Origin of the sequence: Leifsonia sp. 21MFCrub1.1, assembly GCF_900107895.1 — a bacterium.
Taxonomy (GTDB): domain Bacteria; phylum Actinomycetota; class Actinomycetes; order Actinomycetales; family Microbacteriaceae; genus Leifsonia; species Leifsonia soli.
In genome coordinates this window covers 2,375,278-2,486,321 of the sequence record NZ_LT629867.1, presented here as the reverse complement: position 1 = coordinate 2,486,321, position 111,044 = coordinate 2,375,278, and the positions used below count along the sequence as shown (strand labels likewise).

General features: G+C 70.9%; 113 protein-coding genes and 1 tRNA gene (2 of these 114 only partly in view). 66 read left to right on the top strand and 48 right to left on the bottom strand.

The annotated features are described in order from the left end of the window. A protein-coding gene (locus BLW09_RS11845; protein WP_089912796.1) for a DUF2252 domain-containing protein crosses the window boundary here: on the bottom strand, positions 1-1,188 show its 5' portion. Its footprint begins 207 nt before the window's first position; 1,188 of the gene's 1,395 nt are visible here — the first part of the coding sequence; the start codon lies at positions 1,186-1,188; its stop codon lies beyond the left edge, outside the window. A 100-nt stretch (positions 1,189-1,288) separates the two neighbouring features. Here BLW09_RS11845 and BLW09_RS11840 point away from each other — a divergent pair, with 100 nt between their 5' ends. Both BLW09_RS11840 and BLW09_RS11835 read left to right on the top strand, forming a co-directional pair. After that, on the top strand, positions 1,289-1,642 hold the full coding sequence (locus BLW09_RS11840; RefSeq protein ID WP_089912793.1) for a hypothetical protein: 354 nt from the start codon (positions 1,289-1,291) through the stop codon (positions 1,640-1,642). A 100-nt stretch (positions 1,643-1,742) separates the two neighbouring features. After that, complete coding sequence (locus tag BLW09_RS11835) at positions 1,743-2,831, top strand: ATP-binding protein (RefSeq protein WP_089912789.1); 1,089 nt, start codon at positions 1,743-1,745, stop codon at positions 2,829-2,831. A 21-nt stretch (positions 2,832-2,852) separates the two neighbouring features. On the opposite strand, the gene BLW09_RS11830 is transcribed toward BLW09_RS11835, so the two are convergent. The 6 genes from BLW09_RS11830 to BLW09_RS11805 all read right to left on the bottom strand — a co-directional run bounded on the left by BLW09_RS11830 (position 2,853) and on the right by BLW09_RS11805 (position 8,257). Further along, positions 2,853-4,109, bottom strand: coding sequence for an AI-2E family transporter (locus BLW09_RS11830; protein ID WP_089912787.1), 1,257 nt, complete (start codon positions 4,107-4,109; stop codon positions 2,853-2,855). Positions 4,110-4,264: 155 nt separating this feature from the next. Next, positions 4,265-4,750: an SHOCT domain-containing protein gene (locus BLW09_RS11825; protein WP_089912784.1), complete on the bottom strand. Its 486-nt coding sequence runs from the start codon at positions 4,748-4,750 to the stop codon at positions 4,265-4,267. A gap of 120 nt (positions 4,751-4,870) precedes the next feature. Continuing rightward, positions 4,871-5,743 (bottom strand): NAD(P)H-hydrate dehydratase, encoded by an 873-nt coding sequence (locus tag BLW09_RS11820; protein ID WP_089912781.1) that lies wholly within the window; start codon positions 5,741-5,743, stop codon positions 4,871-4,873. Further along, positions 5,736-6,443, bottom strand: coding sequence for a histidine phosphatase family protein (locus tag BLW09_RS11815; protein ID WP_089912778.1), 708 nt, complete (start codon positions 6,441-6,443; stop codon positions 5,736-5,738). Before BLW09_RS11815 ends, BLW09_RS11820 begins: the two co-directional genes overlap by 8 nt. Continuing rightward, a complete protein-coding gene (locus BLW09_RS11810; protein WP_089912776.1) occupies positions 6,440-7,390 on the bottom strand; it encodes a hypothetical protein in 951 nt (316 codons plus the stop codon). Before BLW09_RS11810 ends, BLW09_RS11815 begins: the two co-directional genes overlap by 4 nt. Before the next feature lie 9 nt (positions 7,391-7,399). Then, positions 7,400-8,257 (bottom strand): helix-turn-helix transcriptional regulator, encoded by an 858-nt coding sequence (locus BLW09_RS11805; RefSeq protein ID WP_089912773.1) that lies wholly within the window; start codon positions 8,255-8,257, stop codon positions 7,400-7,402. Positions 8,258-8,358: 101 nt separating this feature from the next. Here BLW09_RS11805 and BLW09_RS11800 point away from each other — a divergent pair, with 101 nt between their 5' ends. Next, the gene (locus BLW09_RS11800; protein WP_089912771.1) at positions 8,359-9,132 is read left to right on the top strand and encodes an SDR family oxidoreductase; all 774 of its coding nucleotides are present in this window, start codon (positions 8,359-8,361) and stop codon (positions 9,130-9,132) included. A 6-nt stretch (positions 9,133-9,138) separates the two neighbouring features. Here the strand turns inward: BLW09_RS11800 and BLW09_RS11795 are convergent, their stop codons facing one another. From BLW09_RS11795 to BLW09_RS11785, 3 genes are all read right to left on the bottom strand, one after another. Further along, positions 9,139-10,224 (bottom strand): DNA glycosylase AlkZ-like family protein, encoded by a 1,086-nt coding sequence (locus BLW09_RS11795; protein ID WP_089912769.1) that lies wholly within the window; start codon positions 10,222-10,224, stop codon positions 9,139-9,141. A gap of 4 nt (positions 10,225-10,228) precedes the next feature. Continuing rightward, positions 10,229-10,939 (bottom strand): alpha/beta fold hydrolase, encoded by a 711-nt coding sequence (locus BLW09_RS11790; protein WP_089912765.1) that lies wholly within the window; start codon positions 10,937-10,939, stop codon positions 10,229-10,231. 68 nt (positions 10,940-11,007) lie between these two features. Beyond that, the gene (locus BLW09_RS11785) at positions 11,008-11,472 is read right to left on the bottom strand and encodes a DUF2000 domain-containing protein (RefSeq protein ID WP_089912762.1); all 465 of its coding nucleotides are present in this window, start codon (positions 11,470-11,472) and stop codon (positions 11,008-11,010) included. A 103-nt stretch (positions 11,473-11,575) separates the two neighbouring features. Here BLW09_RS11785 and BLW09_RS11780 point away from each other — a divergent pair, with 103 nt between their 5' ends. The 3 genes from BLW09_RS11780 (at position 11,576) to BLW09_RS11770 (ending at position 15,563) form a co-directional block, all read left to right on the top strand. Next, positions 11,576-12,031: an Lrp/AsnC family transcriptional regulator gene (locus tag BLW09_RS11780; protein WP_089912759.1), complete on the top strand. Its 456-nt coding sequence runs from the start codon at positions 11,576-11,578 to the stop codon at positions 12,029-12,031. A gap of 57 nt (positions 12,032-12,088) precedes the next feature. Beyond that, positions 12,089-12,907 carry an aldo/keto reductase gene (locus BLW09_RS11775; protein ID WP_089912756.1) on the top strand — a complete coding sequence of 273 codons (819 nt, stop codon included), beginning with the start codon at positions 12,089-12,091 and terminating at the stop codon, positions 12,905-12,907. Between the two features lie 112 nt (positions 12,908-13,019). Continuing rightward, complete coding sequence (locus tag BLW09_RS11770) at positions 13,020-15,563, top strand: ATP-dependent Clp protease ATP-binding subunit (protein ID WP_089912753.1); 2,544 nt, start codon at positions 13,020-13,022, stop codon at positions 15,561-15,563. Between the two features lie 67 nt (positions 15,564-15,630). On the opposite strand, the gene BLW09_RS11765 is transcribed toward BLW09_RS11770, so the two are convergent. Next, on the bottom strand, positions 15,631-16,722 hold the full coding sequence (locus tag BLW09_RS11765) for a type I restriction endonuclease (RefSeq protein WP_089912750.1): 1,092 nt from the start codon (positions 16,720-16,722) through the stop codon (positions 15,631-15,633). A gap of 309 nt (positions 16,723-17,031) precedes the next feature. Between BLW09_RS11765 and BLW09_RS11760 the strand changes: the two genes are divergently transcribed. Further along, positions 17,032-19,509 (top strand): penicillin-binding protein, encoded by a 2,478-nt coding sequence (locus BLW09_RS11760; RefSeq protein ID WP_089912748.1) that lies wholly within the window; start codon positions 17,032-17,034, stop codon positions 19,507-19,509. Positions 19,510-19,531: 22 nt separating this feature from the next. On the opposite strand, the gene BLW09_RS11755 is transcribed toward BLW09_RS11760, so the two are convergent. The 4 genes from BLW09_RS11755 to BLW09_RS11740 all read right to left on the bottom strand — a co-directional run bounded on the left by BLW09_RS11755 (position 19,532) and on the right by BLW09_RS11740 (position 22,814). After that, positions 19,532-20,437 carry a 3-methyladenine DNA glycosylase gene (locus BLW09_RS11755; protein ID WP_089912745.1) on the bottom strand — a complete coding sequence of 302 codons (906 nt, stop codon included), beginning with the start codon at positions 20,435-20,437 and terminating at the stop codon, positions 19,532-19,534. Next, positions 20,434-21,042 carry a cyanamide hydratase gene (locus tag BLW09_RS11750; RefSeq protein WP_089912742.1) on the bottom strand — a complete coding sequence of 203 codons (609 nt, stop codon included), beginning with the start codon at positions 21,040-21,042 and terminating at the stop codon, positions 20,434-20,436. Before BLW09_RS11750 ends, BLW09_RS11755 begins: the two co-directional genes overlap by 4 nt. Before the next feature lie 345 nt (positions 21,043-21,387). After that, positions 21,388-22,419, bottom strand: coding sequence for a zinc-dependent alcohol dehydrogenase family protein (locus BLW09_RS11745; RefSeq protein WP_089912739.1), 1,032 nt, complete (start codon positions 22,417-22,419; stop codon positions 21,388-21,390). Beyond that, the gene (locus BLW09_RS11740) at positions 22,416-22,814 is read right to left on the bottom strand and encodes a (deoxy)nucleoside triphosphate pyrophosphohydrolase (RefSeq protein WP_231946816.1); all 399 of its coding nucleotides are present in this window, start codon (positions 22,812-22,814) and stop codon (positions 22,416-22,418) included. Before BLW09_RS11740 ends, BLW09_RS11745 begins: the two co-directional genes overlap by 4 nt. Positions 22,815-22,867: 53 nt before the next feature. Here BLW09_RS11740 and BLW09_RS11735 point away from each other — a divergent pair, with 53 nt between their 5' ends. Next, complete coding sequence (locus tag BLW09_RS11735; protein WP_089912735.1) at positions 22,868-23,560, top strand: DUF1345 domain-containing protein; 693 nt, start codon at positions 22,868-22,870, stop codon at positions 23,558-23,560. A 3-nt stretch (positions 23,561-23,563) separates the two neighbouring features. Here BLW09_RS11735 and BLW09_RS11730 read toward each other — a convergent pair whose 3' ends face one another. Then, positions 23,564-23,863: a DUF1905 domain-containing protein gene (locus BLW09_RS11730; RefSeq protein WP_089912732.1), complete on the bottom strand. Its 300-nt coding sequence runs from the start codon at positions 23,861-23,863 to the stop codon at positions 23,564-23,566. A gap of 65 nt (positions 23,864-23,928) precedes the next feature. Here BLW09_RS11730 and BLW09_RS11725 point away from each other — a divergent pair, with 65 nt between their 5' ends. After that, positions 23,929-24,315 carry a DUF7144 family membrane protein gene (locus BLW09_RS11725; RefSeq protein ID WP_089912729.1) on the top strand — a complete coding sequence of 129 codons (387 nt, stop codon included), beginning with the start codon at positions 23,929-23,931 and terminating at the stop codon, positions 24,313-24,315. Positions 24,316-24,380: 65 nt separating this feature from the next. Further along, complete coding sequence (locus BLW09_RS11720) at positions 24,381-25,007, top strand: hypothetical protein (protein WP_089912725.1); 627 nt, start codon at positions 24,381-24,383, stop codon at positions 25,005-25,007. Here the strand turns inward: BLW09_RS11720 and BLW09_RS11715 are convergent. The 3 genes from BLW09_RS11715 to BLW09_RS11705 form a co-directional block, all read right to left on the bottom strand. Next, positions 25,001-26,467 (bottom strand): lipase maturation factor family protein, encoded by a 1,467-nt coding sequence (locus tag BLW09_RS11715; protein WP_089912723.1) that lies wholly within the window; start codon positions 26,465-26,467, stop codon positions 25,001-25,003. The two genes, BLW09_RS11720 and BLW09_RS11715, sit on opposite strands and share 7 nt — an antisense overlap. A gap of 62 nt (positions 26,468-26,529) precedes the next feature. Next, positions 26,530-27,072: a cysteine hydrolase family protein gene (locus BLW09_RS11710; protein ID WP_089912720.1), complete on the bottom strand. Its 543-nt coding sequence runs from the start codon at positions 27,070-27,072 to the stop codon at positions 26,530-26,532. A 26-nt stretch (positions 27,073-27,098) separates the two neighbouring features. Next, on the bottom strand, positions 27,099-27,776 hold the full coding sequence (locus BLW09_RS11705) for an endonuclease/exonuclease/phosphatase family protein (protein ID WP_089912717.1): 678 nt from the start codon (positions 27,774-27,776) through the stop codon (positions 27,099-27,101). Between the two features lie 154 nt (positions 27,777-27,930). Between BLW09_RS11705 and ligD the strand changes: the two genes are divergently transcribed. Further along, positions 27,931-28,950 carry a non-homologous end-joining DNA ligase gene (gene ligD / locus BLW09_RS11700; protein ID WP_172824202.1) on the top strand — a complete coding sequence of 340 codons (1,020 nt, stop codon included), beginning with the start codon at positions 27,931-27,933 and terminating at the stop codon, positions 28,948-28,950. Between the two features lie 70 nt (positions 28,951-29,020). On the opposite strand, the gene BLW09_RS11695 is transcribed toward ligD, so the two are convergent. Then, a complete protein-coding gene (locus BLW09_RS11695; protein ID WP_089912710.1) occupies positions 29,021-30,085 on the bottom strand; it encodes an ATP-dependent DNA ligase in 1,065 nt (354 codons plus the stop codon). A gap of 119 nt (positions 30,086-30,204) precedes the next feature. Here BLW09_RS11695 and BLW09_RS11690 point away from each other — a divergent pair, with 119 nt between their 5' ends. Further along, positions 30,205-30,651 (top strand): SIP domain-containing protein, encoded by a 447-nt coding sequence (locus tag BLW09_RS11690; RefSeq protein ID WP_089912707.1) that lies wholly within the window; start codon positions 30,205-30,207, stop codon positions 30,649-30,651. A 72-nt stretch (positions 30,652-30,723) separates the two neighbouring features. On the opposite strand, the gene BLW09_RS11685 is transcribed toward BLW09_RS11690, so the two are convergent. The 7 genes from BLW09_RS11685 to BLW09_RS19275 form a co-directional block, all read right to left on the bottom strand. Then, positions 30,724-31,569: an SDR family NAD(P)-dependent oxidoreductase gene (locus BLW09_RS11685; protein WP_089912704.1), complete on the bottom strand. Its 846-nt coding sequence runs from the start codon at positions 31,567-31,569 to the stop codon at positions 30,724-30,726. Continuing rightward, entirely contained in the window at positions 31,566-31,946 is a 381-nt protein-coding gene (locus BLW09_RS11680) for a Fe-S oxidoreductase (protein WP_089912701.1), read from the bottom strand. Before BLW09_RS11680 ends, BLW09_RS11685 begins: the two co-directional genes overlap by 4 nt. Continuing rightward, positions 31,943-33,394, bottom strand: coding sequence for a dihydrolipoyl dehydrogenase family protein (locus tag BLW09_RS11675; protein ID WP_089912698.1), 1,452 nt, complete (start codon positions 33,392-33,394; stop codon positions 31,943-31,945). Before BLW09_RS11675 ends, BLW09_RS11680 begins: the two co-directional genes overlap by 4 nt. A gap of 107 nt (positions 33,395-33,501) precedes the next feature. Next, positions 33,502-34,287, bottom strand: coding sequence for a crotonase/enoyl-CoA hydratase family protein (locus BLW09_RS11670; RefSeq protein WP_089912697.1), 786 nt, complete (start codon positions 34,285-34,287; stop codon positions 33,502-33,504). Between the two features lie 10 nt (positions 34,288-34,297). Continuing rightward, positions 34,298-35,179: an arginase family protein gene (locus tag BLW09_RS11665; RefSeq protein WP_089912695.1), complete on the bottom strand. Its 882-nt coding sequence runs from the start codon at positions 35,177-35,179 to the stop codon at positions 34,298-34,300. Next, complete coding sequence (locus tag BLW09_RS11660) at positions 35,176-35,925, bottom strand: PspA/IM30 family protein (RefSeq protein ID WP_089912693.1); 750 nt, start codon at positions 35,923-35,925, stop codon at positions 35,176-35,178. Before BLW09_RS11660 ends, BLW09_RS11665 begins: the two co-directional genes overlap by 4 nt. A gap of 56 nt (positions 35,926-35,981) precedes the next feature. Then, a complete protein-coding gene (locus tag BLW09_RS19275; RefSeq protein WP_089912690.1) occupies positions 35,982-38,048 on the bottom strand; it encodes a TPM domain-containing protein in 2,067 nt (688 codons plus the stop codon). A gap of 146 nt (positions 38,049-38,194) precedes the next feature. On the opposite strand from BLW09_RS19275, the gene BLW09_RS11650 reads away from it, so the two are divergent. Then, positions 38,195-38,941 (top strand): gamma-glutamyl-gamma-aminobutyrate hydrolase family protein, encoded by a 747-nt coding sequence (locus tag BLW09_RS11650; protein WP_089912687.1) that lies wholly within the window; start codon positions 38,195-38,197, stop codon positions 38,939-38,941. A gap of 33 nt (positions 38,942-38,974) precedes the next feature. Here the strand turns inward: BLW09_RS11650 and BLW09_RS11645 are convergent, their stop codons facing one another. The 7 genes from BLW09_RS11645 to BLW09_RS11615 all read right to left on the bottom strand — a co-directional run bounded on the left by BLW09_RS11645 (position 38,975) and on the right by BLW09_RS11615 (position 46,420). Beyond that, positions 38,975-39,607 (bottom strand): protein-L-isoaspartate(D-aspartate) O-methyltransferase, encoded by a 633-nt coding sequence (locus BLW09_RS11645; protein WP_089912684.1) that lies wholly within the window; start codon positions 39,605-39,607, stop codon positions 38,975-38,977. A gap of 37 nt (positions 39,608-39,644) precedes the next feature. Then, positions 39,645-40,652, bottom strand: coding sequence for an N-acetylglucosamine kinase (locus tag BLW09_RS11640; RefSeq protein ID WP_089912681.1), 1,008 nt, complete (start codon positions 40,650-40,652; stop codon positions 39,645-39,647). Continuing rightward, positions 40,649-41,920 (bottom strand): 6-phospho-beta-glucosidase, encoded by a 1,272-nt coding sequence (locus BLW09_RS11635; protein WP_089912678.1) that lies wholly within the window; start codon positions 41,918-41,920, stop codon positions 40,649-40,651. Before BLW09_RS11635 ends, BLW09_RS11640 begins: the two co-directional genes overlap by 4 nt. Before the next feature lie 3 nt (positions 41,921-41,923). Beyond that, positions 41,924-42,835 (bottom strand): carbohydrate ABC transporter permease, encoded by a 912-nt coding sequence (locus BLW09_RS11630; protein ID WP_089912675.1) that lies wholly within the window; start codon positions 42,833-42,835, stop codon positions 41,924-41,926. Beyond that, positions 42,832-43,815: a carbohydrate ABC transporter permease gene (locus BLW09_RS11625; protein WP_089912672.1), complete on the bottom strand. Its 984-nt coding sequence runs from the start codon at positions 43,813-43,815 to the stop codon at positions 42,832-42,834. The genes BLW09_RS11630 and BLW09_RS11625 overlap by 4 nt, the downstream gene beginning before the upstream one ends. A 10-nt stretch (positions 43,816-43,825) precedes the next feature. Continuing rightward, positions 43,826-45,157 carry an extracellular solute-binding protein gene (locus tag BLW09_RS11620; protein ID WP_089912669.1) on the bottom strand — a complete coding sequence of 444 codons (1,332 nt, stop codon included), beginning with the start codon at positions 45,155-45,157 and terminating at the stop codon, positions 43,826-43,828. Between the two features lie 105 nt (positions 45,158-45,262). Beyond that, entirely contained in the window at positions 45,263-46,420 is a 1,158-nt protein-coding gene (locus BLW09_RS11615; RefSeq protein ID WP_089912666.1) for an ROK family transcriptional regulator, read from the bottom strand. Between the two features lie 169 nt (positions 46,421-46,589). On the opposite strand from BLW09_RS11615, the gene BLW09_RS11610 reads away from it, so the two are divergent. Further along, a complete protein-coding gene (locus BLW09_RS11610; RefSeq protein WP_089912664.1) occupies positions 46,590-47,147 on the top strand; it encodes a COG4315 family predicted lipoprotein in 558 nt (185 codons plus the stop codon). 18 nt (positions 47,148-47,165) lie between these two features. On the opposite strand, the gene BLW09_RS11605 is transcribed toward BLW09_RS11610, so the two are convergent. Further along, positions 47,166-48,161, bottom strand: coding sequence for an SDR family oxidoreductase (locus BLW09_RS11605; RefSeq protein ID WP_089912661.1), 996 nt, complete (start codon positions 48,159-48,161; stop codon positions 47,166-47,168). Between the two features lie 156 nt (positions 48,162-48,317). Between BLW09_RS11605 and BLW09_RS11600 the strand changes: the two genes are divergently transcribed. Beyond that, positions 48,318-49,553 carry a mechanosensitive ion channel family protein gene (locus BLW09_RS11600; protein ID WP_089912659.1) on the top strand — a complete coding sequence of 412 codons (1,236 nt, stop codon included), beginning with the start codon at positions 48,318-48,320 and terminating at the stop codon, positions 49,551-49,553. Continuing rightward, complete coding sequence (locus BLW09_RS11595) at positions 49,550-49,978, top strand: hypothetical protein (RefSeq protein ID WP_089912656.1); 429 nt, start codon at positions 49,550-49,552, stop codon at positions 49,976-49,978. Before BLW09_RS11600 ends, BLW09_RS11595 begins: the two co-directional genes overlap by 4 nt. Position 49,979: 1 nt before the next feature. Here the strand turns inward: BLW09_RS11595 and BLW09_RS11590 are convergent, their stop codons facing one another. Then, positions 49,980-50,705: an alpha/beta fold hydrolase gene (locus tag BLW09_RS11590; protein WP_089912653.1), complete on the bottom strand. Its 726-nt coding sequence runs from the start codon at positions 50,703-50,705 to the stop codon at positions 49,980-49,982. A 211-nt stretch (positions 50,706-50,916) separates the two neighbouring features. On the opposite strand from BLW09_RS11590, the gene msrB reads away from it, so the two are divergent. The 4 genes from msrB (at position 50,917) to BLW09_RS11570 (ending at position 53,621) form a co-directional block, all read left to right on the top strand. Next, entirely contained in the window at positions 50,917-51,363 is a 447-nt protein-coding gene (gene msrB, locus BLW09_RS11585; protein ID WP_089912651.1) for a peptide-methionine (R)-S-oxide reductase MsrB, read from the top strand. Positions 51,364-51,374: 11 nt separating this feature from the next. Further along, entirely contained in the window at positions 51,375-51,884 is a 510-nt protein-coding gene (gene msrA / locus BLW09_RS11580; RefSeq protein ID WP_089912648.1) for a peptide-methionine (S)-S-oxide reductase MsrA, read from the top strand. A gap of 67 nt (positions 51,885-51,951) precedes the next feature. Next, the gene (locus tag BLW09_RS11575) at positions 51,952-52,812 is read left to right on the top strand and encodes an ABC transporter ATP-binding protein (protein WP_089912645.1); all 861 of its coding nucleotides are present in this window, start codon (positions 51,952-51,954) and stop codon (positions 52,810-52,812) included. Continuing rightward, a complete protein-coding gene (locus BLW09_RS11570; RefSeq protein WP_089912642.1) occupies positions 52,809-53,621 on the top strand; it encodes an ABC transporter permease in 813 nt (270 codons plus the stop codon). Before BLW09_RS11575 ends, BLW09_RS11570 begins: the two co-directional genes overlap by 4 nt. Before the next feature lie 27 nt (positions 53,622-53,648). On the opposite strand, the gene rlmC is transcribed toward BLW09_RS11570, so the two are convergent. Continuing rightward, entirely contained in the window at positions 53,649-54,773 is a 1,125-nt protein-coding gene (gene rlmC, locus BLW09_RS11565) for a 23S rRNA (uracil(747)-C(5))-methyltransferase RlmC (protein WP_089912639.1), read from the bottom strand. Between the two features lie 135 nt (positions 54,774-54,908). On the opposite strand from rlmC, the gene BLW09_RS11560 reads away from it, so the two are divergent. From BLW09_RS11560 to BLW09_RS11545, 4 genes are read left to right on the top strand one after another with little or no spacing between them, the layout of a single operon-like run. Continuing rightward, positions 54,909-55,694 carry a DeoR/GlpR family DNA-binding transcription regulator gene (locus tag BLW09_RS11560; RefSeq protein WP_231946814.1) on the top strand — a complete coding sequence of 262 codons (786 nt, stop codon included), beginning with the start codon at positions 54,909-54,911 and terminating at the stop codon, positions 55,692-55,694. Further along, a complete protein-coding gene (locus BLW09_RS11555) occupies positions 55,691-56,641 on the top strand; it encodes a 1-phosphofructokinase family hexose kinase (protein ID WP_172824201.1) in 951 nt (316 codons plus the stop codon). The genes BLW09_RS11560 and BLW09_RS11555 overlap by 4 nt, the downstream gene beginning before the upstream one ends. Before the next feature lie 34 nt (positions 56,642-56,675). Next, on the top strand, positions 56,676-58,763 hold the full coding sequence (locus BLW09_RS11550; RefSeq protein ID WP_089912629.1) for a PTS fructose transporter subunit IIABC: 2,088 nt from the start codon (positions 56,676-56,678) through the stop codon (positions 58,761-58,763). Positions 58,764-58,821: 58 nt separating this feature from the next. After that, positions 58,822-59,091, top strand: a complete 270-nt coding sequence (locus BLW09_RS11545) for an HPr family phosphocarrier protein (protein ID WP_089912627.1) — start codon at positions 58,822-58,824, stop codon at positions 59,089-59,091. Between the two features lie 31 nt (positions 59,092-59,122). Here BLW09_RS11545 and BLW09_RS11540 read toward each other — a convergent pair. Together BLW09_RS11540 and BLW09_RS11535 are read right to left on the bottom strand one after the other, a co-directional pair. Next, positions 59,123-59,198 (bottom strand) — tRNA-Arg (locus BLW09_RS11540). A gap of 68 nt (positions 59,199-59,266) precedes the next feature. Then, the gene (locus tag BLW09_RS11535; protein WP_089912624.1) at positions 59,267-59,887 is read right to left on the bottom strand and encodes an iron ABC transporter ATP-binding protein; all 621 of its coding nucleotides are present in this window, start codon (positions 59,885-59,887) and stop codon (positions 59,267-59,269) included. A 139-nt stretch (positions 59,888-60,026) separates the two neighbouring features. Between BLW09_RS11535 and argS the strand changes: the two genes are divergently transcribed. The 8 genes from argS (at position 60,027) to prfA (ending at position 71,193) form a co-directional block, all read left to right on the top strand. Continuing rightward, positions 60,027-61,715, top strand: coding sequence for an arginine--tRNA ligase (gene argS / locus BLW09_RS11530; RefSeq protein WP_089912622.1), 1,689 nt, complete (start codon positions 60,027-60,029; stop codon positions 61,713-61,715). Positions 61,716-61,722: 7 nt separating this feature from the next. Continuing rightward, entirely contained in the window at positions 61,723-62,535 is an 813-nt protein-coding gene (locus BLW09_RS11525; protein ID WP_089912620.1) for an LmeA family phospholipid-binding protein, read from the top strand. A gap of 122 nt (positions 62,536-62,657) precedes the next feature. Further along, positions 62,658-64,115 carry a diaminopimelate decarboxylase gene (gene lysA / locus BLW09_RS11520; protein WP_089912617.1) on the top strand — a complete coding sequence of 486 codons (1,458 nt, stop codon included), beginning with the start codon at positions 62,658-62,660 and terminating at the stop codon, positions 64,113-64,115. Then, positions 64,112-65,482, top strand: coding sequence for a homoserine dehydrogenase (locus BLW09_RS11515; RefSeq protein WP_089912613.1), 1,371 nt, complete (start codon positions 64,112-64,114; stop codon positions 65,480-65,482). The genes lysA and BLW09_RS11515 overlap by 4 nt, the downstream gene beginning before the upstream one ends. Continuing rightward, entirely contained in the window at positions 65,482-66,606 is a 1,125-nt protein-coding gene (thrC, locus tag BLW09_RS11510; RefSeq protein WP_089912611.1) for a threonine synthase, read from the top strand. The genes BLW09_RS11515 and thrC overlap by 1 nt, the downstream gene beginning before the upstream one ends. Then, positions 66,603-67,571, top strand: coding sequence for a homoserine kinase (gene thrB, locus BLW09_RS11505; protein ID WP_089912609.1), 969 nt, complete (start codon positions 66,603-66,605; stop codon positions 67,569-67,571). The genes thrC and thrB overlap by 4 nt, the downstream gene beginning before the upstream one ends. Before the next feature lie 250 nt (positions 67,572-67,821). Next, positions 67,822-70,026, top strand: a complete 2,205-nt coding sequence (gene rho / locus BLW09_RS11500) for a transcription termination factor Rho (protein ID WP_089912606.1) — start codon at positions 67,822-67,824, stop codon at positions 70,024-70,026. Between the two features lie 90 nt (positions 70,027-70,116). After that, positions 70,117-71,193 (top strand): peptide chain release factor 1, encoded by a 1,077-nt coding sequence (prfA, locus tag BLW09_RS11495; RefSeq protein WP_089912604.1) that lies wholly within the window; start codon positions 70,117-70,119, stop codon positions 71,191-71,193. 102 nt (positions 71,194-71,295) lie between these two features. On the opposite strand, the gene prmC is transcribed toward prfA, so the two are convergent. After that, the gene (prmC, locus tag BLW09_RS11490; protein ID WP_089912602.1) at positions 71,296-72,192 is read right to left on the bottom strand and encodes a peptide chain release factor N(5)-glutamine methyltransferase; all 897 of its coding nucleotides are present in this window, start codon (positions 72,190-72,192) and stop codon (positions 71,296-71,298) included. A gap of 101 nt (positions 72,193-72,293) precedes the next feature. Between prmC and cysK the strand changes: the two genes are divergently transcribed. Then, entirely contained in the window at positions 72,294-73,232 is a 939-nt protein-coding gene (cysK, locus tag BLW09_RS11485) for a cysteine synthase A (protein ID WP_089912600.1), read from the top strand. 5 nt (positions 73,233-73,237) lie between these two features. Continuing rightward, a complete protein-coding gene (epsC, locus tag BLW09_RS11480) occupies positions 73,238-73,807 on the top strand; it encodes a serine O-acetyltransferase EpsC (protein ID WP_089912597.1) in 570 nt (189 codons plus the stop codon). 107 nt (positions 73,808-73,914) lie between these two features. Here the strand turns inward: epsC and BLW09_RS11475 are convergent, their stop codons facing one another. Next, on the bottom strand, positions 73,915-74,541 hold the full coding sequence (locus tag BLW09_RS11475; protein ID WP_089912595.1) for an HAD-IA family hydrolase: 627 nt from the start codon (positions 74,539-74,541) through the stop codon (positions 73,915-73,917). Between the two features lie 59 nt (positions 74,542-74,600). On the opposite strand from BLW09_RS11475, the gene BLW09_RS11470 reads away from it, so the two are divergent. The 13 genes from BLW09_RS11470 to BLW09_RS11410 all read left to right on the top strand — a co-directional run bounded on the left by BLW09_RS11470 (position 74,601) and on the right by BLW09_RS11410 (position 85,399). Then, positions 74,601-75,311: an L-threonylcarbamoyladenylate synthase gene (locus tag BLW09_RS11470; protein WP_089912592.1), complete on the top strand. Its 711-nt coding sequence runs from the start codon at positions 74,601-74,603 to the stop codon at positions 75,309-75,311. After that, entirely contained in the window at positions 75,308-76,549 is a 1,242-nt protein-coding gene (locus tag BLW09_RS11465; protein WP_089912589.1) for an MraY family glycosyltransferase, read from the top strand. The genes BLW09_RS11470 and BLW09_RS11465 overlap by 4 nt, the downstream gene beginning before the upstream one ends. Further along, positions 76,546-77,040, top strand: coding sequence for a hypothetical protein (locus BLW09_RS11460; RefSeq protein ID WP_089912586.1), 495 nt, complete (start codon positions 76,546-76,548; stop codon positions 77,038-77,040). The genes BLW09_RS11465 and BLW09_RS11460 overlap by 4 nt, the downstream gene beginning before the upstream one ends. Positions 77,041-77,216: 176 nt before the next feature. Continuing rightward, positions 77,217-78,014, top strand: coding sequence for a F0F1 ATP synthase subunit A (atpB, locus tag BLW09_RS11455; RefSeq protein ID WP_089912583.1), 798 nt, complete (start codon positions 77,217-77,219; stop codon positions 78,012-78,014). Positions 78,015-78,063: 49 nt separating this feature from the next. Next, positions 78,064-78,285 (top strand): ATP synthase F0 subunit C, encoded by a 222-nt coding sequence (gene atpE / locus BLW09_RS11450; RefSeq protein ID WP_018190348.1) that lies wholly within the window; start codon positions 78,064-78,066, stop codon positions 78,283-78,285. Between the two features lie 28 nt (positions 78,286-78,313). After that, a complete protein-coding gene (locus BLW09_RS11445; RefSeq protein ID WP_089912580.1) occupies positions 78,314-78,886 on the top strand; it encodes a F0F1 ATP synthase subunit B in 573 nt (190 codons plus the stop codon). Further along, on the top strand, positions 78,886-79,677 hold the full coding sequence (locus BLW09_RS11440) for a F0F1 ATP synthase subunit delta (RefSeq protein WP_089912577.1): 792 nt from the start codon (positions 78,886-78,888) through the stop codon (positions 79,675-79,677). The genes BLW09_RS11445 and BLW09_RS11440 overlap by 1 nt, the downstream gene beginning before the upstream one ends. Positions 79,678-79,699: 22 nt before the next feature. After that, on the top strand, positions 79,700-81,337 hold the full coding sequence (gene atpA / locus BLW09_RS11435; RefSeq protein ID WP_089912572.1) for a F0F1 ATP synthase subunit alpha: 1,638 nt from the start codon (positions 79,700-79,702) through the stop codon (positions 81,335-81,337). 37 nt (positions 81,338-81,374) lie between these two features. Beyond that, on the top strand, positions 81,375-82,274 hold the full coding sequence (locus tag BLW09_RS11430; protein ID WP_018190352.1) for a F0F1 ATP synthase subunit gamma: 900 nt from the start codon (positions 81,375-81,377) through the stop codon (positions 82,272-82,274). Between the two features lie 25 nt (positions 82,275-82,299). Then, on the top strand, positions 82,300-83,763 hold the full coding sequence (atpD, locus tag BLW09_RS11425; protein ID WP_089912569.1) for a F0F1 ATP synthase subunit beta: 1,464 nt from the start codon (positions 82,300-82,302) through the stop codon (positions 83,761-83,763). A 2-nt stretch (positions 83,764-83,765) separates the two neighbouring features. Beyond that, complete coding sequence (locus BLW09_RS11420; protein WP_018190354.1) at positions 83,766-84,026, top strand: F0F1 ATP synthase subunit epsilon; 261 nt, start codon at positions 83,766-83,768, stop codon at positions 84,024-84,026. 1 nt (position 84,027) lies between these two features. Next, positions 84,028-84,588, top strand: a complete 561-nt coding sequence (locus tag BLW09_RS11415; protein ID WP_089912567.1) for an AAA family ATPase — start codon at positions 84,028-84,030, stop codon at positions 84,586-84,588. A 1-nt stretch (position 84,589) separates the two neighbouring features. Then, complete coding sequence (locus BLW09_RS11410) at positions 84,590-85,399, top strand: YaaA family protein (RefSeq protein ID WP_089912565.1); 810 nt, start codon at positions 84,590-84,592, stop codon at positions 85,397-85,399. Positions 85,400-85,752: 353 nt separating this feature from the next. On the opposite strand, the gene BLW09_RS11405 is transcribed toward BLW09_RS11410, so the two are convergent. Further along, positions 85,753-86,358, bottom strand: coding sequence for a DNA-3-methyladenine glycosylase I (locus tag BLW09_RS11405; RefSeq protein WP_089912562.1), 606 nt, complete (start codon positions 86,356-86,358; stop codon positions 85,753-85,755). After that, positions 86,355-86,852: a methylated-DNA--[protein]-cysteine S-methyltransferase gene (locus tag BLW09_RS11400; protein ID WP_089912559.1), complete on the bottom strand. Its 498-nt coding sequence runs from the start codon at positions 86,850-86,852 to the stop codon at positions 86,355-86,357. The genes BLW09_RS11405 and BLW09_RS11400 overlap by 4 nt, the downstream gene beginning before the upstream one ends. A 133-nt stretch (positions 86,853-86,985) precedes the next feature. Here BLW09_RS11400 and BLW09_RS11395 point away from each other — a divergent pair, with 133 nt between their 5' ends. From BLW09_RS11395 to BLW09_RS11380, 4 genes are read left to right on the top strand one after another with little or no spacing between them, the layout of a single operon-like run. After that, entirely contained in the window at positions 86,986-87,957 is a 972-nt protein-coding gene (locus tag BLW09_RS11395; protein WP_089912556.1) for an aldo/keto reductase, read from the top strand. 55 nt (positions 87,958-88,012) lie between these two features. After that, entirely contained in the window at positions 88,013-88,645 is a 633-nt protein-coding gene (locus BLW09_RS11390; protein WP_231946795.1) for a TetR/AcrR family transcriptional regulator, read from the top strand. Then, the gene (locus BLW09_RS11385) at positions 88,636-90,369 is read left to right on the top strand and encodes an ABC transporter ATP-binding protein (RefSeq protein WP_089912553.1); all 1,734 of its coding nucleotides are present in this window, start codon (positions 88,636-88,638) and stop codon (positions 90,367-90,369) included. The genes BLW09_RS11390 and BLW09_RS11385 overlap by 10 nt, the downstream gene beginning before the upstream one ends. 11 nt (positions 90,370-90,380) lie before the next feature. After that, positions 90,381-92,354: an ABC transporter ATP-binding protein gene (locus tag BLW09_RS11380; RefSeq protein ID WP_089912550.1), complete on the top strand. Its 1,974-nt coding sequence runs from the start codon at positions 90,381-90,383 to the stop codon at positions 92,352-92,354. A gap of 19 nt (positions 92,355-92,373) precedes the next feature. Here BLW09_RS11380 and BLW09_RS11375 read toward each other — a convergent pair whose 3' ends face one another. Then, positions 92,374-93,165 (bottom strand): DUF1206 domain-containing protein, encoded by a 792-nt coding sequence (locus BLW09_RS11375; RefSeq protein ID WP_089912548.1) that lies wholly within the window; start codon positions 93,163-93,165, stop codon positions 92,374-92,376. A 108-nt stretch (positions 93,166-93,273) separates the two neighbouring features. Here BLW09_RS11375 and nusA point away from each other — a divergent pair, with 108 nt between their 5' ends. The 5 genes from nusA to BLW09_RS11350 all read left to right on the top strand — a co-directional run bounded on the left by nusA (position 93,274) and on the right by BLW09_RS11350 (position 98,436). Next, on the top strand, positions 93,274-94,281 hold the full coding sequence (gene nusA, locus BLW09_RS11370; protein ID WP_089912545.1) for a transcription termination factor NusA: 1,008 nt from the start codon (positions 93,274-93,276) through the stop codon (positions 94,279-94,281). A 30-nt stretch (positions 94,282-94,311) separates the two neighbouring features. After that, positions 94,312-94,638, top strand: coding sequence for a YlxR family protein (locus BLW09_RS11365; protein ID WP_331712800.1), 327 nt, complete (start codon positions 94,312-94,314; stop codon positions 94,636-94,638). Between the two features lie 103 nt (positions 94,639-94,741). Next, positions 94,742-97,507 (top strand): translation initiation factor IF-2, encoded by a 2,766-nt coding sequence (infB, locus tag BLW09_RS11360; protein WP_089912539.1) that lies wholly within the window; start codon positions 94,742-94,744, stop codon positions 97,505-97,507. Between the two features lie 57 nt (positions 97,508-97,564). Beyond that, positions 97,565-98,113 carry a 30S ribosome-binding factor RbfA gene (gene rbfA, locus BLW09_RS11355; protein ID WP_089912536.1) on the top strand — a complete coding sequence of 183 codons (549 nt, stop codon included), beginning with the start codon at positions 97,565-97,567 and terminating at the stop codon, positions 98,111-98,113. A gap of 32 nt (positions 98,114-98,145) precedes the next feature. Beyond that, positions 98,146-98,436, top strand: a complete 291-nt coding sequence (locus BLW09_RS11350) for a YciI family protein (protein ID WP_089912533.1) — start codon at positions 98,146-98,148, stop codon at positions 98,434-98,436. 37 nt (positions 98,437-98,473) lie between these two features. Here BLW09_RS11350 and BLW09_RS11345 read toward each other — a convergent pair whose 3' ends face one another. Further along, a complete protein-coding gene (locus tag BLW09_RS11345; protein WP_089912530.1) occupies positions 98,474-99,337 on the bottom strand; it encodes an A/G-specific adenine glycosylase in 864 nt (287 codons plus the stop codon). A gap of 39 nt (positions 99,338-99,376) precedes the next feature. Here BLW09_RS11345 and BLW09_RS11340 point away from each other — a divergent pair, with 39 nt between their 5' ends. Beyond that, complete coding sequence (locus BLW09_RS11340; protein WP_089912527.1) at positions 99,377-99,961, top strand: hypothetical protein; 585 nt, start codon at positions 99,377-99,379, stop codon at positions 99,959-99,961. 55 nt (positions 99,962-100,016) lie between these two features. Here the strand turns inward: BLW09_RS11340 and BLW09_RS11335 are convergent, their stop codons facing one another. After that, positions 100,017-101,021: a ketopantoate reductase family protein gene (locus tag BLW09_RS11335; RefSeq protein ID WP_089912524.1), complete on the bottom strand. Its 1,005-nt coding sequence runs from the start codon at positions 101,019-101,021 to the stop codon at positions 100,017-100,019. A gap of 103 nt (positions 101,022-101,124) precedes the next feature. After that, positions 101,125-102,612 (bottom strand): DHA2 family efflux MFS transporter permease subunit, encoded by a 1,488-nt coding sequence (locus BLW09_RS11330; RefSeq protein WP_089912521.1) that lies wholly within the window; start codon positions 102,610-102,612, stop codon positions 101,125-101,127. 91 nt (positions 102,613-102,703) lie between these two features. Here BLW09_RS11330 and BLW09_RS11325 point away from each other — a divergent pair, with 91 nt between their 5' ends. Genes BLW09_RS11325 through BLW09_RS11300 form a run of 6 tightly spaced genes read left to right on the top strand, consistent with a single transcriptional unit; the run spans position 102,704 to position 107,383 of the window. Then, positions 102,704-103,399: a TetR/AcrR family transcriptional regulator gene (locus BLW09_RS11325; protein WP_089912519.1), complete on the top strand. Its 696-nt coding sequence runs from the start codon at positions 102,704-102,706 to the stop codon at positions 103,397-103,399. Continuing rightward, complete coding sequence (truB, locus tag BLW09_RS11320) at positions 103,396-104,307, top strand: tRNA pseudouridine(55) synthase TruB (protein WP_089912516.1); 912 nt, start codon at positions 103,396-103,398, stop codon at positions 104,305-104,307. The genes BLW09_RS11325 and truB overlap by 4 nt, the downstream gene beginning before the upstream one ends. Beyond that, entirely contained in the window at positions 104,304-104,672 is a 369-nt protein-coding gene (locus BLW09_RS11315; RefSeq protein WP_089912513.1) for a hypothetical protein, read from the top strand. Before truB ends, BLW09_RS11315 begins: the two co-directional genes overlap by 4 nt. A gap of 31 nt (positions 104,673-104,703) precedes the next feature. Then, on the top strand, positions 104,704-105,204 hold the full coding sequence (locus tag BLW09_RS11310) for a hypothetical protein (RefSeq protein WP_089912511.1): 501 nt from the start codon (positions 104,704-104,706) through the stop codon (positions 105,202-105,204). Further along, positions 105,201-106,163 carry a bifunctional riboflavin kinase/FAD synthetase gene (locus BLW09_RS11305; RefSeq protein WP_089916826.1) on the top strand — a complete coding sequence of 321 codons (963 nt, stop codon included), beginning with the start codon at positions 105,201-105,203 and terminating at the stop codon, positions 106,161-106,163. Before BLW09_RS11310 ends, BLW09_RS11305 begins: the two co-directional genes overlap by 4 nt. Continuing rightward, a complete protein-coding gene (locus BLW09_RS11300; protein WP_089912508.1) occupies positions 106,163-107,383 on the top strand; it encodes an MFS transporter in 1,221 nt (406 codons plus the stop codon). Before BLW09_RS11305 ends, BLW09_RS11300 begins: the two co-directional genes overlap by 1 nt. An 88-nt stretch (positions 107,384-107,471) precedes the next feature. On the opposite strand, the gene BLW09_RS11295 is transcribed toward BLW09_RS11300, so the two are convergent. Continuing rightward, a complete protein-coding gene (locus tag BLW09_RS11295) occupies positions 107,472-108,446 on the bottom strand; it encodes an ROK family protein (protein ID WP_089912506.1) in 975 nt (324 codons plus the stop codon). Positions 108,447-108,537: 91 nt separating this feature from the next. Here BLW09_RS11295 and BLW09_RS11290 point away from each other — a divergent pair, with 91 nt between their 5' ends. The 3 genes in view from BLW09_RS11290 to BLW09_RS11280 are tightly spaced (at most 29 nt apart) and all read left to right on the top strand, a layout consistent with a single transcriptional unit that may run on beyond the window. Beyond that, on the top strand, positions 108,538-109,506 hold the full coding sequence (locus BLW09_RS11290) for a sugar-binding transcriptional regulator (RefSeq protein ID WP_089912503.1): 969 nt from the start codon (positions 108,538-108,540) through the stop codon (positions 109,504-109,506). 29 nt (positions 109,507-109,535) lie between these two features. Beyond that, positions 109,536-110,573: a deoxyribose-phosphate aldolase gene (gene deoC, locus BLW09_RS11285; RefSeq protein WP_089912500.1), complete on the top strand. Its 1,038-nt coding sequence runs from the start codon at positions 109,536-109,538 to the stop codon at positions 110,571-110,573. Between the two features lie 18 nt (positions 110,574-110,591). Continuing rightward, positions 110,592-111,044, top strand: partial view of an aldehyde dehydrogenase family protein gene (locus BLW09_RS11280; protein WP_089912497.1) — the 5' portion only. 1,053 nt of this gene lie beyond the right edge of the window; the window shows 453 of its 1,506 coding nt (coding positions 1-453); the start codon lies at positions 110,592-110,594; the stop codon falls past the right edge of the window.

Sequence of the window (111,044 nt, the reverse complement as noted above, 5' to 3'; positions counted from 1 at the left end):
GAACTGCGCGGCGTTCATCGAGGGGATGTCGAACGACGCGTTGCGGTTGCGGAACAGGCGCAGGTAGAAGGCGAATCCCTCCACCCGCAGGAACCCGAGGAACGGATCGGACACCGCCTGCAGGATGCGCTGGCAGGCGACGACGCGGTACCCCTGGTCGTCCGGAAGCAGCGAGAGGTCGAGGTAGCCGGGAAGCGGCGCCACCCCGCCGAAGCGCTCGACCACCGACGCGCGCGCCTCCTTCAGCTGCAGGATCACCGGCTCGCCGACCGGCCCGCGCAGCGCGATCACGAAGCAGCGCGTGCCGACGCTTCCCACGCCGACGACGCGGCGGGCCACGTCGTCGAGGCGCAGCTGCGAGGCGAGCAGCGCCGTGTTCGGCGGAAGGGTGCGGCGGTACCGGTCGTACGCGTCCTGCGCGAGCGCCTGGACCTCCGGCTCCGCGCGCCGCAGGATCGGGGGCCGCTCGATGAAGCGCAGCACACCGTTCTCATCGGCCTGGAGGGTGCGTCGAGCGGTATGCTCGGCGGTCCGCTTCTTCGACTCCTTGGTGACCTGGCGGATGAGCCGCTCCATGTCCGGGCTGAGCCGCCCGCGGGCGGAGGTGACGGCCATCGGCGTGAAGAACCGGGCGGTCAACGGCTCGGTGAGAGCCTCCTCCAACCAGCGCCGGTAGGCCTCACCCGCCGCCCACGTCGCCTCCCGCACGAACTCCGGCGACATCCCGAGCGCCCGCCCGGCGAGGACGACGCTGGTCAGCAGCCGCTTGACGTCCCACTCCCAGGGCCCGACGGTGGACTCGTCGAAGTCGTTGATGTCGAAGACCATCGCGTTCTCCGGCGAGCGGTACACGCCGAAGTTCGAGATGTGCGCGTCGCCGCAGACGACGACCTCGGCGCCCGTCGTCGGCGCCCCCGCCAGATCGGCGGCCTGGATCGCAGCCGTGCCCCGGTAGAAGGCGAAGGCGTCAGCGCTCATCCGCTCCACCCGCAGGTCGACGAGGTTCTGCAGCCGGTCGCGGTGCTGGGAGCGGAGGATGCCCATCGGATCGCGCCCGGGCGGCGGTGCGTACTCCGCGTGGGCGGAACGCGGCAGCGCGGCGCGGGCGGCCCGCCCGGCCGCGGCCAACTCCTCGGGGGCGAGCGGTGTCGCCGCGCGCTCACCCGCTTCTGCGACATCCAGGGTCATGCCGCACCTCCTTCGGGAGCGACGTGCCCGCCCTCGCCGTCGGCTCATCCGGCGAGCACGCGCTCATCATAGGTCGCGGTCTGCCGCTACGGTAAGCAGAATGCGGGAACAGATCGAGCAGGAGTGGATCGAGCACCGCCGGGAGGACGGCGAGCGCGTCGGCTGGCTGCGCCCGGACGGCGACGGCTTCGTCCCGATCGACCTCCTCGGCCGGGAGCTCGGCGGTCCGACCGACTGGCTCACCGGCGAGGAGATGCTGGAGGCGGCCGGGATCGGCTACCTCGCCGACCGCTACGAGCTGCGGCTGGACGACGGCCGCTGGATGCGCGTGCGCATCACCGAGGTCTCCACCGAGCGCATCGTGGTCAAGAAGGACGACTTCGGCGCCATCGACGCACCCCAGCTGATCTACACGCTGCCGTTCCCCCTGCCGGACGACCTGCGGCCCGCGTGAGCGCCGCCTGCCGGGTTCCGGTCTGTCCGCGACGGGGGTCCGCGCGCTAGCATCGGCGCCACGCGGACGGCACGCGACCGCAGAACGGGGGACGAGCCGGATGATCCCGCTCACCGTCGGCACCACGGTGGAGACACCGGAACGGCCGGCTGTCATCGACGGCTCGCGCTTCAACCGGCACACCTTCTGGTGCGGCCAGAGCGGCTCGGGCAAGACCTACGCCCTCGGCGTCGTGCTCGAGCAGCTCCTGCTGAACACCGAGCTGCCCGTCGCCATCCTCGACCCGAACGCCGACTTCGTGGAGCTCGCGCACACGAGCGCGGGAGCCGACGGTGCGGCGGCCGAACGGTGGGAGGCCTTCGACATCCGTGTGCTGCACTCCAGCACGGAGCGCGAGCCGCAGGTCCGCATCCGCTTCGTCGACCTCAGCGTGCCCGCGAAGGGCGCCGTCGGCCGGCTCGACCCGATCGTGGACGCGGAGGAGTTCAACGCGCTCCTGCACCTGGAGGCGCAGCCGGAGCACTTCGAGCGCGGGACCTTCCTCAACGCGCTGCTGGAGTCCGACGACCCCGCGCGGCGGCGGCTCGGCCTGCGCATCGACAACCTGCAGATCCTCGACTGGCCGCTGTGGGCGCTGGGCGGAGGATCCGCCGCGACGGTGGTCGACGAGCGCCCGCACGCCACCGTGCTCGATCTCGGCGGGTTCTCCCACCCCGGCGAGCCGCAGGCCGCGGCCCTCGGCATCCTCGAACAGCTCTGGGAGCGCCGGATGGAGCGGCGGCCGCTCCTCATCGTCATCGACGAGGCGCACAACTTCTGCCCGCCCGTCGCCCGCACCACGGTGGAGGCGCAGCTCACCGAGCAGCTCATCCAGATCGCCGCGGAGGGCCGCAAGTTCGGCCTCTGGCTGTTCCTGTCCACGCAGCGCCCGACCAAGATCCACCCGAACGTGCTCTCGCAGTGCGACAACCTCGGACTGATGCGGATGAACTCGCCGCGCGACCTCGCCGAGCTGGCCGAGGTCTTCGGGTTCGTCCCGCACCACCTGCTCGAGCAGTCGCCGACCTTCCGGAAGGGCGAGGCGCTGTTCGCCGGCGCGTTCACCGAGGAGCCGCAGCTCGTCCGCATCGGCCGGCGCCTGACGGCCGAGGGCGGGGGAGATCTGGCCGTCCAGAGCAGCAGCGCCTAGCTCGTCGAGAGGGCGACCTGCCTACTCCTGACCGGGCGTCTGCGGCTGCGCCTGCTGCTGCCGACGCTGCGTCTTGCGCTCGTCGGCCTGGGCCTTCATCAGCTCGCGGGTGTGCGCCAGGTCTCCGATGATCGGCCGCCACAACCGCGACCGGGGGTCGGAGTCCACAAGCACGGCCCGGACCAGGAGCGTCAGCGGGATCGCCAGGATCGCCCCGATCGGGCCGAGGACGACCGCCCAGAACAGCACGGAGAAGAACGTCAGGGTCTGGCTGAGCGCGACGGCGTTCCCCACCACCTTGGGCTGCACGACCGACTGGACGACCGCGTTGATCAGCCCGTACACCACGATGATCGCCACGACCGTGCCCCACCCGCCGGTCAGGAAGCCGAACACGAGCGGCGGCACGAGGGCGATGAAGTAGCCGACGTTCGGGATGAAGCTGCACAGGAACGACAGAATGGCCCACAGCAGCGCAGCGGGTACGCCGAGCAGCCACAGGGCGACGCCGTTGATCACGCCCTGTACGACGCCGAGCAGCGTGGTGACCACCATGTAGCGGCGCACCGAGTGCGCGAAGCCGCCGAACGCGTAGACCAGGTTCGGCCGCGTGGGCTGCAGCTGACGCAGCAGGGTCGGCGTGTACGCGGCATCCGCCGGCATGAGGATGAGCATCGTCAGCACGATCACGAGGAAGGCGATCAGCCCGAACGCATTGCCCAGGAGGCCGGAGAAGAACGACAGGAAGGTGCCGGGATCGAAGCCCGCCTTGATCTGCTGGACCTGCTGCGGCCCGACCCCGATGCTCTGCAGCCAGGTCGTGAACTGGGACCCGAGCTGCTGGAGCTGCGGTTTGTACTGGGGCAGCATCCCGATGAACTGCGCGGTTGCCACCCACAGCACCGCGATGAACCCGGCGAGGAGGGCGAACACGGTCAGGCCGACCGCACCCGTGGCGAGCCCCTGCGGGGTGCCATGGCGCTCCAGCCAGACCCGCACCGGCTGGGCGCAGATCGTCAGGACGAGTGCGAGCAGGGTCGGGGCGAGAATGCCGCCGATCGCGGCCATCCCGAACGAGATCACCACCCCGGCGGCCAGGCCGAGCAGGATGCGCACGCCGCGTCCGACACCCCCGGCCGCGCCGAGCTCGGTGTCCGGGTCGACCGGCTCCGCGGGTTCGACGGGATGCTTCCGGGTGCGCGAGAATGGCCAGCGGCGGCCGCTCCGCCGGCCGGGCTCGGGAGCGGATGCTGCCGCGCCGGGATCGCCCTGGGTCATGAGCCGCTCCCTTTCTGCGTCAAGGGCCGCGAAACGGCCCGTGTGTGCGCCGGCTCATCCCACGCGAGGGCGAGGCCGGACCGGGCGCGACGCGGCAGCCGCCTGGCGACTGCTGCGCCGCGTCCGTTCGTCACGACGAGCGCCCGACCGCGAGGTCAGACCGTTGGTGCTGCCGGCGGCGGCGTCGTCGGTGCGGCCGGGGCCGCCGGTGCTGCGGGCGCCGCGGTGGAGGCGGCGGTGCCGCCCGTCGTCCCGCGGCCGGCGAGTGCGTGCGCCTTGAGGTGTGCGAACTCGTCGGGAGTGATCGCGCCGCTGTCGAGCAGCGCTTTCGCTTTGGCGATCTCGTCGGCGGGGCTCGATCCGGCGACCTGCCGGATGTAGTCGTCCGTGGCCGACTGGTACTGCCGCGCCTCCTTCTGGCTGCGTTCCGCCATGCCGGGGCCGCGTGCGATGAGGTACACCAGCGCCGTCAGGAAGGGCACGAAGATCAGGAAGATGATCCACAGGGCCTTCCACCACCCGTTCAGCTTGTGATCACGGAACAGATCGCTGATGATCGCGAACAGCGCGAACAGATAGGCCACGAAGGCGAAGCTCCAGAAGAAGAGCCAGATGACGCTCCAGAAGTTGCTCCAGTCCATGTTCGGTTTCCCCTCTCCACTCCAGCTCGGCGAGCCTGGATGTGGGCTGAGAGTATCGCTGCGCACGTTCGCGCGGCTAGACATGTTCCGCACGAACACGCGGCGGATCGGCCTCCCGCGTCAGGAGAGGGCGTCGAGCTCCACGGTGAGGCGGTCGACGATCTCCGAGGCCAGGTAGCCGAGCCGGCCGATGCTCGCGGCCAGTGCGTCGCCCGAGACGGCGTGCAGATACGTGCCCCACACCGCCGCCTGCAGCGGGTCCGCGCCGCGAGCGGCGAGCCCGGTGATCGCGCCGGCCAGCGCATCCCCGCTGCCCGAGGTGCCGAGGCCGGGGTCCCCGTCGCCGACGGTCAGCAGCCGGCCGTCGGGTGAGGCGACCCGCCCGAAGCAGCTCACGGTCGCGCGGTAGCGGCGGGCGAGCTCGACGGTGTCGGCATCCAGGTCGTCGGCGTCCCGGCCGAGCAGCCGGGAGGCCTCCTCGGTGTTCGGCGTGAGGATGCGCGGCACGTCGCCCACCAGGCGCGGATGCCCGGCGAGGGCGCCGAGGGCGAACGCGTCCAGGACGAGCACGGTGTCGCGGCCGACCGCGCGGGCGACCCGGGGGATCATCCGGGCGGTCTCCGTCGCGTCGTCCAGGCCGGGCCCGAGGAGCACGGCATCGGCGGCGCCGAGGTCGCCGGCCGCCGCGCGGACGCCGGTGCCGCGCACACTCCCGGATGACGTCTCGGGGAGGGGCACGACCCCGCTCTCCGGCAGCGCGACGGCCATCGGTCCCGCGACGGACGCACCGACCGCGAGGGTGAGCCGGCCGGCGCCGACCCGCAGGGCCGCCCGCCCGGCGAGAAGCGCGGCACCGGGGGAGCGCAGGGCGCCCCCGACGACGACCACCTGGCCGCGGGACCGCTTCGACCCGGTCGGCTCGGGCAGCGGCCAGGCGCGCAGCAGCTCGGGGGTGACGCGCTCGGCCGCCGCGGCCGTCCTCCGCTCACGCATCGGTGCGCGCCTGGCCGGGATGCTGCGTGGCCGGGAGCCCGGCGACCGCGAGGTGGGCGTCGTCGGCGAAGGTGCGAAGCGTCCACTCGGAGCCGTCGCCGCTCAGCTCGGTGACCGACGCGTTCGCGACGGGATGCGTCAGCAGGTGCTCGGCGAGCTGCGCCTCGGTCAGGCGCAGCAGCACGGAGAGGAAGAGGCTGACGACGGCGTCATGGGCGAACACCACCACCGTGTCGGCGTCGGGCAGATCGCGCAGGAACGAGCGGATGCGCAGCGCCACATCCGTCCACGCCTCGCCTCCCGGCGGCCGGTAGTAGAACTTGCCCGCCCAGCGCCTCCGCTCCGCCTCCAGCGGCAGACGCCGCTCCACGCCGAGGGCGGTGAGGCGGTCGAGGATGCCGAGCTCGCGATCGCGCAGGCGCTCGTCGAGCCGGAGCGCCATCTCTTCGCCCAGGGCCAGGCGCGCCGTCTGGACGGCACGGCGGTAGGGCGAGCTGAACAGGACGGCGTCCGAGGGCAGGGCGTCGCGGAGCCGGGTGCCGAGCGCGGCGGCCTGCAGCTCGCCGAGGGGCGAGAGCGTGATGTCGGGGTCGCGCGCGTCGACGGCGATGACGTCGGCGCCCGCGGCCTCCGCTGCGGCCGCTGCGACGTTCGCCGTGCTCTCGCCGTGCCGGATCAGGAGCAGGGTGCGAGCGGTCATGCCCCGGACTGTACGCCCGCCCAGTCGAGCACGCGCAGGGCTCGCAGGGTGTTCCAGCGGCTGGGCTCTCCGATCTCTTCGAGCGGGAGGGCCGGGCGGCCCGGGAGCACCCGGTCGAGCGGCCAGCGGCCGTCCGGCGCCCGCCGGGAGAGCACCACCTCCACGGCCTCGGCGATGCGCTCCGCGACCCGGCCCTCGGCGCGGAGGCCGGAGGCGCGCAGGTGATCGAGGCCGCGCAGCACGTCGTAATGCCAGTAGTACGGGAAGGTGAATCGCAGCCACTGATCGTCGATCAGCTCGCCGGTCGACCGGCGGCGCATCATCCCGCGCACCAGCAGGTAGTCCTGTCCGCGCTTCAGGGGCTCGTCCAGGTCGGTGCGCCCGGTCGCGGCGCGATACGCCGCGAGACCCTCGATGACGCAGATCGTGCTGTGGAACGAGCCGGGTGCATCCGTGGTCTCGGCATAGCAGTTCCAGCCTCCGTCGGTCTGCTGGCCGTCGAGGAGCTTGCGGACGAGCACGTCGGCCGGCCGGTCGAGGGCTGCGGCGGCCGTGAGCACCCGGCCGTTGATGCACGGTTCGACCTCCCCGTCGAAGAACGGGCTGTCGCCCCACTCCTCGCCCCAGTCGACGTTGGCGGCGACGCGATCGATCGCCTCCCTGGTGCGCTCGCCCTGTGCGCCGAACAGCCCGAGCAGCAGCACGATGTCGTCCGTCGCGTCGCGATCCTCCGGCTTCCACACCGTGCCGCCCCAGGTCCCGCGGTCGTCCTGGCGGCTCAGCAGCTCGGCGCCCCAGCCCTCGCGTTCCACCCGGGAGCGCTCCTCGGCGACCTCGTCCGGCGGCGCGCCCAGCACATCCTGCATGGTCTGCCAGCGGATGGCCGGGTCGCCCTCCAGCAGCCAGCGGATGACGGCGTCGTCTCGGCTCCCTCGCCCTTCGCTCACGCGGCCAGGCTACTCCCGCGGTGTGGCGGCGGCGAACGACTGGGTGCCGAGCACGCCGAGGAGCGCCAGCTTCTCGGCGGCCTCCGTGCGCGGCGCGGCCGTCAGCACGAGCAGGCACTGCGACTGGTCCTCGGTGAACAGGGCCTGGCAGTCGAGCTCGATGGGACCCAGCTCCGGGTGGAGCAGGGTCTTGTGGTCCTCGAAGCGGCGGGCGACCTCGTGGCGCTCCCACAGCTCCGCGAACTCCGGGCTCTCCGCCAGCAGCGCACGCACCAGCTCACCGGCCCGGGAGCGCGGGCCGAGGGCGCCGTACGCATCCCGCAGGGAGGCGACCTGCGCTCGGCTCTGCCGGGCGCGGTCCTCGGGCGGATACTGCGTGCGGGCGTTCTCGGGATCGGTGAACCAGCGGTAGTACTCGCTGCGTGCGAGGCCGGTGTACCCGGAGCGGTCGCCGAGCAGCGCGACGGCCATGCGGTTCTGCACGAGCGTCTCGCCGAGATTCGAGAGGACCAGCGCCGGGGTGTCCTCCAGCCGGTCGAGCACGCGCTGCAGGGCGGGGGAGACGTGGCCGCCCCCGGAGAACCGGTCGGGGGTGTTGTGCCCGGCGACCCGGTACAGGTAGTCGCGCTCGTCGTCGGTGAGGCGCAGGGCCCTCGCGAGCGACGACAGCATCTGCTCGCTCGGCTGTGGTCCTCGTCGCTGCTCGAGGCGGGTGTAGTAGTCGGTGGACATGGCCGCGAGCAGCGCGACCTCCTCGCGCCGGAGCCCGGGAGCGCGACGGCGCAGTCCGTTCGGGAGTCCGACGTCCTCCGGGCGCAGCGTCTCGCGGTGGCGGCGCAGGAAGTCGGCGAGTGCGGCACGGTCCATCCCTCCATGATGGCGGTCGCGGCCGGCGCGAACCAGGGACGCCCGATCCCTGGATGACCGCTCCACTTCCTCGCCCTGTCCGGCCCCCGCACAGTGGAGCCATGAACATCACAGGGAACACCGTCTTCATCCCCGGCGCCACCAGCGGCATCGGGCTCGCCCTCGCCGTCGCCCTGCACGAGCGCGGCAATTCCGTCATCGTCGGAGGGCGGCGCACCGAGCTGCTCGAGCAGATCGCCGCCGAGCATCCGGGCATCGACACCGTACGGATCGACACGGCGGATGCCGAGAGCATCCGCGCCGCGGCCGCCGAGGTGCTGGCCGCCCACCCCGATCTCGACGTCCTCGTCGCCATGGCGGGCATCATGCGGGTCGAGGACTGGCACACGCCGGCCGGCTTCCTCGACTCGGCCGAGTCGATCGTGACCACCAACGTGCTCGGCCCGATCCGCCTGATCGCCGCGTTCGTCGAGCACCTGCAGACCCGTCCGGATGCGACGATCGTCACCGTGTCGTCGGGCCTGGCCTTCAGCCCGCTCAAGGCGACGCCCAGCTACAACGCGAGCAAGGCGGCCATCCACATGCTCAGCGAGAGCATCCGGCTGCAGCTGGCCGACACGACCGTGAAGATCGTGGAGCTGGAGCCGCCGGCTGTGCGCACCGGACTGCTGCCCGGGCAGGAGGAGAGCGAGTTCGCCATGCCGCTCGACGAGTTCGTCGCCGAGGTGATGACCCTCATCGAGACGCAGCCGGACGCGAAGGAGCTCCAGGTGGAGCGCGTCAAGTTCCTGCGCTACGGGGAGGCCCGCGGCGACTACGACCGGGTGGTCGAGGTGCTCAACGCCTCCGACCCGCACGGCAAGGACGCGGCCTGACCACGCTCACGAGCGGGCGACCGTCAGCCCCAGCCACGCGGCGAGTTCGTCGATCGCCGCGTCGACGGCGTCGCGTGTGCCCGGGCTGAACGGCTCGTCCTCGTGGACGGCGGCGACCCGCAGCACTCCGGCCTTCCTGTCGGCGGTGGCGTCGAGCTTCCCGACCAGGCGGTCCTCGTGCAGGATCGGCAGCGCGAAGTAGCCCCAGCGGCGCTTCGCCGCCGGCTTGTACATCTCCAGCAGGTACTCGAAGCCGAACAGCTCCTGCGACCTGACCCGGTCGTGGATGAGCCGATCGAACGGCGACAGCAGTGCCGTGCGGCCTGCGAACGGCCTGCCGACCGCGGCGGGGTCGACCCGCCACTCGCGGTCGCTGCCGTCGACCCGCACGGGGACGCCCGCCTCGCCGACGAGCTGCGGGCGCGCGATCCCGAGCGCCCGCAGCCGGCGCTCGTCCCGCAGGCGGGTGGCCTCCGGCTCGGGGACGACCTCGATGTCCGCCGGGTACACCCGCTCGGCGAGGTCCCAGGTGCGCTGGCGGCCGATCCGCCCGGCGACGGCGACCTCCCCGAGCCCCTGCAGCAGCTCGAGCATATGGGTGACGTTCTTCTCGTGCGTCCAGCCGCTCGACTGCCACGGCACCTCCGCCGTGTCCGGGATGTCCTTCGACAGCAGCGGCCCCGCCTCGCGCAGCCGATCCAGGACGTCGCGCCGGAACCTCGGATTCGCCGCAAGCCAGTCGCGCCATCCGCGGTGGATCGGACCCGCCGCCATCCGCGCCAGGTTCAGCCCGAGGTCGGCGACCGGGCGGACCATGGCGAACGGAGGCTGCACGGGGTCGTCCTGCGCCTTCAGCTCGTAGAGCGTCCTGTCGCGCTCGACCGCCTGCAGCAGCTGCTCCGGGTCGTACGACGCACCGAGGCGTGTGAACGCGATCAGATCGGCGCTCGGCGCGACGGCGGCGGTCGGGTCGAGCTGCAGGAACGTCAGGAGCTCGACGAGCGGCACGAGGCCGGCCGGCCGCTCGGCGTCGAGCCGCTGCGCGCGTACGGCGATGCGCCGCGCCTCGTCGCGATCCAGCACCTCCGCCATGGGCTCAGCGGTCGGCGAGCTCGGCGAGCAGGGCGCCGAGCTCGGACGGCCGGGTGAACATCGGCCAGTGGCCGGTCGGCAGCTCCACCACGTCCCACCGCTCCAGCCGCCCGACCTCCGCGACGGCCGGCTCGCCGCCGTCGAGCCACGACCGCAGGTCGGCCGGCGTGAACTCGCAGGCCACGATGGTCGCGGGCACGGCACGGCGGTGCGCGTCATCGGTCAGCTCGATCGGGCCGGCGACCACGTCGGCCGGCTCCGGCACCGCGATGCGGCGGAACTCGTCGCGCTGCTCGTCGGTGAGGTCGACGAGGTCGGCGTCCTCGAAGTCCTCCCAATCCGGAAGCTCGACCTGGCCGTCCGCCGCAGGCAGATCGGGTGCGACCGAGCCCCCGGGGCCGAGCGGCCAGGAGTCGACGTACACCGTCCGCGCGATGCGGTCGGGGCGAAGGCCGGTCGCCGCGTAGGCCAGAGGGCCGCCGCCGGAGTGCCCGACGAGCACCACATCCCGCTCGTCGCCGCCGGTCTCGTCGATCGCTCGGACGATCGCGTCCACGTGGTCGCGCACGCGGATGCGGCTGCGATCGGCGTCGCGCGACTCGAGGCCGGGCAGTGTCAGCGGGTGCGCCGTATGGCCCGCCTCCTCGATCGCGGGGATCACCTCCCGCCACGCGTCGGCGCCGAGCCAGAATCCGGGGACCAGAACCATCTGCATGGGGCGACGCTACCGCGGGGCGCCGACATCGGGCAGGGGCGTCCGTCGGGCAGGGGTGCCCGGCGGGCTCAAAGCAAGGCGAGCCTCCCGACGATCCGGTCGACGCGGTTCCGCGGTCCGACCACGCTCACCGCGTAATAGGGGAGCGCGTCGGATGCTGTTCCTGCGACCGCGTCGAGGTATTCGTCGTAGACCCGCGTCAGCTGCGCGGCGGCGGGCATGTCGGCCACGAACACGTCGTCCGCCGCGGCCGCCTTCGCGCGGATCGCCGTGAGCTGTTCTGCGCTCGCCCGGAGCACCGAGACCCCCGCCCAGGGGAGACCGGGATGCGCACGGCCGTCCGCATCCACCGCGTCCGGACCGAGCAGGCCGGTCACACCCGACGCCGTCGCCGCCGCTGTGCAGATCGCCGCGTTGGCCGCGATCCCCGCGGGGAGGGACTCGTCGACGACCACCACCCACTTCAGCCGCGCCGCACGCGTCGGCGCCGCTGTGTCCACGTCGTCGGGCAGGAAACCGATTAGATCCGCCACCTGTCTTCCTTTCATTCGGTTAGGTGCGCTCGAAGCTACAGAAACCGGGAGCTGCGCGCTGGAACTCCGAACGAAATTCGATGGCGACGCTATTCTGGGCGTCGTGGACGAACTTGATCGGGCGATCCTGCGGGAACTGCAGTCGGATGCGCGGAAGAGCAACCGCGATGTCGCCGCCGCCGTCGGCGTCTCGCCGAGCACAGCCCTGGAACGGACCAGGGCGCTTCGGCGCAGGGGCATCATCCGCGGGGCGCTGCTCGACGTCGACCTCGCCTCCATCGGCCGGCCGGTGCAGGCGCTCATCGCCGTGCGCATCCGGCCGCCGTCGCGGCCCGTCATCGAAGGCTTCCGCGACTGGGTCGCCTCACTGCCGGAGACGCTCGGCGTGTTCGTCACGAGCGGCAACGAGGACTTCATCGTGCACGTCGCCGTCCCCGACAACGACAGCCTGTACGCGTTCGTCATCGACCGCTTGACGCAGCGGCGCGAGATCGCCGACGTGCGCACCAGCGTCGTCTACGAGCACCTGCGCAACGGGAGCCCGGAGCCGGTGGACTGAGTCCGCCCGCGGGCTACCATGTGCGGCACCGCATCCTTTCCGAGAGGGGAACAGCCCATGCCCGCACTGACCGACACCTTCACCCTGTCGAACGGCGTCACCATCCCGAAGATCGGCTTCGGCACCTGGCAGATCCCCGACGGCTCCGAGACCTACGACTCCGTCCGCACCGCTCTCGACGCCGGGTACCGGCACATCGACACCGCGCGCGCCTACGGCAACGAGGCGAGCGTCGGCCGGGCGGTGCGCGACAGCGGCGTGCCGCGCGAGGAGATCTTCATCACGACCAAGTGCCCGGCGGAGGTGAAGGATGCGGAGGGCGCCCGGCACGCCTTCGACCGCTCCACCGCCCTGCTCGACCTCGGCGCGATCGACCTCTACCTCATCCACGCTCCGTGGCCGTGGAACGCGATCGGCAGCGACCACCGCGCTGGCAACATCGAGGTCTGGAAGGTCTTCGAGGAGCTCTACGAGCAGGGCCGCACCCGCGCGATCGGCGTCAGCAACTTCGAGGTCGCCGACCTCGAATCCCTGATCGACGCGACCGACGTCGTCCCGCACGCGAACCAGATCCGCTGGTTCGTCGGCAACACCCAGCCCGAGACCACCGCGTACAGCAAGGAGCACGACATCCTCGTCGAGGGCTACTCGCCGCTCGCGACCGGGCGACTGCTCGACAACGCCGACATCAAGGAGATCGCCGACACGTACGGAAAGTCGGTGGCGCAGGTGAGCATCCGCTACCTCCTGCAGAAGGACATCCTGCCGCTGCCGAAATCGACCACCCCCGAGCGCATCCGCGAGAACGCCGACGTCGACTTCGAGCTCTCGGCGGAGGACGTCGCCGCTCTCGACGCCCTCGACGCGGGTGAGTGACGGGTCGCGGCCGCATCCGGGCATGACGGAATTCGGGCTCACGGGAATACGGGTGTCCCTCCTGCGTTGGACTTGAGTGCACAAGGCTCAACTTTCAGAAACAGGAGAACACGTGCCTGAGAACTTCACTCCCGACGGTGACGGCGCCAACTCGTTCGACGAGTTCCTCGCCCGGTACCTCGCGGGTGAGCGTGCGCGTAACGCACGCTCCATCGACATCAGCCGCTTCCTCAGCCGGCGCACCCAGGAGATCCTGGCGGAGGCCGGACGGTTCGCGCTGCAGCACGGCCACAGCGAGCTCGACGCGCTGCACGTGCTGCGCGTGATGGCCGAGCAGGAGCCGGCCGCCGACGCCATGCGCCGCATCGGCGTCGACCCCTCCCGGGTGGCCGAGGCCGCCGAGTCGCGCCTGCCCGCCCCGGGCGACGTGATCGAGGCGGACGGCGCATCCATCACCGGGCCGCTTCAGCGCGCCCTCTTCCACGCGTACCAGGTGGCTCAGGCCTCCGGATCGACCTACATCGACCCCGAGCACGTGTTCTTCGCGCTCGTGATCGGGCGGGACGCCCCGGCCGGCCGTGTGCTGCAGGCCGCGGGTGTGACGCCGGAGGCGCTCACCGAGGCGATGCGCCAGAGCACCACCGTCGGCGCCGGTCAGCCCGGCGACCCCGATGCGCAGGGCGACTCGCAGACCCCGATGCTCGACCAGTTCGGCACCGACCTGACCGCGCTCGCGCGGGACGGCCGCCTGGACCCGGTGATCGGACGTCTGGACGAGATCGAGCAGACCGTCGAGATCCTCTCCCGCCGCACCAAGAACAACCCGGTGCTGGTCGGTGAGGCCGGCGTCGGCAAGACCGCGATCGTCGAGGGCCTGGCCCGCGCGATCGTCGCGGGCGACGTGCCCGAGCAGCTGCAGGACAAGAAGGTCGTCTCGCTCGACCTCGCCGGGATGGTCGCAGGAACCCGGTACCGCGGCGACTTCGAGGAGCGGCTCACCAAGCTCATGGACGAGATCAGCGACGGCAAGGACGAGCTGATCGTGTTCATCGACGAGCTGCACACCGTGGTCGGCGCCGGAGGGTCCGGCGAGTCCGGCGGGATGGACGCGGGCAACATCCTGAAGCCCCGTCTCGCCCGCGGCGACCTGCACCTGGTCGGCGCGACCACGCTCAAGGAGTACCGCCGCATCGAGAAGGACCCTGCGCTGGAGCGCCGCTTCCAGCCGGTGACCGTCGGCGAGCCGTCGGTGGAGGACGCCGTCCTCATCCTCGACGGGCTCCGCGGCGCGTACGAGGAGCACCACGGCGTGACCTACACGGCCGACGCGATCCGCGCCGCCGTCGAGCTCTCCGACCGGTACATCTCGGACCGCTTCCTCCCGGACAAGGCGATCGACCTGATCGACCAGGCCGGTGCGCGCCTGCGCCTGTCGCTGGGCAAGCGCGTCGACTCGTCCGCCCTGATGGAGCGCCTGGCCACGTTGGAGTCCGAGAAGAACTCCGCCGTCGCGGCCGAGCACTACGAGGAGGCCTCCCGCCTGCGCGACGAGATCGAGGCCGTGCAGCGTTCGCTGGACGAGCTCGGTTCCGCTCCGCGGGTGGACGCGGTCGTCGGCGAGCCCGAGATCGCGGCCATCGTGTCCCGGTCGACCGGCATCCCCGTCTCGCGCATCGGCGAGGCCGACCGTGAGCGCCTGGCGCGGCTCGAGTCCGAGCTGCACCACCGCGTGATCGGCCAGGACGACGCGGTCGTCGCGGTCGCGAAGGCCGTCCGCCGCAACCGCACCGGGCTCGGCGACGAGCGTCGCCCGGTCGGCAGCTTCCTCTTCCTCGGCCCGACCGGCGTGGGGAAGACCGAGCTGGCGAAGTCGCTCGCGTCGTCGCTGTTCGGCGACGAGAAGGCGATGCTGCGGTTCGACATGAGCGAGTTCGGCGAGCGTCACACCGTTGCCCGACTGGTCGGCGCCCCTCCCGGGTACGTCGGCTACGACGAGGCCGGTCAGCTGACCGAGCGCGTCCGGCGCAACCCGTACTCGGTCGTCCTGTTCGACGAGATCGAGAAGGCGCACCCCGACGTGTTCAACCTGCTGCTGCAGGTGCTCGACGACGGCCGCCTCACCGACGGCCAGGGCCGCACGGTCGACTTCCGCAACACGGTCGTCATCATGACCTCCAACCTGGGCTCGGAGTTCCTGGCGTCCAGGAGCGGCGCGCTCGGCTTCGTCCCGATGGGCTCGGACGGCTTCTCCTCGGAGAAGGACATCCGCGACCGGGTCATGGGCAAGCTGCGCGAGGCCATGCGCCCCGAGTTCCTGAACCGCATCGACGAGATCGTGCTGTTCCGGAAGCTGGACGCCGAGCAGCTGCGCGACATCGTCCGCCTGCTGCTCACCGCGACGGCCTCCCGGCTGTCCGCCCGCGACATCGCCTTCGAGGCGACGGATGCGGCGGTCGCCTGGATCGCGGACGCGGGCTACGAGCCGGAGTACGGCGCCCGTCCGCTCCGCCGGGTCATCCAGCGCGAGGTCGACGACCGCATCGCCGAGCTCATGGTGTCGGGCGAGCTGGAGGAGGGCGGCCGCGTGATCGTGGACGCCGAGGCCGGCGGCCTGCGGGTCGCCGCCGCTCCCGCGGCCTTCCCCGTGGCGGCGTAACCCGCCCCGTTTCATACAGAAGGCACCGACCCGCAGGGGTCGGTGCCTTCTGTATGCGGAGGGAGCCCTAGGCGTAGCGCCGAACCGCCGCCCGAATATCCTCGGCGAAGCCGTAGATCTCGTCCAGCGAGGCCAGCTCGTGACGGGTCTCGTTCTTGTCTTCGTCGAAGAGGCCGAGGTACTTCTTCGATTTCCCATTGAAATGAAGCCGTGCCAGCGGCTTCCGGTTGTTGTCGTCAAGGATGACCGCGAAGTACGACTTGGAATCCCGCTGCGCGACCCGCTGTGGCTTCACTTCGCTGCAGGCGATCGCCTTGATGATCTGATAGCCCTCGAGCTCTTCGAGCGTGGTCTCGATCTCGGTGTCGCGGTTCAGATCGTCCTCGGCGGCAGGCTGGCTGCTCACGGTCTCGCCGGGGGCGGGCTCGACCGAGGCGTAGCTCGCGCCTCCGAGCGCCGTCTTGAGCCGTTCGTTGGCTTGGTCGTTGAGGAACTGCTTTGTTGCCTTCGTGACCAAGGGCGTGAACTGATCGCGCACGCGCTGCGTGATGACGCCGTCATAGACCCGGCTGATGAAGAATCGGGTCCACTCGTCTTCCGGCTCCCGGAACTGCGTGGCAAGGACCCGCTTGATCTGACCGATGTACTTGAGTTCCCCCGCCGCGTTGATGACGGATTCCAGATCGAATGAGTCCTTCGTGAGCTTGCGAAGCTCGGCGATCAAGGTCTCGTCGATGTCCAGTAGATCGAGCACCAGGAAGGGCTTGTCGTCCATCCGGTTCGGAGCGTCGAGGTCTGTATAGAACTGATAGACCTGACCGTTCGTCAGCACCGCGACGCGGGCGTTGGTCACCGCGAAGTACCGGAAGAGTTGCGAAGCATTCTCGATCGTCAGAGCCTCCGTCGACTTCTTCGTCTCGATCAGCATCTGAACCTCGCCATCGCGAACGATGGCGTAGTCGATCTTCTCACCCTTCTTGATTCCGACGTCCGCAGTGAATTCCGGGACGACCTCGAGCGGGTCGAAGACGTCGTACCCCAGCACGTTCGAGATGAACGGCATGACAAAAGCGTTCTTCGTTGCTTCCTCGGTGTGAATGGCCTCCCGCTGGTTGGCGACCTTCTGCGCCATAGCGGCCAAGACTTCTGCAAACTCCATGTGGAACTCCCCGATTGAATCTCACAGAGACACTAGCGATGGTCGGCCCATGGGCGGACTTACGCGGCCCTATTGGCACCCCAACTGGGGGCGGCTCGCGCGCAGCATGCGGGATCCGTCCGATCAGGCTGGCGTCTGCCCTCGCCGTCATGAGATCGGGTTGACGTAACACGCCGTCCGTCTCGAACGCGCGACGGCGTGTTGCGTCAACTATGCGGGCGGACGGAGCGTTCGCATCCTGAACGTCTCCAAAGGCATGCACATGCAAACCCCTGGACTCGTCCAGGGTCGGCTGGTTTGTTGGAAGGCGTGCCCGCATCCGATCGACCCCGCAATCCCCGCCTGGCCGCCATCGACGAGCGGCTGGAGCCCGTCAAGCGCTTCGAGCTGAAGCCCGCCCGTACCCGCGGCGGGCTCGTCGCGCAGTTCCTCGGCCTCGCGCTGGTCGCCGCGGTGCTCAGCTCGCTCTTCCTGCTGCCCGGCTTCCTGGGAGTCGGCGTGACGGCGGCGGCCGGGGTCAGCGACTTCAACGCGCTGCCCGCGAACCTCCACATCCAGCAGTTCGCGCAGAACTCGACCGTCTACGCCAAGCAGGGCGGCCAGGATGTGCCCATCGCCACGTTCTACGCCCAGAACCGGCAGGACGTCACCTGGGACCAGATCGCGCAGACGGTGAAGGACGCGACCGTCTCCGCCGAGGACCCCCGCTTCTACACCGAGGGGGCCGTCGACATCTGGGGCACCCTCCGCGGCGCCGTCTCCACGGTCGCGGGAGGCGACGTGCAGGGCGGATCGTCGATCACGCAGCAGTACGTGAAGAACGTCGAAGTGGAGAAGTGCGAGGCGCTCACCAGCCAGAAGAAGGTGGAGGCGTGCTACGCGGACGCCGCGGGCGTGACCCTCCAGCGCAAGGTGCAGGAGATGCGCTACGCCGTCGAGGTGGAGAAGACCTACAGCAAGAAGGACATCCTCACCGGATACCTCAACGTCGTCGGCTTCGGAGGCCAGGTGTACGGGGTGCAGGCGGCCGCGCAGTACTACTTCAACACCACCGCGGCGAAGCTCGACCTCGCCCAGGCGGCCACCCTCGCGGCCATCCTGAACAACCCCGCGAACCTGCGCATCGACCAGCCGTCGAACGCGGACAACGGTGCCGCCAACGGCTACAAGCTCACCAAGGAGCGCCGCGACTACGTGCTCGACCGCATGTACGTCACGCACACCATCACGAAGCAGCAGCGCGACGCGGCGAAGGCGACCCCCATCCAGCCGACGATCACCCCGACGACGCAGGGATGCGCGGCGGCGCAGCAGTTCAACGCCGCGTTCTTCTGCGATTACGTCCGCGACGTGATCCTCAACGACCCGGCGTACGGCGCCACCGGGGACGACCGCTGGCAGACGCTCAACCGCGGCGGCCTGAAGATCTACACCACCCTCAACCTCGACCTGCAGCAGGTGGCGCAGGCCTCCCTCAACGCGTACATCCCCGCCTCCCGCCCCGGCATCGACCTGGGCGCCAGCAACGTGGCGCTGGAGCTGGGCACCGGGCGCATCGTGACCATGGTGCAGAACCGCACCTTCAACAACACGGACACCCCGATCGACGGGACGACCGCCGTCAACTACAACACCGACGAGGACTACGGCGGCTCGCAGGGATTCCAGACAGGCTCGACGTTCAAGGCGTTCGACCTGGCGGCGTGGCTGGAGGCGGGGCACGGGCTCTACGAGACGGTGAACGCCTCGCAGCACGTCTTCCCGACGTCCGACTTCACCAACACCTGCGCGAACATCGACGGTCCCGACTGGCCCGTCACGAACGACGAGGGCTCGGCGAGCCGGCTGTCCGTGATGGCCGCCACCGCCCAGTCGGTCAACACCGCCTTCGCCGAGATGGGCACCAAGGTCGACCTCTGCTCGATCGTGAACGCCGCGAAGGCGCTCGACGTGCATCCCGCCTCGAAGAGCAACGCCTGGGTGCAGACGCCGTCGCTGATCCTCGGGACGAACTACATCTCCCCGCTGACGATGGCGACCGCGTACGCGGGCATCGCCAACAATGGCACGGTGTGCACGCCGGTCGCGATCGACCGCGTCGTCAACGCCGACGGCACCGACCACAAGGTCAGCAAGACCACGTGCACGCAGGGGCTGAAGCCGGACATCGCCGCGGGTGTGACCTACGCCCTGCAGGGCGTCATCAAGGGCGGGGGAACCGCCGCGAGCGCCAACCCGTACGACGGCACCCCGATCATGGCGAAGACGGGAACCACCGACAACTCGCTGGAGAACTGGCTGATCACCTCCACCACCAAGGTCGCCACCGCCACCTGGGTCGGGAACGTGTCCGGCTCCACTCCGCTGCGATCGCTGTCCTTCAAGGGGGTCGGTGGCGGCAACGTGAAGTTCTCGATCGCCAAGCCGATCCTCAAGGCGGTGAACGCGCTGTACGGCGGAGACGCCTTCACAAAGCCGACGAGCGCGGTGCTCTACGGGCAGCAGATCACGATGCCGGATGTGACGGGCAAGGCGCCGGACGTCGCGCAGAAGCTGCTCGAGGGGCTCGGCCTCGACGTCGCCGTCGACCCGACACCCGTGGCCAGCGACCAGCCCGCGGGCACGATCGCGGCCAGCGACCCGACGGCGGGGACCGAGCTCGAGGACGGGGACACGGTGACGCTGACGGTGAGCAACGGGCAGGGGGGTCAGGCCACGGACAACCCGGCTCCCGGTGGCAGCAGCACACCGACTCCGACGCCGCCGGGCAAGAAGAAGGGCGGCTGACCCGCGCGCCCGCCCGGTTCGATCAGGCGGCCCCGACCGTGTCGCCCTGCCAGGCGGCGAGGATGAGCGCCCGCAGCGCGTTCGACCGCTCGGCGAAGGCGCGCTGGCGCCGGACATACTCGGCCTTGCCCTCCGGCGTCTCGATGGCGACGGGCTCGGCGCCCCAGGGGCGCATGTCGTAAGGCGAGGCCTGCATGTCGAGAAGCCGGATGTCGCGAGCCAGCTCGAAGGCGTCCAGCAGCAGCTCGCCGGGCACGAGCGGGCCGAGCTTCATCGCCCACTTGTAGACGTCCATGCCCGCGTGCAGGCATCCCGGCTGCTCCAGCTCGGGCTGCGTCTCGCGCGTCGGCGCGAAGCGGTTCAGCGGGACCGCCTCGGGGGTGAAGAAGCGGAACGCGTCGATGTGGGTGCACCGCAGTTCGTGCGACTCGACCACCGCATCCGTCGCCTCCCGGCCGAGCCGCAGCGGAACGGGATGCCGGTGCTCGTCCTGCCGGTAGACCATGGCCCACTCGTGCAGACCGAAGCAGCCGAACCGGCCGGGTCGCGCAGCGGTCGAGCGGAGGATGCGCTCCACCCCGCGCAAGAGCGGCGCCTTCTCCCGCTCCAGGGCGGCGCGGTCGACGATCAGCGATCCGGGCGTCGACCCTGCCGTGTACCAGCGCCAGGCGGAGCGCGCATCCTGGTCCGCCCCCTCCAGCTCGGCGCCCGGTCCGGGGTGCCAGCGCCGCAGCTGTGCGGGGGAGTAGGAGTAGTAGGTGAACAGGAAGTCCCAGACCGGGTGCTTCTCGCCGCGGGACGCCCGCTCACGGTGGGCGGCCGTCAGAGCGTCGGCCCGCTCGGCGTGCGCCCGCTCGCGCGAACGCCAGTCCGGCTCTGCCAGCCGGGTGGGCGGCAGCGTCGGGCGCTCGAGGGAGGTCAGGGTCACCCTTCGAGGATACGTTCCAGCGGGTTGTCGCGGAGCTTCCGCTGCACCCCGCCGTCGACGAGCCGGCGGGCCGACGTGTCCGGCTTCCGCTCGGCCTGGTCGGCGACGCACGAACCGAACTCGGCCGCCAGCTCCAGCCGCGGGAACGCTGTCACGACCTCGCGCAGGAACTCCGCGGGGAGCTCGCCGTCGCGCGCACCCGAGATGTCGAGCGCGGTCGCGATCTCGAGCAGGTGACCCTCGACATCCATCGCCGGGTCGACCTCCGGCCAGTTGTGCCGCACGATGACCTCGTGGGCGCGCACGCGTCGGTCGGCAGGCCAGCCCGCGCCCGCGGTGAGGGCGATGGCGACGTGACCGGCGGCATCCTCGTAGGCGAGGGTGTTGTTGTCGAACTCCGGAACGATGCCCAGGTCGTGGAGAATCGCCGACACATAGAGCAGCTCGTGGTCGGGGGTGAGGCCGCGCACCGTGGCGAACGCCTCGGCCCACAGCCACGACCGCTGCACGTGGTTCAGCAAGGACGGCGAGTGGTACGCGGTCGCGATCTCGAGGGCGGCACGGGAGGCGGCGGTGTCGGGGCGGGGGACGTCGGCGATGCGCATGTGCTCATCCTGCCGGATGCGGGCGAGGAGCGGGCCGGGCGTGCGGGGAACGCGGGGCCGGAGGTCGCCCGGGGCGGACGAGGAAACGGAGGCGATTCGGGAGGCGATGAGCCCGAGCGCCTCCGTTTCCCGTCGTATCCGCCCGGGGCGGGCCGGATCGCCTCCCTTTGCGCCCGGCCGCGACCTGCGAGGCGGCGCCCCGAGCGCCGCGACCGGTCGGTGAGAAACGGAGGACATCCTGCCGGACACGCCGAGTGGATGCGGGAAACGGAGGAGGGACCGGGCCGCAGGGCCGTCAGCACCTCTGTTTCGGTGGGGCGGGCGGGCGGCCGGCCGGCCGGCGCCTCAGCCCGCGGGGTGCAGCACCGCGATGCCGGTCGGCGGCGCGGTGTCCGCCGTCTCGAGCAGATGCGCGGCCTCGGCGAAGCCGACGGCCCCGCCGACCAGCTGCTGCGGGTTCAGCCGACCGGAGGCCACGAGGTCGAGCATCTCGGGGTAGGCGGCCGCGGCCATGCCGTGGCTGCCCAGGATCTCGAGCTCCCATCCGATGACGCGGTCCAGCGGCAGCTCGGGGACGGCGGTCGCGAGCAGCCCGACCTGCACGTGGCGACCGAGCCGGCGGAGCGACCGGACGGCCGTCGTCGCCGTGTCGGGCGAGCCGACGGCGTCGATCGTCGCGTCGGCGCCTCCGCCGGTCAGCTCCTGCACCCGGTCGGCCGTGTCCGGTGCGGCGACGACCGTGTGCTCCGCTCCGAGACGCGCGGCCAGCTCCAGCGCCGCGGGGGAGCGGTCGACGGCGACGACGCGCGCGCCGAGCGCGGAGGCGACCATCACGGCGCTCAGCCCGACGCCGCCGGCGCCGTACACGGCGAGCCAGTCGCCGGGCCGGATGCGCGCACGGGCCGTCACCGCCCGGTACGCCGTGGCGAACCGGCAGCCCAGGCTCGCGGCCGCATCGGCGGAGAGGCCGTCCGGCACCCGCACCAGGTTGGTGTCCGCCGCGCGGACGGCGACGAGCTCGGCGTGCGATCCCCAGTGCGTGAAGCCGGGCTGGGTCTGCTGCGGGCAGACCTGCGCCTGCCCGGCGCGGCACCACTCGCACGCGCCGCATCCGTTGACGAACGGCGCGGTGACGCGGTCGCCCGGCCGCCAGCGGGTGACGCCGGCGCCGACCGCCTCGACGACCCCGGCGAACTCGTGGCCGGGCACGTGCGGAAGGGCCACGGAGTCGTCGTGGCCCGCCCAGGCATGCCAGTCGCTGCGGCAGAGGCCGGACGCCTCGACCCGGATGACCGCGCCGCCGTCCGGGACGGCCGGGTCCGGAACCTCCGCGACCTCCACCGGTCCGCCGAAGCGCTCGTAGTACAGGGCTCTCACGTGTCCTCCCGGGTCAGTGCGGCGACGGCGGCGAGGTCGGCCTCCGCCCAGTCCAGCTCGTGGAGACGCCGGACCGGCATCCAGAGCAGCTCGTCGTGGTCGGTGCTCTCGACGGGTGCGTCGCCGTCGAGCCGGCAGTTGTAGCAGGCGAGGTCGATCGCCCGGCCGCCGTTTCTCTCGGTCACGGTGCGGTCGAGCAGCGCACCGACGTGGATGCGCACCCCGAGCTCCTCCGCGATCTCGCGGGCGAGCGCGGCTTCCGGGGACTCGCCGGCCTCGACCTTGCCGCCCGGGAACTCCCACCGGCCTGCGGCATCCCTCCCGGGAGCACGGCGGCAGGCAAGCACGCGGTCGCCGTCGCGGACGACGGCCGCGACGACGACGAGGGGCTGCACCACTCCATCCTGCCCTGCGCGGGGAGGGGGCAGGACACCGCTAGCATCCAGGTATGTCGCAGAGTGCGCCCGTGCGGCGGCCGACGGCCGTTCTCGGCCTGGCCGCGAGCCTCCTGGCCCAGCTGGCCATGATCGTCGTGGGCGTGTGGCTCTACGTCGATGAGGGTGACGATGGCACGACGCTCGGGCTCCTCGCCATCTGGTGCGGGATCGGCACTCTCTACCTGATCGTGGTTTTGATCGTGCTGGGTCGTGTCGCTCGCCGCCCGGCGCCTCCGGGCGGCCGGCTGTCCCGCTGGGAAACGGGACGCCTCGCCCGCATCGTGTCATGGTCGGCCACGGTGTTCTCGAGCCTGATCGGGCTGGCGGCCGCAATCCAGGTGCTCGGATTGCACAACGACCCCGAGGTCGGGACCGCTACCGACGTCGTCGGCGTGTGGTCGATGCTCCTCGCGTGGGGCTTCCTGCACTGGGGCTTCTCGCAGATCTACTACCAGCGCTACTTCGCCGCGGCCGAGCCGATGCTGCGCTTCCCGCATCCCGACGGTGCACCCGCGCCGGTTCCGCGGTTCGTCGACTTCGTGTACTTCGCCTTCACCATCGGAACGACGTTCGCGTCGTCGGACGTGGAGGTTCTCAGCACCCGCATGCGGTGGACCATCGTCTGGCACTCGGTGCTGAGCTACTTCTTCAACGGGCTGATCATCGTGCTCGCGCTGAACACGATCATGTCGGGCGCGCGGTAGCCGTCAGAGCAGGGTCTCGACGCCGATCCGCACCCGGTCACCGAGCTCGACGCCCTCCGCCCGGCGCACGGCGCCCTTGATCGGAACCACGTACGTGCCGTCCGCCTGCGGGAAGATCGACGTCGACCAGCGCGAGCCGCCCAGCGTCACCGACACCTTGACGGAGTCGAAACCGGCGGGTGGATGCGGCTGCAGCCGGATCTCCTCGGACACCTCCGGCGGCAGCTGCGCGAAGACCCACAGCTCCCGGCGGGAGGCCCAGCGGAACAGCTCCGCCTCGAACTCGTAGCGATAACCGGCCATATCCGCCAAGCTACCGGTGAAGCGCCCGGGCGAGAAGAGCGCCGCGGCGGAGCGGAGGAGTCGGCATGGCGGCACGTCCAGGATCGGTCACGTTCGTGGCCGTCCTCACCTACATCAACGGCATCCTGAACGTCGTCGGCGGCGTCATTCTGCTGATCGCGCGCGATCAGGTGGCCGCGCCGACGGGCGGCGGGGTCGCCGGCGTCACGACGGCGGCGATCGTCTCGATCCTGCTCGGCGTGATCGTCATCATCGTGGCGCGCGGTCTGCTCCGCGGAAGCTCCGGCGCGCGCGTGGTGGTCACGGTCGTCATGATCGTCGACATCCTCAACGGCGTCCTGCTGCTCTTCACCAACCAGGTGGCGAGCGGCGTTGTGCAGATCCTGTGGTCGCTGCTCATCGTGGTCCTGCTGTTCACGCGCCGGGCGAACGGGTTCTTCGCGGGCCGCTGAATCCCGGGGACCGATCGGCAAGAATGGGAGGACGGCGTCGTACGGCGCCGGATTCGAGGAGTCCCATGCGCTGGCCGAAGTGGTTCCGCAGGCGCGTCGAGAAGACGACGCGCACGCGTCCGTTCGACGAGCACGCCCTGCCCGAGCCGGTCGCGCCCACGCTCGAGCAGTCCGTCGAGGAGGGCATGCTGCTCGCGGAATACGCCACGCGCATGGCGGTCAAGAACCACATCGTCGTGGACACCATCCAGTACGGCACCGCGTACGACCCGGCGATGCACGCCATGGAGGCGGCGGCGATGCTGCGCGAGCTGGCCTCCGAGCAGGGCGTCGCGGCCGGGCGCATCGAGGAGGAGCTGGAGGCGGCCGAGAAGCTGAGCGGCGACGCCGAGCACCCCCACGACTACCGCCGGGTGGATGCGGACAACCTGCGGCTGCGGCGGGATGCGGCCATCCGGCTGGCGGCGGCGCTGCGGGCGAAGGCGGACTCGGAGGAGGAGCTGCTCGCCCTCGTCGAGCGCGGGCGTCAGGACGCCTGGGACGAGGTCGGCCGTGCCATCGAGGCGGGTCTCGACGCGTTCTCGGGGGCGGAGGCGCTGAAGGCGGACTACGAGCGGGAGAAGCCGGCCCGGCTGAAGCTGCTCATCTGGCGCGACCTCGCCCGCCTGGAGGAGGAGCGCACCGGCTACTGACCGCCGCGCAGGCTCACCGGCGGCACCAGATCGCCGACCTCCGACCGCACCCAGATGTCGCCCGTCCGCCGTTTCTCGGCGCGCGTGCTGAAGCGGTAGAGGAACATGCGGGCGCGGATGGCGCGCGGCGGCTCCCCGTCGAAAGGATCGCGCCGCAGCAGCTTCAGGGTCGGCTCGTCCGCCTCCAGCAGGCGCAGCAGGAGCACTTCGAACCAGGGTGAGTCGCGCGAGCCGAGCGCGAGGAACCACATCAGCCAGTCGAGCCGCAGGTGGTACGGCGCGAACTGCCTGGGCAGCCGGCGCACCTCGCCGGGTTTGCCCTTGAAGCTGTACTCGAGCCAGTGCGCGCCCGGGTCGGACGGGTCGTCCGCCGTCCCCTCCACGACCACCTCGTACCGTTCCTTCGTCACGCTCCCGAAGGCTCCGTACGCGTTCACCAGGTGCCAGCGGTTGAAGCTCGCGTTCATCAGCTGGCGGCGTGCGAACAGGTTCTTCAGCGGCGGCCAGCTGAGCACCACCAGGAAGACGGTCACCGCGACCGCGACGAGGGCGTACCAGAGCGGCACGTCGGAGGCGCCGATCCCGCCGACGTCCGCCCCGCCGAAGAGCCACGAGAACACCGGGTCGCTGATGCCGGCGAACGCCAGCACGATCGTGATCCAGTTCAGCCACGCGAAGTTGCCCGTCAGCACCAGCCACAGCTGCGTGAGGATCATCACGGCGGCCGCGACGCTCGCGACCGGTTGCGGGAAGAACAGGAACCACGGAACGACCAGCTGCGCGACATGGTTGCCGAGCACCTCCAGCCGATGGAACCACTTCGGCAGCAGGTGCACCGTGCGGCTGAGCGGATTCGGCATCGGCTGGGTCTCGTGATGGTAGAACAGCGCCGTGAGGTCGCGCCACGACCGGTCGCCGCGCATCTTGATCATCCCGGCGCCGAACTCCAGCCGGAACACCAGCCAGCGGACGAACAAGACGATGGTGATCGGGGGAGCGGTGTCCCACGCGCCCAGGAAAGTGACGACGAAACCGGCCTCGCAGAGCAGGCTCTCCCAGCCGAAACCGTAGAAGGTCTGCCCGACGTTCACGATCGAGAGGTACAGGAACCACACGATCAGGAACACCGGGACGAAGACGCACGTCGGGGTCAGCTGGAGCACCCCGGCGACGATGAGCGCGGAGAGCACCGCGCCCGTCCAGGCCACCGTGCGCAGCAGCCGGTCCGAGTAGCGCCGGCGGAAGAGCGTCGGCTGCTTCCTGGCGTAGGGATGCCGCAGGAAGCGCCGTACGGGCAGGAGCCCGTTGTCGCCGAGCAGCGCAGGGAACTGGTTCACCGCGGACACGAACGCGACCAGGTACAGCGCGGCCACACCGCGCTCGAGGATCTCACGCGCGATCGTGTAGTCGTCGCCGGCCAGCCAGGCGGTCAGCCACGCCGGGAATTCCACCGGCACCACCCCCGTCGTCGAACGCCATCACCGTACGCCGCCCGCGGCCGCGCGACGAGTCCCCGGTGACCTCAGAGCGGGACGGATGCGGACTCGGCGACGCCGAACAGCTGGCCCGGGTAGCGGAGCCCGTCGAAGTACCGGTTGGTGTGCGCGACGATCTGCTCGCCGGTGATCTCGACGCCGTCCCACTCGGTGTCCGTGGTCGTGTGGGCGTCGGAGACCAGCACGACGTCGTAGCCGCGCACGGCCGCGCTCTGCGCCGTCGTGCGCACGCAGTAGTCGCTCTGTGCGCCCGTGACGACCAGACGGCCGACGTCGAGGCGCTCCAGCACCTCGTCCAGGTCGGTGTCGGCGAAGGCGTCGCGGTAGTGCTTCAGGATGCGCGGCTCGCCCTCGGACGGAACGAGTCCGTCGGCCAGCTGCCACGGTTCGGAGCCCTCCTCCATCCCGTCCTCCTCGTGCTGCACCCAGACCACCGGCGTCCCTGCCGCGCGGGCGCGGTCGACGAGCTGCCGGACGCGCGCGAGAACACCGTCGGCGTCGAAGCACCCGGGCAGGACGCCCTTCTGGAGGTCGATGACGAGCAGGGCGGAGGGCACGGTGTCGGTCACGTCACCATCCTGCCAGCGCCAGCGCGTCAGGCCGCGAGCTCGGCGTCCAGCCGGATCGGCCGGTGGTCCGACGCCCCCGCGGGAAGCACATCCACCCGCTCGATCTCGAAGCCGGTCGACGTGACGAAGTCGAAGTAGCCGGAGAAGAACTTGTAGCGCAGATACGTCGGCTGCGTCGTGCGCTTGAGCGTGTACCCGGAGGTCGTGAGGTGCCGCTCCAGGCCGCGGATGAACCACGGATAGTTGAAGTCGCCGACCATCACCGCCGGGGTACCGGGGGCGAGGGAGCGCATCCCGTCATGGGCCGCGGCGATCTGCTTGCGCCGCAGCGAGTTCAGGGCGGTGAGCGGTGCGGCGTGGAACGACCCGACCAGGATCTCCTCGCCGTTGTCGCGGTCGCGCAGGTGCACGGCGAGCAGCCGCTCGTTCGCCGGAGCAAGCACCCGGTCGTGCAGCGACTTCTGCACGGCGAAGACCTGGCTGTGCAGGATCTCGTAGCGGTCGTCCCGCACGTAGATCGCGAGTCCGAGGCGGTTGGCCCTGGTCGTGTCGGCGAGCACCAGGTGGTGCAGGCGCTCGGGAAGGGCGTCGCTGTCGCATTCCTGCAGGCACAGGACGTCGACGTCGTACGCCTCTGCGATGCCCGTCAGCTCCCCGCTCGCGGCGTGCTTGCGGAGGTTGTAGCTCACGATCCTCAGGGTCATGCACCTCTTCTCGAAGGACCTCGATCGCGGGCGGCACGGATGCGCGCCCGCTCTGCCATTCTGGCCCACTTGTGAGACCGCTCAAGCGACGACGTGTGATCCCACAAGGAATTCACATCGCGGACACCGGCGGTTCGGGCGGTACGGTGGTCGCATGGCAGGCGGCGCTGTAGTCCTCACGGTCCCCGGTCCCGATGGCGACCGGGAGGTGCGGATCTCGAGCCCCGAGCGGGTGATCTTCCCCGAGGCCGGCATCACGAAGCTCGATCTGGCCACCTACCTCGTGGAGGTCGGGGAGGCGTTCGTGCGCGCCAACGGCGACCGCCCGGTGTCGCTGCAGCGCTTCCCGGACGGGATCGACGGCGAGCAGTTCTTCTCCAAGAACCCGCCGCGCGGTGTGCCGGACTACGTGCGCTCCGTCACCGTCACGTATCCGAGCGGACGCTCGCATCCCCAGCTCGTGATCGACGAGCCGGCGGCGGCCGTCTGGGCCGCGCAGATGAACACTGTGGTGTTCCACCCCTGGCCGTCGCGGGCGGAGGACTCCGACAACCCCGACCAGCTGCGCATCGACCTCGACCCGCAGCCGGGCACCGGGTTCGCCGACGCCGTCCCCGCCGCGATCGAGCTCAGGAACGTGCTCCGGGAGGCCGGGCTCACCGCGTTCATCAAGACCTCCGGCAACCGGGGGCTCCACGTCTTCGCGCCCATCGTCGCCGAGCGGGAGTTCCTCGACGTGCGGCACGCCGTGATCGCGGCGTCCCGCGAGCTCGAACGGCGGATGCCCGACCACGTCACGACGGCCTGGTGGAAGGAGGAGCGCGGGGAGCGGATCTTCGTCGACTTCAACCAGGCGAACCGCGACCGCACGATGGCGGGCGCGTACAGCCCGCGCGCGCTGCCGCACGCCTCCGTCTCCGCCCCGATCACCTGGGACGAACTGGAGCACGTCGACCCGCGCGACTTCACCGTGCTGACCATGCCGGAGCGCCTGCGCACCGTCGGCGACCCGTGGGAGGACTTCGGCGCGGATCCCGGGACGATCGACGTGCTGCTCGGCTGGTGGGAGCGCGACCTGTCGGACGGCCTCGGGGAGCTGCCGTTCCCGCCCGACTACCCGAAGATGCCGGGGGAGCCGCCGCGCGTGCAGCCGAGCCGCGCGAAGAAGGCGTAGCGGGTCCCGTTCCGCCTCCGCTCCCGTCGGAGAAGTGAGCGCTTTCCTCCGACGCACGCGGTCGGCGGCCTCAGGTCAGGACGTCGCCCAGGTCGTACGCGATCGGCCGATCGAGCTGCTCGAAGGTGCACGATCGCGCCTCGCGGTCGAGACGCCAGCGCTCGAACTGCGCGGTGTGCCGGAAGCGCATCCCCTCCATCTGGTCGTACCGCACCTCGAGCACGCGCTCGGGCCGCAGCCGGACGAACGACACGTCCTTGCTTCCCGAGAAGCGGCTCCGGTCGGTCTCGCCGGTGACGGCCGCGCCGCTCTCGTCGCGCTCCACCAGCGGCTCCAGCTCGTCGATGAGGGAGAGCCGCTTCGCGTCCGTGAACGCCGAGACGCCGCCCACGTTGCGCAGCCGGCCGTCGTCGCCGTAGAGCCCGACGAGCAGGGAGCCGACGCCCCGCCCGCTGGTGTGGATGCGGTACCCGAGCGCGACGACGTCGGCGGTGCGGTGGTGCTTGATCTTGAGCATCGTCCGCTTGTTCGGCGCGTACGGACCGGCGAGCGGCTTCGCCACCACCCCGTCCAGCCCGGCGCCCTCGAACTCGACGAGCCAGCGGCGGGCGAGGTCGACGTCCGTCGTGGTGCGGGTCAGCTGGAGCGGCGCGGGCAGGTCGCCCGCGAACTCCTCGAGCGCCGCGCGGCGGTCGGCGAACGGCCGGTCGACGTACGACTCGTCGCCGATCGCGAGCAGGTCGAACGCGACGAACGTCGCCGGTGTCTGCTCCGACAGCAGGGTCACGCGGCTCGCGGCCGGGTGGATGCGCTGCGACAGCGCCTCCCAGTCCAGCCGCTGCGCCCCGGTCGGCCCGGTGGGCACCACGATCTCGCCGTCGAGCACGCACGGGCCCGGCAGGAGACGGCGGAACGCCTCCACGAGCTCGGGGAAGTAGCGCGTCAGCATCTTCGAGCCGCGGCTGCCGATCTCCACCGACTCCACGGCGCCGTCGCCCTCGGCGTAGACGATGGCCCGGAACCCGTCCCACTTCGGCTCGTAGCTGAGACCGCCCGCCACGCTGTCGGGCTCGGGGACGGCGGGAACCGCCTTCGCGAGCATCGGGGCGATCGGGGAGGAGGCGGAGGGGCGCATGCTCCGATCATGCCGCGAACGACCGACCTCGGGAAGGGATGCGGTGCCCCGTGCACATGCTGAGGATGCCGTCGGAGTCGTTGGTTCTGAGGTTAGGCTCACCTATACTCGATCGCGAGATGTACCGTCCCGATCACGCCACCCACACCGCCACGACCGCGCACCACGACGACCGCGTGCAGTTCCTGGTCGTCGGCGACGAGTCCTCGCTCACCGAGCTGGAGGCAGAGCTCGCGCTCCTTCCGCTGTGCGCGCGGGGCCGGGTGTTCGTCGAGGTCGGAGACGAGTCGCAGATCGCCCCGCTCGCGACGCCGATGCGCATGACCGTCACCTGGCTGGTCCGCTCGCGCCGGAGCGGACGCCCCGGCACCGGTGAGCTGTGCGCCCGCGGCGAGGCCGGCGCGCGCGCCGTGCGCGCCTGGTGCGACGAGATGCTGTGCGACGGTCCGGGTGAGACCCGCGCGATCGTCACCGGCGGTTTCGCGCTCGCCACCGAGGTGCGCGACCACCTCGTCCACGCGGTCGGCATGTCCGCAGACGCGGTGGCGTCGCCCTCCTTCCGCTGACATCGGTCAGCTGGTTGACGCGACACGCCGCAATGCGCCCGCCTGGCACGGCGTGTTGCGTCAACTCGGCGCTCAGGCCGGGACGTCCAGCTCCACCAGCGCCTCGCTCGCGGCCCACAGGTCGCGCCCGAGCTGCGCGTTCCGCGCCTGCGGATTGACGCGGCCGTTCGCCGTCAGGCGGTCGAAGTACGTCCCGCTCGGCGCGCCGACGCGCGCGGGGCCGGCCAGGAAGAGCAGGGGAGCGGCCCCCGCGGCGACGGGGATGCCGAAGCTGCTCCGCGTCACCAGGTGGCCGAAGCGGATGAGCGGCGACGAATTGCCGAAGTTGGTCGCGATGGTTCCCGGATGGAACGAGTAGGCGGTCACGCCCGTCCCGGTCAGGCGCTCGGCCAGCTCGGCGGCGAACAGGATGGTCGCCAGCTTCGCCGTGCCGTACGCGCGCCAGCCGCCCTGCCAGGAGCGGCGTTCCCAGTCCAGGTCGTCCACGCGGAGATTCCCGAAGCGGTTCGCGAGGCTCGCCGTGGAGACGACCCGCACATCCCGTCCGGTCGCCGCGGTCTCGACGAGCCGGGGGCGCAGCAGCGCGGTCAGCAGGAAGGGCGCCAGGTGGTTGGCCTGGATGGTGCGCTCGTGCCCGTCCACCGTCAGCTCGCGGTCGTGGTAGAGCCCGCCGGCGTTGTTGGCGAGCACGTCGATCGTCTCGTACCGGTCGAGCAAGGCGGCCGCGAGCGACCGGACGTCGTCCAGGCGCTCGAAGTCGGCGAGGAACGGCGTCGCACCGATCCGCTCGGCGACCGCGCGCGTGCGCTCCGGGTTGCGGCCGACCACGGCGACCTCGTCCCCGCCGGCCTTCAGCTGTTCGGCGGCGACGGCGCCGATGCCGGAGCTCGCCCCCGTGATCACGATGGTGCGCGTCATCGGTACCCGCCCTTCTCGAGGCCCGCCTCGATCTCGAATCGGTTGCGGAGCGGATCGCGCCCCGCGAGGAAGTAGAGCAGCGGGAACAGCATCCCGTACCGCTGCCATTGCCGTTTGTGGACCGCCTCGTGCTCGAGCACGTCGTCGGTGACGTTCTGGTCGGTCAGGTAGACGCCGCCGACGCACGAGCCGCCGCGCCCGAAGGTCGCCTTCGGCATGCCACGGAACACGGTCAGCCCGGCGCGGCGCTCGATGCGCCCGGTGCTCCAGAGGAAGCCCCAGGTCAGGCCGACCGCGGTCGCGTACAGGTATCCGGCGCGGCTCAGGGGCGAATCGAGCAGGATGCGCCCGAGCGGCCCGCGGTCGAAGCCGCTCACTTCTCTGGTCTTCCGTAGGTCTCCAGCAGCCGCAGCCAGACCTCGCTGACCGTCGGGTACGAGGGGACGGCGTGCCAGAGGCGGTCGAGCGGCACCTCCCCGACGACGGCGACGGTCGCCGAGTGCAGCAGCTCGCCGACATCCTGACCGACGAAGGTCACGCCGAGCACGACCCCGCGGTCCTCGTCGACGACCATGCGGGCCTTGCCCTCGTAGCCGTCGGCCACGACGTGCGCCCCGGCCACGCTGCCGATGTCGTAGTCGACGACACGGATGCGGTAGCCGGCCTTCTCCGCGCGTGCGGCGGTGAGCCCGACCGACGCGACCTCCGGGTCGGTGAAGGTGACCTGGGGGACCGCCTGGTGGTCGGCCGTCGCGACGAAGGCGCCCCACGGCTCCAGCGAGACGTCGTGTCCGTGCGCGCGGGCGGCGATGGCGTCGCCCGCCGCACGCGCCTGGTACTTGCCCTGGTGGGTGAGCAGCGCGCGGTGGTTCACGTCGCCGACGCCGTAGAGCCAGCCGCCGTCGACCGGCCGGCCGTCGGCTCCGAGCACGCGCATGCTGTCGTCGACGTCGAGCCAGGCGCCGTCCTCGAGCCCGAACGCATCGAGCCCGATGCCGAACGTCCGGGGGAGGCGGCCGGTGGCGACGAGGAACTCGTCGGTCTCGAGCACACTGCCGTCGTCGAGGCGGATGCGGAAGCCCTCGTCCTCCGTGCGCTCCACCTGCTCCGCGCCGGAGTCGAGGTGCAGGGTGACGCCGAGCTTCTTCAGCGACTCGACGACCATCTCGCCGGCGAACGGCTCGTCGCCGGTCAGCAGTCCGCTGCGCGCGATGAGGTGCACCTGGGTGCCGAAGCCGGCGTAGGCGGTGGCCATCTCGGTGGCGACGACGCCTCCGCCCAGGATGGCCAGGGATACCGGGACGCGCTGAGCGCTCGTGGCCTCACGGCTCGACCACGGCTCGCTCTCTCGCAGCCCCGGGATGTCGGGCATCAGGGCGGCGGACCCGGTGGAGACCGCGACCGCGTGCTTCGCGCGCAGCACGGTGACCGTTCCGTCCTCCGCCGTGACGGTGACCTCGCGCGGGGCGGTGATGACGCCCCAGCCGCGCTCCAGGTCGATCCCGGCGCCGGTCAGCCACTCGACCTGGCCGCTGTCGTTCCAGTTGCTGGTCATATCGTCGCGCCGCTTGAGCACGGCCGCGACGTCGAGCGGACCGGTGACCGCTTCCCGCGTCCCTCCGACCTTCTGGGCGGCGCGCAGCAGCGCTCCGCTCCGCAGGAGTGTCTTGGAGGGCATGCACGCCCAGTAGGAGCACTCGCCGCCGACGAGCTCGGACTCGACGATCACCGTCCGCAGACCGCCCTGGACCGCTCGGTCGGCGACGTTCTCGCCGACGGCGCCCGCTCCCAGCACGATGACGTCGTAGTCCTTGATCTCGCTCATGTCTTCTCCCTGCCGCCTGCCGGCCGCCTTCGATCGTGTGTCGGATGTGAGTCGTGTGATGCGTGGTCGTCGTCCGTGGAGTTCGTCGCGCGCTCTGGATCGGATGGCTACCGCCCGACGAACCGCGCCTCCGTGCGGGTCAGGAACGCCTCCATGCCGATCCGGGCGTCCTCGCTGCCGACCAGCCGCACGAGGGCCGGCTGCAGCTCGGCCTCCGCCGCGGCGTCGCCGTCGCGCACGGCGCGCTTCGCGTTGGCGAGCGCGGCCTGGACCGCCAGGGGCGCCTGCGCGGCGATCCGCTCCGCGAGCTCGAGGGCCCGGTCGAACTGCTCGCCGTCCTCGACGACCTCCTGCACCAGGCCGATGCGGTGCGCCTCGGCGGCGTCGAACAGGTCGCCGGTGAGGATGTACCGCATCGCGTTGCCCCAGCCCACCGCGCGGGGGAAGCGAAGCGTGGCGCCGCCGAACGGCAGGATGCCGCGGGTGACCTCGATCTGCCCGAACCGGGTCCCGCGGGCAGCGACCGCGATGTCGGAGGCGAGGATGAGCTCGATGCCGAGCGTGAGGCACGTGCCCTGCACGGCGATGACGACGGGCTTGCTGAGCGGTGTGCCCGAGACCTGCCAGGGGTCGATGCCGTCCTCGTCCACGAAGGAGAGGCCGTCTCGGCCGATCCGCGGGCCGAGGTCGGCGAGGTCGAGCCCGGCGGTGAAGTGCTCGCCGACGGCGTGCACCAGGCCGACGCGCAGGTCGGGGTCGCGTTCCAGCTCTCCGTACGCCAGCGCGAGCCGGCTCAGCAGCTCGAAGTCGGCGGCGTTGCGCTTCTCGGGCCGGTTCAGGCCGATCAGCAGCACGTGTCCGCGCCGCTCGGTCAGGATCTTGGGCTCGCTCATGGCTCCCAAGCTACCGCGCCCCGTCCGAGCCGGCCGGGGCCTGCGACGCGGTCGGGCCGGTCAGTGCCCCGAGGATGCGGAGGATGACCGGGAGGTCGTGCGCTGCGGCGTCGGGGCTGTCCGGTGCGAACTCCATGAGGCCCGCCCCGGCGAGCTCGAACCGGCGGCGGAGCGCACGGATCGCCTCGGTGAGGCGCTCCGGGAGCACGCCGAACGGCTCGGGGTAGCCGATCCCGTCGATGGCGGACGGGTCGAGCACATCGAGGTCGATGTGCACGTACACCGCCGTCGCCCCGGTGGCCGCCACGGCGTTCACGATCGCCTCCGGGTCGTCCAGCTCGCCGGGGGAGACGACACGGATGCCGTTCTCCACCACGAAGGCGGACTCCCCGTCGTCCAGTGCTCTGACGCCGGCGAGGACCAGCTGGGCGGGTGCGAGCCGCGACTCCCCGGCGGATGCGAGCCCATCGGGCCCGTCGCCGAGGAGCGCCCGTAGCACCATGCCGTGGAAGGCGCCGGACGGCGACGAGTCGACGTCGTTGAGGTCGCCGTGGGCGTCGAACCACACCACCGCCACCGACCCGGGTGGATGCGCGGCGAGCGCGTGCTGGACGGGCGCGAGCTCCGCCCCGCAGTCGCCGCCGATCGTGACGACCGGCGCCTCCAGCAGGGCGAGCTCGGCCTCGGTCGCCTCGCGGACCGCCGCGAGGGACGAGAACCGGTTCACCCCGCTGCCCAGCGACTCGCCCGCGGCGGCCGGCACCGGCACCTGGTGGGTGCGGGCGCCGGGGAGGTCGCCGCGGATGGCGTCGGCGCCGTCGATCAGGCGCATGGCCCGCGACGACCCCGACCCCTGCCACTGCGGGACGACGAGGAAGGACGCGCCGCTCACCCCTGGGCGCCCGAGGTCACGGCCCCCTGCGACCCTCCGCCGGACTTGAGCGCGGCGAGCCTGGCCTCCACCTCGGTCAGCTCGCCGAGGTCGTCGAGCTGCTCGAACTGCGCATCGAGGCTCGAGGCGGCGAGCTCCTGCGCACCCCGGACCTTGGCCTCCTCGCGGCGGATCTTCTCCTCGAAGCGTGCGACCTCGCTCGTCGGATCCATGATGTCGACGCTCTTCACGGCATCCATCACCTGGGCCTGCGCCTGGGCGCTCTTCGCGCGGGCGATCAGCTCGGAGCGCTTGCTCTTCAGCTGCTCCAGCTTCTCCTTCATCGCGTTGAGGCCGGTCTTGAGCTTCTCGACCACCTCGGTCTGCGCGGCGATCTGCGGCTCCGCGGCCTTCGCCTCGTTCTCGGAGGAGATCTGCCGCTGCAGGGCGACCTTGGCGAGGTTGTCGAACTTGTCGGCGTTCGCGGCGTCGCCGGAGGCGCGGTACTGGTCCGCTTGCCGGCTGGCGGCGAGCGCCTTGTCGCCCCACTCGGCGGCGGCCTCCACATCTTCGCGGTGGTCGTCCTCGAGCAGCCGCAGGTTGCCGATCGTCTCGGCGATCGCGCTCTCGGCGTCGGCGATGCTGTTGGTGAAGTCGCGGACCATCTGGTCCAGCATCTTCTCCGGGTCCTCCGCCTGATCGAGGAGCGCGTTGATGTTCGCTCGCAACAGTTGCGAGATCCGTCCGAAGATGGACTGCTTCGCCATGTGCTCTTCCTTTCGCTCCCGCCCCCGTTGGGCGCTTGTGAGGTGTGTCCGGCGGTTCAGAACCGTCCGCCGCCACGTCGGCTGCGGGTTCCCCCGCCGCCGAAGCTTCCTGCGCTGAAGCCGCCGCCGCCGCTCCTGGTGCGGCTGCCGCCCCCGCCGAATCCGCCGCCGCCCCAGCTCCCGCCGCCGAATCCACCGCCGCCCATGCCGCCGCGCAGCACGGAGTCGATGAGGATGCCGCCGAGGATAGCGCCCATCGCCCCGCCGCCGCCGCGGCCGGAGGTGCCGCCGCCGAAGATGTCGCCGAGGCCCCCGCCCATCCCGCCGAGGTCGGGCTGGAAGCCGCCGACGTCCTGCTGGGCGAGCTGCGTCGCCTGGTCGGCGAGTTCGGCCGCGCGTTGCGCGAGGGCCAGGGCGGACACCGCATCCGTCGCCGCCGTCTGCTCGGCCTGGACGACGAGCCGGGCGGCCTCCGCCAGCCGTGTGCGGGCCTCGGCCCCGACGGCTCCGCGTCGTGCGGTGATGAAGTCCTTGCACGCGGACACGCGCGCCTTCGCGGTCATCAGGGTCTGCTGCAGCGCCGACTGGGCGCGCTGCGCCTGTGCCCTGGCGTCGCGGACACCCTGGAGGACGCCGTCGATCGAGCGGTTGGCGGCGTCGAGCCGCTGGGCGAGTTCGAGCGGGTTGACCCGCCCGGCGGAGAGGGCCGCCTGCACATCGGTCACGGTCTGCTCCGTGCCGGCGACCGCGGCCGCGATGGCGCCGCCGGGGTCGCTGGTGCCGGCCAGGGCCCGCGCCTCCGCCAGATCGCTGCGGAGCTCGGCGAGCGTGCCGTCGAGCGATTGCTGCGCAGCGGTCAGGTCGGCGCCGAGCCGGTCCACCGCGTCGAGGAGGAGACCCGCCTGGTCCGCCGACTCCTCCGCCGCGCGGACGCCGACGGCCGCGGCTCCGGCGTCGCCCGACGCCGCTTTCTGCGCCGCGCCCGCCAGTGCGGTGTCGGTGAAGTCGAGGCGCTGCGTCGCCTGGTCGATGTTGTCCCGGACGGTGCCGAGAGCGGCGTCGGTGTAGCGCTCGGCGAGCCCGTCGAGCGTGGCGCGCGTCGCCGCCAGCCGCTGCCGCAGCGTGGCGGCCTGCCCGGCGATCTCCGCACTCGCCTCGGGGATGCGCTTCTCGATCGACCGCAGCTCGTCGAAGGCATCGGCCTGCGCATCCAGCGCCTGGTTGGCGGTGGCGCAGAGCTGCACGATCCGGATGTTCCACTCGCGCCGCTGCTCGTCCGTGTCCGGCTCCGCGTCGTCGAGCCGCTGCTTCAGCGTGAACGCCTCGCGCAGCTGCCCCTTCGCCGTGTCGAGGGCGGACTGGAACGGCACCACCGCCTCCGCACCGTACTGCGCTGTGGCGAAGCCGAGCTCCTCCTCGCTGGTGCGGATCGCGTCGTCGGTCTGCACCAGTGCGGAGCCCGCGCGTCGTTCGAGGTCGGCGAGGGAGATGGTCTGCAGCTCGCTCTGCGGAGTGGTGGGCCCCGCCGCCGCCTTCCTCTTCCGGGAGCCGCGCGAGCGCACCACCAGGAACACGACGAGGCCGATGACGAGGACGCCGATGACGAACACCCAGAAGAACGCCGCGCCGCCGCCTCCTCCGGCCGCGTCGCCGAGCCCGTTGGCGGCAGCGACCGCCGCCCCGGTCCAGTCGCCGGCGTGGAGCTTGGGCTCGACGTCGTTCCGCTCGATGGCGTCGAGCTGGTCGGCGCTCACCGGGCCGTTGTCGTCTCCGGACAGGTAGTACGTGCGACCGTCGGTCGAGACGGCGAGCAGGTAGTCGCGCTGCCCGAGGCCGTTGCGCGCCGCCGTCTCGTTGGCCCAGTCCGCCGCCTCGGTCGGGTCGGTGAACCGGTCGACATAGACGACGTAGAGGTCGATGCGGTGGTCGTCGTACAGCTTCTTGGCGGCCGCCGCGATCGTGGCCTCCTGCGTCCCGCTGAGCACCTGCGCCTGGTCGACGACGTGACTCGGACCCAGATCGACCGGGTCCTGGGCGGAGGCCGGAGGCGCGGCGAGCAGCGCCGGCCCCACTACGAGCCCGAGCGCCAGCAGGGCTCCGGTCAGCAGACGTCGCAAGCGCATCCACCCACTCTCTCGGGTCCGGCTGATACCCAGCCGAGTCTATTGGTGCTCTCCGACAGTGTCACTGTTTCCGCCTGTTACGGCCACCCGTGCGCACGGCCGGGAGTGCTGCTGGGATGGTGTCAGCCGGTCGAGAGGAGGAGCGCATGCCAGAACAGCCGACCCTCGCCGTCGTCGAGGCCACGCGCTTCCGCAATCACGATCCGGCCTATCACGACTACGTCCAGCTGCTCGTCGGCAATGTCATCGCCGCGGCGGAGGAACAGGGCTGGAGCGTCGACCGGCTTGCGGCCGACCGCGGGGCCGACGCGCTCCTGGCCGAGACGGAGACCGCCGACGCGGTCGTCATCGTCGGCGGCGAGGACATCCACCCCGACTTCTACGGCGGCCGGACCGGCTACGCCAACGAGTCGCGTCACCTCCCGGCGGCCGACGCGGCGCAGATCGCGCTGGTGCACGCCGCCCTGGTGCGCGGGACGCCGCTCCTCGGCATCTGCCGCGGGCTGCAGATCGTGAACGTCGCACTGGGCGGAACGCTGGTCCAGGACCTCGGCGAGGAGTGCGCCCACGTGAACCGCGGCGTCCCCATCCCGCAGGTGCTCACCACGCACACCGTGCGGGTCGATGCGGGCAGCCGGGCAGCAGACCTGCTCGGCGCCGGATCGCTCGAGGTGCGCAGCGCCCACCACCAGGCCGTGGATGCGCTCGGCGCCGACCTGCTCGTGACCGCCCGGTCGCACGACGGGCACGTCGAGGCGATCGAGCACGCCGACGCGCCGCTGCTCGCGGTGCAGTGGCACCCGGAGGACATCGCGGCGCCGGCCGGACAGCTCGCCGCGCTGCTCGGAGCGCTGCGGGTCGCCGCCCCGGCGCGCGAGGTCGTCGCTGCCTGACCCGCCCGCGCACTCCGGACGCGCCGCCCGTGCTCAGCCCCGGAGAGGACGCTCCGGCCAGCCCTGCTCGCCCAGCAGCGGAACGAACGCGACACCGCCGAGGTCCGTCTCGCGCACCGACCCGTCGTCGGTGCGCGTGAACAGCGCGAGATGCTGCGCGCCTCCCGGCCGGCCGACCGGCATCACCACCCGGCCGCCCGGCGCCAGCTGCGCCCACCAGGCATCGGGGACGTCCGGGCCGGTCGCCGCGGCGAGGATGACGTCGTACGGAGCCCCGGACGGCCAGCCCAGCGTCCCGTCGCCGGTCACGACCTCCACCCGGTAGCCGAGCGCGTCCAGCGTCGCCGCGGCGCCCACCGCGAGGCCGGGATGCCGTTCGATGCTCACGACACGATGCCCGAGCAGCGACGCGACGGCGGCCGCGTATCCCGACCCCGTGCCGACGTCCAGCACCACGTCCTCCGGGCCGATCCGCGCGGCCTGCAGCATCAGCGCCACGATGTACGGCTGCGAGATGGTCTGGCCGTCGCCGATGGGCATCGGGTGGTCCTCGTAGGCGTACGGCGCCGCCGACGGCTCCACGAACAGGTGCCGGGGCACACGTCGCATCGCGTCGAGGACGCGCTGGTCCTCGATCCCGCGCGGGACGAGCTGCTGCTCGACCATCCGCGCCCTCTCGACGTCGCGATCGTTGTCCGTGAGGCTATTGAACCACCGCGGCCGGTCGCTCCTCCAGAGTGCGTCGCGCGGCAGCGAGGGCCGAACGGTCCGCGCCGGCGGACTCCAGCGCCAGGAGGGCGGCACCGAGGATGGGCGCTGCCGTGACGAGCTCCATGCGTGCCGCGGGCGCACGCTCGGCGAGCAGCCGTTCGATGGTCCCGAGCAGCCGTTCGTCGCGGCCGCCGATCACGCCGCCGCCGAGCACGACCGGCACCGGCCGGTCGAGCAGGTCGAGCCGGCGCAGCGTCGTCACGGCCAGCGTCGCGATCTCCTCCGCCTGCTCGTCGATCAGTGCGGCGGCGACCGCGTCGCCCCCGCGGGCGACGGCGAACACGGTCGGGGCGAGCCGTGCGAGGTCGCGGTTGGGAAGGCGGCCGAAGTGCAGGGCCTCGATGACCCCCTGGACGCTGTCCAGCCCGAACGCCGCGGGGACCGCCGGCGCGAGTTCCGTCGCCGGTCCGCGCCCGTCGACCGCCCTCGCCGCATGCCAGAGGGCGCGCTCGCCGAGGTGCCAGCCGCCTCCCCAGTCGCCCGAGATGGTGCCGAGCGACGGGTAGCGGACCACGGCGCCGTCCGCGCGGACGCCGACGCAGTTGATGCCCGTTCCGCAGACCACGGCGACGGCGTCCGGCTCGTCGGTTCCCGCCCGCAGCAGGGCGAACAGATCGTTGTCGACCGTCGCGGCCGCCCACGGCGTGCCGGCGATGCTCGCCCGGAAGTCGTCGATCTCGGTCGGGAGGTCGAGGCCGGAGAGGTAGAGATTGGTCGCGGCGATCGGCCGGGGCCCGGTCTGTTCGAGCAGGCGGCCGATGAGGGCGGAGACGAGATCGGCCGAGCCGTGCATCCCGATGAGGTGCGGGCTGGACGTCGTGCCTCTCGCCTCGGCCACCACCGTTCCGTCGAGCTCGAGCGCCACCGCGTCCGTCTTCGATCCGCCGCCGTCGACGGCGATCACGAGAGGCGCGTCGAGGGGCGCGTCGTCGTCGGTCACTTGGCCCACTCCAGGTGGTCGCGGTTATGGGAGATCAGCAGGTCGGTCAGCCGCTCGGCCCGATCGTACTGACCGACCAGGGGATGCGCGAGCATCGCGCGCAGCACCCGGTCGCGTCCACCGTTGACCGCGGCGTCGAGGGCGAGCCGCTCGTACCCAGCGACGTGTGCGATCAGCCCGGCGTGGTCGGCGGGCAGCGGCTCGATCGGCAGGGCGGTGACGCCGCCCGCATCCACCGTCGCCGAGACCTCGATCACGTGGTCTTCGGGCAGGAACGGCAGCGCGCCGTCGTTGCGGAGGTTCACCACCTGCACATCGCCGCGGTCGCCGGTCAGCGACGCGATCAGGTCGACGGCGGCCTCCGAGTAGAAGGCGCCTCCGCGCTGGGAGAGCTGCTCGGGCTTGGTGTCGACCGCGGGGTCGCCGTACAGCTCCAGCAGCTCGCGCTCGACGCGCTGCACGGCCTCGGCGCGGGTGGGGGAGTCGAGCTGCTCGCGCAGGACCTCATCGTGCGCGTAGTAGTAGCGCAGGTAGTAGCTGGGCACATCGCCGAGCAGCCGGATGAGCGAAGCTGGCAGCTCGACCTCCTCCGCGAGCTGTTCCAGCCGCGTGCCGAGCAGCTCGGGCAGGGCGTCGCGGGTGCCGGAGTCGTCGGTGACGAGGGCCGACCGCTCCCACGTCAGGTGGTTGAGGCCGACGTGACCGAGCTGCACCTGTGCGGGCGCGACACCGAGCATCCCGGCGAAGCGCCGCTGGAATCCGATGGCGACGTTGCAGAGGCCGACCGCGCGGTGGCCCTCCTGCAGGAGGGCGCGGGTGACGATGCCGACGGGGTTGGTGAAGTCGACGATCCAGGCGCCGGGCTTCGCATGCCGGCGGACGGCGTCGGCGACGCGCAGCACCACGGGAACGGTCCTGAGTGCCTTGGCGAAGCCGCCGGGGCCGGTCGTCTCCTGTCCGATGCAGCCGCACTCGTGCGGCCAGGTCTCGTCGCCGTGACGCGCCGCCTGGCCGCCGACCCGGAGCTGGATGAGCACCACGTCGGCATCCGAGACGCCCGCCACGAGGTCCGAGGTGGGCACGACGCGGCCCGGGTGGCCGGCCGCGCGGAACATGCGCTGGCTCATCCCGCCGACCAGGCGCAGGCGCTCCGGATCGGGGTCGACCAGCCAGAGCTCCTCGATCGGGAGCAGGTCGCGCAGCCGCGCGAACCCGTCGATGAGCTCGGGGGTGTAGGTGGAGCCGCCTCCGACGACCGTCAGTTTCACGTGTTATCCCTTCACGCCGGTGAGTGTGATGCCCTCCACGAAGACGCGTTGGGCGAAGAAGAAGATGAGGACGACCGGGACGGTGACGAGCATGGTCATCGCCATGGTCAGCCCCCAGTCGGTGCCGTGGACGCCGCGGAACGACGCGAGGCCGTAGGCCACCGGCCAGGCGGCCGGGTTCTCCGAGGTGTAGAGCAGCGGCCCGTAGTAGTCGTTCCAGGAGGCGAAGAACAGGAAGATCGCTGTCGCCGCGATGCCCGGCTTCGCCATCGGCAGCACCACCCGCCACAGCACCCCGAACTCCCCGTTGCCGTCGATGCGGGCCGCGTCGGCGTACTCGCTCGGAATGGTGAGGAAGAACTGCCGGAGCAGGAAGATCGAGAAGGCGTCGCCGAGCAGGTTCGGCAGGATGAGCGGCCACAGCGTGCCGGTCAGCCCCAGCTGCGACCACATCACGTAGATCGGGATCGCCGTCACCTGCGGCGGGAGCAGCATGGCGATGATGATCACGGTGAACAGCACGCCGGAGCCGCGGAAGCGGATCTTGGCGAGCGCATACGCCGCGGGAACGCTCGAGATCAGCATGAAGGCCGTGGCGAGCACCGCATACATCGCGGAGTTGGCGAACCACTGCGCCAGCGGCACCGTCGTGAACACCTTCACGTAGTTGTCCCAGTGGAACGGCTGCGGCCAGAGCGAGGCGGTCAGGGTCTGCTCGCTCGACATCAGCGAGGTGAGGAAGACGAAGACCACGGGCGCGATGAACAGCACCGCGAGCACGACGAGCACGGCGTGCTCGGCGATCCAGGCGAGGATGCGGCGGGCCCGGGCCGAGCGCGGTGTCGGGATGCGGCGGGGCGGCGGCGCCGGGCGGTCCGTCGTCGCGCTGCCGGGGGTGAGGGTGGCCGAGGTCATTGCGCGCCTTCCGGGGTGAACGCCTTGAAGCGGCGGAGCAGCAGGATGAGGACGACGGCCGCCACCACGAACAGAAGCACCGCGAGGGCGGACGCGTAGCCGAGCTGGTACGTGCCGAAGCCGCGGACGTAGAGCCACTGCGTGTAGGTGAGGAGCGAGCCGTCCGGGTAGCCGAGGTTGGAGCTGATGCCCTGCCCCACGACGGCTTTGCCCGACGCGACGGAGGAGGCGACAGCCGCCTCCGTGAAGTACTGGATCGCCGCGATGACGCCCGTCACCGCCGCGAAGAGCAGCACGGGAGCGATGGACGGCAGCGTGACGTACCGCACCTTCTGCGCACCGCTCGCGCCGTCCAGCGAGGCCGCCTCGTACTGCTCGCGGGGCACATCCAGGAGGGCCGCCAGGAAGATGATCATGACGTCGCCCATCACCCAGATGCCCAGCAGCACCAGGGAGGGCTTCGACCACGCCGGGTCGTTGAACCACAGCGGCCCCTGGATGCCGAAGAAGCCGAGGATGTGGTTCACGGGCCCGGTGCCCGGGTTGAACAGGAAGACGAACGCGACGACGCTCGCCACCGGCGGCACCAGGGCGGGCAGGTAGAACACCGTCCGCCAGAAGCCGGATGCGCGCCGCGCCCGGGCGAGGAGCCCGGCGACGATCAGCGCGAACGCCGTCTTCACGGGAACCCAGATCACGACGAACCACAGCGTGTTGAGGGTCGCCAGCCACACGTTCGGGTCCTGCGTGAACAGGTACTGGTAGTTGCGGAGGCCGATCCACTGCGGCGGCGAGACGAGGTCGAACCGGGTGAACGAGTAGTAGACGGAGGCGATCAGCGGGTAGACGAAGAAGATCAGCAGCCCGAGCAGGGCGGGCGCGAGCAGCGCGAGCGTCACCAGGGAGCGCCGGCGGCGGGCGGGGGAGCGGCGCGTGGGGCGGGCGGTGGCCCGCCCCACGCGTTCTGCGGTCGCGGTCATGGCGTCCAGCTCACGGCCCGGTGCTCAGTGCGAGGGCGTCGTCGATCTGCTTGTCGACCGACTTCAGCCCCGCATCCAGGTCACCGCCCTGGCTCTGGTACTTGTTCCACCAGTCCTGGAGCGACTGCTGGTAGCCGGGGCCGAGCGGGCTCGGCGGCGTGGTCTGGACGTTCTTGTCCGACGCGATGTCGAGGAACGTCTTGTACTGCTCCGAGACCTCCAGCTTCGGCGAGGCGAGCGCATCCTTCGTCGTCGGCACGTTCTTGAGGCCGTTCGCGAGCTTCACGATCGCGTCCGTGTCGGTGGTCAGGTACCGCAGCAGCGCCCAGGCGAGCTCCGGCTGCTTCGAGCCCTTCGAGATGCCGATGATGTTGCCGGTGATGTAGCCGCCGCCGTACAGCTGCGACTGGTCGTCGGCGGTCGGGAACGGCGCCGTGCCGTAGTGCAGGTCCTTGGCCTGGTCGTCGATGAACGCCGTGCGGTATTCGCCGTCGAGGTTCATGGCGACCTGCCCGGTCTGGAAGGCGTTGTCGGCGGAGAACTCCTGGCCGAGCCCGGAGGTGAAGGCGTTGAGCTTGTCCCAGCCGATGGTGTCGACGAACTTCTTCTGCCAGTCGATCAGCTCCTTCCAGCCGGCGCTGGAGCCGACCGCGCTGGTGCCGTCCGACTTCAGCCACTTCGCGTCGGCGGCGGGGCCCACGTGGGCGGCCGAGTTCTCGTACCAGCCCATGGTCGGGTTGAAGCCGAGGGTCTTGATCGAGCCGTCCGGGTTGAACGTCGTCAGCTTCACGGCCATCGACTCCAGCTCGCTCAGCGTCTTCGGCGGAGCGGTGTAGCCGGCGGCCTTGAGCAGGTCGGTGTTGTAGTAGAGGCCGTAGACGTCGGCGAGCATCGGCATCGCGCAGCGGGTGCCCTTGAACTCGGTGTACGACTTCACGGTGTCCGAGAACTGGCTCATGTCGACGCCGTCGCGCTCGATCACCTTGTTGAGGCTGCGGAAGGCGCCGTTCGAGCAGAAGTTGCCGACGATGTCGGTCGAGTACGAGAGTCCGACGTCGACCTTGCTGCCGGTGGCGATCGCCTTCTGCAGCTTCTCGTCGTCCTGCCCGGAGTGGACGTCGACCTTGATCTTCGGGTACTTCTTCTCGAAGTCGTCGACGACGGACTGGATGACCTTCGCCTCGCGGTCGGAGAAGAAGTGCCAGAACGACACGGTGCCGCTGAGGTCCTTCGGGGTGCTCGCGGCGAAGTCGGTGCCGCCTCCGCCGCCGGAGCAGCCGGAGAGGGCGAGCGCGGCGGCGGCGGTGACCGCTGCCGCGGCGATGAGATGGCGGTGTTTCACGGGTGGCTCCCTCACTGTCGGTGGGTGCAGGTGTGGTGGTGCGGGATGCGGTGGTGCGGGTGGATGCGGTGGTGCGGGTGGATGCGGTGGTGCGGTCGCGGGGCGCTACGGTGCGATCCGCGACACTTCGGCGAAGAGCGCGTCGCGCACTTCGCCGATGAGGTGCTCCCGGGCTCCGCGGAGCACCGGGTGGGCGTCGACGCCGGTCGCGACGACGCTGCGCTCGCCCCAGGCGGGGCGGAGTTCTGCGGTGACGAGCTCGGCGAGGCGGTCGCCGCCCGCCGAGCCGGTGGGGCCGCCCAGCACGACCAGTTCCGGGTCGAGCAGGGCGAGGACGGGGACGACGCCGACGGCGACGCGCCGGGCGAGCTCGCCGAGGAACGCCTCCCGCGCGCCGGGGTCGCCGTCGACGTGGCCGTCGGACGTCGGCGAGACTCCGTGACGAGCGGCGAGCCGGGCGACCGCGGGGCCTCCGATGAGGTCCTGCAGGTCGTCGGCGTCCGGGTCGAGCTCGGCGGCCGAGCGGGGGATCGGCAGGTAGCCGATCTCGCCGGCGCCGCCGGACGCGCCGCGGTGGACGCTGCCGCCCTGGTCGACCGACAGGCCGAGGCCGTCGCCCATCCAGAGCAGGGCGAAGCCGCCGGTTCCGTGTCCTGCGCCGTCCGTCCGCTCGGCGAGCGCCGCCAGGTTCACGTCGTTGTCGATGCGCACGTCGATGCCGAGCGCGTCGCGCAGCCGCCGGCCGATGCCCTGCTTGGGCCAGCCGGGGAGCGTCTCGATGTAGGTCAGCTCGTCCGTGCGGGGGTCGAGCGCGCCCTGCACGCCGATGCAGACGGCGCGGACCTGGTGGGGGTCGGCGTCGGCCGCGGCGCACGCTGCGTCGACGGCCGTGCGCACATCCTCTTCCGGGGAGCGGCCGGCGAGCGGGGTGACGGCGATGGGCTGTTCCGCGCCGGAGGCGTCGACGACGGTCGATCGCAGGACCTCCGCGTCGATGTCGACCGCAACGCCGAGCATCCGATCCGTCCGGACGGCATAGCTGGCGGCGTTGGGGCCGCGTCCACCGGAGACCTCGCCGACGACGTGGATGAGCCCGGCCGTCTCGAGCCGTGCGACCATCTGCGCGGCGGTCGGCTTGGAGAGCCCGGAGAGCTCGCCGATGCGGCTGCGGGTGAGGACGCCGTGCTGCAGCAGCAACGACAGCGCCGTGCGGTCGTTGGTCTCGCGCAGCCACCCGGGGGTGCCCCGAACCGGTCCGGTCATCCTCATCCCTTCGTTGGAACGATGCTCTCGCGGAAATGTATCAGGAAAGTTTCTTTATAGTAAAGCTCCTGTTTCCGAATTCCTGTCTGATGGTCCTCTCAGAAAGCCCCGCAGGGTGAACCATCCGCCCCTCGGGCGGCGTGCCCCAGGTGGAAGGGAGCATCCGCTCATGAGAAACACCACCTCACCCACGCGCTTCGCGACGCTGGCGGCCGGAGCCGCCGCCGTCCTCCTGGCGCTCGCCGCCTGCTCGACCACCGGAGGCGGGGGATACTCGGCGCCCGGTTCCGGCGCGTCGACGCCGTCGAGCCCGTCCGGTTCGTCCGGCATCTCCGCCGTCGCCCTGAAGACCGGCTCGACCACGCTCGGCACCGTCGTGGTCGACGGAAAGGGTCTCACCGCCTACGTCTTCGACAAGGACACCGCCGGCTCCGGCATGAGCGTCTGCTCCGGGCAGTGCGCCACCCAGTGGCCGGCGATCGAGACCGGCAGCGCGCATCCGACCGTCCAGGGCGTCACCGGGACCGTCGGCACGATCACCGGGGTCGACGGCAAGAAGCAGGTCACCCTCGACGGCCACCCGCTGTACACCTACGCGGGCGACTCCTCCGCCGGAGACGTCACCGGCCAGGGGTTCGGCGGCATCTGGTGGGTCGTCGGCCCCGACGGCGCGAAGATCACGTCGTCCTCCTCGACGCCGAGCTCCGGAGGCGGCTACACCAAGTGACGCACCGCGCCCGCGCGCTCAGCCGAACGCGCGGGCGTGCTCGACGAGACGGTCGAACGCCGCATCCAGATCGGGGTCGACGCGCTGCCGCTCCTGATCGGCGAGGTACCACTCCACGATCTCCCCGGCGCCGCGCGCGAACGGGACCCGCGCGCTGAACCCGGGCACCATCGCCTTGATCTTGCTGTTGTCGAAGTGCATCGAGTGCGCCTTGTCGCCGACGAGACCGGGGCCGGCCTCCGGGATCACGGCGGCGATCGACTCGCTCGCCACGTGGACGAGCTCCGCCTCCACCCCCAGCGCCTCCGCCAGATAGCAGTAGATCTGATCCCACGTCGGAGCCTCGTCTCCGGTGATGTGGAACGCGTCGCCGACGGCCTCCGGGCGGCCGAGCAGTCCCACGAAGGCCACCGCGAAGTCGGTGTTGTGCGTGATCGTCCAGCGGCTCGTCCCGTCGCCGTGCACCACGACGGGGGCGCCGCGCCGCATCCGCTCGAGGTCCGTCCAGTGCCCGGTCGTCGGGATCATCGTGCGGTCGTAGGTGTGCGACGGCCGCACGATCGTGACGGGGAAGCCGCGCTCGCGGTACGCCTCCATCAGCGCATCCTCACAGGCGATCTTGTCGCGCGAGTACTGCCAGAACGGGTTGCGCAGCGCGGTGGACTCGGTCACCGGCACGCGCGACGGCGGCTTCTGGTAGGCGGAGGCGGAACTGATGAAGACGTACTGCCCGACCCGGCCCTCGAAGAGGTCGAAGTCGGTCGAGATGTGATCGGGCGTGAACGCGAGGAACTCGGCGGCGACGTCGAAGCTGCGCTCGCCCAGCGCGCTGTGCACGCTCTCCGGGTCGCGGATGTCGGCGTGCAGCACCTCGACGCCGTCCGGGAGGGGACGCGTCGAGCTGTTCCCCCGGTTCACGACGGTGACCTCGTGGCCCTGCTCGAGCGCCTCCGCCACGCACGCCGAGCTGATGACGCCCGTCCCGCCGATGAAGAGTGTCCGTGTCGCTGCCATTCCCGCTCCTTTACGCGTCCTGCGTCCCCGATCGGCGGACGTCCGCCCGAATGGCCAGGCTAGTCCGCTGGCCCCGCGCCCGCGAGGCCGGGTCGACCGTCCGCCGGTCCGCGCGTACACTCCTTCGCGAATTCGACCAGAGGAGTCCTCCCACCCGTGTTCCCCCTCCACAGCTGGCCCGGCCTCGCCGTCGCCTGCCTTCTGGCCGTCGTCGTCGCGGTCGCCGTCACGGCCGTTCTGGCGCTGATCCTGCGCCTGATCGGGCGGAGGCGGCAGTGGCCCGAGCTGCTGATCCGTCACGTCCGCGTGCCGTTCCGGCTGTTCCTGGTCGTGATCGTGCTGTGGATCGCGGTGACGGTCAGCATGCCTCCGGAGGTCTCGACGGCCTGGCGGAACGGCATCCACCACACCTTCCTGATCCTCACGATCGCCACGGGCGTGTGGTTCGCCGCCGCCTTCGTCGTATTCGTGGCCGACCTCGGGCTGGCGCGCTATCGGCTCGATGTGCCCGACAACCGGTACGCCCGCCGGGTGCGCACACAGGTGCTCGTCCTCCGGCGGCTCACCATCGTCGCGGCCGTCGTCATCGGCCTGGGCGCGGTGCTGCTGACCTTCCCCGCGCTGCAGGCGGCGGGCGCGAGCCTGCTGGCCTCCGCCGGCGTCATCGGCATCATCGCCGGTGTCGCCGCCCAGTCGAGCCTCGCCAACCTCTTCGCGGGCATCCAGCTCGCCTTCTCCGACGCCATCCGCATCGATGACGTCGTGGTGGTCGAGCAGCAGTGGGGGACCATCGAGGAGATCACGCTCACCTACGTGGTGGTCCACGTCTGGGACGACCGCCGGCTCGTCCTCCCGTCGACCTACTTCACGACCAAGCCGTTCGAGAACTGGACGCGCCAGCACAGCGAGCTGCTCGGCTCCATCGAATTCGACCTGGACTGGCGGGTGTCCACCGGCGGGATGCGCGCCGAGCTGAACCGCATCCTCGCCACCACCGACCTCTGGGACCACCGCACCGCCGTGCTCCAGGTCACCGACGCCGTCGGCGGCTGGGTGCGGGTGCGCGTGCTCGTCACGGCCAAGGACGCACCGACCCTGTTCGACCTGCGCTGCCTGGTGCGCGAGCGGCTCATCGACTGGATGCAGCGATATTCGCCCGCCTCCCTTCCGCGGCAGCGCGTCGAGCTCGCCGAGCCTGCCGAGCCACGTGAGCGGCCGGCCCGCGCCCGCAGCGAGGAGGAGGGACGCCTGTTCAGCGGCACACCGGAGAACGAGCAGCGGGCCCAGCAGTTCACGGATGCCATCCCGATCGTGCGCGACGGGGCGGACGACGGCGAGCCGGGATCCGATCCCGGTGACGGGCCGAGCACGAGCGACGAGGAGAACCGATGACCGACGGACCGGACGAACAGCACAGACGACCGGACGGCGTCGACGACGCGACGGTGGATGCGCTCGGCAGCCTGAGTGAGGCTCTCGAGGTGGTCGAGCACGCGCGCGGACTGCTCTACGGCTTCCACCGGCTCACCGGGAAGGCCGACTTCACCCTCGGCGAGGCCGTCGGCAAGCTGCGCGACGCCGGCCACGCCGACCTCGCCGACCGCATCGAGCGCGAGCTGGTCGGGCGCAATGTCATCGAGGGGCGGTGGACGTTCCAGATCGTCGAGGATTTCGACGACGGGTACTACGCCCTGTTCCGCGAGCTGGAGCGCGAGGCGCGCGACCGGCTCGCCGGCGGCCGGCGCCACCTCTACGAGGCGGAGCTGAAGGAGCAGCGGCGGACGCACGGCGAACCGGGCCACGAGGCCCGGCCGTGACTCAGGAGAGGGATTCGGCCGCCGCGACGATCGTGCCGGTCACGACATCCGGGGCGGCCAGCATCGACACGTGCCCTGCGGCCGTCTCGACGATCGTCGCCTGCGCACGCTCGGACATCCGCCGCTGGAGTGCTGGCGGGATGATGCGGTCCTCGGTGCCGACGACGGACCAGACCGGGAGGCTCTGCCAGGCGGGCGGGCCGGCCGCGATGACGTTGGCGGCGAGCGCGATCGGCCGCTGACCGGCGGCGATCAGATCCTGGTCGGTCTCGGAGAGGTCCTGGGCGAAGAAGTCGCGGACCGTCGATGCCTTCAAGTAGGCGTCCGCGTCGCCCTCCGGCGCCCCGGGGTAGCCGACGATGTCGAGCACCGTCGTCGGGTCCGGGACGTCGAGGGCGGAGCCGGAGCCGCCGAGCAGGCCGACGACGTTCTCGCCCTCGTCGGGGATGAACGCATCCACGTAGACGAGGGCCCGCACATCACCGCCGCCGAGCCCGGCGCCGCTGATGACGGCGCCGCCGTACGAGTGCCCGGCGAGGACGACCGGCCCCTCGGTGTGCTGCGCGAGGAAGGCGGCGACATACGCGGCATCCCCTGTCACTCCGCGGAGCAGGTTCGGCGGGGCGTACACGGTGAATCCCCGCGCGCGGAGGTCCGAGATGACGGGGTTCCAGCTGGAGGCGTCCGCCCAGGCGCCGTGGACGAGGACGATGGTGGGGTTCGGCATGGATGTTCCTTCGCTCTGTGCTGTGAACGGATGGGTGACGCTCTCGGAACGCCGCCAGGCTAGGGGGAGGCCGCGGCGCGCGTCTACCCCTCTGCCGCTCATCGTCGGAGCGCACTCGGCGAACTCACAGGATCAGCGGGACCAACCGCGAGTGCCCGCGTGTTCCATCTACTGACGGCGTCGCAGCCAGCGCGCCGCACGAGGAGGAAACGTGACACAGGACTACCGCAAGGACCCGGAGGCCCTCGCCCAGCTGACACCGCGCCAGTACGCGGTGACGCAGGAGGCCGCCACCGAGCCCGCCTTCCGCAACGAGTTCTGGAACAACCACGAGGAGGGGCTGTACGTCGACGTCGTGTCGGGGGAGCCGCTGTTCGCGTCCGTGAACAAGTACGACAGCCGCTCCGGGTGGCCGAGCTTCACCGTTCCGGTCGAGCCGGGGAACATCGTCGAGAAGGTCGACCGGACCTACGGGATGGTGCGCACCGAGGTCCGCTCCGCCCACGGTGACAGCCACCTGGGTCACCTGTTCGACGACGGGCCCGCCGAGGCGGGCGGCCTGCGCTACTGCATCAACTCCGCCGCTCTCCGCTTCGTCCCGCTCTCCGAGCTCGACGCCGCGGGCTACGGCGACTACACCACGCTCTTCGAGAAGTAAGGACACAGAAAATGACTGAGAAGGCCATCCTCGCCGGTGGGTGTTTCTGGGGCATGCAGGACTTGATCCGCAAGCTCCCCGGTGTGACCAGCACCCGCGTCGGCTACACCGGAGGCGACGTCCCCGACGCCACCTACCGCAACCACGGCACCCACGCCGAGGCGATCGAGATCGAGTACGACCCCGAGCGGACGACCTACCGCGACCTGCTCGAGTTCTTCTTCCAGATCCACGACCCGTCGACCAAGAACCGTCAGGGCAACGACGTCGGCACCAGCTACCGCTCCGCGATCTTCTACGAGAACGACGAGCAGCGCCGCGTCGCCGAGGACACCATCGCCGACGTGGACGCGTCGGGGCTGTGGCCAGGGAAGGTCGTCACCGAGGTGAGCGCCGCGGGTCCGTTCTGGGAGGCCGAGCCGGAGCACCAGGACTACCTGGAGCGCATCCCGTGGGGCTACACCTGCCACTTCGTGCGCCCGGGCTGGAAGCTGCCGAAGCGCGAGACCGCCGCGAGCTGATCCGATACGGGTGCGCGACCGGCCGGGGGACCAGCGTCCACCGGCCGGTCCGCGCCATACTGGGGCCGTGAGCAGCGACAGCGCGGTGACGGTCCGAGGGCTTCGGAAGTCCTACGGGTCGTTCGACGCCGTCCGGGGCATCGACTTCGACATCCACCGCGGAGAGACCTTCGCCCTGCTGGGCCCGAACGGCGCGGGCAAGAGCACGACCATCGAGATCCTCGAGGGATACCGGGACCGGTCGGCCGGCGAGGTCTCCGTGCTCGGGGTCGACCCGGCCGCGGGCGGGACGACGTGGAAGGCGCGGCTCGGGATCGTCCTCCAGACCGGCGCGGAGGCGACGAACGTCACCGTCCGCGAGCAGCTCGCGCACTTCGCGCGCTTCTACCCGTCGCCACGCGACGTCGACGAGGTCATGGCGGCGGTCGGGCTCACCGAGAAGGCGAAGGCCCGGCTCCGCAGCCTCTCCGGCGGCCAGCGGAGGCGGCTCGACGTCGCCCTCGGGGTCATCGGACGGCCCGAGCTGCTGTTCCTCGACGAGCCCACCACGGGGTTCGACCCGGAGGCACGTCACCGGTTCTGGGAGCTGATCCGCTCGCTGAAGCGCGAGGGCACCACCATCCTGCTCACCACGCACTACCTCGACGAGGCTGCCCAGCTCAGCGACCGCGCAGCCGTGATCGCCGAGGGCCGCCTGGTCGACATGGGCGCCATCGACCAGCTCGGGGGAGTGGAGGCCCGCGTCCCGATCGTGCGCTGGCGGGAGGCCGACGGCACCCCGCGCTCCGAGCGCACCGACACGCCCGCCGCCCTCGTGGCGCGGCTGACCGCCGCGGCCGGCGGCGAGCCGTCCGACCTCGAGGTCATCCGGCCGAGCCTGGAGGACGTCTACCTCGACCTGGTCCAGCGGGTGGGAGCAGAGTCGTGAGCGCCGTCGGCCTGGGTCTCGAACGCGCCAGGTACGAGACGATCGTGTACTTCCGCCAGCCGGACACGATCTTCTTCACCTTCCTCTTCCCGGTCGTGATGCTCGGCATCTTCTCCGTGGCGTTCCAGGGAATGGGGAACGTCGGCGCGGCGCCGGACGGCACGGGCGGGATCACCCAGGCCGCGTACTACCTCCCCGCCATGATCGCCGCGGGCATCCTGCTCTCCGGCGTCCAGAACCTCGCCGTCGACATCGCGGGGGAGAAGAGCGACGGCACCCTCAAACGGCTCGGCGGCACCCCGCTGCCGGTGATCTCCTACTTCATCGGGAAGATGGGCCAGGTGCTCGCCACCAGCGTGCTGCAGATCGGCCTGCTGCTCGTCGTCGCCCGGCTCGCCTTCGGCGTCGCCCTCCCGGCCTCCGCCGACCTCTGGCTGCGCTTCACGTGGATCTACCTGCTCAGCATCGTGACGTCCGCCGTGCTCGGGATCGCGCTCTCCGCCATCCCGCGCACCGGCCGCAGCGCGACCGCCGTCATCATCCCGATCGTCCTCATCGTGCAGTTCATCTCCGGCGTCTACATCCCCTTCGGCGTGCTGCCGACCTGGCTGCAGAACGTCGCGAGCGTCTTCCCGCTCAAGTGGATCGCCGAGGGGATGCGCAGTGTCTTCCTGCCGCAGAGCTTCGAGTCCCGGGAGCCCAGCGGCAGCTGGCAGCTCGGCGGGATCGCGATCGTGCTCTCGGTGTGGCTGGTCGCCGGTCTGCTGGCGAGCAGGATCACGTTCCGCTGGATCCGCAAGGACGCGTGAGCCGGGAGCGGATGGACGCGCGAGCGCTCAGCCGCGCTCGAGCAGCACCGCGACCTCCATGTGCCCGGTCTGCGGGAACATGTCGAGCACCCGCCCGGACCGCACCCGGTAGGAGGGCATCCGTGCGAGGTCGTGGGCGAGGCTCTTCGGGTTGCAGCTGGAGTACACGACGCTTCCGACGCCGGATCCCTCGAGCCACCCGGCGAGCTCCGCGCCGATCCCTCGGCGCGGGGGATTGACGATCACGAGCTCCGGAGGCACCGGGGCGGAGAGGGCGAACGCCGTCGCGTCGCCGGCCCGGAACGCCACCTGCGGCAGGCCGGCGGCGGCCGCCGTCGCCCGCGCACTCCGCACGGCCTCCCGGCTGGTCTCCACGCCGACCACCCGTCGTCCCGGCGCGGCGACATGGAGGGCGAACCCGCCGACGCCGCAGTACAGGTCCCACACCGAGGCCGGGCCGATCTCGTCCACCCAGGCCGCCACCTGGCCGTACAGGGCGGTGGCGACGTCGGTGTTGGTCTGGAAGAAGCTCTGCGGGCGCAGTCGGAGCGGCACCGCCCCGACCCGCATCGTGAGCGTCGACTCCCGGGTGAGCACGACCTCCGTGTCGCCCTCGACGACCGCCTTGTGCTCCGGCTGCACGTTGACGGTGACGACGCGGGCGCTCGGCAGGTCGGCGAGCAGCCGGCCGAAACCCGCGCGGACCCGCGCGACGGTCTGATCGGACCGCGCGACGAACCGCACCATGAGCTCGCCGTCCGGCGACTCGGTGACGAGCACGTACTTCAGCTCGCCCCGGCGCTCTGCCACGCGGTACGGCTCCAGCCGCTGCCGGGTGATGAAGCCCGCCAGCACGGGAAGGGCGGCGCGGATCCCGGGCGAGCAGATGCCGCACTCGCGGAGGTCGACTCCGCGTCCTGCCTCGTCGAGGATGCCGATCGTCGGCTGGTCGACCGTGCCGCCGACGACCATCTTGGCCTTGTTGCGATAGCCCGCCTCCGCACTGGCGACCGGCGCGAGCCAGGCGGCGTCGCCGTAGGGGGCGAGCAGCTCCCGGGCCAGGCGGTCCTTGCCGTCGAGCTGCTCCGCGTACGGGACGCCCATGAGCGTGCATGACCGGCACACGCCGGCGTCGAAGTACGAGCAATCCATCGGAGTGCCGATTCTACGGGCCGGTACTGTGACGCGGCTCGGGCGGAGGCGCCGATCACAAAAAAAACCACATCTGTATGTTGTTTTCTCTGTGAACGTGTTGTAACGTGTGGGAAACCAACGGAGGGACACCGCGTGTACGCAATGGAGCGCCAGGGGCTGATCGAGCGGATGCTGCTCGACGACGGCCGCGTCGCCGTCGTCGACCTCGCCCAGCGCTTCGGGGTCACCACCGAGACGGTCCGCCGCGATCTCGACGCTCTCGAGCAGTCCGGGGCCCTCCGCCGGGTGCACGGCGGAGCCGTCGCGGTCGACCGGGTCAGCACCTCCGAGGTCTCCGTCTCCGAGCGCACGGCGCTGCGGGCGGACACCAAGCGGCGCATCGCCGCGCGGGCGCTCGACATCCTCGGAGACGGCTTCCGCGGCTCCCTCTACCTCGACGCGGGAACGACCACCGCCGCCGTCGCAGAGCTCCTGCCCGACCGACTGAGCGGGACGCGCGGCGAAGCCGAGGTCGTCACCCACTCTCTGGCGGTCGCACCGGAACTCGCGGGCGCCGATCGCGTGGCACTGACCGTGATCGGCGGACGGATCCGCGGCGTCACCGCGGCCGCCGTCGGGGCGGGAACGGTTCGGTCCATCCACACGCTGCGACCGGACATCGTCTTCGTCGGAGCCAACGGCGTCTCGGCGGGTTTCGGCCTGAGCACGCCCGACCCGGAGGAGGCGGCGGTCAAGGAGGCCATCGTCCGCGCTGCACGCCGGGTCGTCGTCGTGGCCGACTCCAGCAAGTTCCAGCAGGAGTCCCTCGTCGCCTTCGCGCCGCTCGAAGCCATCGACCTGCTGGTGACGGACGCCGCGCCGGAGGGCGAGCTGGCCGAGGCTCTCGCCGCGGCGGATGTCGAGGTGTGGTCCGCATGATCGTCACGCTCACCGCAAACCCGTCGCTGGACCGCTCCGTCACGCTCGACGCGCCGCTGCTGCCCGGCGCGGTCCAGAGCGCCCTCGGCGCGCGCGAGGACGCCGGGGGCAAGGGCATCAACGTCGCCCGCGTGATCGCTGCGGCCGGCGTGCCGGCGCTCGCGGTGCTGCCCCTCGCCGACGACGACCCGTTCGGCGTCGCCCTGCACTCCGCGGGCGTGGCGACGCGGCCCGTCCCGATCCACGGGCACGCCCGTGCGAATCTCACCATCACCGACCCGGCGGGCGTGACCACGAAGCTGAATCTGCCCGGCACGGTCCTCGAACCGGCCGAGAGCGCGGCGCTGGTGGCGGCCGTCGTCGACGCCTGCGAGGGCGCAGAGTGGCTCGTCCTGGCCGGATCGCTCCCGCCCGGGGCGGCCGATGACCTCTATGTGACCGTGATCCGCGCGGTTCGCGACCGCTGGCTCGGCGACGCTCCGAAGATCGCGGTCGACACCTCGGGCGACGCCCTGCGTGCCGCCGTCTTCGACGGACACCCCGACCTCATCAAGCCGAACGAGCTGGAGCTCGCGGAGCTCACCGGCACGGAACAGCCGGCCGCCGACGACCTGGTCGACGCGGTCCTGGCCGTCGCCCGCCCGCTCGTCCCGGACACCGTCGGCGCCGCTCTGATCACGCTCGGCGCGCACGGCTCCGTCCTGGTCACGGCCGACGGCGCGTTCGTCGCCGAGGTGCCGCGCATCACCGTGCGGAGCACCGTCGGCGCCGGCGACAGCGCGCTGGCGGGCTACCTGCTCGCCGATCGTGCCGGAGCCGACCCCGCGGATCGGCTCGTCGACGCTGTCCGCTACGGTTCGGCCGCCGCATCCCTGCCGGGCACCCAGGCCCCGCGCCCCCTCGATCTGCCGCCGGGCGACATCCGCGTCGCCGCGCTGCATCCCTGAACCCCGACCCCCCCCGAACACCCTGGAGGACACCGTGTCATCGAAGACCATCATCCCCGAACTCGTCGAACTGGACGTCGGCCGCACCGACAAGAGCGAGGTCATCCGCGAGCTCGCCGCGCGCGTCGTCGCACAGGGTCGCGCGACGGATGCCGCCGCCCTGTTCGAGGACGCCTGGGCCCGCGAGCAGAAGGACGAGACCGGACTGCCGGGCGGCATCGCCATCCCGCACGCCAAGAGCGCGGCCGTGACCGTGCCGTCGCTGGCGTTCGCGCGCCTGACGCCCGGCGTCGACTTCGGCGCCTCCGACGGCCCCGCCGACCTCGTGTTCCTCATCGCCGCACCGGCCGACGCGGCCGAGACCCACCTCGCCGTGCTGTCGAAGCTCGCCCGCAGCCTGATGCTCGACGAGTTCACGGCCGGTCTCCGAGCGGCGAAGACGCCGGAGGACGTGGTCGCCCTCGTCGACCAGGCGATCGGCGAGGGAGAGGCCGAGCCCGTGGTCCCCGAAGCCGTCGCGACGCCGGCCGTGCAGACCCGCCCCGACGTCGAGGACGCCCTGCTCATCGACGGCCGGCCGGCGCGCATCGTCGCCGTCACCTCGTGCGCGACCGGCATCGCGCACACCTTCATGGCCGCCGACGCCCTCACCGCCGCCGGGAAGACGTCCGGGGTGGACCTGGTGGTCGAGCCGCAGGGCTCGAGCGGCTACCAGGCGCTGCCGCAGAGCGTGATCGACGCCGCGGACGCCGTGATCTTCGCCAACGACGTGGATGTGCGCGAGGAGGCCAGGTTCGCCGGCAAGCCGGTCGTCCGCTCCGGGGTGAAGCGCGGCATCGAGCAGCCCGCGGCGCTCGTCGCGGAGGCCGTCGCGGCCGCGAAGGACCCGGCGGGCGCCCGGGTGCAGGCGGGCGCCGGCTCGGCGACCGGCACCGCGGCAGCGGCGTCGCAGAACGTCTCGTGGGGCCGCAACATCCAGCGCATCCTGCTCACCGGCGTCAGCTACATGATCCCGTTCGTCGCGGGTGGCGGCCTGCTCGTCGCGATCAGCTTCCTGCCCTTCCTCGGCGGATACGGCATCGCGCTGGCCCACGGCGATGCCGGTGTGAACAACGCCGTGTACACGCTGCAGCACTTCGCGATCTGGAACCTCCCTCCCGAGGGGCTGGGCTACTACCTCGGCGCGATCGCGTTCGAGATCGGCAGCGTGAGCCTCGGCTTCCTGGTGCCCGCCCTCGCCGGCTACATCGCCTTCGCCATCGCCGACCGGCCGGGCATCGCCCCCGGGTTCGTCGCCGGTGCCATCGCCGTCTTCATGAACGCCGGCTTCCTCGGCGGCCTCGTCGGCGGTCTGCTCGCCGGTTTCGCAGCGTGGCTCATCGGGCGGCCGACCGTCCCGCGGTGGCTGCGCGGCCTGATGCCGGTGGTGATCATCCCGCTCGGCGCCTCGATCATCGCCTCCGGGCTGATGCTGCTCATCCTCGGCGCTCCCATCGCCTGGCTGATGACCCAGCTGAACGGGTTCCTCAACGGGCTGAGCGGCGGCGGGGCCATCGTGCTCGGCATCATCCTCGGCCTGATGATGTGCTTCGACCTCGGGGGACCGGTCAACAAGGTCGCCTACGCGTTCGCCGTCGCCGGGCTGGCGCAGCAGACGGACGCCAGCTTCCAGGTGATGGCCGCCGTCATGATCGCGGGCATGGTGCCTCCGCTCGGCATGGCTCTCGCGTCCACCGTGCTGTACCGACGCGGCTTCACGGAGGTCGAGCGCGAGAACGGCGCGGCCGCCTGGCTGCTCGGCGCCTCCTTCATCTCCGAGGGCGCGATCCCGTTCGCGGCGGCGGACCCGCTGCGCGTCATCCCCGCCAACCTGGTCGGGGGAGCCGTGGCAGGCGGACTCGCGATGGCTTTCGCCGTCGAGTCGCGCGCTCCGCACGGCGGCGTGTTCGTCTTCTTCGCCATCGACCCGCTGTGGGGCTTCGCCCTGGCGCTCGCCGCCGGAACGGTCACCACCGCTCTGATCGTCACGGCCCTGAAGCGGTTCACCGCCGCCGGGCGGAAGGCGGACGCGACGTCGGCCGAGGCCGCCGAGTCGCCCATCCCGGAGACCGTGGCCGCCTGACCGCGGCTCCCGGCCACCGCGCGCGCACACACACACACACACAGAACAAGGACACTCCATGACCGAACGTCACGCCACCATCGCCAGCGCCTCCGGCCTCCACGCCCGCCCCGCCAAGCTGTTCGTCCAGGCGGTGCAGGAGAAGGCCATCCCGGTCACGATCGCCGTCGGCGACGGACCCGAACTGGATGCGCGCAGCATCCTGTCGCTCATGGGCCTCGCCGCCGGAAAGGGCACGGTCGTCACCCTGCGCTCGGATGCGCCGGGTGCGGAGGGAGCGCTGGACGACCTCGTCGAGCTGCTCGAGACGGACCTCGACGCCGCCTAGCGGCGAACAGGCGAGAGACCGCCGTGGTGGATGGTGCCCCCAGTAGGATTTGAACCTACGGCCTTCTGCTCCGGAGGCAGACGCTCTATCCCCTGAGCTATGGGGGCCAGGGTGTTCTCCAGGCTAGCATCCCGCCGGCCGCCACCGTGAAATCGGCGGCGGCCGTCGGGCGCGTTCAGGAGGCCGGGAGGTTGCCCAGCACGCTCCCCATGAGCGGGGCCGCGTCACCCGGTTCGAAGAACGCGACGGACTCGGCGACGATCCAGTACGGCCCGCGGAAGATCTGCACCTGGCCCGCGTCGCCTGCTTTGAAGTAGCCCTCCACCTGCGGGGGGACGCCGTAGGTCGGCACCGGCTTCGCGGCGGTGATCGCCGCGTTCTTGAGCGACTCGAGGGCGTCCGACGGCGGCTTGGCGATCGCGATCTGCACGACGTCGCCGCTGGTCTGGTTCTTCCAGGCGCAGGCGACGCCCTCCCAGCCGGCGATCTTCTTCTCCAGAGAGCCGTCCTGCGGCGTGTAACCGGGGTCCGCGCCGAAGTTGGGGTTGTACGCGTACAGCTGGTCCAGCGTCAGAACCTGGTCGCAGGTGATCCCGACCGGAGTGGGAGGCGCGGTCGGCGTCACGGCGGGCAGCGGCGTCGCCGACGTCGTCGGCGTCTTCGTCGCGTGCGCGGAGGCGGCCGGCGTCTTCGACGGCGTCGGCGCCGGAGTGCAGCCGGCCAGCGCGACGGAGGCGACGAGGCCTGCCGCGACGGTCGCGGTCAGAAGGCCGGAGCGGCGGGTGAGTGAAGGCATTTCGGCTTGTCGTCTTCCTGTTCGGGAGCGCGCGTCGCGATGACCCTATCAACTCGCGCACCCGCGAATCCGCCTGGAGCGCCGGAGGGGACGGGCCGCGACGTCGCGGGTCCGTGGCCGCCCGGTAGAATCGATCCTCATGACTCCCGCTGACCTCTCCGCCGCCCTCCTCGACATCGTGACGACGGTGGTCGAGCAGCGACGAGCGGCCGACGCGGAGCTCCCCGAACTCGCTCTCACCGTCGACGACGTGCCCCTGGAGCGGCCGAAGAACCGCGACCACGGCGACTGGGCGTCCAACGTCGCGATGCGGCTCGCGAAGAAGGTCGGCGCGAACCCGCGCGAGCTCGCCGAGCAGATCGCGGCGGCGGCCGCCGGCATCGACGGCGTCGCGTCGGCCGAGGTCGCCGGTCCCGGCTTCATCAACTTCCGCTTGGAGGCCGCAGCCGCCGGCCAGCTGGCCAAGACCATCGTCGAGGCCGGCGACGCGTACGGCCGCGGCGACATCTACGACGGCCTCTCCGTGAATCTGGAGTTCGTCTCGGCCAACCCGACCGGGCCCGTCCACATGGGCGGCGCGCGCTGGGCGGCCGTCGGGGACAGCCTGGCCCGCATCCTGCAGGCCGAGGGCGCCGACGTGACCCGCGAGTACTACTTCAACGACCACGGGTCGCAGATCGACCGGTTCGCGCGCAGCCTGCTTGCGGCCTACCTCGGAGAGCCGACTCCGGAGGACGGCTACGGCGGCGGCTACATCGGCGAGATCGCCGACCGGGTCGTCGAGCGTTACGACGGCGACCTGGCGAGCCTCCCGCGCGAGCAGCAGCAGGAGGTGTTCCGCTCGATCGGCACCGAGCTGATGTTCCAGGAGATCAAGGAGCGCCTGCACGCGTTCGGCGTCGACTTCGACGTGTACTTCCACGAGGACTCGCTGCACGCCTCCGGCGCGGTCGAGCGCGCCATCCAGCGTCTCGACGAGCAGGGGCACATCTTCGAGGCGGACGGCGCCATCTGGCTGCGCACCACCGCCTTCGGCGACGACCGCGACCGCGTCATCATCCGCTCGAACGGCGAGCCCGCCTACATCTCCGGCGACCTCGGCTACTACCTCGACAAGCGCGAGCGCGGCTTCGAGCAGAACATCATCATGCTGGGTGCCGACCACCACGGCTACATCGGCCGCATGATGGCGATGGTCGAGGCCTTCGGCGACGTCCCGAACGTCAACCTGCAGATCCTCATCGGCCAGATGGTGAACCTGGTGAAGGACGGCGAGCCGGTGCGCATGTCCAAGCGGGCGGGCACCATCGTCACGCTCGACGACCTGGTGGATGCGGTGGGCGTCGACGCCGCCCGCTACGCCCTGGTGCGCTCCTCGACCGACTCGCAGCTCGACATCGACCTCGACCTGCTGACCAAGCGCAGCAACGAGAACCCGGTCTACTACGTGCAGTACGCCCACGCGCGCACCCGCTCGGTCGCCGCGAACGCCGAGAAGGCAGGCGTCGACCACAGCGTCTTCGCGCCGGAACTGCTCACCCACGAGACCGAGTCGGCACTGCTGGGCGGCCTCCAGGAGTTCCCGCGCGTCGTCGCGCAGGCGGCCGAGCTGCGCGAGCCGCACCGGGTCGCGCGCTACATCGAGGAGCTCGCGGGGCTCTACCACGCGTGGTACGCGGTCCGCGACGGCTCCACGCGTGTGCTCCCGCACGGCGACGAGCCCGTCACCGACCTGCACCGCACCCGCCTCTGGCTGAACGACGCGACCGGCCAGGTCATCCGCAACGGCCTCGGCCTGCTGGGTGTCTCCGCGCCGGACCGGATGTGACGACCGGATGAGCGACGACACCACCCAGGTGATCCCCGAGCCGCAGGCGCCGGGGCCGCAGGCGACAGCGCCGAGCCGCCGGCGACCGCGGTGGCTGCGCCTCCTGCTCGCCATCGGCATCCCGGTGGCCGTGGTGGTCATCCTGCTCGTGGTGGCCGACACCGCCGTCCGCGCCTACGCCGAGCAGCGGGTGTCCGACGAGATCGAGAAGAACCTCCCCGCCGACATCCGCGGTGAGGTGACGACGCACATCGGCGGCTTCTCCGTGCTGCAGCAGTACCTCTCCGGCTCGTTCCAGCGGGTCGAGCTGGACGCGCCGAAGCTCGTCGTGCAGGGGGCCCCGCTGAGTGCGAAGGTCGTCGCCACGGGCGTCCCCGCCGACTTCTCGAAGCCGATCGCCGACGCGACCGGCACCTTGCGCATCGACCAGACGTCGCTGAACACCCTGGTGAAGATCCCCGGTGCGACCGGCGACATCACTCTCGGCGACGGGACGATCGGCTACGACGGGAAGATCGACCTGCTCGGGCTCCCCGTGGGCTACACGGTGACCGCGACGCCGGAGGCGGCGGGCTCGCAGGTTCTGCTGAAGCCGGACAAGGCCAACCTCACGACGGGCGCGGGAGACGTGAACCTCAGCCGTCTGCTCCAGGCCCTCACGTCGCAGGGGCCGTTCCCCGTGTGCGCCGCGCAGTACTTGCCGGCGGGCGTCCAGGTGTCCGACATCCGGGTGACGCCGGGCCATGCGACCGTCGAGCTGACCGCGAGCGACTTCGTCCTCGACCAGAAGTTCCTCAACAGCAAGGGGAGCTGTTCGTAACACGCACCGAGCGTGCCGTGCAGCCTGGATAGACTTCTGCTGTCATCTCCACCGGCTTCAGGGGCCAACCCGGGTCCGCTCGCCTAGGAGACCCCCACTCGTCGCCACCCGTGAGGTTCCCTATGGCTGATTCCGTCGCTGCGTCCAACCCGCTCGCCCCGCCGTGGCTGCACGTGCCGGCGGATGCGAACGCCCTCGCCGCGGGCCTCTGGTCGCGCACGGCCGATCGCGCCGGCGGAGAGCTCGTCGTCGGCGGTGTGACCGCGACCGCACTCGCCGCCCGCTTCGGCACGCCGCTGTACGTCGTCGACGAGGAGGACGCCCGGGCACGCGCCGTCGAGGTGCGCGAGGCGTTCGACCGCGCCTTCGCCGAGATCGGGACGGCCGCGAAGGTCTACTACGCCGGCAAGGCGTTCCTCAGCGTCGAGGTGGCGCGGTGGATGTCGGAGGCGGGTCTCAACATCGACGTCTGCAGCGGAGGCGAGCTGGCGGTCGCCCTGGCCGCCGGCGTCGACCCGGAGCGGATCGGCTTCCACGGCAACAACAAGTCGCTCGCCGAGATCGACCAGGCCGTCGCGGCCGGCATCGGCGCCATCATCATCGACAGCGTGCAGGAGATCGGCCGGGTCGCCGCCGCCGCGGACCGCCACGGCGTGCGCCAGAGCGTCCGGCTGCGGGTGAACAGCGGCGTGCACGCCCACACCCACGCGTTCCTCGCCACCGCCCACGAGGACCAGAAGTTCGGGATCGCCCTGGAGCACGCCGCCGAGGCGGTCGCGCTGATCCGCTCCCACGCCTCCCTCGCCTTCCGCGGCCTGCACTGCCACATCGGCTCGCAGATCTTCGGCGCCGACGGGTTCGCGGAGTCCGCCGCCCGCCTCCTCACCCTTCACAAGGAGCTGCTGGCCGGCGGCGACGTGCCCGAGCTGAACCTCGGCGGCGGATTCGGCATCGCGTACACGTCCGCCGACGATCCCGCGCCGATCGGCGAGCTCGCCCGCCGCATCGCCGAGACCGTCGCCGCGGGATGCGAGGAGCTCGACATCCCGACTCCGGTCGTGGCGTTCGAGCCGGGCCGGTCGATCATCGGGACCGCCGGGCTCACCCTCTACACGGTGGGCACGACGAAGGACGTCCCCGTCGCCTTCCAGGACGACGGCGAGACCGCGGTCCGCCGCTACGTCAGCGTCGACGGCGGGATGAGCGACAACGCCCGTCCCGCGCTCTACGGCGCCGACTACTCGGCCAGGATCGCGAACCGCGTCTCGCCGGCCGCGCCCGGCCTCGTCCGGGTCGCCGGGAAGCACTGCGAGAGCGGCGACATCGTCGTCGACGCCGAGTACCTCCCGGCCGACGTCGAGCCGGGCGACCTGCTCGCGGTCCCGGCGACGGGCGCATACTGCTGGGCGCTGTCCAGCAACTACAACCACACCGGGCGGCCGGCGGTCGTCGCGGTGCGCGACGGGGAGGCCAGGGTGATCGTCCGCGGCGAGACCATCGACGACCTCCTCGCGCGGGACGCCGGCTACACGGCGCCCGCATCCACCCTCTCCGCGTCGAAGGAGCGCAGCCAGGCATGATCGAGTACCGCAACCTCCGCGTCGCCCTGCTCGGGGCCGGCTCCGTCGGATCGCAGGTGGCCCGCCTGCTGCTCTCGCAGGGCGACGAGTTCGCCTCCCGCATCGGCGCCCGCCTCGAGCTGGTGGGCATCGCCGTCCGCGACGTGGATGCGCCGCGCGACACCGAGCTGCCGCGCGAGCTCTTCACCACCGACGCCTCCTCGCTGATCCTCGGCGCCGACATCGTCGTGGAGCTGATGGGCGGCATCGAGCCGGCCCGCGGCTACGTGCTGGAGGCGCTGAACTCCGGTGCCGACGTCATCACGGCCAACAAGGCCCTGCTGGCCACGCACGGGCCGGAGCTGTTCGACGCCGCAGAGCAGGTCGGCGCGCAGCTCTACTACGAGGCGGCCGTCGCCGGAGCGATCCCGATCATCCGCCCGCTGCGCGACAGCCTCGCCGGCGACCGCATCAACCGCATCCTCGGCATCGTCAACGGCACGACGAACTTCGTGCTCGACCGCATGGACGTCAACGGAGAGACGCTCCAGGACGCGCTGGCGACGGCCACCGACCGCGGCTACGCCGAGGCCGACCCGACCGCCGACATCGGCGGGTACGACGCCGCGCAGAAGGCGGCGATCCTGGCGAGCCTGGCGTTCCACACCGTCGTGCCTCTCGACCGCGTCTACCGCGAGGGCATCACCGGCGTCACCAAGGCGCAGGTGGATGCGGCGCGCGAGGCCGGAGCTGTCATCAAGCTGCTGGCGATCTGCGAGCGCATGACCGATCCCGAGACGGGGGAGGAGGGCGTCTCCGCCCGCGTCTACCCCGCCCTCATCAGCCGGGACCATCCTCTCGCCGCCGTGCACGGTGCCCACAACGCAGTCTTCGTGCAGGCCGCCGCCGCCGGTGACCTCATGTTCTACGGCGCAGGGGCCGGGGGAGTCGAGACGGCGTCCGCCGTGCTCGGCGACGTCGTGTCCGCCGCCCGGCGGCACGTGGTCGGCGGGCCGGGCGTCGCCGAGTCCACGCACGCAGACCTGCCGGTGCTCGACATCGGACGCGTCGTGACGCGCTACCAGATCACGCTCGACGTCGAGGACCAGCCCGGCGTGCTCGCCGCGGTGGCCCGCATCCTCAGTGACGGCGGGGTCAGCGTCGAGACCGTGCAGCAGTCCGTGCCGAGCACGACGGGGCCCGTCGTGCTCGCCGGAGCGGCGCCCGCGGCGGCCGGGCCGATTCACGGCGGCGGGACGGCCACCGCTACCCTGGTGATCGGCACCCACGAAGCCGAGGAGGCCGCGCTCGCGGCCACCGTCGAGGCTCTCGCGGCGAGCGACGTCGTGATCGCCATCTCTTCCGTTCTCCGAGTCGAAGGATCGTAATGCCCCAGCCCAAGGCCTACAGTCGTCAGTGGCGCGGCGTCCTCCGCGAGTACGCGGACCGCCTGAACATCTCCGACGCCACTCCGATCGTCACGCTGGGCGAGGGCGGAACCCCGCTCATCCCCGCCCCGGCGCTCTCCGCGCGGACGGGCGCGGACGTGTACGTGAAGTTCGAGGGCATGAACCCGACCGGGTCCTTCAAAGACCGCGGCATGACCATGGCGATCTCGAAGGCCGTCGAGCACGGTGCGAAGGCGGTCATCTGCGCCTCCACCGGCAACACCTCGGCATCGGCCGCCGCCTACGCGACGCACGCGGGCATCCAGGCCGTCGTGCTCGTGCCCGAGGGCAAGATCGCGATGGGCAAGCTCAGCCAGGCGATCGCGCACAACGCTCAGCTGCTGCAGGTGCAGGGCAACTTCGACGACTGTCTCGACATCGCGCGCGAGCTGGCCACGAACTACCCGGTGCACCTGGTGAACTCGGTGAACCCGGACCGCATCGACGGGCAGAAGACCGCCGCCTTCGAGGTCGTGGAGGCGCTGGGCGACGCCCCGGACTTCCACCTGGTCCCGGTCGGCAACGCAGGCAACTACACCGCATACCACCGCGGGTACAGCGAGGAGCTGCAGCGCGGCGAGGCGACCAAGCTGCCGCGGATGTTCGGCTTCCAGGCGTCGGGGAGCGCTCCGATCGTCCTCGGCCACGCCGTGAAGGACCCCGACACGATCGCCACCGCGATCCGCATCGGCAACCCGGCGTCGTGGGAGCTCGCTCTGAACGCCCGCGACGACAGCGACGGCTGGTTCGGCGCGATCGACGACGCCAAGATCCTCGAGGCGCACCGCATCCTGTCCGCTGAGGTCGGCATCTTCGTCGAGCCCGCGTCCGCCATCAGCGTCGCCGGGCTCCTGGAGCGCTCGGAGGCCGGCGTGATCCCGGCCGGAGCGACCGTCGTCCTCACCGTCACGGGCCACGGCCTGAAGGACCCGCAGTGGGCCCTCCGCACGGCCGACGGGTCCGATGTCCAGCCCACCGTCGTCCCGGTCGACACGACCGCCATCGCCGACGTGCTCGGCCTGGCGCCCGCCGGGCAGACCTCCGCCGCCGAGGCGACCGCGTGACCACGCCCGACCTCCGCGGCCGGACCGTCGCGGTCAAGGTTCCGGCGACGAGCGCCAACCTCGGCCCGGGATTCGACACGCTCGGCCTCGCTCTCGCGCTGTACGACGAGCTCGAGGTCTCCGTCCGCGACGAGCCCGGCGCGACCGTCGAGGTCACCGGTGTCGGCGAGGGCGAGGTGGCGACCGACGAGAGCAACCTCGTCGTCCGCGCCATCGCGCACACCTTCGAGGCGGTCGGCGTCCCGCTGCCCGGCCTGAACCTGCGGGCGCGCAACAGCATCCCGCACGGCCGGGGGCTCGGCTCCTCCGGCGCGGCCATCGTCTCCGGCATCATGGCCGCGAAGGGCCTGCTCGACGGCGTCGTCGACCTGGATGCGCAGACCCTGCTGGCCCTCGCGAACGACATGGAGGGGCACCCGGACAACGTGGCTCCGGCCCTGTTCGGCGGCCTCACCATCGCCTGGGTCACCCCGGAGGGCCCGCGCTTCAAGAAGCTGATCGTGCACCGCGGCGTCTCTCCGCTCGTGCTCGTCCCCGAGACGGTGATGTCCACCGCGCTCGCCCGCAGCCTCCAGCCGCAGTCGGTGCCCCACGAGGACGCCGTCTTCAACGTCTCCCGCTCCGCCCTGCTCGTCGCGGCCCTCATCCAGAGCCCCGAGCTGCTGCACGCGGCGACCGAGGACAAGCTCCACCAGAGCTACCGCGCCTCGGCCATGCCGGAGACCGACCGGCTGATCACGCTGCTGCGCGAGAACGGCTTCGCCGCCGTCGTCTCGGGCGCGGGGCCGTCCATCCTGGTGCTCGGGAGCGACCCGAGCCAGCGTCTGGCCGCTGCGCGCCTCGTCGAGGAGTCCGCGGAGACCCGCTGGCAGCCGCTCATGCTCGCGGTCGACTTCAAGGGCGCGACGGTCTCCCGGGTCGCCGACGAGTCCGGCGCGACCCGGACGGACACGCCAGCGGCCTAGGTCCGATGGCCCCACCGCGAGGTGGTAAACTGCAGTCGCACCCGTGAAGAACCCGCGTCACGAGCGAATTCCGCTTCCGGGTGATCTCCTAGCAATCATGCCGTCACTCCTGCCTGCCTTCCCGGTTCCCCCTTCACGGAGAATTCGGGCGGCGACGTAGCGCGGATCCGAACGCAGCACGTTCCCGGCAGTTCATGTGACGAAGCTTCAGACGGCGCGTAAGGCGCGCCGGGGGAAAGGATCCTCTTCCGTGACTGATGTCGAACTCCACGCCGGGGGCGTGGACACCAGCGACCTGACCGCGCTCAAGGTGGCAGAGCTGCAAGCTCTCGCCGCCGGGCTCGGGCTCCAGGGCGCAACCCGGCTCCGCAAGGGCGAGCTGGTCGAGGCGATCGCCGCCGCGCGCGCGGCCTCCGCTCCGGCCGACGCCCTCGAGCTTCCCGAGACCGAGGAGGTCGTGGCCGAGCCGGCCGCCGCCTCCCAGGTGCTCACCGAGCCGCTCATCGCTGAGCCGCTCGTCGCAGAGACCGCCGGCGCGCAGCGCGTCGAGCCGACTGTCGGCGACCCCGTGCTTCCGCAGGCGGACGCCGGCGAGCAGACCAGCGGCTCGCGCCGCCGCGGCTCGCGCCGCGTGAGCAGCCCGGATGGCACCGGAATCGCTGCGGGCACCGGCGTCGCCGCCGGATCGCACGTCAACTCCGGCGCGACGGGCGTCGAGTCGCTCATCCCCGATGTGGATGCGCTGCTCGACTCCGCTCTCGCCTCCCGCGAGCAGGCGCGCGGCCAGGACGAGCAGGCCAACGGCCAGAACCAGGGCGGCGGACGCCGCCGCCGCGGTCGCGGCCAGGGTGGCCAGAACGGCGACCAGGGCGCCGACCAGAACCGCGATGGCCAGCAGCGCGACGGCCAGAACCGCGACGGCCAGCAGCCGCAGGCCGAGCAGGACCAGCTGGGCGACGCCCAGCAGGTCGACGGCCAGCAGGGCGAGCAGGGCGACAGCGCCGGTGAGCAGCAGGGCCAGGGCCGCAACCGCCGCAACCGCAACCGCAACAAGAACAGCGGCCAGCAGAACGAGCAGGGCCAGGCGCAGGGCCAGAACCAGCCGAAGGACCTGCAGCAGGGCGGCCAGCAGGGCGACGGCCAGCAGAACCGCGGCCAGAACGCCCAGCAGCAGGCCGAGGGCGAGCGTGCGGGCCGCTACCGCGACCGTAATCGCAAGCGCCGCGGCGGCGCCCCGGGCGACGAGTTCGAGCCGGAGCTGGCCGACGACGATGTGCTCATCCCCGTCGCCGGAATCCTCGACGTGCTCGACAACTACGCGTTCGTCCGGACGACCGGGTACCTCCCGGGCGCCAGCGACGTGTACGTCTCGCTCGGTCAGGTCAAGAAGTACAACCTCCGCAAGGGCGACGCCGTCGTCGGCGCGATCCGCCAGCCGCGCGAGGGCGAGAACAACAGCCGCCAGAAGTACAACGCGCTGGTGAAGGTCGACTCGATCAACGGGCAGACCCCGGACGAGGCCGCCACCCGCGTCGAGTTCGGCAAGCTGACTCCGCTCTACCCGCAGGAGCGCCTGCGCCTGGAGACCGAGCCCAGCAAGGTCACCCAGCGGATCATCGACCTGGTCGCCCCGATCGGCAAGGGCCAGCGCGGTCTCATCGTCGCGCCGCCGAAGGCCGGCAAGACCATCGTGATGCAGCAGATCGCCAACGCGATCACCGCCAACAACCCTGAGGTCCACCTCATGGTCGTCCTGGTGGACGAGCGTCCGGAAGAGGTCACCGACATGCAGCGCACGGTGAAGGGCGAGGTCATCGCCTCCACCTTCGACCGTCCGGCGGAGGACCACACCACGGTCGCCGAGCTGGCGATCGAGCGCGCGAAGCGTCTCGTCGAGCTGGGCCACGACGTCGTCGTGCTGCTCGACTCGATCACCCGCCTCGGCCGCGCGTACAACCTGACGGCTCCGGCCTCCGGCCGCATCCTCTCCGGTGGTGTCGACGCCTCGGCGCTGTACCCGCCGAAGCGGTTCTTCGGCGCAGCGCGCAACATCGAGCACGGCGGCTCGCTCACCATCCTCGCCTCGGCCCTGGTCGAGACGGGCTCCAAGATGGACGAGGTCATCTTCGAGGAGTTCAAGGGAACGGGCAACATGGAGCTCCGCCTGTCGCGCCAGCTGGCCGACAAGCGCATCTTCCCGGCCGTGGACGTGAACGCCTCCGGCACCCGCCGCGAAGAGATGCTCATGGGCCAGGACGAGGTCAAGATCACCTGGAAGCTGCGCCGCGCCCTCGCCGGGCTCGACCAGCAGCAGGCGCTCGAGATCGTGCTCGGTCGCCTCAAGGAGACCTCGAGCAACGTCGAGTTCCTGATGCAGGTGCAGAAGTCGATGCCCGCGCCGGCCAACGGCCACGGCAACGCGCACTCGCACGGCCACGAGAACGACCACCGCTAGCTGCGATCAGCGCCCGCCCGCCGTGCCACCGTGCATGGAGGGCGGGCGCTTCGTCGTTCCCCGGCCGCATCCCTCGAGAAAGAAGACCCCATGTTCGAATCGGTGAACAGCCTCATCGCCGAGCACGACGACCTCCAGCGTCAGCTCTCCGACCCGGAGCTCCACAGCGACCCGGTCCGCTCCAAGCGCGTCAACCGCCGCTACGCCGAGCTGAGCCGCATCGTCGCCGCGTACAACGAGTGGAAGCAGCTCACCGACGACCTGGAGGCCGCCCGAGAGCTGGCGACCGAGGACGCGGCGTTCGCCGAGGAGGTCCCCGGGCTCGAACAGAGCGTGGCGGAGTCCGAGGAGAAGCTGCGCCGCCTCCTCATCCCGCGCGACCCCAACGACAGCCGCGATGTGATCATGGAGATCAAGATGGGCGAGGGCGGCGCCGAGTCGGCCCTCTTCGCCGGCGACCTGCTGCGCATGTACCTGCACTACGCGGACTCGAAGCGGTGGAAGGCCGAGATCATCGAGCAGACCTCCAGCGACCTCGGCGGCATCAAAGACGTCCAGGTCGCCTTCAAGGGCAGCTCGAGCGATCCAGCGGAGGGGGTCTGGGCGCACCTGAAGTACGAGGGCGGCGTGCACCGCGTGCAGCGCGTGCCGGCGACCGAGTCGCAGGGCCGCATCCACACGTCCGCCGCCGGCGTGCTCGTCTTCCCGGAGGTGGACGAGCCGGAGGAGGTCGAGATCAACCCGAACGACCTCAAGATCGACGTGTTCCGGTCGTCCGGTCCGGGCGGCCAGTCGGTCAACACGACCGACTCGGCGGTGCGGATCACGCACGTCCCGACCGGGATCGTCGTCTCGATGCAGAATGAGAAGAGCCAGCTGCAGAACCGCGAGGCCGCGATGCGCGTGCTGCGCGCCCGGCTGCTCGCCCGGCAGCAGGAGGAGGCGGACGCGGAGGCGGCCGTGTTCCGCAAGGGCCAGATCCGCACGATGGACCGCTCCGAGCGCATCCGCACGTACAACTTCCCGGAGAACCGGATCGCGGACCACCGCACCGGCTACAAGGCCTACAACCTCGACGCCGTGATGAACGGAGCCCTCGACCCGGTCATCGAGTCGAACATCCAGCTCGACGAAGAAACCCGCCTCGCCGACCTGGCCCAGGACTGACCGCCCCCCGCCCCCACCCCCACCCCCACCGTCGAGTCCACAAACTTTGCACGCCATCGGCACGTTCAGCGTGCAAAGATCGCGTACTCGACGGCGTCGGCGCTAGCGGAGGGCGGTCGTGGCGCGGTCGCGCGTCGTGAGGTCGCGGTGCGTGGCGGCCGCGCGCCAGCCGTCGGCGGTGAGGAGGTCGCGGATCGCCGCGCCCTGCAGCTCGCCGTGCTCCAGCACGAGCGTGCCGCCGGGGTGGAGCAGGCGCCGGGCCACCCGGGAGATCGTGCGCACCACATCCAGCCCGTCTGGTCCGCCGTAGAGCGCGGCGTGCGGGTCGTGGAGACGGACCTCGGGGTCGCGCGGGATGGCATCGTCCGGCACATACGGCGGGTTCGAGATGACGACGTCCACCGTCCCGTCGAGCTGTGGAAGCGCGTCGGCGAGGTCGATGAAGACCGGCGTCAGGTTCGTCGCGCCCACCTCGTCGATGTTCCTGCGCGCCCAGATGAACGCCTCGGGCGAGTTCTCGACGGCGTAGACGCGTGCGTGCGGCACCTCCGTGGCGAGAGCCAGGGCGATGGCGCCGCTGCCGGTGCCCAGGTCGACGGCGACGGGCTCGGGCGAGGCGACCGCGCGAAGCGCGTCGATCGCGAACTGCGCCACCTGCTCCGTCTCCGGACGGGGCACGAAGACGCCCGGCCCGACGGTGAGCTCGAGCGACCGGAACGGGGCGCGCCCCGTGATGTGCTGCAGGGGCTCGCGGGCGGCTCGGCGCTCCACGAGCGACCGCAGGACGCCGGCATCCTCGGCGGAGAGCTTCTCGTCCATCACCACGAGCGCCTGCACCCGACCGCGGCCCACGCCGAGCACGTGGCCGATCAGGAGCTCGGCGTCCACCTCCGGGTCGGGGACGCCCGCCCGCGCCAGCACGGCGACGGCGTCCTCGCGCACGGAGCGGACGGAGGCAGCGCCGGGGGATGCGCCGGAAGCGGGGGTGGTGGGGGTCATCGCCAGAAGAGCCTAGCGGCTGACGCACGCCGTCTAGAGTGGAGACGCGATCACGCATCCCCCTGTCGTCATCCACCGTACGAGAGCACGAGGAAGAGACCATGTCAGGTCACATCTACGAGAATGTCACCCAGGCGGTCGGACGCACGCCGCTCGTCCGCCTCAACCGGCTGACCGAGGGCGTCGACGCGACGGTGCTGGCGAAGCTGGAGTTCTACAACCCGGCCGGCAGCGTCAAAGACCGCATCGGCGTCGCGATCGTCGACGCCGCCGAGAAGGCCGGCGCTCTCGCCCCGGGCGGCACCATCGTCGAGGCCACCAGCGGCAACACCGGCATCGCGCTCGCCATGGTCGGCGCGGCGCGCGGCTACAAGGTCATCCTCGCCATGCCGGAGACCGCGAGCAAGGAGCGCCGCGTGCTCCTGCGCGCGTTCGGCGCCGAGGTCGTGCTGACCCCTGGCCCCGACGGGATGCGCGGAGCGGTCGAGACCGCCCAGGAGATCGTCGCCACGACCGACAACGCCATCTGGGCGCGGCAGTTCGCCAACGAGGCCAACCCGGCCATCCACCGCGCCACGACGGCGGAGGAGATCTGGGAGGACACCGACGGCGGCGTCGACATCTTCGTCGCGGGCGTCGGGACCGGCGGCACCATCACGGGCGTCGGCCAGGTGCTGAAGGAGCGCAAGCCCGGTGTGACGGTGGTGGCCGTCGAGCCGCTCGACTCGCCCATCCTGAACGGCGGAAAGCCCGGTCCGCACAAGATCCAGGGGATCGGCGCGAACTTCGTGCCGGAGATCCTCGACACCACGGTCTACGACGAGGTGGTCGACGTCTCTTTCGACGACGCCATCGACGTGGCCAAGCGCCTCGCCGGCGAGGAGGGCATCCTCGCCGGCATCTCGTCCGGGGCCATCGTCTGGGCGGCGCTGCAGCTCGCCAAGCGGCCCGAGAACGCCGGCAAGACCATCGTCGCGATCGTCTGCGACACCGGGGAGCGGTACATCTCGACGCCGCTCTGGGCCGACCTGCTGGACTGAGCGGGGTGCCGATCTTCCGAGCGCGCGAGGACATCCGCAACGCGCGCAGGCACGACCCGGCGGCCCGCACCGCCTTCGAAGTCGCCACCGCGTACTCCGGGCTGCACGCCATCTGGTCGTACCGGGTGGCGCACCGCATGTGGCGGTCGGGGCTGCGAACGCCCGCCCGCCTGCTGTCGCAGTTCACCCGCTTCCTGACCGGCATCGAGATCCACCCGGGCGCGCGCATCGGCCGCCGCTTCTTCATCGATCACGGGATGGGCGTGGTGATCGGCGAGACCACATGGGTCGGCGACGACGTCATGCTCTACCACGGCGTCACGCTGGGCGGCCGGGGGAGCGGGCACGGCAAGCGGCACCCCACCGTCGAGGACGGCGTGATCGTCGGAGCGGGAGCCAAGGTGCTCGGCGCGATCACCATCGGAGCGCATTCGGTCATCGGCGCGAACGCGGTCGTGACGCGGGATGCTCCGGCCGACTCCCTGCTCGTCGGCGTGCCCGCGCATCCTCGCCCGCGCTCCGGTCACGAGCAGATCGCCGGCGACGACTGGATCGACCCCGCCATCTACATCTGACCCGCCCCACCCGCCCCACCGTCGAGTCCGCGATTCTTGCACGCTCCGACGGCGTGTCGTGTGCAAAGTTTGCGGACTCGACGGTGGGGGACCGGGGAGAAGGGGGGTCAGCGGGCGGCGAAGGCGTGGAGGGCGTCGAGCATGCCCTCGGTGTCGAAGGTGCCGTCGTCGCGCTTCACGAAGTGGAAGGCGTGCATCCCGCAGGCGCGGGCACCCTCGACGTTGGCGATCGAGTCGTCGAAGAGGATGGCGTCCTCCGGCCGCACGCCGAATCGCCCGAGCGCCCTGGTGTAGATCCGGCGCTCTGGTTTCCGCGCGCCGAGCACGGCGGACACCAGGTCGTTGTCCTGCAGCACGTCGACGATCTCGGGCGTCAGAACCGGGAGCGAGTCCTTGAACGGGATGGGGTTGTTCGACAGCAACGACACCGTCCCCAGCGCCGCGGCCTCGTGCAGCGCCGCGATCGCCCCGGGGATGGGCGTCATCGCCGCCTTGCGCGCCTCCTGCCACTGCGCGAGCGTCAGCCGGGCTCCGGTGACCTCGGCGAACGCCTCCAGGTACTCCTCGCTTGTGGAGTACTCGCCGATCTCGGCGGCCCGCTCGTGGCCGCCCGCCCACCAGCTCGACGCGAGCCGGTACTGGCTCACACCGCCCAGCTCCGCGAGCTTGGGCAGCCGCTTGTGGAAGTCGTAGTCGTAGAGCGTCTTGTCGCAGTCGAAGAAGTAGACGTCCATCCCCTCCAGTATCGTCCTCCCAGTCTGTGTGTCCGCGCCCCGGCTATCATTGAGCCGTCATGGCTCCCATCTACGACTGCTCCGTCGACTCCGAGCTGCTCACCGGTATGCGCCTCGCACGGGCTGCGATCGGGCGCGGCGAACTCGTCGTCATCCCCACCGACACGGTGTACGGGGTGGCCGCCGACGCCTTCAGCCCCGCCGCCGTCCAGCGGCTGCTCGATGCGAAGGGACGCGGGCGGCAGTCGCCGCCTCCCGTGCTGGTCCCCGGCATCCCGACGCTCGCCGCCCTCGCCGAGCGGGTGCCGGACGAGGTGGATGCGCTGGTCCAGGCGTTCTGGCCGGGCGGCCTCACGATCGTCCTGCCCGCGTCGCCATCCCTCGTCTGGGACCTCGGCGAGACGAAGGGCACGGTCGCCCTCCGCATGCCGAAGGACACGATCGCGCTCGAGCTGCTGTCCGAGACCGGCCCGCTCGCCGTGTCGTCCGCGAATCTGACCGGCCGCCCGGCCGCGCGCACCGCCGCCGAGGCCGAAGCCATGCTGGGCGACGCGATCTCCGTCTACCTCGACGGGGGAGAGGCCGGCTCCGCCTACGAGCGCGTCGAGGGCAAGGACTCCTCGTCGACGATCGTGGACGCGACGGCCCTGGCTGCCGGCGTCGGGGGTCTGCGCATCCTGCGTCACGGCGTCATCTCGGCCGAGCAGCTGCGCGAGGTCGTCGGCGACGTGCTGGACGAGCCGGCGGCCGCTGCGGACGCCGCCCCGTGACCCTCCTCCTCGCCCTCGCTCTGATCTCGGCCGTCATCACGTTCGGGATGTCGTTCGTCGTCTACAAACTGGCGATGCGGTACCGCCTGTACCCGAAGATCCGGGCACGCGACGTGCACACCCGGCCGACGCCCCGCCTCGGCGGTGTGGCGATGTTCCTCGGCATCCTGGTGGCGTTCGGCGTCTCGTGGCTGCTGTCGAGCCAGTTCGGCGTCCTGACGCTGATCTTCTCCGATCAGGGCCCGATCCTCGCGATCCTGGGCGCATCCCTGCTCATCGTCGTGCTCGGCGTCGTCGACGACATCTGGGACCTCGACTGGATGACGAAGCTGGCCGGGCAATTCGTGGCCGCGGGCCTCGTCGCCTGGCTCGGCGTGCAGATCTACTCGCTGCCGATCGGCGGCCTCACGGTGGGCTCGCCGGTGATGTCGATCATCATCACCCTCTTCGCCATCGTGCTGGTGATGAACGCGATCAACTTCATCGACGGCCTGGACGGCCTGGTCGCGGGGGTCGCGCTCATCGCGAACGGCACGTTCCTCGTCTACACGTACCTCCTGCAGCGCGAGATCAGCCCGCAGAACTACTTCAGCCTGGCCGGCGTCATCGCCGCCATCCTGGTGGGAGCGTGCGCCGGGTTCCTGCCGCTCAACTGGCATCCGGCGAAGATGTTCATGGGGGATGCGGGCGCCCTGCTGATCGGCCTGCTGATGGCGACGTCGGCGATTTCGGTGACGGGGACCATCAACCCGCAGGACCTGCAGACGCTCGGCCGCTCGTCGCTCGTCCCGGCGTTCATCCCGATCATCCTGCCGTTCGCGGTGCTCATCATCCCGCTGCTCGACTTCGGGCTCGCCGTCATCCGGCGCCTGCGGGCCGGCAAGTCTCCGTTCAGCGCCGACCGCAAGCACCTGCACCATCGCCTGCTCGACATGGGTCACACCCACCTGCACGCTGTCCTCATCTTCTACGCGTGGACGGCCGTGCTGTCGATCGGCTGCCTGCTGTTCTTCTTCGACCCGTATTGGATGGCGATCGTCTTCGTCGCGATCGGGCTCGTCGTCTGCACGGCCTTCACGCTCGCTCCGTTGAGCCGCAGGAAGGCGAACGAGGCGGTCGCCGAGCTCGCCCCCGCCGGCAGCCGCGAAGCCGCGGAGACGGCCCGCTTCGACCAGCTCGATGCGGCGAGCGAAGGCGCCTCCGCATCCCCGACCCCCCTGACCGAGGAGACCCGATGACCGACCAGCAGGACGGGGCCACCGCCCCGCGGCCGGCCCAGCCGCCCGCCCAGCCGACCTCGACGCCCGTGTTGCGGGACGTGCTCAAGTACGGCCTGATCCTGGCCGCGGTGATCGCGGTCGCCGGGATGCTGCTCGGCGGTCTCTTCGCGGGCTGGGTCGGCGTCACCAGCGCCCTGATCGGAACGGCCATGGCGGCCGTGTTCCTCTCGATCACCGCGCTGAGCATCCTGATCGCCAACCGCTTCATCGGCACCGATCTCTTCGTCGGGCTGTTCTTCGGCATCGTCCTCGGCGGCTGGATCCTCAAGTTCGTGCTGTTCCTCGTGCTCGCGATCCTGCTGCGCGACCAGCCCTGGATCAACCCGGTCGTGCTGTTCCTCAGCCTCATCGCCGGCGTGATCGGATCGCTCGTCGTTGACATGATCGTGGTCTTCCGCTCCCGCGTGCCCTACGTCAGCGACGTGACGCTGCCGGGGGAGAAGCGCTGACCCGTATCCAATTCGTTATGGGCTGAAAACTCTTGTAGAGTTATCAGCGATCCCCACCCCGTTCGCGCCCGAGAAACCCTGAGGTCGCGAGAAGTGCAGGGTGTCCCACCGTTCGTCGTCGCGAGAGCTCCCAGCTCGACGCCCCGAAACAGGAGATAGCGCTGTTAGCTAACGCTGTGAACCTGCTGGTCCAGGCCGCAAGCTCCGATGATGGAAGCTTCCAGGGTCCCTCGATCAACGAGTTCTTCCCCCCGACCCTGTTCACGATCGGTGACCTCGAGTTCAACCGCATCTTCGTCGTCCGCGTCCTCGCGACGCTCGCGCTGATCCTCATCTTCTGGCTCGGCACGCGCCGGATGCGCCTGATCCCCGGCCGCTTCCAGTCGGTCGTCGAGATGGGTCTCGACTTCGTGCGCGTCAACATCGCGGAAGACCTGCTCGGCAAGAAGGACGGCCGCCGGTTCCTCCCGCTGCTGACCACCATCTTCTTCATGGTGCTGTTCTTCAACATCACCGGAATCATCCCGTTCCTCAACATCGCGGGCACCTCGGTCATCGCCGTCCCGCTGCTCCTTGCGATCGTCGCGTACATCGCCTTCATCTACGCGGGCGTCAAGAAGAGCCCGAAGAACTTCTTCAAGAACGCGCTCTTCCCGCCCGGCGTCCCGTGGTTCCTCTACATCATCGTGACGCCGATCGAGTTCGTCTCGACCTTCATCCTGCGTCCGATCACGCTGACGCTGCGACTCCTCATGAACATGGTCGTCGGGCACCTCCTGCTCGTCCTGTTCTTCCTCGCGACGGAGTTCTTCTTCTTCACCGCGGGCGGCTGGTGGTCGCTGTTCGGCGTCGGCACCTTCGCCTTCGGCTTCGCTTTCACCGTCTTCGAGATCCTGGTCGCAGTCCTGCAGGCCTACGTCTTCGCACTGCTCACCGCTGTCTACATCCAGCTGGCAGTCGCCGAGGAACACTAAGAACGATCCGCGCACCCGCACGGATCGCCATCACGGAAGGAAACACAACGTGGACATCGCTGCAATCAACGGCAACATCGCCACCGTCGGTTACGGCCTCGCCGCCATCGGCCCGGCCATCGGCGTGGGCATCGTCGTCGGCAAGACCATCGAGGGCGTCGCCCGTCAGCCCGAGCTGGCCGGCCGTCTCCAGGTCCTGATGTACATCGGTATCGCGTTCACCGAGGCGCTCGCGTTCATCGGTATCGCTACCTACTTCATCTTCCAGTAATCCTCTTTTCCCTCAGTAAGGAGGAACCATGCTCAAGAGTGTGGTGATCGCAGCCTCAGAGGGGTCGCACAACCCGCTGATCCCGGAGTGGCCGGACATCATCGGCGCGCTTCTCTGCTTCCTGATCATCCTGTTCTTCTTCTGGAAGCTCGTGCTTCCGCGCATGAAGAAGCTGCTGGATGAGCGCGCAGAGGCGATCGAGGGCAACATCGAGAAGGCCGACGAGGCGCAGCGCAAGGCCGAGGCCCTGCTGGAGGAGTACACCGCCCAGCTCGCCGAGGCGCGTGCGGAGGCGGGCAAGATCCGCGAGACCGCCCGCGTCGACGGCCAGAAGATCGTCGCGGAGGCCCGCGAGGCCGCCGCGACGGAGGCCGCGCGTGTGACCGCCCAGGCGCAGGCGCAGCTCGAGGCGGAGCGTCAGACGGCGCTCGTCCAGCTGCGCAGCGAGGTCGGTTCGCTGGCGATCGACCTGGCGTCGACCGTCGTGCGCGAGGCCCTCGACGAGGACAAGCGTGCACAGGCGATCGTTGACCGCTTCCTGGCGGACCTCGAGGCCGACGAGAAGGCTCAGGCCGACCAGAAGGCAGGATCGGGCAACTGATGGGAAGCGCCACCAGAGAAGCGTTGGCCCGATCCGTCTCGGCTCTCGCCGACCTCGGGTCCACGGCCGATCTGGCGACGGCCGAGGACCTGTTCAGTGCAGGGCGAGTCGTCGCGGACTCGGCCCAGCTCCGAGCCGTCCTCGGCGACCCCACGGTCTCGGCCGAGGGCAAGACGGCGCTCGTGAAGCGCGTCTTCCGCTCGCTCTCGGCTCCGGCCGTCGGACTGCTCACCGTCATCGCCGCCCAGCGCTGGTCGTCTCACGACGACCTGCTTGGTGCGATCGAGGAGCTCGGGATCCGTGCCATTGCAGGCTCTGCACCGCGGAACGTCGACATCGTCGCCGAGCTGCTGACCTTCGGAGGCGCCGTGACCTCCGACGCGCGCCTCGAGCTCGCGCTGCGCAGCAAGCTCGCATCGCCCGACTCCAAGGTCGCACTCGTCGAGCGGCTGCTCGACGGGAAGGCGTCGAAGGAGACCATCGCCATCGTGCGCCAGCTCGTCGCGCAGCCTCGCGGCCGCAGCGTCCGCGAGTCGCTCCGGGCGGCCGCGCGCATGGTGGCCGCGCAGTCGGGCCAGACGATCGCGACGGTCTACGCCGCGTCCCCGCTCCCCGCGGCCCAGGCCGAGCGCCTGCGCACGGTTCTCAGCGCCTCCTACGGCGACCTCAGGATCAACCAGGTCGTCGACCCCTCGATCATCGGCGGATTGCGCGTGCAGATCGGTGACGACGTCATCGATGGAAGCATCGCGTCGCGTCTGGCCGAACTCCGGCTTCAGCTGGCGGGCTGACCGCCTCAAGATAGGAATCACAATGGCAGACACACAGATCAGCCCCGACGACATCCGCGACGCGCTCAAGGACTTCGTCACCACATACGAGCCGGCGTCCGCACAGGCCACCGAGATCGGCCACGTGATCGACGCCTCCGACGGCATCGCGCACGTCGAGGGCCTCCCGAGCGTGATGGCCAACGAGCTCATCCGCTTCGCCGACGGCACCCTGGGCCTCGCCCAGAACCTCGACGAGAACGAGGTCGGCGTGGTCGTGCTCGGCGAGTTCGACCACATCGTCGAGGGCATGGAGGTGACCCGCACCGGCGAGGTCCTCTCCGTCCCGGTCGGCGACGGCTACCTCGGCCGCGTGGTCGACCCGCTCGGCAACCCGATCGACGGCCTCGGCGAGATCGCCAGCGAGGGCCGCCGCGAGCTCGAGCTCCAGGCGCCCGGCGTCATGCAGCGCAAGTCGGTGCACGAGCCGCTGCAGACCGGCATCAAGGCCATCGACGCGATGATCCCGGTCGGCCGCGGTCAGCGCCAGCTGATCATCGGCGACCGCCAGACCGGCAAGACGGCCATCGCGATCGACACGATCATCAACCAGAAGGCCAACTGGGAGTCCGGCGACGTCAACAAGCAGGTCCGCTGCATCTACGTCGCCATCGGCCAGAAGGGCTCGACCATCGCCTCGGTGAAGGGCGCGCTCGAGGACGCCGGCGCGATGGAGTACACCACCATCGTCGCGGCCCCCGCCTCCGACCCGGCCGGCTTCAAGTACCTCGCCCCCTACACCGGCTCGGCCATCGGCCAGCACTGGATGTACGGCGGCAAGCACGTCCTCATCGTCTTCGACGACCTGTCCAAGCAGGCCGAGGCGTACCGCGCCGTGTCGCTCCTCCTCCGTCGTCCGCCGGGACGCGAGGCCTACCCGGGTGACGTCTTCTACCTGCACTCCCGCCTGCTGGAGCGCTGCGCGAAGCTCTCCGACGAGCTGGGCGCCGGCTCGATGACCGGTCTGCCGATCATCGAGACGAAGGCGAACGACGTCTCCGCGTACATCCCGACCAACGTGATCTCGATCACCGACGGCCAGATCTTCCTGCAGTCCGACCTCTTCAACGCCAACCAGCGCCCGGCGGTCGATGTCGGCATCTCGGTCTCGCGAGTCGGCGGCGACGCGCAGGTGAAGTCCATCAAGAAGGTCTCCGGCACGCTCAAGCTCGAGCTGGCGCAGTACCGCTCGCTCGAGGCGTTCGCGATGTTCGCGTCCGACCTCGACGCGGCGAGCCGCCGTCAGCTGGCGCGCGGCGCCCGCCTCACCGAGCTGCTCAAGCAGCCGCAGTACTCGCCGTTCCCGGTGGAGGAGCAGGTCGTCTCGATCTGGGCCGGCACCAACGGCAAGCTGGACGAGGTCGCCGTCGAGGACGTCCTGCGCTTCGAGGCCGAGCTGCTCGACCACCTGCGCCGGAACACCGACATCCTCGACACGCTGCGCGACACCAACGTCCTCGACGACGACACGGTCGCGAAGCTCGACTCCGAGGTGGACAAGTTCAAGCTCGAGTTCCAGACCGGCGAGGGCAAGCCGCTCGCCTCGGTCGGACGCGAGGAGTTCCAGGCCATCGACGAGGACGAGGTCGACCAGGAGCGCATCGTCAAGGCCCGGCGCTGAGCGCTGAGTCCACGAGAGACTAGATACTAGGAGAGACATGGGAGCACAGCTTCGGGTCTACCGGCAGAAGATCAGATCTGCCCAGACGACCAAGAAGATCACCCGTGCGATGGAGCTGATCTCCGCCTCCCGCATCCAGAAGGCGCAGGCGCGGGTCGCCGCGAGCTCGCCGTACGCCCGCGCCATCACGCGCGCGGTGTCGGCGGTGGCGACGTACTCGAACGTCGACCACGTCCTGACCACCGAGCCGGAGAAGATCGAGCGCGCCGCGATCGTCATCTTCTCCTCCGATCGCGGCCTCGCCGGCGCGTTCAACTCGAACGTGCTCAAGGAGTCCGAGAAGCTCGCGGAGCTGCTGCGCAGCCAGGGCAAGGAGGTCGTGTACTTCCTCGTCGGCCGCAAGGCGCAGGGCTACTTCAGCTTCCGCCGCCGTGCGTTCGAGCGGGTGTGGACAGGCAACACGGATGCCCCGGAGTTCGAGCAGGCCAAGGAGATCGCCGACGCGATCCTGGAGTCCTTCCTGCGCGATGCGTCCGACGGCGGTGTGGACGAGATCCACATCATCTACAACCGCTTCATCAGCATGCTGACCCAGGAGCCGCAGGTCGTCCGCCTGCTTCCCCTGGAGGTCGTCGAGGGCGTGGAGGAGCCGGACCGCACGCAGGTCCTTCCCCTCTACGAGTTCGAGCCGGATGTGGGGACGGTGCTCGACTCGCTGCTCCCCGTCTACATCGAGAGCCGCATCTTCAACGCGATGCTGCAGTCGGCCGCCTCCAAGCACGCCGCGACGCAGAAGGCCATGAAGGCTGCGAGCGACAACGCCGACAAGCTCATCACCGACTACACGCGTCTGGCCAACAACGCCCGTCAGGCGGAGATCACCCAGCAGATCTCCGAGATCGTCGGCGGCGCGGATGCGCTGAGCTCGTCCCACTGATCGTCCAACGAGAGAGATAACAATCATGACTACCGCTACCGCCGAAGCCCAGGCTTCGACCGCGCAGCCGGCCGGTGTGGGACGAATTGCCCGCGTGACCGGTCCGGTCGTCGACATCGAGTTCCCGCACGATGCGATCCCGGGCATCTACAACGCCCTGAAGACCACGATCACGATCGGCGAGCAGTCGACCGAGATCACGCTCGAGGTCGCTCAGCACCTCGGCGACGACCTGGTGCGCGCGATCGCGCTGAAGCCGACCGACGGCCTGGTCCGCGGCGGCGAGGTGCGCGACACCGGTGCCCCGATCAGCGTGCCCGTGGGCGACGTCACCAAGGGCAAGGTGTTCAACGTCACCGGTGACATCCTGAACCTTGAGCCGGGCGAGAAGGTCGAGATCACCGAGCGCTGGCCCATCCACCGCAACCCGCCGGCGTTCGACCAGCTCGAGTCCAAGACCCAGCTGTTCGAGACCGGCATCAAGGTCATCGACCTGCTCACCCCGTACGTGCAGGGTGGAAAGATCGGCCTGTTCGGCGGCGCCGGTGTCGGCAAGACCGTCCTCATCCAGGAGATGATCCAGCGTGTGGCGCAGGATCACGGTGGTGTGTCGGTGTTCGCCGGTGTCGGCGAGCGCACCCGTGAGGGCAACGACCTCATCCACGAGATGGAGGAGGCGGGCGTCTTCGACAAGACCGCGCTCGTCTTCGGCCAGATGGACGAGCCGCCGGGGACGCGTCTGCGCGTCGCCCTGTCCGCCCTGACGATGGCGGAGTACTTCCGCGACGTGCAGAACCAGGACGTGCTGCTCTTCATCGACAACATCTTCCGGTTCACGCAGGCCGGTTCCGAGGTGTCCACCCTGCTCGGCCGCATGCCGTCCGCGGTGGGCTACCAGCCGAACCTCGCCGACGAGATGGGTCAGCTCCAGGAGCGCATCACCTCGACCCGCGGCCACTCGATCACCTCGCTGCAGGCGATCTACGTTCCGGCCGACGACTACACCGACCCGGCGCCTGCGACCACGTTCGCCCACCTCGACGCCACGACCGAGCTCTCCCGTGAGATCGCGTCGAAGGGTCTGTACCCGGCGGTCGACCCGCTGACCTCGACCTCGCGCATCCTCGACCCCCGGTACCTGGGTGAGGACCACTACCGCGTGGCCACGACGGTAAAGCAGATCCTCCAGAAGAACAAGGAGCTGCAGGAGATCATCGCGATCCTCGGTGTCGACGAGCTGTCGGAGGAGGACAAGATCACGGTGTCGCGTGCGCGCCGGATCCAGCAGTTCCTCTCGCAGAACACCTACATGGCGAAGAAGTTCACCGGTGTCGAGGGTTCCACGGTTCCGCTGAAGGACACCATCGAGTCGTTCGACGCGATCGCCAAGGGCGAGTTCGACCACGTGGCCGAGCAGGCCTTCTTCAACGTCGGACCGATCTCCGACGTCGAAGAGAAGTGGGCGCAGATCCAGAAGGAGAACGGCTAACAATGGCTGTCCTCAACGTCAGCGTCGTCGCCGCCGACCACGAAGTGTGGTCGGGTGAGGCGAGCATGGTCGTGGCGCGCACTGTGGAAGGGCAGATCGGTATCCTGCCCGGCCACGAGCCGCTGCTGGCCATCCTCGCGCAGGGCGAGGTGCGTGTGACCCTGAACGGGGGCGAGTCGATCACGGCGAACGCCGATGACGGCTTCCTCTCCGTCGAGAACAACACGGTCACCATCGTGGCCCGTCAGGCTGAGCTGGTCTGACATGTCCGGGCAGCAGGGAGCCCCGCTGGAGCGCCAGTTCGGAGACGTCCGCGTCCCGATGCTGGTGGCGATGGCGGGGCTTCCCGGTTCCGGGAAGTCCACCATCGCGGAGATCCTGGCCGGGCGCATGGGCGCGACGGTGATCTCGGTGGACCCGATCGAGGCGTCGATCATCCGTGCGGGGATCGATTCCGACCAGCCGACCGGGCTCGCGGCCTATCTGGTGGCCGAGACGATGGCCGAGCAGGTGCTGCTCTCCGGCCACTCGGTCGTCGTCGACGCCGTGAACGCCGTGGAGCCGGCGCGCCTGCAGTGGCGCGACCTGGCGGAGCGGTGCGACGTGAAGCTCCGTGTGATCGAGACGGTGTGCTCCGACCCCGACCTCCACGAGGAGCGCCTCGGCAAGCGCAGCGGGCTCGTCGCCGCGTACGCCGTCGAGCAGAGCACCGACGAGTACGACGAGTGGCGCGGTGCCTGCGGCACCCTGCCTCGCGTGACGCTCGACACGGCAGCGCCGCTCGGCGAGAACGTGAACACGGCCCTCGCCTTCGTGGAGGGCTAGCGTGCTCATCCTGCTCCCGCCCTCCGAGACCAAGAGGGACGGGGGAGCGGGGTCTCCGCTCGCCGTGGAGCGCCTGCGCTTCCCCTCGCTGAACGCGGTCCGCCGCGAGGTCGTGGATGCGGTCGTCGAGCTGGCGGCGGATCACGATGCTGCCATCCGCGCGCTCAAGCTCGGGCCGAAGCAGGCCGGCGAGGTGGAGCGCAACCGCGGCATCCCGACGGCCCCGACCATGCGGGCGCTCGAGCGGTACACCGGTGTGCTGTACGACGCCCTGGATGCGGGCTCGCTCTCTTCGGCGGACTGGGAGGTGGCCGCCGAGTCGGTCGCTGTGCAGTCGGCGCTGCTCGGTCTGGTGGGCGCGGGCGACCCGGTGCCCGCGTACCGGCTGTCGTTCGATTCGCGACTCTCGGTGCACCGCGGCGCGGCGTCGCTCAAGAAGCGCTGGGCGCAGGCCGGCGCTGCGGCGCTGGCCGCGAGGGACGACCTGCTGCTCGATCTCCGCTCCGAAGGGTATGCGGCGCTGGCGCCGTTGCCGAAGCGCGACGGCGCACACTACGTGCGCGTCCTGGCCCGCGACGAGTCGGGCCATGTCCGCGCGTTGAATCACTTCAACAAGCAGGCGAAGGGCCTGCTCACCAGGGCGCTCATCGAGGCGGGGGCGGGCTTCCCGACCACCGCGGCACTGCTGGACTGGGCGGAGGCCGAGGGGTACGAGCTCCGGCCGGCGGCGGGAGCATCTCGCGACTTGGAGCTCGTCGTGCCGGAGGTGCGCGGCGCGCCCGGCAACCTCATGGCGACGCTGCGGGTCTGAAGCGACGCTGCGGGTCTGAGGCGCTGCTGCGGGTGTGGCGCGCCGCTCCCGGGCAACTCCCAGTGGTGCAGGAGTGAAAAGTGAGATAAGCTCACCACAAGAGAGAGGATCACTGATCCGAGGCGTGTGCGCGTACTGGTTGCGCGTCATCCGCCTCACCAAGTCGGGCCGTCGTGTGGTGGCCGGCGCATCATCCCCATGCGTCGTTTCCTGCGCCGGAGTGTGAGGCACCAAGATTCCGCCTGCGGTCGGGCACGAGCGGTACGCCCTCACCAGCGAGAATCCGGCGTCGGAGTCCGTATCCGCCGTCGGCCCGACTCTCTCGGTCCTCTCTCGTCCTCCCGCAGCGACCGTCAACCGGCGCGGAAGCAGCCCTCGAAGTGGTCGTCGACCATGCCCGTCGCCTGCATGAGTGCGTACATGGTGGTCGGCCCGACGAAGCGGAATCCTCGGCGGCGCAGTTCTTTGCTGAGCGCCGTCGACTCGGACGTGACCGCGGGGATCTCGCCCCACTCCCGCGGCCGGTGACCGGCGCGCGGCTCCGGGGCGAAGTTCCACATGAGCTCCTCGAGCGGTACATCGAGCTGCAGCACGGCGCGCGCGTTCGAGATGGTCGCCTCGATCTTGCCGCGATGCCGAATGATGCGCTCGTCCTGCAGCAGACGCTGAACGTCGGTCTCGGTCATAGCGGCGACCTTCTCGGGGACGAAGCCGAGGAAGTCCTCCCGGAAGGCCGGACGGCGCCGCAGGATCGTGATCCACGACAGGCCCGCCTGGAACCCTTCGAGGCACATCTTCTCGTAGAGCGCGCGCGGGTCGTGCTGCGGGCGCCCCCACTCGTCGTCGTGGTAGCGGCGGTACTCGGGATCGCTCGCCGACCAGGAGCATCGCGCAACGCCGTCCTCGCCGATGACGAGCGCGGAGCGGAGGGGTGTCGGTGTCGTCGTCGCGTCGCTCATGCGGCCAGCAGGATCCCCTCGTGCTCGAGAAGCCACAGCTTGGTGGGGATGCCGTCGCCCCCGCTGTAGCCGGTGACGCGGCCGCTGGAGGAGAGCACGCGGTGGCAGCCCACGATGATCGGCACCGGGTTGGCCCCGACGGCCCCGCCGATCGCCCGGCCGTAGCCCGCGTGGCCGAGGGAGGCGCCCAGCTCGCCGTACGAGACGAACGTGCCGAACTCCAGTGACGCGAGCCGCTGCCATACCGCCTGGCGGAACGGCGTGCCCGTCAGACGCACGGGCACGTCGAACGCCCGCCGCGAGCCGGAGAAGTACTCCTCCAGCTGGGCGGCCGCGTCGTCGAGCACGGGCGTGCTGCGTTCGGGGTGGTCTTCGAGAGGGAGGTGACCCGATCGCTCGATGGAGAGAGAGGTGACGGCGGTGCCGTCACTGGTCAGTTCGAGCCGCCCGATGGGGCTCGTGGTGCGGAGGAGATAGGCGAAGGAACTGCTCATGTGACGACTCTAGGGCGCGCCACCGACGCGCACTCGCGGGAATCGGACATCGGGGGATAACTGCCGCTGGCCCGGATCTGTGGACGATTCCGTGGTGTCCGACGCGGGCCGGAGCCCTGCCTAGACTCGACGCATGGCGAACATCGAATACCGCACCCTCGGCCGCTCCGGCCTCGTCGTCTCCACCATCGGCCTCGGCTGCAACAACTTCGGCCGGAAGGACACGCTCACCGAGACGCAGGAGGGCACCGATGCGGTGATCGGCGCCGCGATCGACGCCGGCGTGACGCTGTTCGACACCGCCGACATCTACGGCTCCGAGCGCGGCCTCTCCGAGACGCTCATGGGCAAGGCGCTGGAGGGCAAGCGCGACCGCATCGTCCTCGCCACGAAGTTCGGGATGGACATGGCCGGCCTGAACGGACCGGACTGGGATGCGCGCGCCTCCCGCCGCTACATCCGTCTCGCCGTCGAGAGCTCGCTCCGCCGGCTGCGCACCGACTGGATCGACCTCTACCAGCTGCACCGCCCGGACGGCGTGACACCCATCGAGGAGACCCTGGCGACCCTGGACGACCTGATCGCCGAGGGCAAGATCCGCTACATCGGCCACTCCAATCTGGCGGGGTGGCAGATCGCAGAGGCGGAGTTCACCGCGCGTCTGCACGGGCATCCGAAGTTCATCTCCGCCCAGAACGAGTACAGCCTCCTCGCGCGCGACGTCGAGCGCGAGGTGCTGCCGGCCGTGAACCGCTACGGCCTCGGCTTCCTGCCGTTCTTCCCGCTCTACAACGGCCTGTTCACCGGCAAGTTCACCCGGGAGGGCGGCCCGGCCGACAGCCGGATCATGCACCTCCGCCGCCACCTGCTCGACGAGGCCCCGTGGGACAGGATCGAGCGCTACCAGGCGTTCTGCGACGAGCGCGGAGTGACCATGCTCGCCGCGACCTTCGCGTGGCTGCTCGCCCAGCCGGGCCTGTCGAGCGTCATCGCGGGCGCGACGAAGCCGGAGCAGATCGTCGCCAACGCCGAGGCGGCGACCGCCTGGAAGCCCACCGCCGCCGAGGTCGCCGAGATCGGGGAGATCTTCGCGCCCGCCGCCTGAGATGCGTGCTCTCGAACTCTTGTGAGTGAGCACTCACTCCGAGTAGAGTCGCCGCGTGACGAACGACGCTGCGACCGACGACCCGCCGCGCTCCCGCGCGCAGCCGATGGCCGCGGAGGATCGCAAGGCGATGATCATCGAGGCGGTCATCCCTCTGCTGCTCGAGCACGGGCGCGGGATGACCTCGCGCCAGATCGCCGACGCGGCCGGTATCGCCGAGGGCACGATCTTCCGCGCCTTCGGCGACAAGGAGACGCTCATCACGGCGGCGATCGAGAAGTACCTCGACCCGGAGCCGCTGCGTGAGGCGCTCCGCAGGATCGACCCATCGCTCCCGCTGGAGAACAAGATGCGCGCGATCCTGTACCTGCTGCGAGAGCGATTCCAGAGCGTCATGCGGATCATTCCAGTCCTCGGCCAGCAGCGGCCGCCCGTCCCGGAGGAGCGCGGCGAGTTCGCCCAGATCATCGCCCGGATCCTGGAGCCGGAGGCGGCCGAGCTGAACTGGCCGCCGGAGCGCGTCGCGCACCTGCTGCGGCTGATGAGCTTCTCCTCCGCGTTCCCCGCGCTCAACGAGGGCGTCGAGTTCAGCATCGACGACCTCGCCCGGATGACGCTGGTCGGCGTCGCCGGGACCTCGCCCCACGTCCTCATCCCGTCATCCGACACGGAGGCATCATGCTCCTGAGACTGCTCGGCCGGTTCCTCCGGCCGCACTGGCCGCTCCTGATCGGGGTGATCGTCTTCCAGCTGGCGCAGTCGCTGCTCTCGCTCTGGCTGCCGACGCTCAACGCCGCCATCACCGACAACGGCATCGCGAAGGGCGACACCGGGTACATCATGGCCGTCGGCGCCGAGATGCTCGGGGTGACGCTGGTGCAGGTCGCCTGCGCCATCACCGCGGTGTACTTCGGGGCGAAGGTCGCCATGCTCGTCGGCCGCGACCTGCGCGAGGCGATCTTCCGCCGCGTCGGCGAGTTCTCCGAGCGCGAGGTCTCGTCGTTCGGTGCGCCGTCGCTGATCACCCGCAACACCAACGACGTCCAGCAGGTGCAGATGCTGGTGATGATGACGTGCACGCTGCTCGTGTCCGCCCCCATCCTGGCGGTCGGCGGAATCGTGCTAGCGATGCAGCAGGACATCGAGCTGTCCTGGCTGATCGCTGTGAGCGTCCCGGCGCTGCTGGTCGCGGTGAGCATCATCATCGCCCGAATGGTGCCGCTGTTCCGGCGGATGCAGGACAGGATCGACCGGGTCAACCGCGTGCTGCGGGAGCAGCTGACCGGGCTCCGCGTCGTGCGGGCGTTCGTCCGCGAGCGCGTCGAGACCGACCGGTTCCGCACCGCGAACGACGAGGTGACGGAGACGGCGCTCAAGGCCGGCCGGCTGTTCGCGCTGATGTTCCCGATCGTGATGCTCGTGCTGAACGTGTCGAGTGTCGCGGTGATCTGGTTCGGCTCGTTCCGGGTGCAGGACGGCTCCCTCCAGGTGGGGACGCTGACGGCCTTCCTGCAGTACCTCATGCAGATCCTCATGGGCGTGATGATGTCCACGATGATGGCGGTGCTCGTGCCGCGCGCCTCGGTGTGCGCCGACCGCATCGGCGAGGTGCTCGGAACGGAGCCGTCCGTCCGCGCCTCCGAGAACCCGGTCACCGAGGTCGAGGCGCACGGCACGGTGGAGTTCGTCGACGTCGGCTTCTCGTATCCCGGAGCGGAGCATCCCGTGCTCACCGACATCACCTTCCTCGCCGAGGCGGGCCGGACCACGGCCATCATCGGCAGCACCGGTGCGGGCAAGACGACGCTGGTGAACCTCATCCCGCGTCTGTTCGATGCGACGAGCGGGATCGTGCTGGTCGACGGTGTGGATGTCGCGGAGCTCGATCCGGAGGTACTGTGGTCGCGCATCGGGATCGTCCCGCAGCGTCCCTACCTGTTCTCCGGGACGGTCGCGTCGAACCTGCGCTACGGCAACCCGGACGCCACCGACGACGAACTGTGGCACGCTCTCGAGGTGGCGCAGGCCCGCGACTTCGTCGAGGCGATGCCGGAGGGCCTCGACGCGCCCATCGCGCAGGGCGGGACCAACGTGTCCGGCGGCCAGCGGCAGCGGCTCGCGATCGCCCGCGCGCTGGTGCGGAAGCCGGAGATCTTCGTCTTCGACGACTCGTTCTCCGCACTCGACACGGCGACCGACGCCCGGCTGCGGGCGGCCCTCGCCCGGGATGTCACCGACGCGACCATGATCGTGGTCGCGCAGCGGGTGTCCACCATCGTGGACGCCGACCAGATCATCGTCCTCGACGACGGCCGCGTGGTCGGCCGCGGGACGCACGACGAACTCCTCGAGAGCAACGAGACCTACGCCGAGATCGTCTCGTCGCAGCTCGCGGCTCAGGATGCGGCATAGGGAGAACCGGGATGAGCGACAAGACGACGACCCCCGAGCGGCCGGCCGGCCCTCCGATCCGGCGCGGCCCCGGCGGGGGAGGACCGTTCGCCGGGATGGGCATGCCCGTCCAGAAGTCGATGAACTTCGGCCCGAGCGCGAAGCGCCTTCTCGGGCGCCTCCGCCCCGAGTGGCTGCCGCTCGCCGCGGTCACCCTGCTCGCGGTGGTGTCGGTGACGCTCGCGGTGCTGGGGCCGAAGCTCCTCGGCAACGCGATCAACCTGGTGTTCGCCGGCGCGCTCTCGCTGCAGTTCCCGAAAGGGGTGACGCAGGCTCAGGTCATCGCGGGCCTCCGTGCGAACGGGCAGGACCAGTACGCCGACCTGCTCTCCGGCACGACGTTCACGCCGGGAGCGGGCATCGATTTCACCGCGGTCGGCCAGACCCTGCTCTGGGTGCTCGCGCTGTACGTCCTCTCGTCGGTGTTCAGCTACCTCCAGGCGTACGTGCTCAACGGCATCACTCAGCGCACCGTGTACCGCCTGCGCTCGGACGTCGAGGACAAGCTGCACCGCCTTCCGCTGCGGTACTTCGACGGGATGCAGCGCGGCGAGCTGCTCAGCCGGGTCACCAATGACATCGACAACATCTCGCAGTCGCTGCAGCAGACGATGAGCCAGCTGCTCACCTCGCTGCTGACCGTTGTCGGCGTCGTCGTGCTGATGTTCGTGATCTCGCCGCTGCTCGCCCTGATCGCGTTGATCACCATCCCGCTGACGCTGGTGATCACGACGCTCATCGCGAAGCGGTCGCAGAAGCTGTTCGTCGCCCAGTGGCGGCACACCGGCGAGCTGAACGGCCAGATCGAGGAGGCCTTCACCGGTCACTCGCTGGTCAAGGTGTTCGGGCGGCACCGCGAGGTGGAGGCCCGGTTCCGCGAGAAGAACCAGGAGATGTACCGGGCGAGCTTCGGCGCGCAATTCATCTCGGGCATCATCATGCCGGCGATGATGTTCGTCGGGAACCTGATGTACGTCGCCATCGCGGTGGTCGGCGGGCTCCAGGTGGCCATGGGGGCGATGCAGCTGGGCGACGTGACCGCGTTCATCCAGTACTCCCGCCAGTTCACGCAGCCGCTCACCCAGCTCGGGTCGATGGCGAACCTGCTGCAGTCGGGCGTCGCGAGCGCCGAGCGCGTGTTCGAGCTGCTCGACGCCGACGAGCAGTCGCCCGACCCGCGCACGCCGGCGAGCCCGTCCGGCACCCAGGGGCTCCTGGCGTTCGAGGACGTGTCGTTCCGCTACGTGGAGGACACCCCGCTCATCGAGCACCTGTCGCTGGTGGCCCAACCCGGCCAGACCGTGGCGATCGTCGGCCCGACGGGAGCGGGCAAGACGACGCTCGTGAACCTGATGATGCGCTTCTACGAGCTCGACGGCGGGCGGATCACCCTGGACGGCGTCGACATCGCGTCGATGAGCAGGCACGACCTGCGGAGCCGCATGGGCATGGTGCTGCAGGACACCTGGCTGTTCAAGGGCACCATCCGCGACAACATCCTCTACGGCCGCCCCGACGCGTCCGAGGAGGAGGTGCTGGATGCGGCGCGCGCGACGTACGTCGACCGTTTCGTCCACTCGCTGCCCGACGGCTACGACACCATCCTCGACGACGAGGGCTCGAACATCTCGGCGGGGGAGAAGCAGCTGCTCACGATCGCGCGCGCGTTCCTGGCGCGGCCGAGCGTGCTCATCCTCGACGAGGCGACCTCGTCCGTCGACACCCGCACCGAGCTGCTCGTGCAGAAGGCGATGAGTGCGCTGCGCGCGGACCGGACGTCGTTCGTGATCGCGCACCGGCTGTCCACCATCCGCGATGCCGACCTCATCCTGGTGATGGAGGCGGGCCGCATCGTCGAGCAGGGGACGCACGCCGAGCTGCTGGCCCGCGGCGGCGCGTACTACTCCCTCTACAACGCGCAGTTCGCCGGGGCGGCGAGCGATTAAGGGGTCGACGCGCCGCGGATCACGGCTCCGCGAGGCGCGAAGCGTACGCGCGCACGCACCAGAAGGCGCCGTACGCGATCAGGCCCAGGGCGATGAGGATGAGGAGCACGACGCCGAACGGCACCTCGGTGAGTGCCTTCAGGCTGCCGTCGAGTCCTCCGGCCTTCTCCGGATCGGACGTGAGGGCGCCGAAGACGACCAGGCCGCCGACGATCACCAGGGCGACCCCCTTCGACACGTAGCCGACCCGGCCGAGCGTCGTCGTGATGGTCGCCCAGCGGTTGGGCGGGAGGCGCAGGTCGCGCTCGAAGCGATGCGTCAGCCCGTTCACCGCGAAGACGATCCCGACGACCACGATGGCGATGCCGATGCCCGCCAGGAGGAACACGCCCCCGGGCATCGCGAGCAGCTTCGCGCTCATCGACTTCTCGGAGGAGGACGCGTCGTTGCGGCCGCCTGCCGCGATGGAGACGGCGATGCCGGCGAGGGCGGCGTACACGACGCACTTGACGACCTCCGTCACCTTCTGGCCGGGCTTGTGCGCCGTGATCGCCTGCAGGATCTGCCAGACCGCGAGGAACACGAGCCCGACGATGACCGCCCACAGCACGAAGAGCCCGCCGGGGACGGCGACGAGTGCCTGGAGCGCGCCCGACTGGTCCGCGCTGCCACCAGCGCCGAACGCGACGGCGAGGGCGATGACGCCGATCAGGATGTGCAGGATGCCGATGGCCGCCAGGCCCACCCGGGCGAGGGCCCGGACGGCCGGCTGGCGCTCGACGCGGGAGGCGACTCGGCTGGGGGAGGTCATGCGGTGAACGGTACCCGGCGTTCACGCGTTCGGGAATCTCGGGTACCGTAGAGGACTGAGTCCGCCGCGCCGTCACGCGGCGGCGAGATCTGAATAGAGGAGGCCGGCATGGACATCGACCTCAGCGTCTTGCGTCTCATGGAGCGCGAGAAGGAGATCCCGTTCGATGAGCTGGTGCAGATCATCGAACAGGCCATCCTGACCGCTTACCTGAAGCACACGAACCAGGCCGATCACCGCCACGGTCACAGCGACCAGCCACCGGCCGCCCGCGTGCACCTGGACCGCAAGACGGGGCATGTCACGGTTTACGTGCCCGAGCGCGACGAAGAAGGCACCATCATCGGCGAGGCCGAGGACAGCCCGAGCGACTTCGGCCGCATCGCGGCCTTCGCGGCCAAGCAGGTGATCAACCAGCGGCTGCGCGACATCGCGGACGACGCCGTGCTCGGCGAGTTCCGCGGGCGCGAGGGCGACATCGTCGCCGGCGTCATCCAGCAGGGACCGAACCCGCGCATGATCCACGTCGACCTCGGGACGGTGGAGGCCATCCTCCCGCCGGAGGAGCAGGTGCCCGGCGAGGAGTACACGCACGGCTCGCGCATCCGCGTCTACGTCACCAGCGTCACCAAGGGGCCGAAGGGTCCGTCGATCACGGTGTCGCGCACCCACCCGGCGCTCGTCCGGAAGCTGTTCGCCCTGGAGGTCCCGGAGATCGCCAGCGGCGTCGTCGAGATCGTGTCGCTCGCCCGGGAGGCCGGGCACCGCACGAAGATGGCGGTGCGCGCGACGGAGCCGGGGGTGAACGCCAAGGGCGCCTGCATCGGCGAGCTGGGTCAGCGCGTCCGTGCGGTGACCGCGGAGCTGAACAACGAGAAGATCGACATCGTCGACTACTCGCCCGACCTCGCGACCTTCGTGTCGAGCGCGCTCTCTCCCGCGAAGGTGACCAGCGCGTTCGTCATCGACGAGTCGCTGAAGGCCGTCCGGGCGCTCGTTCCCGACTACCAGCTGTCGCTCGCGATCGGCAAGGAGGGTCAGAACGCCCGCCTCGCCGCGAAGCTGACGGGCGCGAAGATCGACATCCAGCCCGATTCGATCCTCGACCGCGATTGAGTTCGTCAGAACCCGTGTGCTTCGTGCGGAATGTCGGCGCATTCCGCGACGTTCTCCACAGTGCGGGTTCCCGTCCGTTCGGCGCGTGCCGCCGGGAGGAGTAGGATGGAACCCGTCAGAACGTGCGTCGGATGCCGTTCTCGCGCTCCCCGGTCCTCTCTTCTGAGGGTCGTCGCCCAGGATTCGGAACTCGTGGTGGACCCGTCCGCCACCCGTCCAGGGCGGGGCGCGTGGCTGCATCCGGTCGAGGAGTGTCTCGAACTCGCGTTGAAACGCCGGGCCTTCGGGCGGGCGCTTCGGGTGGAGGGGACGCTCGACACCGCGACCATCCGGTCGCAATTCATTAGAACAGGCTGAAGAAGTTGACTTCACATGAGTGACAACCGATGAGTGTCTCGAAATGAGATCCGTCCGCTATTAACGCCTGCCCCTGTCTGGGGTGGGCCCAGACAGGAGAATTGTGGCTGCAAAACCACGCGTACATGAGGTCGCGAGCGAGCTCGGCGTCGACAGCAAGGTCGCGCTCGCGAAGCTCAAGGAGATGGGCGAGTTCGTCAAGGGACCGTCCTCCAGCATCGAGCCCCCGGTAGCACGCAAGCTGCGTGCCGCCCTCGAGGCCGAGGGTGCGAAGCCGACCGCCGAGAAGGCGACCGCTGCCGCACCGAAGGCGCCGTCCCAGGCGCCGCGTCCGGCCGCGCCGCGTCCGGCGCAGGCACCTGCCGCCGCCGAGGCCGAGACGGATGCCGGGCCCAAGCCGCAGGCGCCGATGTCGGTCGCCGAGCGTCAGGCCGCTGCCGAGAAGGCCGCTGCCGAGAAGGCGGCGGAGAAGGCTGCCGCGAGCACCCCGGCCGCCGGAGCCCCGGCGACTCCGGACGCCGTCAAGCCGGCGTCCGCCCCCCGCCCCGCCGGCGGTGGCATCCCGCGCCCGAGCGCCCCGCGCCCGGGCAACAACCCGTACTCGTCGAACCAGGGGATGGGTCAGCGCACGCCGCGTCCCGGCAACAACCCGTTCTCGTCGTCGCAGGGCATGGGACAGCGTCCCTCGCCCGGCAACATCCCTCGTCCGACCCCGCCGCGTCCCGGCTCGCCGCGCATCGGCGCTCCCGGCCAGGGTGGCGGCAACCGTCCCGGCCCGCGTCAGGGCGGCGGCGGTCGTCCCGGCTTCCAGCAGCGCCCCGGCACCGGTGCAGGTGCCGGCGCAGGCGCCGGCGGCGGCTTCCAGCGCCCCGGCGGCGGCTTCGGCGGACCGCGCCCCGGGGGCGGCGGCGGCCGTGGTCGTGGACCGGGCGGCGGCACGGCCGGTGCGTTCGGCCGCGGTGGCGGCAAGAGCAAGGCACGCAAGTCGAAGCGCGCGAAGCGCCAGGAATTCGAGATGCGGGAGGCCCCGTCGCTGGGCGGCGTGTCCGTTCCCCGCGGCGACGGCAACACCGTCGTCCGGCTGCGCCGCGGCGCCTCCATCTCCGACTTCGCCGACAAGATCGACGCGAACCCCGCGTCGCTGGTCACCGTCCTCTTCCACCTGGGCGAGATGGCGACCGCGACCGAGTCGCTCGACGAGGCCACCTTCGAGGTGCTCGGCGAAGAGCTGGGCTACAAGATCCAGGTCGTCTCGCCCGAGGACGAGGACAAGGAGCTCCTGGAGGGCTTCGACATCGACCTCGACGGCGAGCTCGCCGGCGAGTCCGACGAAGACCTCGAGATCCGGCCGCCGGTCGTCACCGTCATGGGTCACGTCGACCACGGTAAGACGCGCCTCCTCGACGCCATCCGCAACGCGAACGTCGTCGCGGGCGAGGCCGGCGGCATCACCCAGCACATCGGTGCGTACCAGGTGTGGACGGAGCACGAGGGCATCGAGCGTGCCATCACCTTCATCGACACCCCGGGTCACGAGGCGTTCACCGCCATGCGTGCCCGTGGTGCGCAGGTCACCGACATCGCGATCCTCGTGGTCGCGGCGGACGACGGCATCATGCCGCAGACCATCGAGGCGCTGAACCACGCCCAGGCGGCGAACGTGCCGATCGTGGTCGCTGTGAACAAGATCGACAAGCCGGAGGCCAACCCGGCCAAGGTGCGCCAGCAGCTCACCGAGTTCGGCCTGGTGGCGGAGGAGTACGGCGGCGACGTCATGTTCGTGGACGTGTCCGCGCGCAACGACATCGGCATCCAGGACCTCCTCGACGCGGTCCTGCTGACCGCCGACGCCGGTCTCGACCTGCGCGCTAACCCGAACAAGGACGCCCGCGGTGTCGCCATCGAGGCGAAGCTCGACAAGGGCCGCGGCGCCGTGGCGACCGTGCTCATCCAGTCCGGAACGCTCCGGGTGGGCGACGCGATCGTGGCGGGCACCGCCTACGGCCGTGTCCGTGCCATGGCCGACGAGAACGGCGAGGCTGTCTTCGAGGCCGCCCCGTCGCGTCCGGTCCAGGTGCAGGGTCTCTCCAGCGTCCCGCGAGCCGGCGACGTGTTCCTCGTCACCGAGGAGGACCGCACCGCCCGTCAGATCGCCGAGAAGCGTGAGGCGGCGGAGCGCAACGCGCAGCTGGCGAAGGCCCGCAAGCGCATCTCGCTCGAGGACTTCACCCGCGCTCTGGAAGAGGGCAAGGTCGAGGCGCTCAACCTCATCATCAAGGGCGACGTGTCCGGTGCCGTGGAGGCGCTGGAGGAGTCGCTCATGAAGATCGAGGTGGACGACTCGGTGAGCCTCCGCATCCTGCACCGCGGCGTCGGCGCGATCACCGAGTCGGACATCGACCTGGCGACCATCGACAACGCGATCGTGATCGGCTTCAACGTCCGCCCGGACGTGAAGGCGCGCGAGCGTGCCGCCCGCGAGGGTGTGGATGTGCGCTTCTACTCGGTCATCTACAACGCCATCGAGGACATCGAGAACTCGCTGAAGGGCATGCTCAAGCCCGAGTTCGAAGAGGTCCAGTCCGGTGTCGCCGAGATCCGCGAGGTGTTCCGCTCCTCGAAGTTCGGCAACATCGCCGGTGTCATCGTCCGCTCCGGGACGATCACGCGAAACGCCAAGGCGCGGGTCATCCGCGACGGCGTGGTGGTGGGGGACAACCTCGCCATCGAGTCGCTGCGCCGGTTCAAGGACGACGTCACCGAGGTCCGTACGGACTTCGAGGCCGGTATCGGTCTCGGGAAGTACAACGACATCCAGATCGGCGACGAGATCGAGACGACCGAGCTTCGCGAGAAGCCTCGCGTCTGAGTCGAGAGGATGGCCGGTGGCATCGCCACCGGCCATCTTGTCTGAGAGGAGTACCCCATGGCTGATCCGGCACGCGCGAGGAAGCTCGCGGACAGGATCAAGGAGATCATCGCCAAGCGTCTCGATCGCGGCCTCCGCGACCCGCGCCTCGGCTTCGTGACCATCACGGACGTCCAGGTGACCGGCGACCTGCAGCACGCCACCGTGTTCTACACGGTGTACGGCACCGAGCAGGAGCGCGAGGACAGCGCCGCCGCGCTGAAGGCGGCCACCGGCATGCTCCGCAGCGAGGTCGGCAAGAACATCACGGCCCGGCTCACGCCGACGCTGGAGTTCCAGCTCGACGCCATCCCCGAGAACGCCGCGCAGATCGAGAGCCTGCTCCGCGAGGCGCGGGAGCGGGACGCCGAGGTCGCCGGCCTCGCGGCCTCCGCGAACTACGCGGGTGACGAGGACCCGTACGTCAAGCCCCGCGAGTTCGAGGACGACGATGAGGACGACTTCGACGACGAGGACGACGACGAGGCAGACGCCGACGAGGCAGACACCGACGAGGCAGACACCGACGAGGCAGACGCCGACGAGCCCGGCGTCGAGAAGCACTGACCGCCGCGCCGGGTCGGCTCTAGGCTGACGGCATGTTCGCCGTCTCGTTCTACGATGCCGACCCCGACGCGGGTCCTGAGCACTTCCAGCGTCTCGTCGAGACGTACCCGCGCCATCGCGCCTACCTCGATGAGTTCGCCACCGGCGGCGATGTGCTGATGATCGGCACCTTCGGCGATCCCGCCGCACAGGGCTCCATGGCGATCTTCCGCAGCAGGGATGCCGCGGAGCGCTTCATCGCGGGCGACCCGTTCGTCACGGAGGGGCTGGTCTACCGGACACGCATCCAGGACTGGGATCCGCTGGTCTTCTCGCAGAGCTGACGGCCGACGGCTGACGGCTGACGGCCGAGCGGGCCGCTCAGGGCAGGGTGTAGCCGCCCTCCGCCGCGACCGCGAGGCCGTCGGCGAGGAGACCCGCGAGCGCGCGGTCGCGCTGAGCGGCATCCGGCCACACCGCCTCGAGCTCGGCCGCGGTCACCGGGATGTGCGAGCCGCGCAGTTCGGCGAGGATGCGCCCGCGCACCTGGCGGTCACTGCCTTCGTAGCGCTTCTGCACAGCCTTCTTCGGTCCGTCGTACGCGGGATACCCGGCCTGACGCCACGCGCAGCGCGCGGCCACCGGGCACGCGTCGCAGCGCGGCGTGCGGGCGACGCACACGATCGCGCCCAGCTCCATCATTCCGGCGTTGAACGCGGCCGACGCCGCGCGGTCCTCCGGCAGCAGCGCCTCCATCGCGGCAAGATCGCGCTTTCCGGGCGGTCCCGGCTCCGCCTGACCGTCGATCGCCCGCGCGATCACGCGTCGGATGTTCGTGTCGACGACCGGGTGACGGTTGCCGTAGGCGAAGACCGCGACGGCCCTCGCCGTGTAGTCGCCGATGCCGGGGAGCGCGAGCAGCGCATCCACATCCTCCGGCACGACGCCGTCGTGCTGCTCCGTGATCGCGACAGCGGCCGCATGCAGCCACAGGGCGCGGCGCGGGTAGCCGAGCGACTGCCAGGCGCGCACCGCCTCTCCCGGCGGCACGGCGGCCAGGGCGGCCGGGGTCGGCCAGCGGGTCAGCCACTCCTCGAGGCGCGGGATGACGCGCGTGACCGGCGTCTGCTGCAGCATGAACTCGCTGACGAGGGTGCCCCAGGGCGTGAAACCGTCGCGCCGCCACGGCAGGTCGCGCCGGTTGGCGTGGTACCAGTCCACCACCGATCGGGCGAAGTCGTGCATGCATCGAGGCTAACCGGTGGCACGGCCTATGCTCGTCGCATGATGCTTCCTCCGACGCCGCGCGTGCTGTTCCTGCGCGCGCTGGTCGGCGACATCCGCGCGGTCTCGCCGGTGGGCCGGGTGATCGTCGGGGTCGACGGAGGCACGCAGGGCGGTCCTTTCGCGGACGACCTCGCCCTGGTCTTCCGAGAGGCAGGAGCGGACACGTTCCGGGCTCGGCTCGCGGACTTCCACACCTCGCGGTCGTACCGGACGCGCCTCGGACCGGAGACCGAGGCGAGCTACTACCGCGACGCCTACGACTATGTGGCCCTGCGGCGCGTGCTGCTCGACCCGTTCCGGCTGGGCGGCAGCGCCGGGTTCCAGACCGCGGCCTTCGACGAGGAGCGGGACCAGCCGGTCGAGGCCCGCTGGCTGTCGGCCGGTCAGGATGCGGTGCTCGTCGTCGACGGGGAGTTCGCGCTGCGGCCGTCGCTGCGCGATGCCTGGAACACCTCCATCCTGCTCGTGAACGCGCTGCAGGAGACGGTGTACCTCGACGATGGCCGGCCGCTCGCGCACGCCGATCATCTGGTCGACGACTCCGAGCCGGAGCTTCCGCTGCGGATCGACCGCGCGCTCTGAGTTCGCGCGCTCTGAGTTCGCGCGCTCTGAGTTCGCACGCTCGGAGGCCCGCTGGTCACGCCAGCAGGGGACGCATCCGCTCGTCGACCTGGTCGGGGGTGAGGAACGTGCCGGTGCGCTCCACCTCGTGGACCAGGGCGGTGATCGCCGCGTTGACCGGTGCCTCGATGCCGGCGGTGCGGGCCTCGTCGACGACGGCGCCGTTCAGGTAGTCGATCTCGGTGAGCTGACCGCGGCGGATGCTCTGCAGCGTCGATCCCGGGTTCGGGGTCGACCCCATCCGCCGCTTCATGAGCAGGGGGACGGCCTGCGCCGCCCAGCGCGGTGCCCGCGCGACCACCCGGAGGATGCGGTCGTCGAGGCCCTGGATGCTGCCGTAGCGCACGCCGCGCGCGTAGCCGACGCGGGTGGCCTCCTGCAGGCTCGCCGTGACGACCGCCCGCAGTCGCCGGTCGCCGAGCACCTGCTGCGCGCTGAGCCCGGTGATCGCGGGGAGGGCGTTGATCTGGTTGACCATCAGCTTGGTCCACTGCGCGCCGGTGAAGTTGTCGATCGCGAACGCGGGCATGGCGGCGTCGAGGATGCGCGCGGCGTCGACGGCTGCCGGCGGTGGCGGGCCGTCTCCGGCGCCGAGGTAGGTGTTGGCCGTCGTGGTGACGGAGACGAGGCCGGGGGAGAGGTAGCTCGCGGCGTACAGCGCGAGGGCGCCGACGCAGTCGGATTCCGGCAGCAGCTGCTCCGCCTCGCGGAGACCGGCGAGGCCGTTCTGCACGACCACGACGGTGATGCCGTCGAGGACGGCGGCGTTGGCGCGGATCGCAGCGGGCGCATCCTGGGCCTTCGTGGTGACGAACGCCAGCTCCGGGCGGGTCTGGAGGGTCTCGGCGGCGGCGATCTGCGCCGTGTGGGAGCCCCATCCTCCGTCGAGCCGCAGGCCGCCGTCGCGGATGGCCGCCAGCTGCTCGCCCCGGGCGGTCACCTCGACGAGGTGTCCGACGCGATCGAGGAGCGCCGCGATCGTCCCGCCGATGGCTCCCGCTCCGATCACGCCGATACGCACGCGCTCCAGCCTAACCGCGGCGCATCCCCCGCCGTCGAGTCCGAAGATTTTGCACGCGACGCGCCGTGGCGGTGTGCAAAGTTCGCGGACTCGACGGCGGGGGTCAGTCGGCGAGGACGGGGATGGGTTCGGCGTCGGCGAGGGCGGATGCGGCCCGCTCGGGGGCAGCGGCGGCGCGGGCCGCTGCCCGGCGGCCGGGCAGCGCCAGCGAGATCAGCGCGGCCGCGCCGAGGACTCCGGCGCCGACCCAGACGGCGGGGATCGCCGCATCCACATAGCCCGTCGGGGTGAGCGTGCCGCCCGCGCCGGTGAACACCGCGGTCAGGACGGCGACGCCGAGAGCGACTCCGACCTCCCGGAGCGTGGAGTTCGTCCCGGATGCCTTGGCGTGGTCGGCTGGCCGCATGTTCGCGAGCACCGCCGTCGAGCTGGGGGCGAAGACGAGGCCCATGCCGATCCCGGCCAGCAGGAACGGCGGCCACATCTCCGAGTAGGGCAGCGTGGCCGACAGGGTGAGGGCGATCCAGCCCATCGCGACGGCGAGCAGGACGAGGCCGGCCACGACCGGGAGGCGCGTGCCGGTGCGCGACGACAGCAGGCCGGTGAGCGGTGCCACGACCATCGGGGCGAGCGTCCACGGCATCGTCATCACGCCCGCCTCGAGCGGCGTGTGGCCCTGCACGACCTGGAGGAACTGGATGAGGATGAAGATCGCCCCGAAGATGCCGAAGCTGAACGTCACGCCGACGAGGTTGGCCACCGTGAAGCTGCGGTCGCGGAACAGCCGGAGGGGCAGCAGCGGCGCCGCCGTGCGCGACTCCCAGAGGACGAAGGCCACCAGCAGCGCGGCGCCCGCGATGAGCGGGATCAGCACCTCGGCGCTTCCCCATCCCGCGTCGTTCCCGCGCACGATCGCCCAGACCACTCCGAGCACGCCGGGGGCGGCGAGCAGCAGGCCGACGACGTCGGCCCTGACTCGGGCGCCGAAGCTGTTCGGCAGGGCGAGAAGCACCAGCGGGACGGCGATCACGCCGAGCGGGACGTTGAGCCAGAAGATGGCCTGCCAGTTCCATCCCTCCACCACGGCCCCGCCGATGAGCGGACCGAGAGCGACGCCGAGTCCCGAGATGCCGCCCCAGATGCCGATGGCGGCGGGGCGCGTGCGCTCGCTCACACTCCCGGCGAGCAGGGTCAGCGACAGGGGGAGGAGGGCTGCGGCGCCGGCGCCCTGCAGCGCGCGGGCGCCGATGAGCTGCCACGGCTCGGTGGAGAGCGCGGCTGCCGCACTGGCGAGGGTGAAGACGGCGATGCCGCCGAGGAAGACGGAGCGCCGGCCGAGCCGGTCGCCCAGGCCGACCGCCATCAGCATCAGCGTCGCGAAGGTGAGGGTGTACGCGTTGACCACCCACTGCAGCTCCTCGATGGAGGCGCTGAGGTCTTTCGCGATCACCGGCAGCGCGCTGGTGACGACCAGGTTGTCGAGGGTCGCCATGAACATGGGCAGCGAGGCGGCGACGATCGCCAGCCAGATGGGGATGCGCCGGGAGCGGGCGGTCGTGCCGCCGGCGTCGCGGGTGAGGGGAGCGGACATGCACGCCTCCAAGAGAGATGGTCGTCGGGAAATGTGGTTATCGGATGATTACAAGAGCTGACACTAGTAATCGGCTGATAACCTGTCAAGCGTGACAGACAAGATCAGCGAGAGGATCCCGTCGGCCGAGCGCCGCGAGCAGATCCTTGAAGCGGCCAGCCGGGTGTTCGGCGAGCGCGGCTACTTCGGCGCGACGACCGACCAGATCGCGAAGGCGGCCGGAATCAGCCAGCCGTACGTGGTCCGCATGTTCGGCGGCAAGGAGAATCTGTTCGTCGGTGTGCTCTCGCGCTCGCTGGAGCGTCTGCTCGTCGCCTTCACCCGCACGCTGGAGGAGTGGAAGGCGGAGGGCTCGCCCGCGGCCCCCGCCGCCGCCGTCGTCAGCGATGGCACGCCGGTCGCCGGCGGGCACGGAGAGATCGGCCGTCGCCTGGGCCTCGCCTACGTGAATCTGATCGAGGACCGCGGACTCCTGCTGTCGCTCATGCAGGCGTTCAGCATGGGGCAGGACCCGACCATCGGCGCGAGGGCGCGCGACGGCTTCCTGGCGATCTACCGCCTGCTGCGCGACGAGGCGGGCTTCACGCCCGAGCAGACGCGCTCCTTCCTCGCCGAGGGGATGCTGCTCAACACGCTCCTGGGACTGCGGCTGCCCGACGAGTACGGCCGGGACGAGGCGGCGACGGAGCTGCTGGAGTGCACGTTCCGCACCAAGCTGGAACTGGTCCTGGGGGTGGCCGCCGAGAACGGCGCCGCCTCCGTTCCGGCGAAGGCGCAGGGCGCATGACCGGCAGCGGTCTCATCCTCGTCGACAAGCCGGCGGGCATGACGAGCCACGACGTCGTCTCGCGCGTGCGACGCGCGGCGGCCACCCGCAAGGTCGGGCACGCCGGCACGCTGGATCCGATGGCGACCGGGCTCCTCATCCTCGGGATCAACTCCTCCACGCGCCTGCTGACCTACATCGTCGGCGCGGACAAGGAGTACCTGGCGACCATCCGTCTCGGGGCGTCGTCGACGACCGACGACGCCGAGGGAGAGCTGGGCGAGCAGGCGCCGCAGGCTGCGCTGGACGCCGTGACCGGCGACGCGATCGCCGCGGGCATCGCCCGGCTGACCGGCGAGATCGAGCAGATCCCGTCCTCCGTCAGCGCGATCAAGGTCGACGGGAAGCGCGCGTACGCCCGCGTCCGCGCGGGGGAGCAGGTGGAGCTGAAGCCGCGTGCGGTCACTGTGTCCGAGTTCGAGCTGATCGGCACGCGCCGCGACGCGGGCGCGATCGACCTCGACGTCCGCGTCGTCTGCTCGTCCGGCACGTACATCCGCTCCCTCGCCCGCGACCTCGGCGCCGGCCTCGGCGTCGGCGGCCACCTGACCGCGCTGCGGCGCACCCGGGTCGGCGCGTACGACGTGCGCGACGCCCACGACCTCGCTACGCTCGACGCGGAGGCCGCGCTGATCCCGGCGGTGGATGCGGCCGTCCGGCTGTTCGAGCGCCTCGACCTCACCGAGCAGCAGGCGATCGACCTGACGCACGGCCGCCGCATCCACATCGCGGACCGCGAGGGAGCAGGCGGCGTGCCGGTCGCGGCCGTCGCCCCGAACGGAGCACTGGTGGGACTCATCGAGTTCCGCGGAAAGGAAGCACGGACCCTGGTGAACTTCCCGACGGACGAAGCGGTCGGACCCGCATGATCGAGTGGTTCGTCACGCTCCAGGTGATCGTCGCCTGCGCAGCGGGCATCCTGTGCATCGTCCTCGGGCTGGTCGGACGCCTGCCGGGCGACGTGTCGATGGGCGCGGTCGCCCTCGTGGAGCTGCTGCTCCTCGTCCAGCTGGTCATCGCGATCATCGCGCCCGCCGCGGGGAACCCGCCCTCCGGCAGCCTCGCCGAGTTCTACATCTATCTGATCACGGCGCTCATCCTGCCGCTGGCCGGCGGCTTCTGGGCCCTGATCGAGCGGAACCGGTGGAGCACGGTCATCCTCGGCGGCGTCTGCCTCGCCATCGCGGTCATGGTGTACCGGATGGGGCAGATCTGGTTCGTCCAGGGCGCCTGACGGCCTCTCCAGGCAAATAGAATCGAAGGCGATGTCCCACCACACCATGTCCGCGCGCACCGACTCCGAGCCGTCCTCCCCGAGGCGGCGGATGACGGGGGTGGGCCGGGTGCTCGTCTTCGTCTACGGCATCCTGGCGCTGGCGGCCACCGGCCGCAGCGTCTTCCAGATCATCGACCGCTACCACGAGGCGCCGGTCGCGTTCACGCTCTCCGGTCTCGCTGCCGTCGTGTACATCGTCGCGACCATCGCGCTGATCGCGCCAGGACGGTTCTGGTACCGGGTCGCCTGGGCCACCATCAGCTTCGAGCTCGCGGGCGTGCTCATCGTCGGGACGCTGAGCCTGTTCGCGCCGGCCGTCCTCGGTCTCCACGACATCGACCCGTTCGGCCGCGACGCCACCGTGTGGTCGGTGTACGGGATGGGCTACCTGTTCATCCCGCTGGCCCTCCCGGTGCTCGGGATGCTGTGGCTGCGCCGCCACCGCCCGGCCGATGCGGCACCGGCCGCCGCCTCCGGGGCCGCATCGTGAAGGTCTTCCACACCGTTTCCGAGGTTCCGGACGGCTGGGGCCCCAGCGCTGTCACCATCGGTAAGTTCGACGGGGTGCACACCGGCCACCGGGCCGTGATCGACCGGCTGCGCACCGTCGCCGCCGAACGCGGGCTGGTCTCGACCATCATCACTTTCGACCGCAACCCGCTCGAAGTGCTCGCGCCCGAGAAGTGCCCGCCGTCGCTCGTCAGCAACGCGCAGAAGCTCGACCTGCTCGCGTCCACCGGTGTCGACGCGACGCTCATGGTCGCCTTCGACCGGGCGCTCGCCGGGCTCGAACCCGAGGAGTTCGTCCACCGCATCCTCGTCGACCGGCTGCATGCCGCGGCCGTGCTGGTCGGCAGCGACTTCCGGTTCGGCGCCCGTGGCGCGGGCGACGTCGCCCTGCTGCGCCGGCTCGGCGAGACGTACGGCTTCGCGGTCGAGCTCATCGACGACGTGCGGCCGGAGCACGGCCGCCGCGTCTCCTCCACCTGGATCCGCGAGCTGCTCGCCGACGGCGACGTCGCGCACGCGACGCAGCTGCTGGGCGCCGCGCCGACCGTGCGCGGACTCGTGGTGCACGGCGCTGCGCGCGGACGCGAGCTCGGGTTCCCGACGGCGAACCTGTCGCCGGAGTCGGAGGGGCTCATCCCCGCCGACGGCGTGTACGCCGGCTGGCTGACGGACGCGGGGGAGCGCTACCCCGCCGCGATCTCGGTCGGCAACAACCCGACCTTCGCGGGCGTGCCCCACAAGCAGGTGGAGGCGTACGTGCTCGACCGCGAGCTCGACCTGTACGACCACACGGTCGAGGTCGCGTTCGTCGAGCGCATCCGCGGGATGGTCGCGTACACGGGCATCGAGCCGCTCATCGCACAGATCGCGGCCGACGTCGAGCAGGCGCGGCGCATCCTCGGCGTCGTCCCGGCGACCGACGCCGACGAGCGCGCCTGATGACGGGTGCGAACCCGGCCGCCGACCGGCGGCCGCTCTGGCACGGGCGCGCGATCGCGCTGCTCGGCATCCTGCTGGTCGCCGCGAACCTCCGCACCGCGGTCGCCGCGCTGTCGCCGATCTTCGCTGAGATCCGCACCGATTTCGCCGTGTCCAGCATCGGGGTCGGACTGCTCGGGATGCTGCCGCCGGTCTGCTTCGCCGTGTTCGGGCTGATCGCGCCATCGTTCACCCGGCGGCTCAGTCTCGAAGCCGTCGTGCTGCTGGCGCTCGGCGTCATGCTGGCCGGCCATCTCATCCGCGCGGCCGCTCCGTCGTTCGCGGTGCTGGCGATCGGGTCCGCCGTGACCTTCGCGGGCATGGGTGTGGGCAACGTGCTGCTCCCTCCGCTGGTGAAGCGGTACTTCCCCGACCGGATCGGGCTCGTCACCTCGCTGTACGCGACGGTGATGTCGGTGTCGACGCTGCTGCCTCCGCTCGTCGCCGTTCCGGTCGCCGACGCGGCCGGGTGGCACGTCTCGGTCGGCATGTGGGCCGTGGTCTGCGCGCTCGCGATCCTGCCGTGGCTGCGCATCCTGATCACGCACAGGCCGGCGCACCCGGACCGCGACGTCGAGGTGGAGAAGGCGCAGCCGGCGATGGCCGGCCGGGTCTGGCACTCGCCGCTGGCGTGGGCGATGGCCGTGCTGTTCGCTGTGTCGAGCCTCAACGCGTACGCGATGTTCGCGTGGCTGCCCGAGATCCTGCACGACGTAGCCGGGCTCCCGCCGCTCGAGGGCGGGGCCCTGCTGTCGGTGTATGCCGGGATGGGCATACCCGCCGGGCTGCTCGTGCCGCTGCTGGCGGCGCGGATGCGGAACGTCGCCTGGCTCATCTACGCCGGTGTCGCGTTCTTCGTGCTGGGGTACCTCGGCCTCATCCTCGCGCCCGGCGTCGCGACGTGGCTCTGGGTCGCGCTGGCCGGGCTCGGGCCGTTGCTGTTCCCGCTCTGCCTCGTGCTGATCAACATGCGCACCCGGACGCATGCCGGATCCGTCGCGCTGAGCGGGTTCACGCAGGGGCTCGGCTACACGCTGGGCGCGCTCGGACCGCTCGCGGTCGGCGTGCTCCACCAGCTCACCGCCTCGTGGACGCTCGCCCTCGTCGTGCTGACCGCGACCGCCCTCGCCGCGGCGGCCGCCGGCGCCGTCGCCGCGCGCCCCCGCTACCTCGAAGACTGACCCCCACTCCACCCACCGTCGAGTCCGCAAAGACTGCACGCTGCTGCCGCGTGTCGCGTGCAATTTGTGCGGACTCGACGGTGGGGCGTCAGGGGAGGAGGGCGGCGCGGTGGATGAGGGCGGCTGCTCCGATGAGCGGGCCCTCGGAGGAGAGGGCGGACGGGACGATCCGCACCTTGCGCACGAACGGGAAGTAGTGGTGCTCGATCACGTCGCGCATGTGATCGAACAGGTCCGGCGTCGAGTGCGAGAACCCGCCGCCGATGGCGACGAGCTCCAGGTCGAGCAGCGCCGTCGCCGACGCGATCGCGCGCCCGACGGCCTCGCCGGTGCGGGCGATCGCCTCGCGCGCGATCAGATCGCCCGCGACGTACGCCGCCGCCAGGTCCTCCCCGGTCGCCCCCTCGAAGCCCTGCTGCCGAGCCCACGCGACGGTGTGCGGCCCGGACGCCATGGCCTCCAGCGCGTACGGGTTGCCGAAGGTGTCCTCGCCCTTGATGTCGCCGACCTCGACGTGCCCGATGTGGCCGGCGTTGCCGGTCGGCCCGGTGATCACGCGGCCGCCGACGATGAGTCCGCCGCCGATGCCGGTGGAGATGACCATCCCCATGACGTTGTCGACGCCCTGCGCGGCGCCCACCCAGTGCTCGGCCATGGTGATCGCCACGCCGTCCATCTCGAGCGTCACGGGCACGGCGAGGCCGAGGTCGGCGGCGACGCCCGCGACGAAGTCGCGCATCGGGTAGTCGCGCCAGTGCGGCACGTTGAGGGGCGAGACCAGCCCGCGCTGCCGGTCGATCGGTCCGGCGCTCCCGATGCCGACGCCGACGATCGAGGCACCGGCAGGGAGGGATGCGGCGGCCGCGCGCACGACGCCGCCCACCGACTCCTCGAGTTCCGGGACGGTGGCGTTCCGCCCGGTCGGACGGCGGTGCCGGGAGCCCTCGACGAGGCGCCCCTCCGCATCCACCAGGGCGGCTTCGACCTTGGTGCCGCCGAAGTCGACGGCCAGGACGTAGGGGGTCGGTGCGGCGGGGGCGGCGAGCGTGGGGTCTGTGGGCACGACCCAACGATAAACGAAACGCGCTCTGCTCATTTGAGCATCCACCACACACATGTTGCTCACGTGCGCGGGGTCTTCCTAAGCTGGAGGCGTGGCCCTGAACGATTCGGACGAGATCCTCGCCGTCAAAGCCGCGGAACTCTATTACGAAGCCGGCAAGACGCAGGACGAGATCGGCGTCGCCCTCAACGTCTCGCGCTGGAAGGTCGGCCGTCTGCTCGTCGCCGCCCGCGAGCACGGATTCGTGCGCATCGAGATCGTCCACCCCAGCGCCCGCCGGTTCTCGCTCGAGCGCGAGCTCTGCGGCTTCTACGGCCTGGTGGATGCGGTCGTCGTGCCGGCCGCGGAGTCCGACGCCGACGTCCAGGCCCGGGTCGCGCAGGCCGCCGCGGACTATCTGACGACGCTGCGTCCCGTGCCGCGAACGCTGGGCGTGAGCTGGGGCCGCACCCTGCACGCCGTCGCCGCACGCCTGCGCCCGGGCTGGGCCATCGGGGTGAACCCGGTGCAGATCAACGGCAGTGTCTCCTCGACCCGCCAGGCCACGGCGGCGGCCGACACGGCCGTCGTCATCGCCAGGAAGGCGCAGGGCACAGCGACCCTGCTGCCCAGCCCGGCGATCTTCGAACACGCCGCCACCCGCCGGGCGATCGAGGCCGACCGCTCGGTGCAGAGCGTCCTCGAGCTCGCGCGGGACGCGAGTGCGTACCTGTTCAGCGCCGGCGTCGTCGACACCAGCTCGGTGCACGTCGACTCCGGGTACCTCTCGGTGGAGGATGTGGCCGCGCTGGCCGAGAAGGGCGCGGTCGGCGACGTGGTCGGCCGCTTCATCACCGACGACGGACAGGTCGCCGACCCGGAGCTCAACGCGCGGACCCTCGGGCTCAGCCTCGACGAGCTCCGCTCGGCGCGGACGTCCATCGCCGTCATCGCCGGGGAGGCCAAGCACCGCGTCGCCCACGCCGTCGTCGCGAGCGGGCTCTGCACGACGCTCATCACCGACGAGTCCACCGCCAACGACCTGCTCGGGCGCACGGCGCCCGGCACGACCGCTCCGTAGCATCCGAGCTGCACCATCTGGAGGAACACGTGACCATCGAGACAACGCCGCCCGTGCGCACCCTCGCACCCGCGGCCCGCGCCGTCGAGGTGCTCGGCGGCGACCTGACGGAGGGATCGCTGCGGCGGTACCTCAACGGCATCCCCGGTGTGGATGCGGTGGGCCTGGAGCAGCGCGCGGCCGGCCTCGGCACGCGCTCCATCAAGACCACCAGCAAGAAGTGGGCGCTCGACACGGTCATCGAACTGATCGACCTCACCACTCTGGAGGGCGCGGACACCCCCGGCAAGGTGCGCTCGCTCGTGGCCAAGGCGCTCACGCCCGACCCGTCCGACCTGACCGCACCGCGTCCCGCGGCCGTCTGCGTGTACGGCGACATGGTGCCGTACGCCGTGGAGGCACTGGGTGCCTCCCACGCGGGCGCCGTGCGCCGCGCGGGCGGCCAGGGCGGCGTCAGCGTGGCGGCCGTCGCGACCGCGTTCCCGAGCGGACGCGCCTCTCTGAAGGTCAAGCTCGCCGACACGGCGGACGCCGTGGCCGCCGGTGCGGACGAGATCGACATGGTGATCGACCGCGGGGCGTTCCTGTCCGGCCGGTACGGCCTCGTCTTCGACGAGATCGTCGCCGTGAAGGAGGCCTGCCGCCGCGAGGACGGCACGTACGCGCACCTCAAGGTGATCCTGGAGACGGGCGAGCTGAACACGTACGACAACGTGCGGCGCGCATCCTGGCTGAGCATCCTGGCGGGCGGCGACTTCATCAAGACGTCAACGGGCAAGGTGTCGCCGGCGGCGACGCTGCCCGTGACCCTGCTGATGCTGGAGGTCGTGCGCGACTGGCACCGGCTCACCGGCGAGGAGATCGGCGTCAAGCCGGCCGGCGGCATCCGCTCGTCGAAGGACGCCATCAAGTACCTCGTGACCGTGGCGGAGACGGTGGGCGAGCGGTGGCTGCAGCCGCACCTGTTCCGGTTCGGCGCATCCAGCCTCCTGAACGACGTGCTCCTGCAGCGCCAGAAGCTGGCGACCGGGCATTACTCCGGCGCCGACTACGTGACGATCGACTGACCCGAAAGCAGAACTGACATGAGCTTCCTCGAATACGCCCCGGCTCCCGAGTCGCGGTCGATCCTCACCCTGCGCGACGAGTACGGGCTGTTCATCGACGGCGAGTTCGTCGCCGGGCACGGAACGCCGTTCCAGACCATCTCTCCCGCGACGGAGGAGCGCCTCGCGACCATCGCCACCGCCGACTCCTCCGACGTGGATGCGGCCGTCGCGTCCGCCCGCCGCGCCTACGACCGCGTCTGGTCGCGGATGAGCGGGAGCGACCGCGGCAAATACCTCTTCCGCATCGCCCGGCTCGTCCAGGAGCGCGCCCGCGAGCTCGCGGTGGCCGAGAGCCTCGACAACGGCAAGCCGATCAAGGAGAGCCGCGATGTGGATGTGCCGCTCGTCGCCGCCTGGTTCTTCTACTACGCAGGATGGGCGGACAAGCTCGAGCACGCCGGGCTCGGCCCCGCGCCCCGGGCGCTGGGC

Excerpts from the sequence above, each read along its gene's own strand:
- BLW09_RS11330 (WP_089912521.1), bottom strand. The coding sequence starts at position 102,612 with ATGTCCGCTCCCCTCACCCGCGACGCCGGCGGCACGACCGCCCGCTCC.
- BLW09_RS11840 (WP_089912793.1), top strand. The coding sequence starts at position 1,289 with ATGCGGGAACAGATCGAGCAGGAGTGGATCGAGCACCGCCGGGAGGAC.
- BLW09_RS11690 (WP_089912707.1), top strand. The coding sequence starts at position 30,205 with ATGTACCGTCCCGATCACGCCACCCACACCGCCACGACCGCGCACCAC.
- BLW09_RS11310 (WP_089912511.1), top strand. The coding sequence starts at position 104,704 with ATGTCCCACCACACCATGTCCGCGCGCACCGACTCCGAGCCGTCCTCC.
- BLW09_RS11430 (WP_018190352.1), top strand. The coding sequence starts at position 81,375 with ATGGGAGCACAGCTTCGGGTCTACCGGCAGAAGATCAGATCTGCCCAG.
- rbfA (WP_089912536.1), top strand. The coding sequence starts at position 97,565 with ATGGCTGATCCGGCACGCGCGAGGAAGCTCGCGGACAGGATCAAGGAG.
- BLW09_RS11645 (WP_089912684.1), bottom strand. The coding sequence starts at position 39,607 with ATGGTCGAGCAGCAGCTCGTCCCGCGCGGGATCGAGGACCAGCGCGTC.
- BLW09_RS11825 (WP_089912784.1), bottom strand. The coding sequence starts at position 4,750 with ATGGACTGGAGCAACTTCTGGAGCGTCATCTGGCTCTTCTTCTGGAGC.
- BLW09_RS11685 (WP_089912704.1), bottom strand. The coding sequence starts at position 31,569 with ATGACGCGCACCATCGTGATCACGGGGGCGAGCTCCGGCATCGGCGCC.
- BLW09_RS11720 (WP_089912725.1), top strand. The coding sequence starts at position 24,381 with ATGCGCTGGCCGAAGTGGTTCCGCAGGCGCGTCGAGAAGACGACGCGC.
- BLW09_RS11525 (WP_089912620.1), top strand. The coding sequence starts at position 61,723 with ATGAGCGACGACACCACCCAGGTGATCCCCGAGCCGCAGGCGCCGGGG.
- rlmC (WP_089912639.1), bottom strand. The coding sequence starts at position 54,773 with ATGGATTGCTCGTACTTCGACGCCGGCGTGTGCCGGTCATGCACGCTC.
- BLW09_RS11445 (WP_089912580.1), top strand. The coding sequence starts at position 78,314 with ATGCTCAAGAGTGTGGTGATCGCAGCCTCAGAGGGGTCGCACAACCCG.
- BLW09_RS11775 (WP_089912756.1), top strand. The coding sequence starts at position 12,089 with ATGCCCGCACTGACCGACACCTTCACCCTGTCGAACGGCGTCACCATC.
- BLW09_RS11415 (WP_089912567.1), top strand. The coding sequence starts at position 84,028 with ATGTCCGGGCAGCAGGGAGCCCCGCTGGAGCGCCAGTTCGGAGACGTC.
- BLW09_RS11605 (WP_089912661.1), bottom strand. The coding sequence starts at position 48,161 with ATGGCAGCGACACGGACACTCTTCATCGGCGGGACGGGCGTCATCAGC.
- BLW09_RS11670 (WP_089912697.1), bottom strand. The coding sequence starts at position 34,287 with ATGAGCGAGCCCAAGATCCTGACCGAGCGGCGCGGACACGTGCTGCTG.
- BLW09_RS11830 (WP_089912787.1), bottom strand. The coding sequence starts at position 4,109 with ATGACCCAGGGCGATCCCGGCGCGGCAGCATCCGCTCCCGAGCCCGGC.
- argS (WP_089912622.1), top strand. The coding sequence starts at position 60,027 with ATGACTCCCGCTGACCTCTCCGCCGCCCTCCTCGACATCGTGACGACG.
- BLW09_RS11405 (WP_089912562.1), bottom strand. The coding sequence starts at position 86,358 with ATGAGCGACGCGACGACGACACCGACACCCCTCCGCTCCGCGCTCGTC.
- BLW09_RS11610 (WP_089912664.1), top strand. The coding sequence starts at position 46,590 with ATGAGAAACACCACCTCACCCACGCGCTTCGCGACGCTGGCGGCCGGA.
- lysA (WP_089912617.1), top strand. The coding sequence starts at position 62,658 with ATGGCTGATTCCGTCGCTGCGTCCAACCCGCTCGCCCCGCCGTGGCTG.
- BLW09_RS11835 (WP_089912789.1), top strand. The coding sequence starts at position 1,743 with ATGATCCCGCTCACCGTCGGCACCACGGTGGAGACACCGGAACGGCCG.
- BLW09_RS11820 (WP_089912781.1), bottom strand. The coding sequence starts at position 5,743 with ATGCGTGAGCGGAGGACGGCCGCGGCGGCCGAGCGCGTCACCCCCGAG.
- nusA (WP_089912545.1), top strand. The coding sequence starts at position 93,274 with ATGGACATCGACCTCAGCGTCTTGCGTCTCATGGAGCGCGAGAAGGAG.
- msrA (WP_089912648.1), top strand. The coding sequence starts at position 51,375 with ATGACTGAGAAGGCCATCCTCGCCGGTGGGTGTTTCTGGGGCATGCAG.
- BLW09_RS11695 (WP_089912710.1), bottom strand. The coding sequence starts at position 30,085 with ATGCGCCCCTCCGCCTCCTCCCCGATCGCCCCGATGCTCGCGAAGGCG.
- BLW09_RS11660 (WP_089912693.1), bottom strand. The coding sequence starts at position 35,925 with ATGGCGAAGCAGTCCATCTTCGGACGGATCTCGCAACTGTTGCGAGCG.
- BLW09_RS11460 (WP_089912586.1), top strand. The coding sequence starts at position 76,546 with ATGACCGACCAGCAGGACGGGGCCACCGCCCCGCGGCCGGCCCAGCCG.
- BLW09_RS11630 (WP_089912675.1), bottom strand. The coding sequence starts at position 42,835 with ATGACCTCGGCCACCCTCACCCCCGGCAGCGCGACGACGGACCGCCCG.
- BLW09_RS11365 (WP_331712800.1), top strand. The coding sequence starts at position 94,312 with ATGTCGGCGCATTCCGCGACGTTCTCCACAGTGCGGGTTCCCGTCCGT.
- BLW09_RS11750 (WP_089912742.1), bottom strand. The coding sequence starts at position 21,042 with ATGCGCATCGCCGACGTCCCCCGCCCCGACACCGCCGCCTCCCGTGCC.
- BLW09_RS11340 (WP_089912527.1), top strand. The coding sequence starts at position 99,377 with ATGATGCTTCCTCCGACGCCGCGCGTGCTGTTCCTGCGCGCGCTGGTC.
- BLW09_RS11730 (WP_089912732.1), bottom strand. The coding sequence starts at position 23,863 with ATGGCCGGTTATCGCTACGAGTTCGAGGCGGAGCTGTTCCGCTGGGCC.
- BLW09_RS11795 (WP_089912769.1), bottom strand. The coding sequence starts at position 10,224 with ATGGCGGAGGTGCTGGATCGCGACGAGGCGCGGCGCATCGCCGTACGC.
- BLW09_RS11440 (WP_089912577.1), top strand. The coding sequence starts at position 78,886 with ATGGGAAGCGCCACCAGAGAAGCGTTGGCCCGATCCGTCTCGGCTCTC.
- BLW09_RS11815 (WP_089912778.1), bottom strand. The coding sequence starts at position 6,443 with ATGACCGCTCGCACCCTGCTCCTGATCCGGCACGGCGAGAGCACGGCG.
- BLW09_RS11805 (WP_089912773.1), bottom strand. The coding sequence starts at position 8,257 with ATGGACCGTGCCGCACTCGCCGACTTCCTGCGCCGCCACCGCGAGACG.
- atpD (WP_089912569.1), top strand. The coding sequence starts at position 82,300 with ATGACTACCGCTACCGCCGAAGCCCAGGCTTCGACCGCGCAGCCGGCC.
- cysK (WP_089912600.1), top strand. The coding sequence starts at position 72,294 with ATGTCAGGTCACATCTACGAGAATGTCACCCAGGCGGTCGGACGCACG.
- BLW09_RS11345 (WP_089912530.1), bottom strand. The coding sequence starts at position 99,337 with ATGCACGACTTCGCCCGATCGGTGGTGGACTGGTACCACGCCAACCGG.
- BLW09_RS11555 (WP_172824201.1), top strand. The coding sequence starts at position 55,691 with ATGATCGTCACGCTCACCGCAAACCCGTCGCTGGACCGCTCCGTCACG.
- atpA (WP_089912572.1), top strand. The coding sequence starts at position 79,700 with ATGGCAGACACACAGATCAGCCCCGACGACATCCGCGACGCGCTCAAG.
- BLW09_RS11735 (WP_089912735.1), top strand. The coding sequence starts at position 22,868 with ATGTCGCAGAGTGCGCCCGTGCGGCGGCCGACGGCCGTTCTCGGCCTG.
- BLW09_RS11395 (WP_089912556.1), top strand. The coding sequence starts at position 86,986 with ATGGCGAACATCGAATACCGCACCCTCGGCCGCTCCGGCCTCGTCGTC.
- BLW09_RS11380 (WP_089912550.1), top strand. The coding sequence starts at position 90,381 with ATGAGCGACAAGACGACGACCCCCGAGCGGCCGGCCGGCCCTCCGATC.
- BLW09_RS11725 (WP_089912729.1), top strand. The coding sequence starts at position 23,929 with ATGGCGGCACGTCCAGGATCGGTCACGTTCGTGGCCGTCCTCACCTAC.
- BLW09_RS11615 (WP_089912666.1), bottom strand. The coding sequence starts at position 46,420 with ATGACCGGACCGGTTCGGGGCACCCCCGGGTGGCTGCGCGAGACCAAC.
- BLW09_RS11765 (WP_089912750.1), bottom strand. The coding sequence starts at position 16,722 with ATGGAGTTTGCAGAAGTCTTGGCCGCTATGGCGCAGAAGGTCGCCAAC.
- BLW09_RS11475 (WP_089912595.1), bottom strand. The coding sequence starts at position 74,541 with ATGGACGTCTACTTCTTCGACTGCGACAAGACGCTCTACGACTACGAC.
- BLW09_RS11375 (WP_089912548.1), bottom strand. The coding sequence starts at position 93,165 with ATGACCTCCCCCAGCCGAGTCGCCTCCCGCGTCGAGCGCCAGCCGGCC.
- BLW09_RS11545 (WP_089912627.1), top strand. The coding sequence starts at position 58,822 with ATGACCGAACGTCACGCCACCATCGCCAGCGCCTCCGGCCTCCACGCC.
- BLW09_RS11650 (WP_089912687.1), top strand. The coding sequence starts at position 38,195 with ATGCCAGAACAGCCGACCCTCGCCGTCGTCGAGGCCACGCGCTTCCGC.
- BLW09_RS11400 (WP_089912559.1), bottom strand. The coding sequence starts at position 86,852 with ATGAGCAGTTCCTTCGCCTATCTCCTCCGCACCACGAGCCCCATCGGG.
- ligD (WP_172824202.1), top strand. The coding sequence starts at position 27,931 with ATGGCAGGCGGCGCTGTAGTCCTCACGGTCCCCGGTCCCGATGGCGAC.
- BLW09_RS11705 (WP_089912717.1), bottom strand. The coding sequence starts at position 27,776 with ATGACCCTGAGGATCGTGAGCTACAACCTCCGCAAGCACGCCGCGAGC.
- BLW09_RS11595 (WP_089912656.1), top strand. The coding sequence starts at position 49,550 with ATGACCGACGGACCGGACGAACAGCACAGACGACCGGACGGCGTCGAC.
- BLW09_RS11300 (WP_089912508.1), top strand. The coding sequence starts at position 106,163 with ATGACGGGTGCGAACCCGGCCGCCGACCGGCGGCCGCTCTGGCACGGG.
- BLW09_RS11800 (WP_089912771.1), top strand. The coding sequence starts at position 8,359 with ATGAACATCACAGGGAACACCGTCTTCATCCCCGGCGCCACCAGCGGC.
- BLW09_RS11350 (WP_089912533.1), top strand. The coding sequence starts at position 98,146 with ATGTTCGCCGTCTCGTTCTACGATGCCGACCCCGACGCGGGTCCTGAG.
- BLW09_RS11385 (WP_089912553.1), top strand. The coding sequence starts at position 88,636 with ATGCTCCTGAGACTGCTCGGCCGGTTCCTCCGGCCGCACTGGCCGCTC.
- BLW09_RS11590 (WP_089912653.1), bottom strand. The coding sequence starts at position 50,705 with ATGCCGAACCCCACCATCGTCCTCGTCCACGGCGCCTGGGCGGACGCC.
- BLW09_RS11515 (WP_089912613.1), top strand. The coding sequence starts at position 64,112 with ATGATCGAGTACCGCAACCTCCGCGTCGCCCTGCTCGGGGCCGGCTCC.
- BLW09_RS11420 (WP_018190354.1), top strand. The coding sequence starts at position 83,766 with ATGGCTGTCCTCAACGTCAGCGTCGTCGCCGCCGACCACGAAGTGTGG.
- prmC (WP_089912602.1), bottom strand. The coding sequence starts at position 72,192 with ATGACCCCCACCACCCCCGCTTCCGGCGCATCCCCCGGCGCTGCCTCC.
- BLW09_RS11675 (WP_089912698.1), bottom strand. The coding sequence starts at position 33,394 with ATGAGCGAGATCAAGGACTACGACGTCATCGTGCTGGGAGCGGGCGCC.
- BLW09_RS19275 (WP_089912690.1), bottom strand. The coding sequence starts at position 38,048 with ATGCGCTTGCGACGTCTGCTGACCGGAGCCCTGCTGGCGCTCGGGCTC.
- BLW09_RS11790 (WP_089912765.1), bottom strand. The coding sequence starts at position 10,939 with ATGCAGATGGTTCTGGTCCCCGGATTCTGGCTCGGCGCCGACGCGTGG.
- BLW09_RS11315 (WP_089912513.1), top strand. The coding sequence starts at position 104,304 with ATGATCGAGTGGTTCGTCACGCTCCAGGTGATCGTCGCCTGCGCAGCG.
- prfA (WP_089912604.1), top strand. The coding sequence starts at position 70,117 with ATGTTCGAATCGGTGAACAGCCTCATCGCCGAGCACGACGACCTCCAG.
- BLW09_RS11535 (WP_089912624.1), bottom strand. The coding sequence starts at position 59,887 with ATGCCTTCACTCACCCGCCGCTCCGGCCTTCTGACCGCGACCGTCGCG.
- thrC (WP_089912611.1), top strand. The coding sequence starts at position 65,482 with ATGCCCCAGCCCAAGGCCTACAGTCGTCAGTGGCGCGGCGTCCTCCGC.
- BLW09_RS11625 (WP_089912672.1), bottom strand. The coding sequence starts at position 43,815 with ATGACCGCGACCGCAGAACGCGTGGGGCGGGCCACCGCCCGCCCCACG.
- truB (WP_089912516.1), top strand. The coding sequence starts at position 103,396 with ATGACCGGCAGCGGTCTCATCCTCGTCGACAAGCCGGCGGGCATGACG.
- BLW09_RS11470 (WP_089912592.1), top strand. The coding sequence starts at position 74,601 with ATGGCTCCCATCTACGACTGCTCCGTCGACTCCGAGCTGCTCACCGGT.